The organism is Erwinia sp. TECH1, from assembly GCF_054057575.1.
The window spans coordinates 1,771,719-1,883,594 of the sequence record NZ_JBSRZK010000001.1 but is presented as its reverse complement, the minus strand read 5'-3'; the positions used below and the strand labels follow the sequence as shown (position 1 = coordinate 1,883,594).

At 55.7% G+C, this 111,876-nt stretch carries 114 protein-coding genes, 5 tRNA genes and 1 pseudogene (2 of these 120 running past the window's edge); 62 read left to right on the top strand and 58 right to left on the bottom strand.

The window, feature by feature from the left end:
- The 6 genes in view from flgG to flgB are tightly spaced (at most 26 nt apart) and all read right to left on the bottom strand, a layout consistent with a single transcriptional unit that may run on beyond the window.
- On the bottom strand, nt 1-29 hold the 5' portion of the coding sequence (gene flgG / locus ACVWZ0_RS08890) for a flagellar basal-body rod protein FlgG (protein ID WP_125290784.1). The gene continues 754 nt to the left of window position 1, outside the view; 29 of the gene's 783 nt are visible here — the first part of the coding sequence; the start codon lies at nt 27-29; its stop codon lies off the left edge, out of view.
- Nucleotides 30-45: 16 nt separating this feature from the next.
- Nucleotides 46-786 (bottom strand): flagellar basal body rod protein FlgF, encoded by a 741-nt coding sequence (locus ACVWZ0_RS08885; protein ID WP_253454604.1) that lies wholly within the window; start codon nt 784-786, stop codon nt 46-48.
- A gap of 21 nt (nt 787-807) precedes the next feature.
- Nucleotides 808-2,016, bottom strand: a complete 1,209-nt coding sequence (flgE, locus tag ACVWZ0_RS08880) for a flagellar hook protein FlgE (RefSeq protein WP_253454605.1) — start codon at nt 2,014-2,016, stop codon at nt 808-810.
- Between the two features lie 26 nt (nt 2,017-2,042).
- Nucleotides 2,043-2,714: a flagellar hook assembly protein FlgD gene (flgD, locus tag ACVWZ0_RS08875; protein WP_253454606.1), complete on the bottom strand. Its 672-nt coding sequence runs from the start codon at nt 2,712-2,714 to the stop codon at nt 2,043-2,045.
- 11 nt (nt 2,715-2,725) lie between these two features.
- A complete protein-coding gene (flgC, locus tag ACVWZ0_RS08870) occupies nt 2,726-3,130 on the bottom strand; it encodes a flagellar basal body rod protein FlgC (RefSeq protein ID WP_253454607.1) in 405 nt (134 codons plus the stop codon).
- A gap of 3 nt (nt 3,131-3,133) precedes the next feature.
- Entirely contained in the window at nt 3,134-3,547 is a 414-nt protein-coding gene (gene flgB, locus ACVWZ0_RS08865) for a flagellar basal body rod protein FlgB (RefSeq protein WP_125290789.1), read from the bottom strand.
- 155 nt (nt 3,548-3,702) lie between these two features.
- Here flgB and flgA point away from each other — a divergent pair, with 155 nt between their 5' ends.
- The 3 genes from flgA (at nt 3,703) to flgN (ending at nt 5,204) form a co-directional block, all read left to right on the top strand.
- Nucleotides 3,703-4,368 (top strand): flagellar basal body P-ring formation chaperone FlgA, encoded by a 666-nt coding sequence (gene flgA / locus ACVWZ0_RS08860; RefSeq protein WP_253454608.1) that lies wholly within the window; start codon nt 3,703-3,705, stop codon nt 4,366-4,368.
- 102 nt (nt 4,369-4,470) lie between these two features.
- Nucleotides 4,471-4,764: a flagellar biosynthesis anti-sigma factor FlgM gene (gene flgM / locus ACVWZ0_RS08855; protein ID WP_125290791.1), complete on the top strand. Its 294-nt coding sequence runs from the start codon at nt 4,471-4,473 to the stop codon at nt 4,762-4,764.
- An 8-nt stretch (nt 4,765-4,772) separates the two neighbouring features.
- On the top strand, nt 4,773-5,204 hold the full coding sequence (flgN, locus tag ACVWZ0_RS08850) for a flagellar export chaperone FlgN (RefSeq protein ID WP_125290792.1): 432 nt from the start codon (nt 4,773-4,775) through the stop codon (nt 5,202-5,204).
- Nucleotides 5,205-5,291: 87 nt separating this feature from the next.
- Here the strand turns inward: flgN and murJ are convergent, their stop codons facing one another.
- From murJ to rimJ, 4 genes are all read right to left on the bottom strand, one after another.
- Nucleotides 5,292-6,830: a murein biosynthesis integral membrane protein MurJ gene (gene murJ / locus ACVWZ0_RS08845; protein WP_253454609.1), complete on the bottom strand. Its 1,539-nt coding sequence runs from the start codon at nt 6,828-6,830 to the stop codon at nt 5,292-5,294.
- 122 nt (nt 6,831-6,952) lie between these two features.
- Nucleotides 6,953-7,870 carry a Gfo/Idh/MocA family protein gene (locus tag ACVWZ0_RS08840; RefSeq protein ID WP_253454610.1) on the bottom strand — a complete coding sequence of 306 codons (918 nt, stop codon included), beginning with the start codon at nt 7,868-7,870 and terminating at the stop codon, nt 6,953-6,955.
- Nucleotide 7,871: 1 nt separating this feature from the next.
- Nucleotides 7,872-8,513 (bottom strand): DUF480 domain-containing protein, encoded by a 642-nt coding sequence (locus ACVWZ0_RS08835; RefSeq protein WP_253454611.1) that lies wholly within the window; start codon nt 8,511-8,513, stop codon nt 7,872-7,874.
- Entirely contained in the window at nt 8,513-9,109 is a 597-nt protein-coding gene (gene rimJ / locus ACVWZ0_RS08830) for a ribosomal protein S5-alanine N-acetyltransferase (RefSeq protein WP_125290796.1), read from the bottom strand. The genes ACVWZ0_RS08835 and rimJ overlap by 1 nt, the downstream gene beginning before the upstream one ends.
- Nucleotides 9,110-9,367: 258 nt before the next feature.
- Between rimJ and grxB the strand changes: the two genes are divergently transcribed.
- From grxB to solA, 7 genes are all read left to right on the top strand, one after another.
- Nucleotides 9,368-10,015 (top strand): glutaredoxin 2, encoded by a 648-nt coding sequence (grxB, locus tag ACVWZ0_RS08825; RefSeq protein WP_253454612.1) that lies wholly within the window; start codon nt 9,368-9,370, stop codon nt 10,013-10,015.
- 141 nt (nt 10,016-10,156) lie between these two features.
- Nucleotides 10,157-10,720, top strand: coding sequence for a lipoprotein (locus ACVWZ0_RS08820; RefSeq protein WP_253454613.1), 564 nt, complete (start codon nt 10,157-10,159; stop codon nt 10,718-10,720).
- Nucleotides 10,721-10,921: 201 nt separating this feature from the next.
- Nucleotides 10,922-11,968 carry a dihydroorotase gene (pyrC, locus tag ACVWZ0_RS08815; RefSeq protein ID WP_253454614.1) on the top strand — a complete coding sequence of 349 codons (1,047 nt, stop codon included), beginning with the start codon at nt 10,922-10,924 and terminating at the stop codon, nt 11,966-11,968.
- 68 nt (nt 11,969-12,036) lie between these two features.
- The gene (dinI, locus tag ACVWZ0_RS08810; protein ID WP_125290800.1) at nt 12,037-12,282 is read left to right on the top strand and encodes a DNA damage-inducible protein I; all 246 of its coding nucleotides are present in this window, start codon (nt 12,037-12,039) and stop codon (nt 12,280-12,282) included.
- Nucleotides 12,283-12,422: 140 nt separating this feature from the next.
- Nucleotides 12,423-12,668 (top strand): hypothetical protein, encoded by a 246-nt coding sequence (locus tag ACVWZ0_RS08805; protein ID WP_253454615.1) that lies wholly within the window; start codon nt 12,423-12,425, stop codon nt 12,666-12,668.
- Between the two features lie 239 nt (nt 12,669-12,907).
- Nucleotides 12,908-13,162, top strand: a complete 255-nt coding sequence (gene bssS / locus ACVWZ0_RS08800) for a biofilm formation regulator BssS (protein ID WP_125290802.1) — start codon at nt 12,908-12,910, stop codon at nt 13,160-13,162.
- A 123-nt stretch (nt 13,163-13,285) separates the two neighbouring features.
- Nucleotides 13,286-14,392, top strand: a complete 1,107-nt coding sequence (solA, locus tag ACVWZ0_RS08795) for an N-methyl-L-tryptophan oxidase (RefSeq protein ID WP_253454616.1) — start codon at nt 13,286-13,288, stop codon at nt 14,390-14,392.
- Nucleotides 14,393-14,473: 81 nt separating this feature from the next.
- Here the strand turns inward: solA and proP are convergent, their stop codons facing one another.
- The gene (proP, locus tag ACVWZ0_RS08790; RefSeq protein ID WP_253454617.1) at nt 14,474-15,940 is read right to left on the bottom strand and encodes a glycine betaine/L-proline transporter ProP; all 1,467 of its coding nucleotides are present in this window, start codon (nt 15,938-15,940) and stop codon (nt 14,474-14,476) included.
- Between the two features lie 43 nt (nt 15,941-15,983).
- On the opposite strand from proP, the gene ACVWZ0_RS08785 reads away from it, so the two are divergent.
- Nucleotides 15,984-16,391: a hypothetical protein gene (locus tag ACVWZ0_RS08785; RefSeq protein ID WP_253454618.1), complete on the top strand. Its 408-nt coding sequence runs from the start codon at nt 15,984-15,986 to the stop codon at nt 16,389-16,391.
- 7 nt (nt 16,392-16,398) lie between these two features.
- On the opposite strand, the gene trhO is transcribed toward ACVWZ0_RS08785, so the two are convergent.
- Nucleotides 16,399-17,451: an oxygen-dependent tRNA uridine(34) hydroxylase TrhO gene (gene trhO / locus ACVWZ0_RS08780; RefSeq protein ID WP_253454619.1), complete on the bottom strand. Its 1,053-nt coding sequence runs from the start codon at nt 17,449-17,451 to the stop codon at nt 16,399-16,401.
- A gap of 212 nt (nt 17,452-17,663) precedes the next feature.
- Here trhO and ACVWZ0_RS08775 point away from each other — a divergent pair, with 212 nt between their 5' ends.
- The 3 genes from ACVWZ0_RS08775 (at nt 17,664) to mdtG (ending at nt 21,194) form a co-directional block, all read left to right on the top strand.
- Entirely contained in the window at nt 17,664-18,758 is a 1,095-nt protein-coding gene (locus tag ACVWZ0_RS08775) for an NADH:flavin oxidoreductase/NADH oxidase (protein ID WP_253454620.1), read from the top strand.
- A gap of 154 nt (nt 18,759-18,912) precedes the next feature.
- Entirely contained in the window at nt 18,913-19,833 is a 921-nt protein-coding gene (locus ACVWZ0_RS08770; protein WP_253454621.1) for a Kdo(2)-lipid IV(A) acyltransferase, read from the top strand.
- A gap of 134 nt (nt 19,834-19,967) precedes the next feature.
- Nucleotides 19,968-21,194, top strand: coding sequence for a multidrug efflux MFS transporter MdtG (gene mdtG, locus ACVWZ0_RS08765; protein WP_253454622.1), 1,227 nt, complete (start codon nt 19,968-19,970; stop codon nt 21,192-21,194).
- Between the two features lies 1 nt (nt 21,195).
- On the opposite strand, the gene ACVWZ0_RS08760 is transcribed toward mdtG, so the two are convergent.
- Nucleotides 21,196-21,510, bottom strand: a complete 315-nt coding sequence (locus ACVWZ0_RS08760; RefSeq protein WP_253454623.1) for an ArsR/SmtB family transcription factor — start codon at nt 21,508-21,510, stop codon at nt 21,196-21,198.
- Nucleotides 21,511-21,524: 14 nt separating this feature from the next.
- Nucleotides 21,525-22,649, bottom strand: coding sequence for an alkene reductase (locus tag ACVWZ0_RS08755; RefSeq protein ID WP_253454624.1), 1,125 nt, complete (start codon nt 22,647-22,649; stop codon nt 21,525-21,527).
- 275 nt (nt 22,650-22,924) lie between these two features.
- Between ACVWZ0_RS08755 and ACVWZ0_RS08750 the strand changes: the two genes are divergently transcribed.
- The 9 genes and pseudogenes from ACVWZ0_RS08750 to ACVWZ0_RS08710 all read left to right on the top strand — a co-directional run bounded on the left by ACVWZ0_RS08750 (nt 22,925) and on the right by ACVWZ0_RS08710 (nt 29,696).
- Entirely contained in the window at nt 22,925-23,734 is an 810-nt protein-coding gene (locus ACVWZ0_RS08750; protein WP_301289521.1) for a flagellin N-terminal helical domain-containing protein, read from the top strand.
- Between the two features lie 399 nt (nt 23,735-24,133).
- Nucleotides 24,134-25,114 carry a 6-phosphofructokinase gene (locus ACVWZ0_RS08745; protein WP_253454625.1) on the top strand — a complete coding sequence of 327 codons (981 nt, stop codon included), beginning with the start codon at nt 24,134-24,136 and terminating at the stop codon, nt 25,112-25,114.
- Nucleotides 25,115-25,124: 10 nt separating this feature from the next.
- A complete protein-coding gene (locus ACVWZ0_RS08740) occupies nt 25,125-25,421 on the top strand; it encodes a PTS sugar transporter subunit IIB (protein ID WP_253454626.1) in 297 nt (98 codons plus the stop codon).
- A gap of 8 nt (nt 25,422-25,429) precedes the next feature.
- Nucleotides 25,430-26,803 (top strand): PTS sugar transporter subunit IIC, encoded by a 1,374-nt coding sequence (locus ACVWZ0_RS08735; protein ID WP_253454627.1) that lies wholly within the window; start codon nt 25,430-25,432, stop codon nt 26,801-26,803.
- 20 nt (nt 26,804-26,823) lie between these two features.
- On the top strand, nt 26,824-27,096 hold the full coding sequence (locus ACVWZ0_RS08730; RefSeq protein WP_253454628.1) for a hypothetical protein: 273 nt from the start codon (nt 26,824-26,826) through the stop codon (nt 27,094-27,096).
- A gap of 6 nt (nt 27,097-27,102) precedes the next feature.
- A complete protein-coding gene (locus tag ACVWZ0_RS08725) occupies nt 27,103-27,540 on the top strand; it encodes a PTS sugar transporter subunit IIA (RefSeq protein WP_253454629.1) in 438 nt (145 codons plus the stop codon).
- Nucleotides 27,537-28,076: an AAA family ATPase gene (locus ACVWZ0_RS08720; protein WP_253454630.1), complete on the top strand. Its 540-nt coding sequence runs from the start codon at nt 27,537-27,539 to the stop codon at nt 28,074-28,076. Before ACVWZ0_RS08725 ends, ACVWZ0_RS08720 begins: the two co-directional genes overlap by 4 nt.
- Nucleotides 28,077-28,113: 37 nt before the next feature.
- Nucleotides 28,114-29,025 carry a tagatose-bisphosphate aldolase gene (locus ACVWZ0_RS08715; RefSeq protein WP_253454631.1) on the top strand — a complete coding sequence of 304 codons (912 nt, stop codon included), beginning with the start codon at nt 28,114-28,116 and terminating at the stop codon, nt 29,023-29,025.
- Between the two features lie 262 nt (nt 29,026-29,287).
- Nucleotides 29,288-29,696 (top strand): annotated as a pseudogene (locus ACVWZ0_RS08710) (MysB family protein).
- A gap of 2 nt (nt 29,697-29,698) precedes the next feature.
- Here the strand turns inward: ACVWZ0_RS08710 and ACVWZ0_RS08705 are convergent.
- A complete protein-coding gene (locus ACVWZ0_RS08705; protein WP_253454632.1) occupies nt 29,699-29,938 on the bottom strand; it encodes a YceK/YidQ family lipoprotein in 240 nt (79 codons plus the stop codon).
- Entirely contained in the window at nt 29,938-30,102 is a 165-nt protein-coding gene (locus ACVWZ0_RS08700; protein WP_253454633.1) for a hypothetical protein, read from the bottom strand. The genes ACVWZ0_RS08705 and ACVWZ0_RS08700 overlap by 1 nt, the downstream gene beginning before the upstream one ends.
- Before the next feature lie 70 nt (nt 30,103-30,172).
- Between ACVWZ0_RS08700 and ACVWZ0_RS08695 the strand changes: the two genes are divergently transcribed.
- The 3 genes from ACVWZ0_RS08695 to ACVWZ0_RS08685 all read left to right on the top strand — a co-directional run bounded on the left by ACVWZ0_RS08695 (nt 30,173) and on the right by ACVWZ0_RS08685 (nt 32,736).
- Nucleotides 30,173-31,366, top strand: coding sequence for a zinc-dependent alcohol dehydrogenase (locus ACVWZ0_RS08695; protein ID WP_253454634.1), 1,194 nt, complete (start codon nt 30,173-30,175; stop codon nt 31,364-31,366).
- A gap of 340 nt (nt 31,367-31,706) precedes the next feature.
- Nucleotides 31,707-32,180, top strand: a complete 474-nt coding sequence (locus ACVWZ0_RS08690) for a YciE/YciF ferroxidase family protein (protein WP_125288642.1) — start codon at nt 31,707-31,709, stop codon at nt 32,178-32,180.
- Between the two features lie 46 nt (nt 32,181-32,226).
- Nucleotides 32,227-32,736: a ferritin-like domain-containing protein gene (locus ACVWZ0_RS08685; RefSeq protein ID WP_125288643.1), complete on the top strand. Its 510-nt coding sequence runs from the start codon at nt 32,227-32,229 to the stop codon at nt 32,734-32,736.
- A 66-nt stretch (nt 32,737-32,802) separates the two neighbouring features.
- Here the strand turns inward: ACVWZ0_RS08685 and mdoH are convergent, their stop codons facing one another.
- Nucleotides 32,803-35,352 (bottom strand): glucans biosynthesis glucosyltransferase MdoH, encoded by a 2,550-nt coding sequence (mdoH, locus tag ACVWZ0_RS08680; RefSeq protein WP_253454635.1) that lies wholly within the window; start codon nt 35,350-35,352, stop codon nt 32,803-32,805.
- Nucleotides 35,345-36,883: a glucan biosynthesis protein G gene (locus tag ACVWZ0_RS08675; RefSeq protein WP_253461026.1), complete on the bottom strand. Its 1,539-nt coding sequence runs from the start codon at nt 36,881-36,883 to the stop codon at nt 35,345-35,347. Before ACVWZ0_RS08675 ends, mdoH begins: the two co-directional genes overlap by 8 nt.
- Nucleotides 36,884-37,153: 270 nt before the next feature.
- On the opposite strand from ACVWZ0_RS08675, the gene mdoC reads away from it, so the two are divergent.
- A complete protein-coding gene (gene mdoC / locus ACVWZ0_RS08670) occupies nt 37,154-38,278 on the top strand; it encodes a glucans biosynthesis protein MdoC (protein ID WP_253454636.1) in 1,125 nt (374 codons plus the stop codon).
- Nucleotides 38,279-38,311: 33 nt separating this feature from the next.
- Here mdoC and ACVWZ0_RS08665 read toward each other — a convergent pair whose 3' ends face one another.
- Entirely contained in the window at nt 38,312-39,778 is a 1,467-nt protein-coding gene (locus ACVWZ0_RS08665) for a phospholipase D family protein (RefSeq protein WP_369894866.1), read from the bottom strand.
- 197 nt (nt 39,779-39,975) lie between these two features.
- Here ACVWZ0_RS08665 and ACVWZ0_RS08660 point away from each other — a divergent pair, with 197 nt between their 5' ends.
- Nucleotides 39,976-41,130 carry a beta-glucosidase gene (locus ACVWZ0_RS08660; protein WP_253454637.1) on the top strand — a complete coding sequence of 385 codons (1,155 nt, stop codon included), beginning with the start codon at nt 39,976-39,978 and terminating at the stop codon, nt 41,128-41,130.
- Here ACVWZ0_RS08660 and ACVWZ0_RS08655 read toward each other — a convergent pair.
- From ACVWZ0_RS08655 to uvrY, 16 genes are all read right to left on the bottom strand, one after another.
- Complete coding sequence (locus ACVWZ0_RS08655; protein WP_125288648.1) at nt 41,105-41,284, bottom strand: hypothetical protein; 180 nt, start codon at nt 41,282-41,284, stop codon at nt 41,105-41,107. The genes ACVWZ0_RS08660 and ACVWZ0_RS08655 overlap by 26 nt on opposite strands.
- A gap of 27 nt (nt 41,285-41,311) precedes the next feature.
- Nucleotides 41,312-41,452, bottom strand: coding sequence for a hypothetical protein (locus ACVWZ0_RS08650; protein WP_199746402.1), 141 nt, complete (start codon nt 41,450-41,452; stop codon nt 41,312-41,314).
- Between the two features lie 512 nt (nt 41,453-41,964).
- The gene (locus ACVWZ0_RS08645) at nt 41,965-42,420 is read right to left on the bottom strand and encodes an N-acyl amino acid synthase FeeM domain-containing protein (RefSeq protein ID WP_456784738.1); all 456 of its coding nucleotides are present in this window, start codon (nt 42,418-42,420) and stop codon (nt 41,965-41,967) included.
- Nucleotides 42,387-42,731 carry a hypothetical protein gene (locus ACVWZ0_RS08640; protein ID WP_253454639.1) on the bottom strand — a complete coding sequence of 115 codons (345 nt, stop codon included), beginning with the start codon at nt 42,729-42,731 and terminating at the stop codon, nt 42,387-42,389. Before ACVWZ0_RS08640 ends, ACVWZ0_RS08645 begins: the two co-directional genes overlap by 34 nt.
- A gap of 193 nt (nt 42,732-42,924) precedes the next feature.
- The gene (locus tag ACVWZ0_RS08635; protein ID WP_253454640.1) at nt 42,925-43,680 is read right to left on the bottom strand and encodes a YoaK family protein; all 756 of its coding nucleotides are present in this window, start codon (nt 43,678-43,680) and stop codon (nt 42,925-42,927) included.
- A 318-nt stretch (nt 43,681-43,998) separates the two neighbouring features.
- On the bottom strand, nt 43,999-46,212 hold the full coding sequence (locus ACVWZ0_RS08630) for a TonB-dependent siderophore receptor (RefSeq protein WP_437177809.1): 2,214 nt from the start codon (nt 46,210-46,212) through the stop codon (nt 43,999-44,001).
- 139 nt (nt 46,213-46,351) lie between these two features.
- Nucleotides 46,352-47,743 carry an efflux transporter outer membrane subunit gene (locus tag ACVWZ0_RS08625; RefSeq protein ID WP_253454641.1) on the bottom strand — a complete coding sequence of 464 codons (1,392 nt, stop codon included), beginning with the start codon at nt 47,741-47,743 and terminating at the stop codon, nt 46,352-46,354.
- A complete protein-coding gene (locus tag ACVWZ0_RS08620; RefSeq protein WP_253454642.1) occupies nt 47,740-48,822 on the bottom strand; it encodes an HlyD family secretion protein in 1,083 nt (360 codons plus the stop codon). The genes ACVWZ0_RS08625 and ACVWZ0_RS08620 overlap by 4 nt, the downstream gene beginning before the upstream one ends.
- On the bottom strand, nt 48,819-50,450 hold the full coding sequence (locus tag ACVWZ0_RS08615; protein WP_253461035.1) for an MFS transporter: 1,632 nt from the start codon (nt 50,448-50,450) through the stop codon (nt 48,819-48,821). The genes ACVWZ0_RS08620 and ACVWZ0_RS08615 overlap by 4 nt, the downstream gene beginning before the upstream one ends.
- A 61-nt stretch (nt 50,451-50,511) precedes the next feature.
- The gene (locus ACVWZ0_RS08610; protein ID WP_253454643.1) at nt 50,512-50,943 is read right to left on the bottom strand and encodes a MarR family winged helix-turn-helix transcriptional regulator; all 432 of its coding nucleotides are present in this window, start codon (nt 50,941-50,943) and stop codon (nt 50,512-50,514) included.
- A gap of 521 nt (nt 50,944-51,464) precedes the next feature.
- A tRNA-Leu gene (locus tag ACVWZ0_RS08605) sits at nt 51,465-51,550 on the bottom strand.
- Between the two features lie 12 nt (nt 51,551-51,562).
- Nucleotides 51,563-51,636: transfer RNA gene (locus ACVWZ0_RS08600), tRNA-Cys, on the bottom strand.
- Nucleotides 51,637-51,678: 42 nt separating this feature from the next.
- Nucleotides 51,679-51,754 (bottom strand) — tRNA-Gly (locus ACVWZ0_RS08595).
- Nucleotides 51,755-51,907: 153 nt separating this feature from the next.
- Complete coding sequence (gene pgsA / locus ACVWZ0_RS08590) at nt 51,908-52,456, bottom strand: CDP-diacylglycerol--glycerol-3-phosphate 3-phosphatidyltransferase (protein ID WP_253454644.1); 549 nt, start codon at nt 52,454-52,456, stop codon at nt 51,908-51,910.
- Nucleotides 52,457-52,527: 71 nt separating this feature from the next.
- On the bottom strand, nt 52,528-54,360 hold the full coding sequence (uvrC, locus tag ACVWZ0_RS08585; protein ID WP_253454645.1) for an excinuclease ABC subunit UvrC: 1,833 nt from the start codon (nt 54,358-54,360) through the stop codon (nt 52,528-52,530).
- On the bottom strand, nt 54,353-55,012 hold the full coding sequence (gene uvrY, locus ACVWZ0_RS08580; RefSeq protein ID WP_253454646.1) for a UvrY/SirA/GacA family response regulator transcription factor: 660 nt from the start codon (nt 55,010-55,012) through the stop codon (nt 54,353-54,355). Before uvrY ends, uvrC begins: the two co-directional genes overlap by 8 nt.
- A 237-nt stretch (nt 55,013-55,249) precedes the next feature.
- Between uvrY and ACVWZ0_RS08575 the strand changes: the two genes are divergently transcribed.
- Both ACVWZ0_RS08575 and ACVWZ0_RS08570 read left to right on the top strand, forming a co-directional pair.
- On the top strand, nt 55,250-55,474 hold the full coding sequence (locus ACVWZ0_RS08575; protein ID WP_125288658.1) for a DUF2594 family protein: 225 nt from the start codon (nt 55,250-55,252) through the stop codon (nt 55,472-55,474).
- A gap of 77 nt (nt 55,475-55,551) precedes the next feature.
- Nucleotides 55,552-55,890, top strand: coding sequence for a GlpM family protein (locus ACVWZ0_RS08570; protein WP_253454647.1), 339 nt, complete (start codon nt 55,552-55,554; stop codon nt 55,888-55,890).
- Here ACVWZ0_RS08570 and ACVWZ0_RS08565 read toward each other — a convergent pair.
- From ACVWZ0_RS08565 to ACVWZ0_RS08555, 3 genes are all read right to left on the bottom strand, one after another.
- Nucleotides 55,887-56,492 carry an autoinducer synthase gene (locus tag ACVWZ0_RS08565; protein ID WP_253461038.1) on the bottom strand — a complete coding sequence of 202 codons (606 nt, stop codon included), beginning with the start codon at nt 56,490-56,492 and terminating at the stop codon, nt 55,887-55,889. The genes ACVWZ0_RS08570 and ACVWZ0_RS08565 overlap by 4 nt on opposite strands.
- A gap of 125 nt (nt 56,493-56,617) precedes the next feature.
- Nucleotides 56,618-57,364, bottom strand: a complete 747-nt coding sequence (gene sdiA / locus ACVWZ0_RS08560) for a transcriptional regulator SdiA (protein ID WP_253454648.1) — start codon at nt 57,362-57,364, stop codon at nt 56,618-56,620.
- Nucleotides 57,365-57,993: 629 nt separating this feature from the next.
- Nucleotides 57,994-58,689 carry an extensin-like domain-containing protein gene (locus ACVWZ0_RS08555; RefSeq protein WP_253454649.1) on the bottom strand — a complete coding sequence of 232 codons (696 nt, stop codon included), beginning with the start codon at nt 58,687-58,689 and terminating at the stop codon, nt 57,994-57,996.
- Between the two features lie 267 nt (nt 58,690-58,956).
- Between ACVWZ0_RS08555 and cycA the strand changes: the two genes are divergently transcribed.
- Nucleotides 58,957-60,348, top strand: a complete 1,392-nt coding sequence (cycA, locus tag ACVWZ0_RS08550; RefSeq protein WP_253454650.1) for a D-serine/D-alanine/glycine transporter — start codon at nt 58,957-58,959, stop codon at nt 60,346-60,348.
- 31 nt (nt 60,349-60,379) lie between these two features.
- On the opposite strand, the gene rutR is transcribed toward cycA, so the two are convergent.
- Nucleotides 60,380-61,018: an HTH-type transcriptional regulator RutR gene (rutR, locus tag ACVWZ0_RS08545; RefSeq protein ID WP_253454651.1), complete on the bottom strand. Its 639-nt coding sequence runs from the start codon at nt 61,016-61,018 to the stop codon at nt 60,380-60,382.
- Between the two features lie 267 nt (nt 61,019-61,285).
- Between rutR and rutA the strand changes: the two genes are divergently transcribed.
- Genes rutA through rutG form a run of 7 tightly spaced genes read left to right on the top strand, consistent with a single transcriptional unit; the run spans nt 61,286 to nt 66,826 of the window.
- Nucleotides 61,286-62,377, top strand: a complete 1,092-nt coding sequence (rutA, locus tag ACVWZ0_RS08540) for a pyrimidine utilization protein A (RefSeq protein WP_253454652.1) — start codon at nt 61,286-61,288, stop codon at nt 62,375-62,377.
- A complete protein-coding gene (rutB, locus tag ACVWZ0_RS08535; protein ID WP_253454653.1) occupies nt 62,377-63,123 on the top strand; it encodes a pyrimidine utilization protein B in 747 nt (248 codons plus the stop codon). The genes rutA and rutB overlap by 1 nt, the downstream gene beginning before the upstream one ends.
- Nucleotides 63,124-63,137: 14 nt before the next feature.
- A complete protein-coding gene (gene rutC / locus ACVWZ0_RS08530) occupies nt 63,138-63,524 on the top strand; it encodes a pyrimidine utilization protein C (protein ID WP_253454654.1) in 387 nt (128 codons plus the stop codon).
- Nucleotides 63,525-63,534: 10 nt separating this feature from the next.
- Entirely contained in the window at nt 63,535-64,353 is an 819-nt protein-coding gene (gene rutD / locus ACVWZ0_RS08525; protein WP_253454655.1) for a pyrimidine utilization protein D, read from the top strand.
- The gene (locus tag ACVWZ0_RS08520) at nt 64,338-64,928 is read left to right on the top strand and encodes a malonic semialdehyde reductase (protein ID WP_253454656.1); all 591 of its coding nucleotides are present in this window, start codon (nt 64,338-64,340) and stop codon (nt 64,926-64,928) included. The genes rutD and ACVWZ0_RS08520 overlap by 16 nt, the downstream gene beginning before the upstream one ends.
- A gap of 10 nt (nt 64,929-64,938) precedes the next feature.
- Complete coding sequence (gene rutF / locus ACVWZ0_RS08515) at nt 64,939-65,463, top strand: NADH-dependent FMN reductase RutF (RefSeq protein ID WP_253454657.1); 525 nt, start codon at nt 64,939-64,941, stop codon at nt 65,461-65,463.
- A gap of 43 nt (nt 65,464-65,506) precedes the next feature.
- Nucleotides 65,507-66,826: a pyrimidine utilization transport protein G gene (rutG, locus tag ACVWZ0_RS08510; protein ID WP_253454658.1), complete on the top strand. Its 1,320-nt coding sequence runs from the start codon at nt 65,507-65,509 to the stop codon at nt 66,824-66,826.
- Here the strand turns inward: rutG and ACVWZ0_RS08505 are convergent.
- Both ACVWZ0_RS08505 and ACVWZ0_RS08500 read right to left on the bottom strand, forming a co-directional pair.
- Nucleotides 66,823-67,734, bottom strand: a complete 912-nt coding sequence (locus tag ACVWZ0_RS08505; protein ID WP_253454659.1) for a DMT family transporter — start codon at nt 67,732-67,734, stop codon at nt 66,823-66,825. The genes rutG and ACVWZ0_RS08505 overlap by 4 nt on opposite strands.
- A 113-nt stretch (nt 67,735-67,847) precedes the next feature.
- Nucleotides 67,848-68,030 (bottom strand): con-10 family general stress protein, encoded by a 183-nt coding sequence (locus tag ACVWZ0_RS08500; RefSeq protein ID WP_125288670.1) that lies wholly within the window; start codon nt 68,028-68,030, stop codon nt 67,848-67,850.
- 340 nt (nt 68,031-68,370) lie between these two features.
- Between ACVWZ0_RS08500 and wrbA the strand changes: the two genes are divergently transcribed.
- The 3 genes from wrbA to ACVWZ0_RS08485 all read left to right on the top strand — a co-directional run bounded on the left by wrbA (nt 68,371) and on the right by ACVWZ0_RS08485 (nt 70,744).
- Nucleotides 68,371-68,970, top strand: coding sequence for an NAD(P)H:quinone oxidoreductase (gene wrbA, locus ACVWZ0_RS08495; RefSeq protein WP_253454660.1), 600 nt, complete (start codon nt 68,371-68,373; stop codon nt 68,968-68,970).
- A 22-nt stretch (nt 68,971-68,992) separates the two neighbouring features.
- Entirely contained in the window at nt 68,993-69,223 is a 231-nt protein-coding gene (locus tag ACVWZ0_RS08490; protein ID WP_253454661.1) for a YccJ family protein, read from the top strand.
- 147 nt (nt 69,224-69,370) lie between these two features.
- On the top strand, nt 69,371-70,744 hold the full coding sequence (locus ACVWZ0_RS08485) for an NAD-dependent succinate-semialdehyde dehydrogenase (RefSeq protein WP_125288673.1): 1,374 nt from the start codon (nt 69,371-69,373) through the stop codon (nt 70,742-70,744).
- Between the two features lie 98 nt (nt 70,745-70,842).
- On the opposite strand, the gene agp is transcribed toward ACVWZ0_RS08485, so the two are convergent.
- From agp to ACVWZ0_RS08470, 3 genes are all read right to left on the bottom strand, one after another.
- A complete protein-coding gene (agp, locus tag ACVWZ0_RS08480) occupies nt 70,843-72,639 on the bottom strand; it encodes a bifunctional glucose-1-phosphatase/inositol phosphatase (protein ID WP_253454662.1) in 1,797 nt (598 codons plus the stop codon).
- A gap of 349 nt (nt 72,640-72,988) precedes the next feature.
- Nucleotides 72,989-73,076: transfer RNA gene (locus ACVWZ0_RS08475), tRNA-Ser, on the bottom strand.
- A gap of 410 nt (nt 73,077-73,486) precedes the next feature.
- A tRNA-Ser gene (locus ACVWZ0_RS08470) sits at nt 73,487-73,574 on the bottom strand.
- Between the two features lie 216 nt (nt 73,575-73,790).
- On the opposite strand from ACVWZ0_RS08470, the gene yccA reads away from it, so the two are divergent.
- Together yccA and tusE are read left to right on the top strand one after the other, a co-directional pair.
- Nucleotides 73,791-74,447 (top strand): FtsH protease modulator YccA, encoded by a 657-nt coding sequence (gene yccA / locus ACVWZ0_RS08465; RefSeq protein WP_253454663.1) that lies wholly within the window; start codon nt 73,791-73,793, stop codon nt 74,445-74,447.
- A gap of 109 nt (nt 74,448-74,556) precedes the next feature.
- The gene (gene tusE / locus ACVWZ0_RS08460) at nt 74,557-74,883 is read left to right on the top strand and encodes a sulfurtransferase TusE (RefSeq protein WP_253454664.1); all 327 of its coding nucleotides are present in this window, start codon (nt 74,557-74,559) and stop codon (nt 74,881-74,883) included.
- A gap of 9 nt (nt 74,884-74,892) precedes the next feature.
- Here tusE and yccX read toward each other — a convergent pair whose 3' ends face one another.
- Nucleotides 74,893-75,171 (bottom strand): acylphosphatase, encoded by a 279-nt coding sequence (gene yccX, locus ACVWZ0_RS08455; RefSeq protein WP_125288677.1) that lies wholly within the window; start codon nt 75,169-75,171, stop codon nt 74,893-74,895.
- An 84-nt stretch (nt 75,172-75,255) separates the two neighbouring features.
- Here yccX and rlmI point away from each other — a divergent pair, with 84 nt between their 5' ends.
- Together rlmI and hspQ are read left to right on the top strand one after the other, a co-directional pair.
- On the top strand, nt 75,256-76,446 hold the full coding sequence (gene rlmI / locus ACVWZ0_RS08450; RefSeq protein ID WP_253454665.1) for a 23S rRNA (cytosine(1962)-C(5))-methyltransferase RlmI: 1,191 nt from the start codon (nt 75,256-75,258) through the stop codon (nt 76,444-76,446).
- Nucleotides 76,447-76,508: 62 nt separating this feature from the next.
- Nucleotides 76,509-76,823, top strand: a complete 315-nt coding sequence (gene hspQ / locus ACVWZ0_RS08445; protein ID WP_253454666.1) for a heat shock protein HspQ — start codon at nt 76,509-76,511, stop codon at nt 76,821-76,823.
- Nucleotides 76,824-76,850: 27 nt separating this feature from the next.
- On the opposite strand, the gene ACVWZ0_RS08440 is transcribed toward hspQ, so the two are convergent.
- Nucleotides 76,851-77,264 (bottom strand): CoA-binding protein, encoded by a 414-nt coding sequence (locus ACVWZ0_RS08440; RefSeq protein ID WP_253454667.1) that lies wholly within the window; start codon nt 77,262-77,264, stop codon nt 76,851-76,853.
- Between the two features lie 169 nt (nt 77,265-77,433).
- On the opposite strand from ACVWZ0_RS08440, the gene ACVWZ0_RS08435 reads away from it, so the two are divergent.
- Together ACVWZ0_RS08435 and ACVWZ0_RS08430 are read left to right on the top strand one after the other, a co-directional pair.
- Nucleotides 77,434-78,066, top strand: a complete 633-nt coding sequence (locus ACVWZ0_RS08435) for a YccT family protein (protein ID WP_253454668.1) — start codon at nt 77,434-77,436, stop codon at nt 78,064-78,066.
- 68 nt (nt 78,067-78,134) lie between these two features.
- Nucleotides 78,135-78,593: a methylglyoxal synthase gene (locus ACVWZ0_RS08430; RefSeq protein ID WP_253454669.1), complete on the top strand. Its 459-nt coding sequence runs from the start codon at nt 78,135-78,137 to the stop codon at nt 78,591-78,593.
- Nucleotides 78,594-78,612: 19 nt separating this feature from the next.
- On the opposite strand, the gene helD is transcribed toward ACVWZ0_RS08430, so the two are convergent.
- Nucleotides 78,613-80,667: a DNA helicase IV gene (gene helD / locus ACVWZ0_RS08425; protein ID WP_253454670.1), complete on the bottom strand. Its 2,055-nt coding sequence runs from the start codon at nt 80,665-80,667 to the stop codon at nt 78,613-78,615.
- Between the two features lie 129 nt (nt 80,668-80,796).
- On the opposite strand from helD, the gene ACVWZ0_RS08420 reads away from it, so the two are divergent.
- Nucleotides 80,797-81,243 carry a YccF domain-containing protein gene (locus ACVWZ0_RS08420; RefSeq protein WP_253454671.1) on the top strand — a complete coding sequence of 149 codons (447 nt, stop codon included), beginning with the start codon at nt 80,797-80,799 and terminating at the stop codon, nt 81,241-81,243.
- A 2-nt stretch (nt 81,244-81,245) separates the two neighbouring features.
- Nucleotides 81,246-83,372, top strand: a complete 2,127-nt coding sequence (gene yccS / locus ACVWZ0_RS08415) for a YccS family putative transporter (RefSeq protein ID WP_253454672.1) — start codon at nt 81,246-81,248, stop codon at nt 83,370-83,372.
- Here yccS and ACVWZ0_RS08410 read toward each other — a convergent pair.
- Nucleotides 83,369-83,992, bottom strand: a complete 624-nt coding sequence (locus ACVWZ0_RS08410) for a TfoX/Sxy family DNA transformation protein (RefSeq protein ID WP_253454673.1) — start codon at nt 83,990-83,992, stop codon at nt 83,369-83,371. The genes yccS and ACVWZ0_RS08410 overlap by 4 nt on opposite strands.
- A gap of 199 nt (nt 83,993-84,191) precedes the next feature.
- On the opposite strand from ACVWZ0_RS08410, the gene sulA reads away from it, so the two are divergent.
- A complete protein-coding gene (sulA, locus tag ACVWZ0_RS08405; protein ID WP_253454674.1) occupies nt 84,192-84,689 on the top strand; it encodes an SOS-induced cell division inhibitor SulA in 498 nt (165 codons plus the stop codon).
- Between the two features lie 348 nt (nt 84,690-85,037).
- Nucleotides 85,038-86,102 carry a porin OmpA gene (gene ompA / locus ACVWZ0_RS08400; RefSeq protein WP_253454675.1) on the top strand — a complete coding sequence of 355 codons (1,065 nt, stop codon included), beginning with the start codon at nt 85,038-85,040 and terminating at the stop codon, nt 86,100-86,102.
- A 105-nt stretch (nt 86,103-86,207) separates the two neighbouring features.
- On the opposite strand, the gene matP is transcribed toward ompA, so the two are convergent.
- The gene (matP, locus tag ACVWZ0_RS08395) at nt 86,208-86,663 is read right to left on the bottom strand and encodes a macrodomain Ter protein MatP (RefSeq protein WP_125288689.1); all 456 of its coding nucleotides are present in this window, start codon (nt 86,661-86,663) and stop codon (nt 86,208-86,210) included.
- Nucleotides 86,664-86,846: 183 nt separating this feature from the next.
- Between matP and ACVWZ0_RS08390 the strand changes: the two genes are divergently transcribed.
- Both ACVWZ0_RS08390 and fabA read left to right on the top strand, forming a co-directional pair.
- Nucleotides 86,847-88,592 (top strand): AAA family ATPase, encoded by a 1,746-nt coding sequence (locus tag ACVWZ0_RS08390; RefSeq protein ID WP_253454676.1) that lies wholly within the window; start codon nt 86,847-86,849, stop codon nt 88,590-88,592.
- A 68-nt stretch (nt 88,593-88,660) separates the two neighbouring features.
- Nucleotides 88,661-89,179 (top strand): bifunctional 3-hydroxydecanoyl-ACP dehydratase/trans-2-decenoyl-ACP isomerase, encoded by a 519-nt coding sequence (fabA, locus tag ACVWZ0_RS08385; protein ID WP_125288691.1) that lies wholly within the window; start codon nt 88,661-88,663, stop codon nt 89,177-89,179.
- Nucleotides 89,180-89,241: 62 nt separating this feature from the next.
- Here the strand turns inward: fabA and rmf are convergent, their stop codons facing one another.
- From rmf to rlmKL, 6 genes are all read right to left on the bottom strand, one after another.
- Nucleotides 89,242-89,409, bottom strand: coding sequence for a ribosome modulation factor (rmf, locus tag ACVWZ0_RS08380; protein WP_125288886.1), 168 nt, complete (start codon nt 89,407-89,409; stop codon nt 89,242-89,244).
- Between the two features lie 277 nt (nt 89,410-89,686).
- Nucleotides 89,687-90,250, bottom strand: a complete 564-nt coding sequence (gene pqiC, locus ACVWZ0_RS08375) for a membrane integrity-associated transporter subunit PqiC (RefSeq protein WP_253454677.1) — start codon at nt 90,248-90,250, stop codon at nt 89,687-89,689.
- Nucleotides 90,250-91,890, bottom strand: a complete 1,641-nt coding sequence (pqiB, locus tag ACVWZ0_RS08370) for an intermembrane transport protein PqiB (RefSeq protein ID WP_253454678.1) — start codon at nt 91,888-91,890, stop codon at nt 90,250-90,252. The genes pqiC and pqiB overlap by 1 nt, the downstream gene beginning before the upstream one ends.
- Nucleotides 91,877-93,151, bottom strand: a complete 1,275-nt coding sequence (pqiA, locus tag ACVWZ0_RS08365; RefSeq protein ID WP_253454679.1) for a membrane integrity-associated transporter subunit PqiA — start codon at nt 93,149-93,151, stop codon at nt 91,877-91,879. The genes pqiB and pqiA overlap by 14 nt, the downstream gene beginning before the upstream one ends.
- Nucleotides 93,152-93,165: 14 nt before the next feature.
- Complete coding sequence (locus tag ACVWZ0_RS08360) at nt 93,166-95,073, bottom strand: ABC transporter ATP-binding protein (RefSeq protein WP_253454680.1); 1,908 nt, start codon at nt 95,071-95,073, stop codon at nt 93,166-93,168.
- A 5-nt stretch (nt 95,074-95,078) separates the two neighbouring features.
- Nucleotides 95,079-97,190, bottom strand: a complete 2,112-nt coding sequence (gene rlmKL / locus ACVWZ0_RS08355; RefSeq protein WP_253454681.1) for a bifunctional 23S rRNA (guanine(2069)-N(7))-methyltransferase RlmK/23S rRNA (guanine(2445)-N(2))-methyltransferase RlmL — start codon at nt 97,188-97,190, stop codon at nt 95,079-95,081.
- 135 nt (nt 97,191-97,325) lie between these two features.
- On the opposite strand from rlmKL, the gene ACVWZ0_RS08350 reads away from it, so the two are divergent.
- A complete protein-coding gene (locus ACVWZ0_RS08350) occupies nt 97,326-98,441 on the top strand; it encodes a YcbX family protein (protein ID WP_253454682.1) in 1,116 nt (371 codons plus the stop codon).
- Here the strand turns inward: ACVWZ0_RS08350 and ACVWZ0_RS08345 are convergent.
- The gene (locus tag ACVWZ0_RS08345; protein WP_253454683.1) at nt 98,438-98,980 is read right to left on the bottom strand and encodes a cell division protein ZapC; all 543 of its coding nucleotides are present in this window, start codon (nt 98,978-98,980) and stop codon (nt 98,438-98,440) included. The genes ACVWZ0_RS08350 and ACVWZ0_RS08345 overlap by 4 nt on opposite strands.
- Before the next feature lie 162 nt (nt 98,981-99,142).
- Nucleotides 99,143-100,153, bottom strand: a complete 1,011-nt coding sequence (pyrD, locus tag ACVWZ0_RS08340; RefSeq protein ID WP_253461041.1) for a quinone-dependent dihydroorotate dehydrogenase — start codon at nt 100,151-100,153, stop codon at nt 99,143-99,145.
- A gap of 374 nt (nt 100,154-100,527) precedes the next feature.
- Here pyrD and ssuE point away from each other — a divergent pair, with 374 nt between their 5' ends.
- From ssuE to ssuB, 5 genes are read left to right on the top strand one after another with little or no spacing between them, the layout of a single operon-like run.
- Nucleotides 100,528-101,079: an NADPH-dependent FMN reductase gene (ssuE, locus tag ACVWZ0_RS08335; protein ID WP_253454684.1), complete on the top strand. Its 552-nt coding sequence runs from the start codon at nt 100,528-100,530 to the stop codon at nt 101,077-101,079.
- A gap of 10 nt (nt 101,080-101,089) precedes the next feature.
- Nucleotides 101,090-102,058: a sulfonate ABC transporter substrate-binding protein gene (locus ACVWZ0_RS08330; protein ID WP_253454685.1), complete on the top strand. Its 969-nt coding sequence runs from the start codon at nt 101,090-101,092 to the stop codon at nt 102,056-102,058.
- Nucleotides 102,055-103,200, top strand: coding sequence for an FMNH2-dependent alkanesulfonate monooxygenase (gene ssuD / locus ACVWZ0_RS08325; protein WP_253454686.1), 1,146 nt, complete (start codon nt 102,055-102,057; stop codon nt 103,198-103,200). The genes ACVWZ0_RS08330 and ssuD overlap by 4 nt, the downstream gene beginning before the upstream one ends.
- Before the next feature lie 7 nt (nt 103,201-103,207).
- Complete coding sequence (ssuC, locus tag ACVWZ0_RS08320) at nt 103,208-103,999, top strand: aliphatic sulfonate ABC transporter permease SsuC (protein WP_253454687.1); 792 nt, start codon at nt 103,208-103,210, stop codon at nt 103,997-103,999.
- Entirely contained in the window at nt 103,996-104,784 is a 789-nt protein-coding gene (gene ssuB / locus ACVWZ0_RS08315) for an aliphatic sulfonates ABC transporter ATP-binding protein (RefSeq protein ID WP_253454688.1), read from the top strand. Before ssuC ends, ssuB begins: the two co-directional genes overlap by 4 nt.
- 64 nt (nt 104,785-104,848) lie before the next feature.
- Here the strand turns inward: ssuB and pepN are convergent, their stop codons facing one another.
- Nucleotides 104,849-107,464, bottom strand: coding sequence for an aminopeptidase N (pepN, locus tag ACVWZ0_RS08310; protein WP_253454689.1), 2,616 nt, complete (start codon nt 107,462-107,464; stop codon nt 104,849-104,851).
- Between the two features lie 263 nt (nt 107,465-107,727).
- Here pepN and pncB point away from each other — a divergent pair, with 263 nt between their 5' ends.
- The 3 genes from pncB to ompF form a co-directional block, all read left to right on the top strand.
- The gene (pncB, locus tag ACVWZ0_RS08305) at nt 107,728-108,933 is read left to right on the top strand and encodes a nicotinate phosphoribosyltransferase (RefSeq protein ID WP_253454690.1); all 1,206 of its coding nucleotides are present in this window, start codon (nt 107,728-107,730) and stop codon (nt 108,931-108,933) included.
- Nucleotides 108,934-109,100: 167 nt separating this feature from the next.
- The gene (gene asnS, locus ACVWZ0_RS08300) at nt 109,101-110,501 is read left to right on the top strand and encodes an asparagine--tRNA ligase (RefSeq protein WP_253454691.1); all 1,401 of its coding nucleotides are present in this window, start codon (nt 109,101-109,103) and stop codon (nt 110,499-110,501) included.
- Between the two features lie 300 nt (nt 110,502-110,801).
- On the top strand, nt 110,802-111,876 hold the 5' portion of the coding sequence (gene ompF / locus ACVWZ0_RS08295; RefSeq protein ID WP_301251204.1) for a porin OmpF. 77 nt of this gene lie beyond the right edge of the window; 1,075 of the gene's 1,152 nt are visible here — the first part of the coding sequence; it begins with the start codon at nt 110,802-110,804; its stop codon lies off the right edge, out of view.

The following is a 111,876-nucleotide window of genomic DNA, read 5'->3' as shown; positions in this document are numbered from 1 at the left end:
GTTTTGGCAATCCATAAAGAGTTAATCATGTTAGTTCCTCTGCTCTTAGCTCATTGACAGCAGCTGGTTAGCGCGTTGTTCGTTTTCATCGACGCTGGAGATGACTTTCATTTGCATCTCAAAGCGGCGTGCGTTGGCGATCATATCGACCATGGTCTGGCTGGAGCTGACGTTGCTGCCCTCCAGCACGCCAGGCATCACCTGAATGGTCGCATCGGCCTGCAGGGTTTGCGCTGCGCCGGTCGGACGGAACAGGCCGTCGTCGCCGCGAGTGACTTCCGAGCTGGTGGCTTTCACCAGCTTCAGACGTCCCAGCTGGACAGTGGCGTTCGGCGGATCGCCAGGGTTCAGCGCGGTAATCGTACCGTCAGCGGCAATGGTGATTTCCGAGCCTTGCGGTACGGCAATCGGTCCGCCGTCGCCCATCACCAGTTTGCCCTGGATGGTGAGCTGTCCGGCCGGGTTCAGCTCCATGTTGCCGTTGCGGGTGTAGGCCTCAGCGCCATCCTGAGCCTGCACGGCCAGCCAGCCATCCTGACGAACGGCGACGTCCAGCGAACGTCCCGTGTAGTCCATCGCGCCCGGGGTCATATCTGAGCCCGGCGTCGAAGCCGTCACCAGCGTACGGGTCGGCAGTGACTCGCCCTGCACCGGCACGGCGCGCAGCGCGTTCAGCTGCGCACGGAAGCCAGGCGTGGAGGCGTTGGCCAGGTTGTTCGCCGTGACTGCCTGCTGTTGGAGGGTCTGACTGGCAGCCCCCATTGCGGTATATATCGCGTGATCCATTTGACTCCCCTGTTAGCCGAATTAACGCAGGTTGACCAGGGTGTTGAGGATCTGGTCCTGTGTTTTAATGGTCTGGGCGTTAGACTGATAGTTACGCTGTGCCACAATCATGTTGACCAGTTCTTTACTCAGGTCGACGTTGGAAGACTCCAGCGCGCCTGCGGTCAGCGTACCCAGGTTACCGGTGCCCGCCAGGCCAACCAGCGCCTGACCAGAAGAAGCCGTTGCTGACCACACGTTGTTGCCTTCAGACTTCAGGCCTTCCGGGTTAGCAAAGTTAGCCAGGGCGATCTGACCCAGGGTCTGGGTTTTCTCGTTGGAGTAGTTACCTACTACCGTGCCGTCGTTGTTGATCTGGTAGCTGGTCAGTTCGCCCGGCTTGTAACCATCCTGCGTTGGGTTGCCGAAGGTGCTGGTGCCGGTGTTCTGCTGCTGGCTGCCCGCCATGTTCAGCGTGAAGTTAGTGGCAGCAGAACCGTTCAGGCCCGCCAGCGTAATCGCCTGCGTCGCGGTGGATGTCATCTGGCCGCTGGTATCAAAAGTCATGTTGAACGTGCCCACGTCAGCGGTTGGGTTCGCCGAGCTGCCGTCCTTCACGTTCACCGTCCAGGCGTTGTCAGCCGTTTTGGTGAAGTACAGGTTCAGGTTGTGCTCGTTACCCAGCGAGTCATAGGTGGTCATTGACGCTTTGCTGTTGTAAGAGCTGGTGTTGTTAATATCCAGCGGCGTGGTCGTCGGCACGCTGTCGGTTGAGTTCAGGTTAGCTACCAGTGCCGCTGCGCTGGTGGATTTCGCCGCCATCGCCGTGGTTGGTACGCTCAGCGCAACCGGGTTAGCACCGGTCTGCACGGTTGGCGGCGTGCCGGTTGCCGGATAACCGGTCAGCTGCAGGCCGTTGGCGTTAACGATGTTACGGTTAGCGTCCAGCGTGAACTGGCCGTTACGGCTGTAGTAAACCGCGCCGCTGGCGTCAGCCATACGGAAGAAGCCGGCCTGGCTGATTGCCACGTCCAGGCCACGGCTGGTAGAAGTGGTCGTACCGTCGTTAAAGTCCTGGGTTACCGCAGCTACTTTTACGCCCAGACCGACTTTAGAATCGGCGAACATATCAGCGAAGGAAACGGTAGCGGATTTAAAACCCACCGTTGCGGAGTTGGCGATGTTGTTGCCGATAACGTCCAGGTTGCTGGATGCTGCGTTTAAACCGCTGACTGCCTGAGAAAATGCCATGTGTGTATTCCTGAATCGGGGTTAAGTTAAATAATCTGACGAACATTCGCGATGGTGGTCTTACCCATCGTGCCGAGGTCGAGAACGGCACCGCTGGTGTCGTTAGTAACCCCATTGACTAATGCATAATTCAGCGGCTGCGCGACCAGCTGTCCGGTAGCGTTACTGGCGCTGATGGCCACGTTATATTTGCCGTCGCCTGCGGTGGTGCCGTCTGCTGACGAACCATCCCAGGAGAAGGTGTGGACGCCGGCGCTGAGCGCACCCAGGTTAATGGTTTGCACTACCTTGCCAGAAGGATCGGTAATGGTGGCGGTGGTCGCCGTTGAAGCCTGTTCCAGGCTAACGCCAAACGGCGTGGTCTGACCGCTGCCGACCAGCACCTGCGAGCCGTTAACCATCACGCCTTTGCCGATCAGGGTGGAAGCCTGCAAAGACTGTCCGCTGTTGATCTGGCCGGAAATCGATCCCAGCGTGGTGTTCAGTTTTTCAATGCCGCTCAGGGTATTGATCTGTGCCAGCTGTGTAGTCAGCTGGCCGTTATCCATTGGGTTCGTCGGATCCTGGTTTTTTAACTGCGTGACCAGCAGGGTCAGGAAGTTACTTTGCAGGTCGGCTGCCGTTTTATCGGTAGTCGACGACGAAGAAGTAATAGCTGTGTTGTCAAGTGACTCATTAACGCCAACGGTAATGCCCATCTGTCTGTTCCTTATTGACCCATCGTCAGGGTTTTCATCATCATTTGTTTAACGGTGTTCAGCACTTCAACGTTGGCCTGGTAACTGCGCGACGCCGACATGGTGTTAACCGTTTCCCCGACCACGTCCACGTTTGGCATCTTGACGTAACCTTTCGCGTCGGCCATTGGGTTGCCCGGTTCGTAAACCAGCTTCGCTGGCGTAGGATCGTCCACTACCTGCGCGACGCGTACGCCGCCGGTCGCAGCGCCTGGCGCCGCATCGGTCTGGAAAACCACCTGCTTCGCCACGTAAGGCTGACCGTCCGGCCCGGTTACGCTGTCGGCGTTGGCCAGGTTACTGGCGCTGACGTTCAGACGCTGCGACTGGGCAGCCATTGCCGATCCGGCGATATTAAAAATGTTCAGTAAAGCCATTTATTATTGCCCCTGTAATACGGACATCATGCCTTTGATCTGGCCGCTGATAAGAGTCAGATCCGTTTGATACTTCAGGCTGTTATCGGCAAATTCGGTACGTTCGCGGTCCATATCCACCGTGTTGCCATCCAGCGAGGGCTGGGACGGCACGCGGTACATCAGATCCATCGATGCCGGTGCAGAAGACTGCGCAGCAATATGGCGTGACGAGGTGACCGCCAGCGACATGCCCGTTCCCTGCGCTCGCCCCTGCTCCATCACTTTGCTCAGCTGGCTGGCGAAATCGATATCGCGCGCCTGATAGCCTGGCGTGTCCGCGTTAGCGATATTGGATGCCAGGATTTCCTGCCGCTGTGCACGCAGGTTAAGTGCTTCAGTGTTAAACCGTAGGGCTGCGTCGAGTTTGTCGAGCATGTTTCCTCCGCAATTGAAAATTCAGTGGGGAGAGAATAAGCGGGTTAGGATTAATCCGATCGGCAGAATAGCGCTAAAAAGCGTCGTTAATTTGCGCCTTGACTTTGCGGCCCCGTGCGTAGAATCGTCGCCATGTTGCAGCGAGGATGAAAAATATGCGTGTGTTGACTCTCTTCCTGATGAGTCTGAGTCTGGCAACGGTTAGCGCCAGCGCCGCCGACCTGACGGCCCAGCTCAATCAATTTTTTAAAGCCCGCTATGGGGAAACCGGCCAGGGTGCCGATACCCTGAGCGTGGTAGTGAAAACGCCGCAGGGGCAGTGGCCCGCCTGTGATGCACCGCAATTTTCCTTACCGGGCAATAGCCGGATGTGGGGCAACATGAGCGTGGCCGCCAACTGTGGCCAGAACCGGCGCTATCTACAGGTACAGGTGCAGGTTGAAGGCGATTATCTGGTGGCGGCTCGCCAGGTCGTGCGCGGTACCGCGCTGACCGCGGACGATTTAAAAGTGGTGCATGGCCGTCTGGATACGCTGCCGGCGCGTGCGGTGATCAATATGGCCGACGTGGCCGACGCTGTCGCGCTGCGGGACATCGTGCCCGGCCAGCCGCTGACGATGATGATGGTGCGCCAGCCGTGGCGCGTGAAGGCCGGCGACAACGTCAATGTTATCGCCAGCGGAGACGGTTTTAACGTCGCCAGCGAGGGCCGCGCCATGAACAACGCCACAGCGGCGCAGCCGGTCAGAGTACGTATGAATTCAGGGCAGATTGTGAGCGGGAAAGTCGGCTCCGATGGGAATATTCTTATATCGTTGTAAAGCGTTAAAGATGGCTTCATCTCTGCCGATAGTGTAAATAACAGACGTAATACACTTGAGCAATTCAGGCCGCTATTTGCCTGAGCAAACTGGAGCCAGATTATGAGCATTGACAGAACTCAACCTATGAAGCCGGCCAGTACCGTGCAGCCTCGCGATCTTCCTGAAATGGCTACGCCGAAGGCGCAGAAGGTAGAGACAAAAACAACCGAATCAGGTACCCAGGTGGTACTGAGCGGCGCACAGTCACAGCTGACCAAATCCAGCTCGCAGGATATTAATACCGCGCGCGTTGAGCAGCTGAAGACCGCCATCCGTAACGGCGAACTGAAAATGGACACCGGCAAAATCGCCGACGCCCTGATCCAGCAAGCCAAAGACTCTTTAAAAGGTTAATCAGGTAAATGACTAAACTGTTGAACGCGCTCGATAAAATGCTGGAAGTCCTGAAAAGTCTGTCTGACGTAATGGCGGCAGAGCAACAACAGCTCTCGAGCGGACAGATCAACAGCAGCCTGCTGCAACGTATTACGGAAGATAAAAGTTCGCTGCTGGCCACGCTCAATTTCCTTGAGCAGCTGCGCCGCGATGCGGAGAAAGAAGCGGGCTTCCACGCGCCCTACAGCGGTCAGCCGGAAATGGCTCGTCGCTGGGCTGCGCTACAGGAGCAGACGGTAAAACTGCGCGATACTAATTTGCATAACGGGATGTTGCTTAACCATCAAATCACCTTTACGGAAAAGGCGATTGAGGTATTAAAGCCCTATCAGACCCAGAAGTTTTATGGCCCGAACGGCCAGGCAACTTCAAGCGGCTTTATCAGCCGTAAGGTATAAAGCGCCGTCACTACCCCGGCCTGCGCCGGGGTTTGCGTTTTAGTGAGTGCAGAAGCTAAAAACCCCGTTTTGCAACGGGGTTTTGCTTTATATGGCCGTAGTGCGGGCGAAATCCTTAACGCGGAATCCCAGCAGCGCCAGCACCGCAAAGTAGACGCCGCCGCCAACGGCGCAGACCGCCGCCAGACGCAGCAAACGCATCAGCATATTGCCCTGCGCCCATTCCGGCATGACCCACATCATCCCTGCCAGCGCGGCCGCCATAGCGATAACCGCGATAACCAAACGCAGCAAAAAGCTGAACCAGCCAGGCTGTGGCAGAAATATTTTCTGTTTGCGCAGCTGCCAGTAAAGCAGCGCGGCGTTCAGACAGGCCGCCAGACCAATCGACAGCGACAAACCGGCATGTTTCAGCGGGCCGATAAAGGCCAGGTTCATTACCTGCGTCATAATCAGCGTCACGATGGCGATTTTGACCGGCGTTTTGATGTCCTGCCGCGAATAAAAGCCCGGTGCCAGGATTTTCACCACGATCAGCCCCATCAGTCCGACCGAATAGGCGACCAGCGCGCGCTGGGTCATGGCCGCGTCAAACGCGGAGAATTTCCCATACTGAAACAGCGCGACGGTCAGCGGCTTAGCGAGGATCCCCAGTGCAACCGCGCTTGGCAGCGCCAGCACGAAGCAGAGGCGCAGTCCCCAGTCCATCAGACGGTTATATTCATCGTGATTATTGCTGGCGAAGCTTTTGGCCAGCGAGGGCAGCAAAATGGTGCCCAGCGCCACGCCCAGCACCCCGGAAGGAAACTCCATCAGGCGGTCGGCGTAGTACATCCAGGAAACGGAACCGGAAACCAGAAATGAAGCGAAAATAGTGTTGATAATCAAGGAAATCTGGCTGACGGACACGCCCAGGATCGCTGGCCCCATCTGGCGCATCACCCGCCAGACGCCCGCATCCTTCAGGTTAAGGCGCGGCAGCACCAGCATGCCAATTTTCTTTAAATGCGGCAGCTGATAGCCCAGCTGTAAGACGCCGCCGACCACCACGGCCCAGGCCAGCGCCATCACCGGCGGGTGGAAATGCGGGGCCGCGAACAGCGCAAAGCCGATCATGCTGATGTTCAGCAGCGTCGGCGCAAAGGCCGGCACGGAAAAGCGGTTCCAGGTATTCAGGATCGCGCCCGTCAGCGAGGCCAGCGAAATCAGCATGATATAGGGAAAGGTGACGCGCAGCAGCGCTGAAGTCAGCGCAAACTTGTCGGCCGTATCGGCAAAGCCGGGCGCGGTCACTAAAATCACCCAGGGCGCGGCAAACATCCCGGCCACGGTAATAATCGCCAGCGCCAGCGTTAACAGCCCCGAGACGTAGGCGATAAACACCCGCGTCGCCTCCTCGCCCTGCTTGCTTTTGTACTCCGCGAGGATCGGCACAAAGGCCTGAGAAAAGGCGCCTTCGGCAAAGATGCGGCGCAGCAGGTTCGGCAGTTTAAAGGCGACAAAGAAGGCGTCGGTTGCCATTCCCGCGCCGAACACTCTTGCCACGATGGCATCGCGCGCAAAGCCCAGCACGCGAGAAAACAGGGTCATCGAGCTGACCGCTGCCAGGGATTTCAACAGGTTCATGATCTTCGATTCTTTTAAAGGAGGTGGCGCGCCACGGTTATCATCCGGCCGCTTCAGACGGCGCGAAAGCTGGCATAGTCTACTGATATGCCGTGAAATAACCACATCCTATTGTTACAGCATTATTCCCTGTCGCTGTCGCGCCAGAGCTTTTCAATGACGCGCTGCGCCGCCAGCGCCTGCTCGCCGGAGGTTTGCGGCATAGTCTGATTTTGCGCGCAGTCGATAAAATGGCGCGCCGCGCCAGCAAACCCACGCTGCTCCAGCGTGCTCTGCCAGCCTGGAACGGGATCGATAACGAGGCGACCGGCCGTTTCCTGCCGTAGCTCCCGCATATCGTCAACCTGCCAGACGCTGCCGTCCGCTATCGCCATCACCGATTCGCGCTGGGTGCCCGCCCGACGGTGCATACTGGTGGTGATTTGCAGCTTGTCGACCTGAAAATGGTGCTCGGCATAGAGCATTTCGCCGTCGTCATTGGTCAGCAGCGTACCGCTTTGCAGTGTCGCCCCGCCGCCACCGAGCCACAGCGCGGTATCCACGACGTGCAGATAATCGTCCAGCAGCGTAAAAAAGAGATCGCGCGGGCCGACGCTGTCGCTGCGGTGTTTGTCCATGCGCAGCGAGGCCAGACCGCCCAGCGCTTTTAGCTGCAGATAGCGAGGCGCAAAGCGGCGGTTGAACGCCACCATCAGCTTGCGGCCACGCTGCTGCGCCAGCGCCACCAGCTGTTCGGCTTCGGCAAGCGTTGCCGCCAGCGGTTTATCGACGCAGACATCCTTGCCCGCCAGCAGCAGCTGTTTAACGATGCTGAAGTGCGTGGCGGTTGAGGTATGCACAAAGATCGCGTCACAGTCGTTAATCAATCCATCCAGCGTGGCATAAAGAGGAATACGCCAGCTGTCGCAAATCGGGCGGGCCTTCTGCTGATTAGGGGAAAACGCGCCCGCCAGCCGCCAGCCCTGCGCGTCAGCCAGCACCGGAAGCCAGGCTTTCTGCGCAATATTGCCCAGCCCCACCATACCTATACGCAACGTCATATCAGGATCCTTTCAGCAATTGAGCCAGCTGCCGCTGCATTTCCGCCATCTGGCGCTCGAGTTCCGCCACTCTTTCTGTCAAATCGCCGCTTTCTGGTGCGTCTGAAGAGGCGGGCAATGCGGCCTCATCCACCTCGCCGCTGAACAGGTGCATATAGCGGCTTTCCCGCTTGCCTGGCTCACGCGCCAGCCGGACGACAAAGGGGCCGTCCTCGCGCGCGGCAAGATTTTCCAGCGTCCGCTCAAGCTCAGCCATATCGGCAAATTCATGCAGCCGGGCGCTGCGCGTGCGCAGTTCGCCCGGCGTTTGCGGGCCGCGCAGCAGCAAAGTAGCCACCAGCGCCAGCTCTGCGGCAGAAAATTTGAGCTGGCCGAACTCGCTGTTGCAGAAGCGGTGCTCATATTTCACCACTCTCTGGCCGGATCCGCTAAACGAGGTAACCAAATGCTTTTTCGCCAGCATGTCCAGCGCATCCTGCACGCCGGTTTCAGCCAGCGTCATCACGGGTTCGCGGTTCGATTTCTGGTTACAGGCCGTGACCACGCCGTTCAACGACATGGGATACTGATCGGGCGTCGTCACCTGCTTTTCCAGCAGGCAGCCAATAATGCGCGCCTCAACGGGCGAAAGAAGAATTTTCATCAAAGAGGTCCACGTCGTTCGGGTGTCCATTCTCTGGCGGTCAGCGCGGTCAGCACGTGATCCTGCCAGCGTCCGTCTATCAGCAGATAGTCTTTGGCATAGCCCTCTTTTTCAAAGCCGAGCCGGGCCAGTAAGTTGCCGCTGCGCTGATTATGCGGCATGTAGTTCGCCATAATTCTGTGCATATGTTGCTGGCGCTGCATATAACGAATAGCCGACTGGAGCGCCTCGAACATCATGCCCTGTCCCTGCCATTTCTGCCCCAGCGAATAGCCCAGATAGCAGGCGTGAAACGAGCCGCGCACCACGTTACTGAAGTTGGCCACGCCGCGCACTTCGTTTTCGTCCGGATCCATCACCGCAAAATAGTAGGCGTTGCCCTGCTTATGCATATCGGTGATCAGCCCCAGCCGCGCCTGCCAGCCGGAAGGATAGCAGTGGCTTTCATCCCGAATCGGCTCCCAGGGCTTAAGAAATGCCCGGTTTTCCGCATAGTAATCCGCCAGACGCCAGGCGTCTCTCTCGTGTACCAGGCGCACGACCAGCCTGTCGGTAGTCAGGCGCACTTTAGGGGCTGCGGAACGATAGCCAAACATCTTCTCTCCTGAATTCAGCCGATCATAAATAAAAGCGCCGCGTTGCGTCGACGGCACGTCTTTTTACTATAACCGCCTGATTGCAGTCGGGTAAAATAATGCCGGGAAATATTCCCGTTGTGAATGGCGGAAACGGCTGAAACGCACGATAGCTGGCGCACCGGTTTGCCCTGTCAGCCGTTCTCTTCCATACTCCCTGCATACATTAAGAAGGTTAATGGTATTTGCCGTTACCTTTATCGCTGTAAGGAGGCACTTTTGAAACTGTTTATTTACGAACACTGTCCGTTCTGCGTAAAGGCACGCATGATCTTTGGCCTGAAAAACCTGCCGGTCGAACTGGTGGTGATGCTGAATGACGATGAAGAAACGCCGAAGAAGCTGATCGGACAAAAAATGGCGCCGATCCTGATGAAAGAAGACGGCAGCTGCATGCCGGAAAGCCTGGATATCGTCGCCTTTGTTGATAAAAGCGACGGCGAGCCGCTGCTGACGGGCCGTCCTAATCCCGCGATCAGCGACTGGCTGCGTCACGTTAACAGCTATCTGAACAAGCTGCTGCTGCCTCGCATCGCCACGGCATCCTTTGCCGAGTTCGCCACGCCCGAAGCGCGCCGCTACTTCACGGAGAAAAAAGAAGCCAGCGTCGGCAGCTTTGACGAGCTGAGGCAGCATTCCGCAGGCTTTATTAAAAATATCAATGACGATCTGCGCAAGCTCGACAAGCTGATTGTGAAGCCCAACGCGGTGAACGGCGAGCTGTCGCTGGATGATATCCACCTTTTCCCGGTGCTGCGTTCCCTGACCCTGGTAGCGGGCGTCGACTATCCCAGCCGCGTGGCTGACTATCGCGACAATATGGCGAAACAGACGCAGATCAATCTGCTTTCTTCCGTGGCTGCCTGATCTTCCGGGGCCGTTTTCACGGCCCCGCCTTATTTCGTCACAACTTTTCCCACCAGCCGGGTGACTCTTTGTCATTTGTCGGGCAAGCTATCGCTGCGCGTCAGAAGGGGTAACTGACGTCATAACGTGACGAGGAGCACTATGAACAATCTTATGCGGGGCGCGATGGCCCTGATGCTGGCGCTGAGCCTGGCGGGCTGCAACAAGCTGACTCAATATTCCGTCAGCGAGCAGGAAGTAAACCAGGCGCTGCAAAAGCATAATAATTATGAAAAGCAGATTGGCGTGGCCGGGCTGGTCGATGCCCATATTGTCCTGACCGATCTCAACAGCAAAATCGGGCGCGAAGAGGCGGACAAAGTCACGCTGACCGGTAAAGCTACCGTGGACATCAGCTCGCTGTTCGGCCCACAGCACGCGGAAATGCTGCTGACCATGAAGGCGCAGCCTGTTTTCGATAAGGAAAAGGGGGCAATCTTCCTGAAAGATATGCAGCTGACCGACGTCCAGGCGCAGCCCGCGAAAATGCAGGGCGTGCTGAATACGCTGACGCCCTACCTGAATCAGTCGCTGAAAGAGTATTTCAATCAGAAGCCGGCTTACCTGCTCAGCACCGATCGCAGCAAGGCGGAGTCGATGGCGAAGCGTTTCGCTAAAGGTCTGGTAGTGAAGCCTGGCGAGCTGGTGATCCCATTTACTGATTAACACCTCAGGGTTTCCCAATTGCTGCGGGAAACCCTGATTTATTTCTCCGCCGCCTTTATAAAGCAGGTGCAAACGCTATGGGAAACCCTGACCCATTTCGCTGCCGCCCTCACAAAGCAGGTGCAAACGTTTGGCTTTCCCTTTATCCTTGATACCCGGCCAAATCGCGCCATACGATTTCACTTCTGCCGGAGCCTGTTCATGACTGCACACCCTCAGCAACTTATTATCCGCCGCCCTGACGACTGGCATATCCATCTGCGAGACGATGAGATGCTGAAAACCGTGCTGCCCTTCACCAGCGAGGTCAACGGTCGGGCAATCGTTATGCCTAATCTGGTGCCGCCGATTGTTAGCGTAGCCGCCGCCGTGGCCTATCGCGATCGCATCCTGGCCGCCGTGCCGGAAGGCCACCGTTTTACGCCGCTGATGACCTGTTATCTGACCGATTCGCTGGCTGCGGACGAGGTCGAGAAAGGCTTTAGCGAAGGCGTGTTTACCGCTGCCAAACTTTATCCCGCCCATGCGACCACCAATTCCAGCTACGGCGTGACCAATATCGATGCCATCGCCACCGTGCTGGAGCGGATGCAGAAAATCGGCATGCCGCTGTTGATCCACGGCGAAGTGACCGATGCGCACATCGATATTTTCGATCGCGAGGCACGCTTTATCGAAACCGTGATGGAGCCGTTGCGCAAACGCTATCCGGCGCTGAAAGTGGTTTTTGAGCATATCACCACCAAAGAAGCCGCTGAGTACGTGCAGGAAGGCAATCATCTGCTTGGTGCTACCATCACCCCGCAGCACCTGATGTTCAACCGTAACCATATGCTGGTGGGCGGCGTGCGTCCGCATCTTTACTGTCTGCCCATCCTGAAGCGCAACGTGCATCAGGAAGCACTGCGCAAAGTGGTCGCCAGCGGCCACGAACGCTTCTTTTTGGGAACGGACACCGCGCCGCACCTGCGTCATCGTAAGGAGGCCAGCTGCGGCTGTGCAGGCGTCTTTAATGCCCCTTCTTCCCTGCCCGCCTACGCCACCGTGTTTGAAGAGCTGGGCGCGCTGGCGCATTTCGCCGCGTTCTGTTCCGAGAACGGCCCGCGCTTCTACGGCCTGCCGCTGAATGAAGGCACGCTGAAGCTGGTGCGTCAGCCGTGGACGGTGCCGGAGAGCGTCACGCTGGGCGAAGACACGCTGGTGCCGTTCCTGGCTGGCGAAACGCTGAACTGGCGCGTCGAGCTGTAATTCAGACAAAATGATTGCTTCCGCCGATCTTACTGTATATATTCACAGTGAATTCATCGGAGGCTTTTATGCGTATTGAAGTCACTGTAGCAAGAACCACCTCGCTGCCCGCTGGCGCCATCGATGCGCTGAGCGCCGAGCTGAGCAAGCGAATCGACAAACAATTTCCTGAATCCGCCCACAGCGTTTCGGTACGCTACGCCGCAGCCAATAATCTGACGGTGATGGGCGGCGGTAAAGAGGCAAAAGACCAGATTACCGATATCCTGCAGGAAACCTGGGAAAGCGCCGACGACTGGTTTATCACCGACTGATCGACGTCCCGTGGTCTTTCCGTTTTTTGCCGGGCTTCGCCGTCCGGCTTTTTTCTTTTCTCCCCTCTTTGCTCCTGACGGAATCTGGCTATAGTAGAGTGACCAAATATGCGTTGCTGCCGCTGGCTAAGAGGTCTGCCATGAATGTTGAAAATCCTGAAGAAGCGATGACGTTTGGCGAGCTGCTGGCGCTGATCGCCGATCAACAGCGCCGCCTGAGCGTGCTGGAAGTTGCTTTCTCCTCTCTCTCTTTGTGCCTGGATGAACAGGCCGCGCTGCGGCTGGTCGACAAGCTTCGTCTGGAAGCGACCCGTTCAGATTATGATGAAAATAAGCGGCAGCACTTCGCCGCGCTGGCCGATGAGTTAGCCAAACGAGCCGGGTGAATAATATTTACTCAAGTATTGTTATTTCGCTGCCGATATTTATTATATCGGGAGCACCCGCTCTTAGTTTCTGCGTACGCAATCCCGTAACAACTAAAGGCAATCGGCTCAGATCGACATTTCATTCTGCGAACATTGGAATTTCTGTTATAATTTTCCTGTTCTATGAAAAAAAGCCGCATTGAACCTCGATAAATCACTTCGTTGTCATTGTTAACACGAGTAATAAGGGGGTTATAATGGACAGAAACAAAGAGGTTATCCAGACACATCCCCTCGTTGGGTGGGATATCAGTACCGTAGACAGCTACGATGCTATGATGATCCGTCTGCATTCACTTTCATCAAATGAACAGCCAGACGATGAAGCTGAAGTGGGCCAGACCTACTGGCTGACCACCGATGTTGCCAGACAATTTATCTCCATTCTCGAAGCTGGCATAGCGAAGATAGAAGCTACTGAATATCAGGATCGCGACTACAAAAAGCACTAATTTCGTCCGCGTTGACCTGAAGGCACCCAGATGGGTGCCTTTTTCATTTCTGCCGCATTTTTTTTCATTCCAGCCGCATTTTGCTATTCTGCCTGCCTGTATAACCGATGGAGCCAGGTACTGATGGTTTATGACTTAATTGTGGTGGGCAGCGGCTCGGTAGGTGCAGCGGCCGGCTGGTACGCCACCCAGGCGGGACTGAATGTCCTGATGATCGATCGGGCGCATCCGCCCCATCGCGAAGGCAGCCATCATGGAGACACGCGTTTAATTCGCCACGCTTACGGCGAAGGCGCCCGCTACGTGCCGATGGTATTGCGCGCTCAGCAGCTGTGGGACGAGCTGGAGCAGCAGTGCGGCGAGCGAATTATGCAGCGCAGCGGCGTGCTGAATCTTGCGCCTGATCGTTCCGAATTTATCCGCAACGTGCGGCAGAGCGCTGAAACCTATAGCCTGCCGGTGGAGATCTTCAGCGGTGAAGATGCCGTGCGGCGCTGGCCGCAGCTGGCCGTCCCTGAAAACTATACGGGGATTTACGAGCCGCAGTCCGGCTATCTGAAATCCGAACTGGCTATTCGTCACCTGATCCGCCTGTGCAAAGAAGCGGGCTGCGCGCAGCTGTTTAACTGCGCGGTCACCGGGCTGGAGGAGCGTGACGGCCTGCAAGTCGTCCAGACCCCGGAAGGCGCCTTCCGGGGCAAAAAGCTGCTGCTGAGCGCCGGAACCTGGATCAAAACGCTGCTGCCGGAACTGCCCGTCACCCCTGTCAGAAAAGTCTTTGCCTGGCATCAGGCGGACGGCCGCTACAGTGAAAATAATAAGTTTCCCGCGTTTGCCGTGGAAATGCCGGACGGCACCCATTTTTATGGATTTCCTGCTGAAAACAACGCGATCAAAATCGGCAAGCACAACGGCGGTCAGCCGATTAGCGCGCCGGAACAACGTAAGCCTTTTGGCGCCGTTGCTGAAGACGGCAGCGAACTCTTCGGATTTTTACGGCAGTTTTTACCCGGCGTAGGCGTTTGCCTGCGTGGTGAAGCCTGTACCTACGATAATACGGCGGACGAAGATTTTATTATCGATACGCTGGGAGCAGACAGGTTGATTATTAGCGGGCTAAGCGGACACGGATTTAAATTCGCCACGGTATTGGGTGAAATCGCCGCGCAATTTGCTCAGGGAAAAACCGCAGAATTTGATTTAACGCCCTTCTCACTTTCCCGCTTATAAATAAAAAAGGCGGCATCGTTAAATGCCGCCTTTCCATAACGCTAATTATTTCCAGCCGTCATCTGATAACGGCGAGAAATATTATTTAACCGACGCCGCCGCATCTTTCTTTTGCTGACGCAGACGGAGTTTTTTCACCAGCTTGTGCGCTTCCGCTTCGCTGCCAACCGCAGGCGCTGAACCGGTCAGCGGCTTACGTGCCGTTTCACGCATGGTAAAGACGGTGATCACGCCGATTGCGCCAGCGCCCATCAGATAGTAAGCCGGCATCATCAGGTTATGCGTCGTTTCCACCAGCCAGGTAGTGATCAGCGGCGTGGTGCCGCCAAACAGCGAAACGGACAGGTTAAAGCCGATCGCCAGCGCGCTATAGCGAATATCCGTGGCAAACAGCGCAGGCAGCGTGGCCGGCATCGAGCCGCTAAAGCAGGTGTGCAGCACGCCAAGGATGATCAGCCCGGCGAACACCAGCCACATATTACCGGAACCAATCAGCATCAGGCTTGGGATAGCCAGCACAATCAGGCCGATAGCGCCGCTTAAAATAACCGGACGACGGCCCAGGCGATCGTTCCAGTGCCCGGAAAACAGCGTCAGCGGCATCATCACAAACATCACCACCAGGATCAGCAGCAGGCTGCTCATCTCGCTCAGGCCGAGGATACCGGTCAGGTAGCTTGGCATATAGGAGGTCAGCATGTAGTTGGAGACGTTAAACAGCAGCACCAGGCCAATACATTTCAGCATCTGGGCGCGATATTTGCTCAGCATTTGCAGCAGCGTCAGACGCGGCTTGCTGTGTTCCAGCGCGTCCTGCTTTTCCATATGCTTCTGGAACGCCGGAGTTTCTTCCAGCTTCAGACGGACATAAAGACCAAACAGCCCCAGCGGCGCGGCGATAAAGAACGGAATACGCCAGCCCCAGTCCAGTAGCGTCGCCTCCGGCATCGCCGCCGTCAGGCCGGTGACCAGCCCTGCGCCGAGCAGATAGCCGCCTAACGTGCCGAACTCCAGGAAGCTACCCATAAAGCCGCGACGGTTATCGGTAGAGTATTCGGCGATAAAAGTCGCCGCGCCGCCATATTCACCGCCGGTGGAGAAGCCCTGCACCAGGCGAGCGACCAGCAGCAGAATTGGCGCAAGAATACCGATGCTGTCATAGCTGGGGATCAGGCCGATACAGAAGGTACCGATAGCCATCATAATCATGGTGACGGCCAGCACTTTCTGCCGTCCAACTTTATCGCCCAGCGGCCCGAACACCAGCCCACCGATAGGACGCACCACAAAGGCTGCCGCAAAGGCACCAAAGGCGGCAAGCAGCTGGGCCGCCGAACTGCCGCCGGGGAAGAAGACCTTACCAATAGTCACGGCCAGATAGCTGTAGACGCCGAAGTCGAACCATTCCATCGCGTTACCGAGCGCGGCTGCGCCTACGGCACGCTTCAGCATGTCGTTATCCACGATGGTGATATCGTCTACGGTGAGTTCTTTCTGTTTTTTCTGCCAGAAGTGCTTTTTATGTCTGTTTTCTGAGTGCGTGCTCATGCAGTCCCCTTAATGAGAATGACTGGCAGCATCATAGCTTTCGTTGCCGGTGGAGCCTGTAGAGAAAGAAGGGAATGAAAGCTATAAAGCAGCGAAGATTAAAAGTACGGCGCTTAAAAACGTTTCTTTACGGGAATTTACTCTATACGACAGTCTTCTTTTTATCAAGTTTGTGACAGAAATCGCTGTAATAGCCATTTTAATACTGTGCGTATCGCGTTGTGGGGCCGGAAGGCAGCAGGACGCCCTGCCTGAAAAAGCCGTGCTGATGCGCTACTGGCTGCTCAGATTGACATTCTTTACGGGTTTTCAGTATGTTGTAACTATGTGCAGACGACAAAACGTTAGCGCAATGTTAGCGGAGCAAAAAAGTGAGAAAACGGGGAATTGCCGCCGTTACCGGCTGAAAGAGCAAAAAAGGCCGGTAAAACCGGCCCTGAATGCTGTCTGACGGTCACTCAGTTATCGGGCGTTGGGATTTTTAGCGTCATATTCAGCAAGCCGCGCGACTTGTTGAAAATTTTATTGCCGTTTTCCCGACCGGCGCGACGCGCCCGCTGTTCTTCCGGCGCCAGCGCCAGCTCTTCCATACAGATTGGGCTACAGCAGTCGTGATACTTTTCCGCACAGCTGGCGCACTGAATAAACAGCAGATGGCAGCCGTCGTTTTTGCAGTTAACGTGCGTATCGCAGGCCGTGCCGCACTGATGGCAATGCGCAATGACATCATCGGAAATACGTTCGCCCATGCGCTCATCAAAAACAAAGTTTTTGCCCTTGAAGCGTACCGGCAGCCCCTGCTCGCGTGCGCGACGCGCGTATTCGATAATGCCGCCTTCAATGTGATAGACGTTCTCAAAACCGTTGTGCCGCATCCAGGCGCTCGCCTTTTCACAGCGGATCCCGCCGGTGCAGTACATCACGATTTTTTTATCTTTGCTGTCCTGCAGCATATCCACGGCCATCGGCAGCTGGTCGCGGAAGGTATCCGCCGGGATTTCCAGCGCGTTGTCAAAGTGCCCGACTTCATACTCGTAGTGGTTGCGCATATCGACAAAGACCGCATCCGGATCGTCCAGCATGGCGTTGACCTCGCCCGCTTTCAGGTAGCCGCCGACGTCGCTGGCATCGAAGGTTTCGTCTGCGATGCCGTCAGCAACGATGCGCTCGCGCACTTTCAGACGCAGCACCCAGAACGATTTTCCGTCATCGTCGAGCGCGATATTCATTCGCAGGTTGTCCAGCGCCGGGTCGAAAGCGTAAAGCATCGTCTTCATCGCTTCATAATTGCTGGCCGGCACGCTGATTTGCGCATTGATCCCTTCTGCGGCGACGTAAACGCGACCAAACACTTTCAGTTTGGTTAAGGCGATATAGAGCGCGTCACGAAACGCTTTGGGATCGGTAATGGTGAAATACTTGTAAAAAGAGACTGTGGTACGCGGCTCGGTCTCGGCCAGCATCCGCGCTTTCAGCTCTTCATTAGAAACAAGGTTATGTAACACTGGCATGGTGTACGTTCCTGCGACTTTTGAGAAATTTTGCGGGCGATATCATACCTGAATAGCGCCAGAAGCAAACCAAAATCGGGCCGCAGCGTAAAAAATTCGTCTCAGGAAAGTTAGAGCCTTGCAACAGGTGGAAAAGCATATCCGGACCAACATCACAAAAAAATCCGCCTATAGTTAGCCTGTTCCGACTTAATTTTTTACGGAGATATTGCATGAGTCAGCTATTTACCCCAATCGAGCTGGGCAAGTTAACGCTTAAGAACCGTATCGCCATCGCACCGATGTGCCAGTACTCCGCCGAGCACGGCAAAGCCACCGCCTGGCACCGCATTCATCTGGGTCATCTGGCGCTCTCCGGCGCCGGCCTGCTGATTGTCGAAGCGGCGGCCATTGAAGCCGCCGGCCGCATTACGCCGCAGGATTTAGGCCTGTGGGATGACGAAACCGAACAGGCGCTGGGCAGCGTGCTGCAGGATGTACGCAGCTATTCCACGATGCCGATTGGTATCCAGCTGGCCCATGCCGGCCGCAAAGCCTCTACCGATGTGCCATGGCGCGGCGGCGGTTTCCTGCAGCCGGAACAGGGCGGTTGGCAGACCTCCGCGCCTTCTGCGGTGCCTTTCAGCGATGACGATAACGCGCCGGTTGCGCTCACGCTCGAACGTATTGAAGAGATCAAACAGGCCTTCGTCGACAGCGCTGTTCGTGCCGATCGCCTTGGTCTGGATCTGGTGGAAGTTCACGCCGCGCATGGCTATCTGCTGCATCAGTTCCTGTCTCCGCTTTCCAACAAGCGCGAAGACCAGTACGGCGGCTCGCTGGAAAATCGTATGCGCCTGACGCTGGAAGTGTTCCGCGAGGTGCGTCGCGTATTCCCGGCAGACAAGCCGGTTGGCGTGCGTATTTCCGCTACCGACTGGGTAGACGGCGGCTGGGATCTGGCGCAGTCCATCGCGCTGAGCAAAGCGCTGGAGGCGGAAGGCTGTGCCTATATCCACGTGTCCAGCGGCGGCCTGGCACCGCAGCAGAAAATCACCGTCGGCCCGAACTATCAGGTGCCTTTCGCTGCGGCGATTAAAAAAGAAGTCGCCATCCCGGTGATTGCGGTCGGGCTGATTACCGAACCGCGCCAGGCGGAAGCGGTGCTGGTGGAAGGCGAAGCGGATATGGTCGCGCTGGCTCGCGGTATGCTTTATAACCCGCGCTGGCCGTGGCATGCCGCCGCCGAGCTGGGTGCGAAGGTGGACGCGCCAGAGCAATACTGGCGTTGCGAACCCCATGAAGTCAAAGGGCTGTTTAATTCGTAGTCCCTATTAACCAGCGCGCGCCCGCGCGCTGGTGTTTAAACCTTCTGAATCTCAACGCATTATTTCAGTTCGCTGTCAAAAAATGGCACAATAGGTCATAAATAATAAATCCCGGGCAGCATAATGGTGCCCCTTTTTTACGATCTGGAAACTCATGACTCAGCTGCCTCAGTTTTCGCGCGCTTTGTTGCATCCCCGTTATTGGTTTACCTGGTTGGGTATTGGTCTGCTCTACGTGCTGGTGCTGTTGCCCTATCCCGTGCTCTATCGCCTCGGTTGCGGCCTGGGTCGTCTTTCCATGCGTTTTATCACTCGCCGCGTGGCGGTAGCCCGACGCAATCTGGAACTTTGCTTCCCTGAAATGCCGGAAGCGGAGCGCGAGGCGATGGTGGTTCGCAACTTCGAATCCGTCGGCATGGGCTTAATCGAAACCGGCATGGCCTGGTTCTGGCCTGACTGGCGCATCAGCAAATGGTTTCAGGTCAGCGGTCTGGAGCATATCGACAAAGCGCATCAGGAAGGCAAAGGCGTGCTGCTGATCGGGATGCATTTTCTGACCCTGGAACTGGGCGCCCGCATCTTCGGCATCCATAATCCCGGTATCGGCGTTTATCGTCCTAACGACAACGCGCTGCTGGACTGGCTGCAAACATGGGGCAGAATGCGATCCAATAAAAGCATGTTGGATCGCAAGGATCTGAAAGGCATGATCCGCGCGCTGAAAAACGGCGATGTTATCTGGTACGCGCCCGATCATGACTACGGCCCAAAAAGCAGCGTGTTCGTGCCCTTTTTCGGCGTGGAAAAAGCGGCTTCCACCAAAGGCAGCTATCTGCTGATCCGCAGCGGCCAGCCCGCCGTGATCCCTTTTGTGCCGCGTCGCTTACCGCACGGCAGAGGCTATGAGATGGTGATCCTGCCGGCGGAAGAGAATATGCCGCTGGATGATGAAGCTGCTACCGCCGCGCGAATGAATAAAGTCGTCGAGCACGGCGTGCTGATGGCGCCGGAGCAGTATATGTGGCTGCACCGCCGCTTTAAAACGCGCCCCGCAGGCGAACCCTCTCTGTACTGATGCTCCGGGCGGAACCGACCCCGCCCGTTTCTCAACCACGGCTCAATCCTCCCGCGTTTTCCCCGGCGGGTGCTATTAAGTCGTGCGCTTTAGGCGCATACTTAGTCTGCTAACAAACTGACCAGGCTGCGCTTATGGCTGTGACCGATGCTTCCCCTTCCCCGATTAACTGGCAAAAAAACCTCTTTGTCGCCTGGTGCGGCTGTTTTCTGACCGGCGTCGCCTTCAGCCTCGTGATGCCCTTTCTGCCGCTTTACGTCGAGCAGCTTGGCGTAACCGATCCGCAGTCGCTGAATCTTTGGTCGGGGGTGGTATTCAGCATTACCTTTTTGTTTTCCGCTGTCGCGTCGCCATTCTGGGGCGGGCTGGCCGATCGTAAAGGCCGCAAAATCATGCTGTTGCGGTCGGCGCTTGGCATGGCGATAGTGATGGTGCTGATGGGGATGGCCACCTCCATCTGGCAGTTTCTGGCGCTGCGGGCGTTGTTAGGTCTGCTGGGCGGTTTTGTGCCCAATGCCAACGCGCTGATAGCGACTCAGGTGCCGCGGAAGCGAAGCGGCTGGGCGCTGGGCTGGCTGTCGACGGGCGCGGTTAGCGGCGCATTGATCGGCCCACTGATTGGCGGATTGCTGGCCGACAGCTTTGGCCTGCGCCCGGTGTTCTTTATTACCGCCGCCGTGCTGTTTCTCTGTTTCCTGATGACGCTGTTTGCTATCCGCGAAACCTTCGTGCCGGTACAGAAGAAAGATATGCTGCACGCCCGTGACGTTTTTAGCTCTTTAAAACGGCCGAAGCTGGTGCTGGCGCTGTTTGTCACCACGCTGATTATTCAGGTTGCTACCGGATCTATCGCGCCTATTCTGACGCTCTACGTGCGGGATCTGGCTGGCGATATCCAGAATCTGGCGTTTGTCAGCGGAATGATTGCCTCGGTGCCCGGCGTCGCTGCGCTGCTCAGCGCGCCCCGGCTGGGTAAACTGGGCGACCGTATCGGGCCTGAGCGTATTCTTATCGCCATGCTGGTGGTTTCCGTGCTGCTACTGATCCCGATGTCGCTGGTGCAGACCCCTTTGCAACTGGGGATCCTGCGTTTTCTGCTGGGCGCGGCCGACGGCGCGCTGCTGCCCGCGGTACAGACGCTGCTGATCTATAACGTCAGCAATAGCGTCGCCGGACGTATCTTTAGCTATAACCAGTCATTTCGCGATATTGGCAACGTTACCGGGCCGCTGATGGGCGCGGTGGTTTCGGCTCACTGGGGGTTTCGTGCGGTGTTTATCGTGACGGCCGCCATCGTGCTTTTCAATGCGGTTTACTCATGGCGGACGCTGCGCCGCCGCGTGACGAGACCGGACGCGTAAACTATAACGCGCCCAGGAAATTACCTATCGTGTCGGCAAGCTCGCGGATACGCGGCTCGCAGCGGCGATAGTAGGTCCACTTGCCGACTTTGCTCGCCTCCAGCAGGCCCGCTTCCTGAAGCACCTTCAGGCAGAGCGAGGTGGCGGGCTGCGATAAGCCCGCCTTGTCCTGAATCAGGCTGGCGCACACCCCGTAACGGTCGAAGTCATACAGCTGGCTATAGCCGGCAAAGGCTTCATCAGGGTTTTTCAGCCAGGCCAGCACGGCCATGCGTGTCGGATTGGCCAGCAGCTTCATCGCGTTTTCAGGGGTCATCCAGCCTCACAAAATCAGGAACCGTAAAAAGGATAGTCAGTATACCCTTTACGCGTGCCGCCATATAGCGAAGCGGCATCCACGGCGTTCAGCGGATAGCCGTGGCGAAAGCGTTCCGGCAGATCCGGGTTGGCGATAAAGGTTCTGCCAAAGCCAAACAGATCGCCCCAGCCCTGTTGCAGCACGTGTTCTGCCTTTTCCTGGGTGTAGCGGCCGGAATAGATAATTGGCCCGCGCCAGGCTTTACGCAGCGCAATGCGGAAGGTTTCCGGCAGATCGGGGCTGTTATCCCAGTCGGCTTCTGCGATTGACAGATAACCGATCTCAAGCGTATTCAGCATCTCTGCCGCTACGGTGTAGGTAGTCTGCGGATCGCTTTCCACCAGGCCCAGGTAAACCCGCTCTTCATCCGTACTGGTAAACAGCGGTGCAAAGCGTACCCCGACGCGATGGCTGCCAAACACGGAACTGACCGCTTCGGTAACTTCTTTCAGGAAGCGCAGCCTGTTTTCCAGCGAGCCGCCATATTCATCGGTGCGGAAATTGCTGTGTTCGGAAATAAACTGATTGATCAGGTAGCCGTTGGCTGAATGCAGCTCAACGCCGTCAAACCCGGCTTCCTTCGCGTTTTGCGCCGCCGTGCGGTACAGCTCGACAATCTCTTTGACTTCGGCGGTGGTCAGTTCGCGCGGCGCATCCGGCGCGGTCAGGATGCCTTCGCCCGGTCCGGTTTCGATAAAGACGCGTACGCCCGTTGCAGGCACGGCAGACGGCGCCACCGGCGGCTGCTTGCCCGGTTGCAGTTCGCTATGTGAAACGCGTCCCACATGCCACAGCTGGCAAAAAATTGTTCCGCCTTCCTGATGGACGGCTGCGGTGACCTTTTTCCAGCCCGCAATCTGCTCCGCGCTGTGGATACCTGGCGTCCAGGCGTAGCCCTGCCCGCGCGGTTCAATCTGCGTGCCTTCCGTGATCATAAAACCGGCGCTGGCGCGCTGGCGGTAGTAGTCCACCATCATCTCGCCCGGCACGTTGCCCGGCTGGTCGCTGCGGCAACGCGTCAGCGGCGGCAGCACAATACGGTTACGTAAGGTCAGATCGCCAATTTGCAAAGGCGTAAACAGGGTTTGCTTGCTCATAATTCCACTCGCTCAGGTAATAAGAGCCGTCATTATATTTAAACATTTAAATGTGTAAATTCATTTTGTGCTGTTGATGAAATATTAGCGATGCTTCAGCCATTCATCCGGGTAACCCATTGATATCGTTCGTATGTGGAGGAATAAGCCGTTTTGTGCAGGTTTTATGCTAAAACTGTTTAAAGTTTTTTCAGGGTGTGACGATAAATAATACAGACGGTGACGGGCATCCTGGCGCCGTATCCGAACCCTGGTTAAACTTTAAGGAAACGATTATGTCCGTTATCAATACTAACATCATGTCCCTGACCACTCAGAACAACCTGAACAAATCACAGGCTTCTCTGAGCACCGCTATCGAGCGTCTTTCTTCTGGTCTGCGTATCAACAGCGCAAAAGACGACGCAGCAGGCGAAGCGATTGCTAACCGCATGAACTCGCAGATCAAAGGTCTGACTCAGGCTTCACGTAACGCCAACGACGGTATCTCTCTGACTCAGACGGCTGAAGGCTCTCTGAACGAGATGAACACCAACTTACAGCGTATCCGTGAACTGACTGTGCAGGCGAAAAACGGCACCAACAGCGCCGACGACATCGACTCAATCCAGAAAGAAGTTGACGCGCGTCTGTCTGAAATCAACCGTATCGGTACGGCTACCACCTTCAACGGCACGGCGATCTTCAACAGCACCGGCAGCGTAAAAATCCAGGTTGGCGCCAACGACGCAACCGACGCTAACGTCATCAATATCGACCTGTCAGGCGCAGGCTTCCAGTCTTCTGGCCTGGGCGCAACCTTCAGCGTGACCGGCGGTAACCTGTCAGACCTCGACGCGCGTATCAAAGACGTTGATACCGCACGTAGCGGCCTGGGTGCGATTCAGAACCGTTTTGAATCCACCATCAACAACCTGAACACCTCTGTGACCAACCTGACCGCGTCACAGTCACGTATCCAGGATGCTGACTACGCAACTGAAGTTTCTAACATGTCGAAGGCGCAGATCCTTCAGCAGGCTGGTACCTCCGTGCTGTCAAAAGCCAACCAGGTTCCACAGGGCGTGCTGTCTCTGCTGCAGTAAGCCTCAGCTTTATCGGCAAAACTCCGCCCCGGCGGAGTTTTTTTTTGCCCTCTCCGCCTGCCCCGCCTTTATTTTCTGCGGCGGCTTCAAATCAAAACCTGCTTTAATGTGAATTCACTCACAAATCCCGCAACAACTTGTTTCTGACGCTATTCGGCGCGAGCGAGATTTAGCTCACAAAAATTAATCCATTAATAAACATATAGTTATATAAAAATCCCGAACTAACGCTGTTTTCCATGGTGATGTCCATCACAAAAATAAGTCATTTTTATTGCTGTCAATGACCGGCACGGGGCTATTTCATCCTTAAAGTGTGACCGGCTTCGAAAAATATAATTCAGGCATCTTTAACATCGATTCTCAGATTAACGATAAAAATTTAATTTGAGGTCGGCGATGAAAATAGGGCTGGTCATTAGCGGCGGTGATGTCAGCGGTATAAACAACGTCCTGTTTCAGATAAACAGAATGACGAATTATGAAATCGTTATTTTTGATGGTGGAATTAACGGCCTGCTTAAAAACAGCGCGAAGGATATAGCACGCCGCGATCTTGTTGATTTTTCCCTGTCGCCGGTACCGCTTATCGCCTCCGGTCGAAGAGAAGAAAAATGTAAAAAAGCTGAGTATGAAAAAATTGTAAAAAACATCCGTAAAAAGAAAATTGATTGTCTGGTTATGGGCGGCGGCGATGGTTCTTTCCAGTTTTTAAAAACCCTTAGCGGCTACGGTATTAACTGCTATGGCATAGGCATGACGATCGATAATGATATTATCGGCAATAGCTACACTATCGGCTTTTCCACCGCCTGCGAACAGGTTATCAGTGAGGTTGCCAAACTGCGCAATACCGGCCGCGGGCTTCCCGGCAGAATATTTATGATCGAATTACTGGGCGGCTACTGCGGTGAATTAACCCTACAGGCTGCCCTGAAAAGCAATGCGGATATTGCGCTTATTCCTGAATCGGTTTGGGATATCGATTTACTGGCAGAAACCATCAGGCAGAAAGCAGCGCAGCAGAACAGCGTTATTATCCTTTGCTCCGAAGGCTATACCAAAGAGTATACGCCCGGTTTCCAGGGTGCGATTGATACCATGATCGGCAAACTTGAGCACAAGGTTGGTATCAGGATCAGAAAAACCATTATGGGTTATGGTTTACGCAACGGTTTTCCAACAGGGGAGGAAATTATCCAGGGCGCGATCCTGGCTGAAGAAGTGGTCAGATGTATTAATAGCGGCCTGACCAATAAAATTATCGTCATCAACAACAATAACAAAGCCATCCCTATTGATCTGAATGACTCTGACAAACGTTTGCTAGATAAAGAGAGTAACTTCTACAAACTGGCTAAAGTAAATAATCTTATCTGAGGGTAATAACATGCTTAAAGTACTCTGCGTATGTGGCTGCGGCCTCGGCTCAAGCTTTGCTATTGAAATGAGCGCGAAGTCTGTTCTTCATAAATTATCTATTGATGCTGATATCGATCACACCACGGTATCGGAAGCTTCGTCATTTAAGTATGACATTATCCTCACACAAAAAATATTTGCTGACATTCTGAATTCCGACGCCAGTGAGGAAGAAAAAAAACGGGTCATCATCCTGAATAAGCTGACCGATAAAAAAGAACTGGAAGAGAAAATCCTGGCCTGGTTAGGCACCCAAAAAAAGTGAGGTGTTAAATGGACGCAATCATTCATTTTATTATTAAAGATTTTTTAGGCCAAGCTGCCATCTTAATCGCTTTAATTGCTATGACTGGCCTTATCCTGCAAAAAAAATCTTTCGGGAAAACGCTTGAGGGGACATTTAAAACCCTGCTCGGTTTTCTGATTATGATGGCGGGTATTAATATCATTGTAGAAACGCTGACCTTTCTCAATGATATCTTTACCAGCGGCTTTGGCATGAAAGGCTACATTACCGACGTGGCGGCCATCGCCGGCGTGGCTAACCGCGAATTGGGATCGGAAGTGGCGCTGACGCTGCTGGTCATTTTTGCCGTCAATATCCTGATTGCACGCCTTACGCCGTTTAAATATATCTTCCTTACCGGCCAGGCGCTGCTGTGGATGGCCACGATCGGCACGGTCATCGGCTACAAAGCCGGGCTGACCGGCCTCACGCTTATCCTTACCGGCGGCATATTTGGCGGCGTGATGGCCGTCCTGATGCCTGCTATCGCTCAGCCCGTAGTGCGGAAAATCACCGACTCGGACGATATTGCCCTTGGCCACTTTTGTACGCTTGGCTATCTGGTTCAGGCCGCCGTAGCGCGCGCTATTGGTAAGAACTCCCGTTCCACGGAAGATTTAGAGCTGCCCGATCACTTCAAATTTTTACAGGACACCTACCTGTCGATGGCCGTGGTGATGGTGCCGATGTACCTTATCCCCGCGTTTGTCGCCGGGCCGGAGTATATCGCCCGGTTCGCCGGGGGCACCAACTACCTTATGTATGCCTTTATGCAATCGATGCAGTTTGTCGCCGGGGTATTTGTGCTTTATAGCGGCGTACGCCTGCTGCTGAACGAGCTGGTTCCGGCATTCAGAGGCATTGCCATGCGCCTGGTGCCCGATGCCAAACCGGCGCTGGACTGTCCGGTGCTGTTCCCCTACGCGCCCAACGCGGTCATCGTCGGCTTTCTTGCCACTACCGTTGGCTCCCTTATTGGCATGATTGTTTTTCCCCTGTTTGGTCTGGCGATGATTTTGCCCGGCCTATTGACGAATTTCTTTGCCGGAGGAACGGCCGGCGTATTTGGCAACGCGCTGGGCGGCAGAAAAGGTGCCATTATTGGCGGCGTGGTGCATGGCTTATTTATCACTTTATTACCCGCCATTCTGGTGCCGCTGCTGGAAAACTTTGGTTTTCAAGGCGTCACCTTCAGTGATTCCGATGTTATCGGCGCAGGTCTGGTATTAGGGCACGCTCTGCAACATGACTGGCTGTTCGTGGCTGGCTTTATCGCCTTTGCCATTTTCATTACCTGGTTCGTTAATCGCAAACTGACCGGGCATTCCCTTCCTGACGTTGTTAAAACCGAAACGGATTAATAAAAAATGTGGAGAGGCTGATGTTTGCAAAACTGAAGAATATTTTTACATCATCGCACCAGCAGCAAAATAGTGAAGATGACGAAGAGGCATTAAGAACAGAAGACGAATTATCTCTACTGGAATCGGCGCTATCGAAAAACCCGACGGATAGCAACACGCAGAAAAAGCTAATGGTTAAATATAATCAGGCCATTAAGATTTTCTCTTCCAGGAAAAACTATCGTCACCGCGTTGATGACCTGTTTATAAGAATGGATGAACTGAGAAATACTATCCGCAGAAATATATGAGGTGATATGAGCATCCGACAGTTTCTTGCACAGAACCAGTATATTCAGATCGGCATAAACGTCGAAGCCTGGGAAGATTTAATAGCAATCGCCGCCGCGCCATTAATTAAAGGAGGATTCGTCACTGCTGAATATCCCCAGGCCGTTATCGATAACACCAGAAAATACGGCGCCTATTATGTGTTTGAAGAAGGCATAGCCATTCCTCATGCGCGACCGGAGTGTGGCGTTATTAAAAACGGTTTTAGTCTGCTCACTCTGGCGCGCCCTGTCTCAATCAGCGACAGCGAGCCAGTTGATATTATCGTGATGTTCAGCGGTATGGACAGCGACACGCATATTACGCAAGGGATTGCCTCTATTGTAGAACTTCTGGACAAAGCGGAGACGCTGGCACAAATAAGACAAGCCACCACGGTTGATGAAATTATCAGGTTATTATGAAGAAAATAATTTTAGTCAATGGTATCCCGGCATCCGGGAAAAGCCGCATCGCGCAAATGCTTGCCGAACGCCTTAATGCGCCGGTATTAAGTATAGATGGGATTAAAGAACCCTTTATGCTTCAGTTTGCGGACATTATCGACAGACCCTTAAACCGCAAGCTGGGCTATGCCGCCTATGAGGCCATGTTTAATATTGTGCGGATGGCACCGGAAAAAACGCTTTTCATTATGGACGCCTGGTTTGGCTTTCGTGAAAAAGAAATTTTAAAGCATTATCTGGCCGTCTCCGGCTGTCAGCACACTGTTGAAATATGGAATCAGATATCGCCGCAACTGGTCGCTCAACGTTATAAATCGCGCTGCGCCTGCCGGGTTAAAGGCCACCCGGGCGAAGACTATATTCCTGAATTAATGGATCTTGCAGGTAAAGCCCGGCCAATGCAATTGGGACATACCTTTATCGCCGATCAGGATAAAGGCATTAACGATAGCGAAATTATTTCCTGGATCGAATGTTTCCTCAGCCGCGTTTAGTTTATTTCCGATAATCAGCTCTATAAGGATCAGACTTATGAATAAAATGACAACAGCAGAACGTCGTGGTTATCAAATGATTTGTGATGCCACCGGTTCAATGATGGTCATCGCCTGCGATCAGCGGGGAGGAATGAGAACGCTGTTAGCCGCCACGCCCGAAGAGCAGGCAAAAATCAGCAACGAAACCTTAGGCAAAACTAAATATGACATTACCCGCTATCTGGCGGCAGAGGCAGGCTGCGTATTAGTCGATCCCATTTGTGCCGTGCCGGGAATTGTTGATGAAAACGTGGTGCCGCGTGATACCGCGCTGCTGGTTGGGCTGGATGCTTCCGGCTGGGATCTCTCCCCGCAGGGCTACCGTATTTCCAGAATGGTTGAAGGCATTAACGCGCGTAAGGTGCGTGAGCTGGGTGCCACGGGTGGAAAAATTATGATTTATTTACGTACGGATACGCCTGAGGCTAATACCGATAACCTTGCCACGCTGCGTGAGGTTATTGCCGACTTCGCGCGTGAAGATCTGCTTCTGGTAGTGGAGTTCCTGACTTATCAACTGGAAAATGAGAACAAGGAGACTTATCAGAATAAAATTCCTCAGCTTATTCAGGATGGCTGCCGTGCCTGTATTGACTGCGGCGCTAAGGTGCTGAAAATACCCTATCCGGGGACAGAAGCCGCCTGCGCCAGCGTCACCGAAATTTGCGGTTCCATTCCCTGGGCGGTGCTGTCTGCTGGCGTCGATCACCAGACCTTTCTGCAACAGGTGGAGATCTCCCTGCGCAACGGCGCTTCTGGCGTGATTGCCGGACGTTCACTCTGGAAAGACTGCATTTCCCTTGACCGCAACGTTTCCAGAGAGAAACTCACTTCGGTTGCGGTAGGCCGACTGCACGATATCCAGCAGCTTCTGCGTAAATATAAAAGGGCGATGGCTGACGCCTGACCGGAGGTGCCCTGGCCGCCGGATGCGATAAAAGGTAGCCAAATGTCCCCTGGCCACCGGATACGATAAACGGTGGCCAGGCGCCTCGGGACAGATTGCCCTCTGACTTGAGACTTTTCGTCAGCCGCCTGTCCGATTTTTATGTAACTAACTAATACTGATAGATAAATTATCTCATCTTTTTTTCCTTCGCCGGGTTTACCGCAGCCGATCTTCTACTATCCTTCTTTAAAACCTGCATTTTTCGTTATGGAGATACCCAATGAGCATGTATGCAACCCTGGAAGAGGCTATCGACGCTGCGCGTGAAGAGTTTCTGGCCGCTAATCCGGAGATGGAAGAGGACGATGCCGCGGTCAGCCAGTTCAACCTGCAAAAATATGTGATGCAGGATGGCGATATCATGTGGCAGGCGGAGTTCCTGGCGGATGATATCGAAGAGGGAGAGGTGCTGGCGCTGCGCAGCGGTGAAGCGGCACAGGCCATTTTCGACGGTGATTTTGACGAGATCGAACTGCGTCAGGAGTGGCTGCCGGAAAATACGCTGCATGAGTGGGATGAAGGCGAATTTCAGCTGGAGCCGCCGGGGCGATACCGAAGAAGGCAAAGCAGCGGCGGACGAGTGGGAAGACGATAACAGCGATTCCGACCGCGCAGACCGCTGGGAGTAATTTTACTCGTAGGGTCCGTGGTGCGCATCCACCGGCAGCAGCAACGTATCGAGAACCAGCGACAGCGGCAAATCGATAATCGTCAGAAAGCGCCAGGGCGTATCACGGACATCCCACTGCACGCCAGGATAGTATTGATTGCCGTGCCCCTGTCCGGGCAGGGTTCGACTGATGATGCTGCCGCAGCCGGTCAGCATCGTCAGGCAGCATGCCAGCAATAAAGCACGTAACAGTGTGGTCATTACCTTTCCCGATCCGTATAAAAAACGCGCCATTGTACAGCAACGGCTAAGGGCAGTAAGCCTGCGCAGCGCAAAATATCCGTAAAATCTTCCTTAATTTTAGCCTTCTCTTTGTCCGATGTTTGACCTTTCGGCTCGCCGCGCGCCCTGCGTTCGTTTTTCATGTTCTATGCTTGGTAAACGCAAATTTTTTTGCCTTGACGTGAGACTGAAAAAAATACCGGAGCAGAGACTATGAGAGCCCTTACCTACCACGGCCCGCATCGGGTCAGCGTTGATAACATGCCCGACCCGACGATTGAAGCCGCAGACGATATTATTCTGCGCGTAACGGCCACCGCTATCTGTGGTTCCGATCTGCATCTTTACCGCGGAAAAATTCCCAGCACGGAGCATGGCGACATTTTTGGCCACGAGTTTATGGGCGAAGTGGTGGAAGCAGGCAGTGGCGTGACCAAAGTCGCAAAAGGCGATCGGGTGGTTATTCCCTTTGTGATTGCCTGCGGCGATTGTTTTTTCTGTCATCTGCATCAGTATGCCGCCTGTGAAACCACTAACAGCGGCCGCGGTGCCATTCTGAACCCGAAAAAAATCACGCCGCCCGCCGCGCTGTTCGGCTTCAGCCACCTTTATGGCGGTATTCCCGGCGGACAGGCGGAATACGTGCGCGTGCCGAAAGCCAACGCCGGCCCTTTTAAAGTGCCGGACACGCTGTCGGATGAGAAAGTACTGTTTCTTTCCGATATTCTGCCCACGGCCTGGCAGGCGGTACAGAACGCTGAAGTCAAACAGGGTTCCAGCGTGGCTATCTTTGGCGCCGGCCCGGTTGGCTTACTCAGCGCCGCCTGCGCCAGACTGGCGGGCGCCGAGCAGATTTTTATGATTGACCATCATAACTACCGACTGGCCTTTGCGCGCGAGCGCTATGGCGTTATCCCGATCAATTTTGATGAAAATGACGATCCGGCCGCCTGGATTATTGAAAATACCAAAGGCCATCGCGGTGTGGATGCGGTGATCGATGCGGTAGGGTTTGAGGCCAAAGGCAGCCTGACGGAAACCGTGCTCAGCAACCTGAAGCTGGAAGGCAGCAGCGGCAAAGCGCTACGCCAGTGCATTGCGGCCGTGCGCCGTGGCGGCATTGTCAGCGTACCGGGCGTTTATGCGGGCTTTATTCATGGCTTCCTGTTCGGCGATGCCTTTGATAAAGGGCTGACCTTTAAAATGGGTCAGACTCACGTTCACGCTTACCTTCCCGATCTGCTGAAACTGATCGAGCAGGGCCACCTGAAACCCGAAGAGATCGTTACCCACCATATGCCGCTGGAAGAGGCGGCACGTGGCTATGAGATCTTTGAAAAGCGTCAGGAAGACTGTCGCAAGATTATCCTGGTGCCGGGAATGGCAAGCGCCCAGGCAACGGTTTAATTAATCTTAAGCCCGCCACAGTATCTGTTGGCGGGCAAAACGAACTGTTTTTCCGTAAAGTACCGCCGCTATTTTTGGAAGTCTGACGTTTCCAGATGCTTTACCTCCGGCGACTTTTTAACAGCTCGCCAGCGTGGGTCGTTGATAACGTTCATAAGTTAACTATTTGTTAATTATATTTTTTCCCCTCTGTCTGTGACCGCTGTCTCAGAATATTCCTTGAAAAGGATATTCTCCCCTTCTTGCCTTCCGAAATGCTCAGACCAGGCTAACCTTATTCCTGTAGCTTTACAGAGTGTGAATTTGCACTTTCTTTCCTGTTATTGAAATGGAGTGAAATATGACCATCAAGACGCTGGAAGATTTATTTATTCATGACCTGTCGGATGTGTATAGCGCAGAAAAACAAATCTCTCGCGCCCTGCCTAAAATGGCGCGTGCCGCTACCGATGAAAAACTGGTAGCCGCTTTCAAACAGCATCTTGAAGAGACTCAGGGCCAGATAGAGCGTCTGGACCAGCTGGTGGAAAGCACCGACGGCGTGCGCATTAAGCGAATGAAATGCCACGCGCTTGAAGGCCTGGTAGAAGAAGCCCAGGAAATTATTGATTCCGTGGAGGCTGGCCCGGTTCGTGACGCTGGCCTGATCGGCGCGGCGCAAAAAGTCGAGCACTATGAGATTGCCACTTACGGCACGCTGCGCGCGCTGGCTTTAAAGCTGGGCTATAAAGAGGCTGCTCGCCTGCTGGGCGAAACGCTGGAAGAAGAGAAGGCCACTGACGAGAAGCTTACCGTCATCGCTGAGCAGCAGTAACGCCAGAAGCTGGCCCCCGGAAAATAATTCAATCAAGAGGTACACCATGACAACGCATGAAGAGAACTATTTAGCCTGGGTGAAAGATGCGCACGCGATGGAAAAACAGGCGGAAAGCATGCTGGAAAAACAGGCAGAACGTCTTGAGCATTATCCCGATCTGAAAGCCCGTATCGTGCAGCATATTGAAGAAACTCGTCAGCAGCAGGCGCTGGTACAGTCGGTTATCGACCGCTACGATACTTCAAATTCCGTCTTTAAAGATACCATGGGTAAACTCACCGCTTTTGGTCAGGCGATGGGCGGCATGATGGCGGATGATGAAGTCGTGAAAGGCGCTATCAGCAGCTATGTGTTTGAGAACCTGGAAATTGCCAGCTACACCTCGCTGATTGCGGCGGCTGAACTGGTTGGCGATACCGAAGGCGCAAGAATTTTCGCGCAGATCCGCGAGCAGGAAGTGGCAATGGCCGACTGGGCGCTGAATCATCTGCCGGACGTTACCGAGCAGTTTATGACGCGCGACGCCGCGCCGGGCGTAGAAGCGAAAAAGTAACGCCTCTTCCTTAAGGCAAAAAAAATCCGGGAACCTGCGTTCCCGGATTTTTTATTTATGCCTGCTTCAGATTTTCGTCGGCTGAATAGCCAGCGGATTCATGCGCAGCGACTGATAGTAATCGAACCAGTCGTGATACTTATCGGCGTTCTGCCACAGACGATAGTGCATTCTGGAAAGCGTCACCGGGTCGCTAATCAGCGCCAGACGACGATCGCGATCCAGTTTCGCTGGTGACTCGCTCAGCGCCTGCTCGACACGGCGATCGCGGGCGAATTCCAGAATATCGCTTTTCAGGTGGCGCGAAGTGGCCATCGCGCTGGCCAGTGCGTTGAACGACGGATTGAACAGCGCGTGCATAAAGCCATCTTTCAGCGCACGTTCACGGTTCAGCGCGTTGTAGCGATCGGTGTCGACCAGCTCTCTCGGCGGCTCAAACTCTTCCGGGATCAGGAACAGATTAGCGCGTTTCGACGCCATTCCGGTCGTGGAGCGGCTTGAATACACCGACACGAAAGGCGAGAGGATCAGCGAGAAGACGATCGGTGCCAGCCACCACAGGAAGTTCAGATCCAGCCAGCCCATGCCTGCCGCCCAGACGATGCCAAGCGCCATCTGGGAACCGTGACGTTTAAACGCCTCGCTCCATGGGGTCGCATCGTCATCGCGCTGCGGCGAGTTCCAGACCACTTCCCAGCCCAGGAAGGCGCTGACCACGAACACCGTATGGAACAGCATACGCACCGGCGCCAGCAGGACGGAGAACAGCACTTCCAGGAACAGCGAAACGGTTACGCGCACCACGCCGCCATAAGGCTTCGCTCCCTTGAACCACACCAGGATGATACTGAGCAGTTTAGGCAGGAACAAGAGCACCATAGTGGTGGAGAAGAGCGCTATCGCCAGTTCGGGACGCCACTGCGGCCAGACCGGGAAAAGCTGTCTTGGCTGCAGGAAGTACTGCGGCTCCATCAGCGTATGCACCACCTGAAGCGCCGTTGACAGCGCCAGGAACAGGAACCACAGCGGCGCCGACAGATAGGACATCACGCCGGTCAGGAACACCGCACGGTGTACCGGATGCATCCCTTTAACCAGGAACAGGCGGAAGTTCATCAGGTTGCCGTGACACCAGCGGCGGTCGCGTTTCAGCTCGTCCAGCAGGTTTGGCGGCAGCTCCTCATAGGAGCCGGGCAGATCGTAAGCGATCCACACGCCCCAGCCCGCACGGCGCATCAGCGCGGCTTCCACAAAGTCATGCGACAGGATAGAACCGGCGAATGAGCCTTCGCCCGGCAGCGGTGCCAGCGCGCAATGCTCGATAAACGGCTTCACGCGGATAATGGCGTTATGGCCCCAGTAGTGCGACTCGCCCAGCTGCCAGAAGTGCAGACCGGCAGTGAACAGCGGCCCGTAGACGCGCGTGGCGAACTGCTGGCAGCGCGCATAGAGCGTGTCCATACCGGAAGCTTTCGGCGAAGACTGGATGATACCCGCGTTCGGGTTAGCTTCCATCATACGCACCAGGCCGGTCAGACATTCGCCGCTCATGACGCTGTCCGCATCCAGTACCACCATGTAGCTGTACTGGCTGCCCCAGCGGCGGCAGAAGTCATCGATGTTGCCGCTTTTACGCTTCACGCGGCGACGACGACGGCGATAGAAAATGCGCCCTTCCCCGCCCACGTCACGTACCAGCTCCATCCACGCTTTCTGCTCGGCCATCGCGATGTCCGGGTTGTAGCTGTCGCTGAGGATATAAACATCGAAATGCTGCTGTTCGCCCGTTCTGACCACGGACTCCCAGGTAGCCCGCAGGCCAGCGAAAACGCGTTCCACATCCTCATTACAGATCGGCATAATCAGCGCGGTACGATGTTCCGGGTTAATGGGATCGTTATCATTACTGTTGTACGAGATACTGTATTTGTCTTTGCCGATCAGCAGCTGTAAAAAGCCCATCAGCGCCGTCCAGAAGCCGGCGGAAACCCAGCAGAACAACACGGCAAACAGGAACAGGATCCCGGTTTGCAGCACGTACGGCAGAATTTGCAGCACCGACTGCTGCCAGTTCTGGTTGATCATCTCCATAGGATCGATCAGCGCCCAGCCCTGATAAGGCAGAATGGTTTTCATGTACCAGGTGGCGATCACCGTTTGCGCGATGGTCAGCAGCAGCAGGATATAGCGGCGAATCGATCCGACGTGACGCCATTTATCTTCTGCACGCTGCTCTTCGGCATTGGCATAGCGCGGTTTGGTTTTATGCCCGCGCAGAGAATCCCACGCGCGTGACACCGGGTTAGTACGCCAGGCTTCCGGGTACATAGAAGAACGCGTGTGGGGCGGCATCGCCTTCAGCGTGGTGCGATGCAGCGCATCTTCGGCAAACTGTTCGCCTTTACCCACGGCATCCGGCCACGTCATCTCAATCCGCGATTTCACCGAAGCCAGCGGCGCGTCGTCCGCGCGCTCCGGCATTGGCGGCTCGCCCAGCGTCTGATGCAGCTGGCTAAAAGCCGCCTCAGACTGGTCAGGCAGCGCGTTCAGCAGCGCCTCTTTCCGCTCCGCGGGCAGAGGCAGCGCATCAATATAATCAGCGTTAGTCTTATTCATTGGCAGGCAACTGATAGCTCCAGGTTTCGGTCAGCGTTTTGTCGCCGTTAACCAGCGCAGCACGCATCTCTGTAGGCTGTTTGTTGTCCTTAACGCGTAGACGGATCACCAGACGCCAGCCTTTGGTGACCGGATTGTAGCGAACGCTGTTTTCCACCAGCTCGCCGTTATTACCGATGCTGACCTGAGGCGCAACCGGCGTATCGGCCGGCAGCTTGCTCATATCCTGACCGGCGAAGTCGACGATAAAGGCGACCGTGCCGTCCGGCTGACGAACAAGGTTAGACTGTTTCACATCGCCGGTTGAGCGCAGCGTATCTTTTACAAACGCCATATCCGGCGAGTGCAGCTGGCTTTCGTCGCGGGTAAAGTGCAGACGATACTTAAAGTTCATCTCTTTGCCCGGCTCCGGCAGACTTTCCGGCGTCCAGTAGGCCACGACGTTGTCGTTGGTTTCATCAGCCGTCGGGATCTCTACCAGTTCCACCCGTCCTTTGCCCCAGTCGCCCTGCGGTTCAATCCAGCCGCTTGGGCGCAGATCGTAACGGTCGTCCAGATCCTGATACTGAGAGAAATCGCGGCCGCGCTGCAGCAGGCCGAAGCCTTTTGGATTCTCTACGGTAAAGGTGCTGACCGCGAGGTGTTTAGGGTTATTCAGCGGACGCCAGATCCATTCGCCGTTGCCGGCATGGATCGACAGGCCGTCGGAATCATGCAGAGCAGGACGATAGTTAACCTGCGAGGAAGGCTGGTTAGCGCCGAACAGGTACATGCTGGTCAGCGGCGCTACGCCCAGTTTGCCGACTTTATCGCGCAGGTAGACTTTCGACTGTACGTCGACAGTGGTTTCTTTACCTGGCGTGATAAGGAAGCGATAGGCGCCGGTCGCGCGTGGCGAATCAAGCAGCGCGTAGATCACCAGATGCTTGTCGGCCGGTTTTGGTCGTTCTACCCAAAACGTTTTAAAACGCGGGAATTCCTCGCCGGAAGGCAGCGCGGTATCAATAGCCAGCCCGCGCGACGAAAGACCGTAAACCTGACCAGCCCCGATAACGCGGAAATAGCTGGCACCCAGGAAACTGGTGATCTCATCGTCTTTTTTATTTTTACTGTTAAGCGGATAAAGCACTTTAAATCCGGCAAACCCAAGGTTTTTGACGGTTTCAGGATCGTGCTTAACATTGCCGAAATTAAAATAGTCCGGTGAATATTTAATCTCATGAACGGTAGACGCCGTCACTTCATTAATTTGCACCGGCGTGTCGAAGTACATGCCCTGGTGATAGAACTCCAGCTTGAACGGGGTTTTCAGCTTGCTCCACCAGGCTTTATCGCGATTGAACTGGATCTGCTGATAGTCAGCATATTTCATCTCGCGCAGTTGGGAAGGTAAATTGCTTTTGGGCGCTTCATACCCTTTCCCGGCCAAATCTTTCGCCTGTTTTGCTACATCATCAATGCTGAAAGCCCAGCCGGAGCTGGCATACATTGACAGCAAAACCGTTGCGCCAATCAGACGCAATTTCATCAGTTTTGGCTTATTTTTCATTTTAATCAGCACATCCCCCCCTTTCGTGTGCTTAAATCAATCCCATCCATCTTAATGGATAATTCGCAATTCCGACAGCTCAACAACATTTTTGTTCCTCGCATTTGTTGCTTTTAGCGCCCTGTTCTCAACTGCTTAGCGGATACGGATTCCCCTGATAGTATACCTGTGTTTTCTCCACTAAAGTAAGCGGTAAGCTTTAGCGTGGCTCAGGGTGAGCAAACGCTGTAACGTGTTGAATATGGGACGAATATGACAAAACAATCCGGGCAGCGAGAATATTTTTTTGACTCGATCAGAGCCTACCTGATGCTTTTAGGCGTACCTTTTCACGTCTCATTGATTTATTCCAGCCAAAGCTGGTCAGTAAATAGTCCGCACGCTTCCGAATGGCTTACGCTGCTGAATGATTTTATTCACGCATTCAGGATGCAGGTGTTCTTCGTTATTTCAGGTTATTTCTCTTATATGCTCTTTTTACGCTACAGCCCGCAGTACTGGCTGAAGGTGCGTCTGGAGCGTGTAGGCATTCCGATGCTGGCGGCCGTGCCGCTGCTGACGCTGCCGCAGTTTTTTATGCTAAAGGCCTGGACCGCGAGAATTGGCGACTGGAGCCAGCTAACGCTTTATCAGAAATTTAATGCGCTTAGCTGGGATCTTATCTCGCACCTGTGGTTTTTGCTGGTGTTGGTTATGCTGACCCTGACCGGCGCATGGCTGTTTAAAAAACTGCGTGACGGCAGACAATTAACGGACTATTCCGAGCTGAACTGGACACGTCTTAGCCTGGCTATCCTGCTTTGCAGCGTGATTTGGGGAGCGATTCGGCGATTGCTGTTTATTTTCGAGCCGCAGCTGTTAAGCAATGCCCTGTTTAATTTTGTGGTTATGCAAACCTTGTTCTTCCTGCCCTTCTTTATACTGGGCGCGATGGCGTGGAAATATCCGGCGATTAAGGCCCTTTTAATTAAACCTGTGCCCTGGACGTTTATCGGTTCCGCGCTCGCGTTTGTCGCCTATATTGCTAATCAGACATGGAGTAAAGGCGAAGGCTGGCTCTATGAGATTGACGCCGTGGTATCAATGATGATGGGGCTGTGGATGGTTAACGTGGTGTTTTCATTGGGACATCGCCTGCTGAACAGCCATTCGCCTCGCGTGACCTATCTGGTCAACGCCTCCCTGTTTATCTACCTGGTGCACCACCCGCTGACTATCCTTTACGGTATTTTCCTGGTGCCGCATATCGGCAGCAATACGCTGGGCTTTTTCGCCGGTCTGGTGTTCGTCTTCGGTATCGCGTTTATGCTTTACGAGATCCATTTGCGGATCCCGGTGCTGCGCTTTCTCTTTTCGGGCAAGCTGCCGCAAAAATAGCGCCTGAAAACTGGCCCGGCGACGCCGGGCCTTTTATAACAGCCACTCTATAGGCAAACGCCAGACCAGCCGCACCAGCAGCCGCTGAATAAAACGCGTACCCGGCTCGTGACGATGAACGATCTCCTTATCGCCTTCTCCGGGATATTCCACCCAGTTTACCCTGCCCCATTTATCCAGCCGCAGCGTCCAGGCGCGGTCGCGGATCCGGCTGATAAAACGCTGATGGATGCTGGTGGCTAACGGTTCGCTTTCAATCACAAAACCCATTTCGGTATTGAGCATGGCCGAGCGGGGATCGAAATTAAACGAGCCGATAAACACCTTTTCACTGTCGACGCTAAAAGTTTTGGCGTGCAGACTGGAACCGGAGTTCCCGGTCAGGCCGCGATCGTGCGGCTTTTCACGTAGCCCGGTGTTAGGTTTCAGCTCGTAAAGCGTGATGCCGTGCCGCAGCAGCTTTTTGCGCCACTTGGCATAGCCTGCATGAACCACCGACACATCGTTTGCCGCCAGCGAATTGGTCAAAATCGCTATTTTTACGCCTTTTCTGACCAGCCCTAACAGCTGTGCCACGCCCGCGCGAGTAGGTACAAAGTAGGCGGAGATAATATCGAACTGCCGCTGGGGCTGGCCAATCACTTCTAACATACGCTGTGGCAGCAGCGTCGACGCTTTGGCACGGCCCAATCCCTTACGAGGATCGTCGCTGAGCAGGCGCGTTTTAGCCCAGGTAAGCGGCAGATCGCCCGCGGCCAGCTGCGTAGTAAAGGAGGAGGCTTCGATACGTTGCAGATAGCGTTTCACCTGCGGGTTATTCAGCCACTCGGCGGGCAGCGACGCCGCTGCGCGTTCAGCTTCATGCTCAATATCCACCACTTTACTGAAGGGCTGCACGGCATGGCTTTCCCAGTAACGTTCAAAGTCATCCGTCACCTCGTTCACTACCGGGCCGATAGCCATCACATCCAGATCGGAAAAGAGCGGTTCGTCGCCGGCGCCAAAGTATTCATCGCCTACGTTACGGCCACCCACGATGGTGACTTCCCGATCGACGGTAAAACTCTTGTTGTGCATACGGCGGTTAAGCCGGGCGAAATCGGTGAGATAGCCCAGCGCGCGCAGCGTACGAAACGAGAAGGCATTAAACAGCCGAACCTGAATATTTTTATGGCGGCTCAGCTCGCTTAGCGTGTGGTCCAGCCCCATCGTATTGTTGTCATCCAGCAGCAGCCGCACCTGCACGCCGCGATCTGCTGCCGCCAACACGGCGCTGAACAGCAGACGGCCGGACATATCGTCCTGCCAGATATAGTACTGAATATCCAGCGTGCGTTCGGCGTTAGCCATCAGCTGATAGCGGGCGGCAAAGGCGTCCAGGCCCTCTTCCAGCGGATAAATGCCGCTGTGTTCAGGGTGACTCTCTACCAGAGAGGAAACGGCGCTCGTCAGCGACGCGCGCGCGGCTGGCTCATCTTCTGGCGCAAAAGCTTCAACCACGGTTCTTCCTTATTTTAACTTCCCGATATACAGGCGGTGAGGAACAATTCAGGCACTCTCTATTATTGTTCCAGTTATGGCAGATTGTCATGCGACTGTTCTGATAGCGGTGCGGCAGCAGTGATAAACATAGTCGTTAATACCAATTGGTCTAGACTTAGCGCATATCGCGCAGGTTTTGCTATGAGGAAAACGTCATGAGAGTAACGCATCCGCTGCCGTCTCAGAGGCGCGACCAGCCGCTGTTCAAAAGCTTTTTCCAGGGCAGTTTCGCCTGCTCCACCGCCTGTCGGGGCGAGGGAAAAAGAGTGGATCTGGTGATCAACAGCGGCCACGATATGCTGCTGGAGAAGGATTATGCACAGCTGGCGGCTAACCAGCTGCTCACCGCGCGCGACAGCGCCCGCTGGTATTTGATTGAAAAAACGCCGGGCAACTACGACTGGTCGACCTTTCTGCCTATGCTGCACGCCGCGGAAAACAACGGGCTGGAAATTATCTGGGAGCTGGCGCACTTTGGCTGGCCCGACGGCCTGAATATCTGGCAGCCGGCCTTTGTCGATCGCTTTGCCGCCTTTGCGCGTGCTATGGCTTGTCTGATGCGGGACGAAGGCTACGAGACGCCTTTTTTCACCCCGGTTAATCAGATTTCGTTCTGGGCATGGGCAGGCGCCGAAGCCGCGCTGTTTAATCCCGGCGTGACGGGCCGTGGCAAGGCGCTGAAGCAGCAGCTGGTCAGGGCTTCGCTTGCCGCGATGCGCGCTATTCGCGAAGAGCTGCCGGGCGCAAGATTTGTGCTGACCGATCCGCTGGTACATATCGCCACCCACGAAGCGTCAGCGGCCGCTCGCGAAGAGGCTCAGCGCCAGCACGACGCGCAGTTTGAGGCCTGGGATATGCTAAGCGGGCGGCTGATGCCCGAGCTGGGCGGCGATCCTTCGCTGCTGGATATTATCGGCCTTAATTACTATCCCGATAACCAATGGTATTTAAACGGCGATCCGCTTACGCCCGAACAGGCTGAATATCGCGAGCTGTCCAGCCTGCTGCTGGAGGTCTGGCAGCGCTATCAACGACCGCTGCTGATAGCGGAAACGGGCGCGGAAGGCGATAAGCGCGCGCCGTGGCTGCGAAACGTCGTAGCACAGGTCATGCAGGCCAGGGATCAGGGTGCAGATGTGGAAGGCGTTTCGATTTTTCCGGTGGTGGACTACCCTTCATGGGCCGACGATCGCCGCTCGCCGGGCGGGCTGTTTGGCCTGCCTGATGCCAACGGCAACCGCACGATTTGCGAGCCCTATGCGCTGGAGCTGCGCAGCCAGCATATCAGGATGAAGTCTTTAGGGGGATAACGGACGAGGGCGGCGCGCACTCCTGCAGTGGGTAAGGCACCGGCGTGCGCCGCACGTCTGACAGCCAGGTCAGCACAAAGATAACCGCCACGGCAATCAGCCCGGCGGCCAGCAATCCTGTGAGCGCCAGCAGGCGATCTTCGCGAGTGTCCATGCTCTTTTACCTCCATCCTGACAACCATTACGTCATTAATAACGTAACCAGTAGCACAAAGATTATCAGCGTAAAGGAAGCGACTGCAAGCACCACAATAGCAAAATGGGCATCGTCAAGCTGGTGACGCGACTCGCCGGAAAGGCTTTCTTGCGTTGGTTCTGTCATGTTAATCACTGTCGGCTGGCCTGACACGCTGCCAGCCCTGCTCTGTTAAATACGCAAGGCACTCCGGGCAAAGCGTTATCGTTCTGACAAGGCAGCGCATAAATAAAATTTACGCTTTAGCGTCGCTGATTCCTTCAGGTGTCGTACATCTGCCGCGCATAAAAAAGGGAGTGTATCATAATCCCTGCCTGGGGACGCAAAGATAAATAGCCTTATTTAATGCTACTATCGTCTCAATTTTGAACCCCGATTTTTATTTATCGATAATTAAGCTCACTTATAATGCAATCCGCACGATAGTTTCATATTCGTTTAATAATAACAGACATGCGCAATACGCCCCTCACCAGCATTGAGACCTGAGTTTATTTTCAATGAAAATTAATAGCAGCAACAATAAATATCAACAGAGAAAGAAAGTCTTTATTTTCCCTGAGCGGCAACAGCGCCAGAAAAGCAAACGCATAAAGCATACGTAGTTATTATTGCAAATTCATTACTACTGGAATAATTTATAGATGGCAAAGATAGTGATAAAGCTCAGCGTCCTTTTTATCCAGGGTAAATTTGTTACACAGCCAGCTCTGATGGCAGGTTTTCTTGTATTCGGCCAGCAGGCCCAGCTCGTGTAATATCCTTATCCAGCCTCGGGTACCGTATTGCGGCTTTTCGTAAATTTTTTCCCGGATGGCCTTAACATCAACCCGTAGAAGACAGGTATGTATATTGCCGTAATCAGGATGGATTTTGGTTGCGCCAATCTGTTCAAACAGCAAGTTTCTGATATAAAAAGCAGCCACTTTTTCTCTGACCTGCACCACGATGTCGTCCACTTTATCCACAAAAATGGCGTACATCATCGTCTTCAGATAAAGCATAAACACCAGGTTTTCCGTGCCCGCATCGCTCTTAATGGAGAGCGCGCCGATTTCCGTCACCTGTCGATGCTGGAGATTAAGCGTCTGCAGCTCTTCGGCAAAAAGCTTACTGCACGGCAGTTTATTATTTTTTCTCTGATAACGCCTATCGTGCCTAACACCCGATCGCCTTTACGAGCCAGCAACAGCGTACTGTTTTTATCGACCAGTCCTTCATTATAAAGAAACAGAGCGCGATTTTTTTTAACGAATCCTTTCTTTGCATACTCTTCTTTTATTACATCCATACCCTTAAGAAAATCAATAAAGCCGCCCGCAGGCGAGACATCAATGTCGTTATCCAGTGATTTACTAAAGTTACAGATCCTTAGCGTACCGCGATGGAGCACCCCATCGCGCACGGCCTTTTTCAGGATGGAATCCCTTATTAAAGTCATGTCTTACCTCTCAGAGCAGCAGCGTGTACTCATAAAATATAATAAAGTATTGGTGCATGAAAAGCTAAGAATAATCTGAAGTAAAACAGGAAGGAAATAAGACGGGCGTTTAAAAAAAGTGGAGAGTCGGCTTCCCTGCCGGCCAGATAATAAAGCTTTAAGACAGACGTATCTTATTTAGTCCGTAAACGTTTTTTTTAGCTCTGTGCAGCGTGACGGCGATTGCCCAAAGCGCCACGACCGCCAGGAACACGCCCAGCCCCAGCATCGCCACAAAGCCGGCGAATCTGAACAGCAGCAGGCCCACGATACAGCCGGTCAAAAAGGAAAAGACGGTGGTCAGATGGGTATAAAGCTGTTTCTGCTGAAAGCGGCGCTCGCTGTAAGAAACATGGCTGATAAAGGAAGAGACGAACGAGCCTAAGGCGATACCCGCATCCGTCAGCGTGCCGGTGATGTGTGTCGCCCTGACCCGCCCGTTGGAAAGCTGCGTGGACGTCGAGTTATGGATGCCCATCAGGAAACCCAGCAGCACCGATATTTCCTTGTTATTGCCCGGCGAATAGAAAGCCAGCTCAAAAACGGAGATCAAGGAGAGCACCACGCTTTCTGCCAGGATAATCAGGCAGAAAATGGTTCTGAAATTCTTTTTTAGTCCCGCCAGCACCATAAATCTTGCACAGACGGAGCCAATGACAAAAGCCGCGATCAGCACCGCCAGAAAAATCAGGCCTTGCATATCGGCGCTGAAAACTTCTGAGGAGATCTGCGAGGTGTTTCCTGTCATATGCGAGGGGAAAAAGCCAAACGCGCCCAGCGCCATAGCGTTCAAAATCCCTGCCGTGGTGGCCAATACTAACGCCAGGTAACGATCTTCCGTGTGGGACCTGACCTTCTTTTTCTTAATCAGCACATTGTTCACCATTGAGTTGCGTGGAAGGAAAAGAGATAACGTAGGGTCCTGACAGTAAAACAGAACAAGCTTTAGCTTTATATGGCGCTAAAAGTCATTACGGAGCCTGATAATTGTTCAGCCTCACTAAAGCTTAACGTACCTTTGTTAGACAAATGTAAATGTAGAGTAATGTTTCTTAATATTACCAGTAAGAACAATAAATTACAGATTAATCTGGAAAATTCAGCCGGGCTGCCGGTGAAAATTGAGACGGTTTAAAGCGAGACGCTCGTCCCTTTTTTGCAACGAACGCCTCGCGGATTTAGCAGGAAATAATCAGAAATCGTAGGCCATTGAAAGCTTAAGCTGGCGAGGGTTTCCCTGATAGATATAAGAGCCATAGCTTTCCACGCCCGACCAGTACTTCCTGTTGGTGACGTTTTCCACGCCCAGACGCCAGGTCATCTCGTTTTGCTGCACGCTTATGCGGTAGCGCAGCCCTAAGTCCAGCGTGGTGTAGCTGTTCAGCTTTTTGCTATTGGCGGCGTTGGCGTACTGCGAACCGGAATGCGTCACCCGCGCCAGCGCCGTCAGCCCTTCGACCGGTTTGATATCATATTCCGCGCCCAGCACCGTATAGAAGTTCGCCACGCCGATAGCGTTTTTCCCTTCGTAGAGGCCATCTTCCGTTTTGGTCATTTTTGGATCCAGCCAGGTGGCGCTACCGTTCAGCCGCACGCCGTAAACCGGTTCGCCGAAGAGATTCAGCTCCACGCCACGGTTGCGCTGCTCGCCGTAAAGCCCAAACATCTGCGTTTGCTGGTTAATAATGCCGGTTGGTTTTTTGATTTCAAACAGCGCCAGCGACCCGCCGAGACGACCGCTATCAAGCTTCACGCCCACTTCATTCTGTTTGGAAAGTGAAATACCGGTGACCTGTCCCGCGTTCTTTGCGTCGCTGGTGGCCGTGTCGCCCGGCTGCAGCGCTTCAATATGGTTAGCGTAAAGCGAAACCGTTTCCCAGGGGTTCACCACCAGCCCGTAGCCCGGCGTCCAGCGCGATTGGGTAAAGCGCGAGTCGGTATCTTCGATCGCCGTGCCGTAAGCATAGTTACGCACCACCACCTTCTGATGCCGTACGCCTGCCGTCAGCAAAATCTTATCATCCAGAAAGCCGAGCGTATCGGCCAGCAGAACGCCCTGCGTACGGATCCGACTGGTGGGGCGAGGATCGTCAAGATCGCCGCCGAAATAGGTGTTGGCTGGCGCCGGTACGGCGGAGGTCTGATAGATATTGGTCGCCTGCGGCGTCAGCGCCATGCCATAGGCGGTTTTTTCACGTTTGGTCTGTGCCGAATAGCCGATGTTGACGCTGTGGCTGACGAAACCGGTGTGGAAATTACCGCGAACGCCGCCCATGCCGCTGAAGGCGTCGACATATTTATTGGTATCCATACGGCTGATGGTCGCCGATCCGTCTTCATCAAGCAGTTTCGGCGTACCGTAAGCGCCCATTTCGTGAGAGTGCTGGCCGCCCACGGCACCGTAAGCTGTCCAGCTGTCGGTGAGATCGTATTCCGCGCGCGCCATGCCAAATTCGCTTTCCAGGTTGCTGTAAACCCAGTTCTGGCTGTAGTTGCTGGTTGCGCGCGGCACGGCGGGAATAAAATCGACGCCGCTGACGTTAACGCCAATGCGCCCGCCGTGGAACGCCTGCTTCTGATAGCCAAGATCCAGCGAAGTGCGCAGCCTGTCGCCGCGATAGTCCAGTCCCAGCGAGGCTAATGTGGTGCGGCGCTTTTCGTTATCAATCGCCGTTTCACCTTCACGATGCAATACGTTGGCGCGCACGCCCCACTGGTTGCTGTCACCGAAGCGGCGTCCTACGTCCAGCGACGTCCCTGCCTGGGAAGAAGAGGTATAATCTACGCCCAGTTGAGTCAACGGCGCGTCTTCGGCATGTTTAGGCTCCAGGTTAATCATGCCGCCGACGCCGCTGGTGGCGGCACCATTAATCAGCGCGTTAGATCCCTTAAAGATTTCCACGCGATCCACCATCTGGGTAGAAACGACCTGACGCGGCATCACGCCAGGCAGCCCGCCGAAGGTCATATCGTCGCCGTCCAGATCGAAACCGCGAATGCGATAAGTTTCCGCAAAGTTGCCGTAGCCCTGCACGTTCTGTACCGAGGCGTCATTAGCAACCACATCCTTCAGCGTTTGCGCCTGCCGATCCTGGATCATCTTGCTGGTGTAGCCGATCACGTTGAAAGGCACATCATGCGCATTCTGCTCGCCAAGCATGCCCAGGCGGCCGCCGTTGGCGACCTGCCCTTCCAGATACGCGGGCACCAGCTGGTCGCCGCCCGATTTGAAATTATCCGCATCTGTGGCAATAACGGTCATGGTCTTGTCGGCCGGGACGTTGGCGGCGGCCGTTTTTGCGGCGGCAGGCGTTTCTGCCGACATAGCTGGCGTACCGGCGGACGCGATAAACGTCGCCAGCAGCGTAAAATTGAAGCGGCGGTGAAACAGGCGTGTATGGGCCATGGCGGTTCCCTGATAGCAAGCTGAGTGATAATCATTATTATTCGGATTGCGATTATCTTTATAGCTGCCGGGAATGCAAGCGGTAAACCCCACTTTTACCGCCACTTTAAGAGAAGTAATCCATTAGTTGCGCAGGGTTTTATCCGCTGCCAGCGTCTCCCGCCTGCCAGCCGCCGCCCAGCGCCCGATACAGATCTATCTGCGCCTGCAGCAAATTATTTTTTACCTGCACCAGGTTCAGCTGGGTGCTGAACAGCGTTCGCTGCGCGTCCAGCGCCTCCAGATAAGATGCGTAACCGTTCTGATAACGATTATTGGCAATATGCAGCGCTTCGCTCACTACCTGCTCCTGGGTTTGCAGCTCCGCGAGCTGCTCTTTATAGCGAGCAATAGCATCCAGATCGTTGTTCACCTCGCTGAAAGCGTTGCGCACCACCTTCTCATAGTTAAACAGCGCCTGATTGCGGCCCGCCATAGAGACATCGACCTGCGCCGTCAGCGCCTCGCGGTTGAGGATGGGCGCCAGCACGCTGCCGCCGATGCTCCAGAGCCGGAACGGATTATCCGCCAGCTGATGCAGCGCGGCGCTTTGCAGCGTGCCGCTGGCCGTCAAATTCAGCGAAGGCAGCAGGCGCGCTTTCGAGGAGGCCAGCGTGGCGTCCGCCGCCAGCAGCAGGCGCTGGGCCTGAACGATGTCCGGACGCCGCTGCAAAAGTTCGGAAGGCAGCAGAGAAGGCAGCTGCTGTGGAGCGACCTGCTTAAAACGGCCCTGTCGGGCGATTTCGCGAGGATTCATCCCCACCAGGATGCTGAGCGCATTTTCCTGCTGCGCAATCTGATGCCGCAGCACCGGGATCTGCGCTTTTGCCGTCTGGTATTCCGACTGCGACTGCACCCATTCCAGCCTGGAGGTATAGCCGGTTTCAAACTGCCGTTGCGCCAGCCGCAGCGAATTCTCACGCGTGGCGAGCGTCGCCTCCGTTACGCGCAGCTGCTCGTCCAGCGCCAGCAGCGTCATATAGCCAGAGGCCACCGAGCTGGCTACGGTCAACTCTGCGGCAGAAGACGCGGCCTGGATTGCCGCCAGCGAGGACTCAGCGGCCGCAATGTTGCTGCTGCGTGCGCCCCATAAATCCACCTCATAATTGGCCTGGAGCAACCCTTGAAATACGGCAGATTCATGGGGCTGGCCGCTGACCGACGAGAGCGCTCTGGCGTGGCTGGCGGAGCCGCCTGCGCTCAGCGTGGGAAAGTTATCACCCTCGGCCGCCCGCAGCTCAGCACGGTACTGATCGACGCGGGAGCGAGCGGTAAGGATATCCAGATTATGCTTCAGCGCCTGCTCAACCAGCACGTTCAGATCGCGATCGCCAAAGGCGCGCCACCATCCGGCTTCTACGGGCGAGGAAGGCCCGGCCTGATGGCGCCACTGCGCCGGAACGGGCAGCGATCCCGGCGCCTTTTCGACTTTGGTGGCGCAGCCGACGGGCAGCAGGATAACGATCAGCAGCGCCAGCGCCCGAGGCCTCATTTCGACTCTCCGGCGGCGGTATCGATATTCACCTCAACGGACATGCCGGGTCGCAGACGCTCTACTTTTTCGCTGGTAATGGCTATCCGCACCGGAATACGCTGGGCGATTTTGACAAAGTTGCCGGTAGCGTTATCCGGCGAAATCGCGCTGAACTCCGAACCGGCCGCAGGCGAAATATATTCAACTTTACCCTGATACGCTTCGCCGTTCAGCGCGTCGACGGTAAAGGTCACGGGCAGGCCAGGCCGGATATGCGCCATCTGCGTCTCTTTCATATTGGCAACGACCCACTTCTGCGGCGGCACCAGCGAGGTAAGCCGGGTGCCTGCCGCCACGTAAGCGCCCAGGCGAACGGCAATCTGCCCCAGCTGGCCGTCGCGCGGCGCGATAATGCGGGTATTGTCCAGATCGATCTGCGCCAGCTCCAGCGCGGCCTGCGCATTCGCCACGTCCGCCTCCATTGAGGCATGGTTAACAATCGCGGTTTGCAGATCCTGACGGGAAACTTCCAGCGTGGCTTTCGCCTGCTGTACTTCGGCCAGCGTCTGGGCATTGCTGGCGCGGGAGGCGTCGCGCTCGCGCACGGACAGCGAGCCGTCAGACACCAGATTCTCGACGCGCTTTAAATCCAGCCCGCTTTTAAGCGCCTGAGCTTTGGCATTTTCCAGCACGGCCTGGTTGCGGGCGATCACCGCCTGCGCGCTGCGCCGCTGCTGGACGTTGTTCTCCAGCGCCGCCTTTTTGATCGCCAGCTGCGCCTGCGCCTGATGCACCCGCTGCCGGTAAATACGATCGTCAATGGTCATCATCACCTCGCCCTTACGCACCGGCTGGTAATCCAGCACGTTGACGGCGGTGACGTAGCCGCTGACCTGCGGACTGATAAACGTGACCTGGCCGCGCACGTAGGCGTTTTCCGTAGACTGAACTGAACTGGTGAAAGGCGGCAGCTGCCAGGCATAAAGGATCACCAGCACCCCGACCAGGGCAATGCCTGCGCCCGTCACTATAGAGATGATCCGTAGCCTGTTATTGCGTTCACGCTCGGCGAGCTGGCTCTGTTCCTGCTGACTCATTCATTCCTCATTGTTTTATTCGCCTGCAGCATCTGCCTTTCCGCTTCCGCTTCGCGTTTGGCCTGCTGCCAGTTGAGATAGCGCAGCCGCGACAGACGCCACAGTACCCAGATTAATGTGACAAAGGCCATGCCGGCCGTAAGAAGATAGGTATCGTTGTAAGCCAGCACGTTTGCCTGCAGCGTAGCTACCGTCTGTAGCTGCGCCGTACTCTGCGCGCTGAGCTGAGCGGGATCGCCGATCAGGCTGTTGAACAGCCCTGAATATTGCGACAGCCGCTCGGTGACGTTGGGATCCAGCAGGGAGAGCTGGTCGCCCAGCAGGCTGGAGTGATATTTTTCCCGCCACACCTGAAACGTTCCCAGCAGCGCCGATCCGATCAGGCCGCCCAGATTCTGGCTCATGCCGAACAGCACCACCAGGCTGACCAGGTTTTTCGGCTGGGTCACTACGCTGCCGATATTCAGCAGCAGCGCGGGCGCAATAAAGAAGGTGCTGCTGAAACCCAGCAGGAACTGGCTGAAATACATATTGTTGCCGCGGGTCAAAGGGCTTGACTGTGCGTCCATCAACGAGGCTACGATAATCAACAGCAGCGACACCACGATTGGCCAGCTAAGATGTTTAACATTGATGGTCAGCGCGCTGGTGGCGATGCCGGCAATCACCCCCAGCAGGATAGCCAGCGCCAGGCCCTGCATCTGATCGTTCAGCAGCCCGACCTGCTGTAAATAGCCAATAGCGCCGGTATTCTGCTCGGCCAGCGTGACGCGCAGCATCACCATCACGATGCCAAGACGGAAAATGGCACCGGTACGCAGCCAGCGCGTATTGATTAAGGGATTGCTGCGGTTATGTTCAAGCACCACGGCGGCAATCACCAGCACCAGCCCGAGCGCCAGACATACGCCCAGCCACGGCGTGCTGGTCCACCACTCAATGCGGCCCAGCGACAGCACGGCGCAAAACAGCGCCATACCCGGCGCCATCAGCATAAAGGTCAGAAAATCCTTCTTTTCAAACACCTTCATACGATCGCCCGGCGGCAGCTTCAGGATCAGCACCGCCCCCAGGCAGATCATCGCCAGCCCAAGCTCAAACAGGTAAAGACCACGCCACTGCTCCAGCTGCAGCAGCTCGCTGGAAAAGAGGCGCGCCAGCGGGATAGCCAGCTGTGAAGCGCCCAGGCCGATAGCCATCGCTTTTAAGCGATGCTTTGCCGGCCAGGCCTGCACCTGATAATAAATGCCCAGCGAGCTAAGGGCCGCGCCTACCATGCCGTGGGCGGCGCGCACGATAATCGCCGAGCTAAGATCGTTAACCAGCAGATGAAAGAAAGACACCAGCGCGTAAAGCACCAGGAAGGCTTCGGTAAAGGCGCGCAGACCATACTGCTGGCGGAATTTCACCAGCAGCAGGTTAATAGAAATGTTGCCCATCACGTAAACCGAAGGCAGCCAGGCTATTTCATTGCTGTAGGCGCCAAACACGCCCTGTAAATTGCTCAGATTCGCCGTGACCAGCGCATTACTCAGCGCGCCGGTAACGGAAATCAGCAGTCCGATCAGACCAAAGGCGATGCGTTTTGGCGTGGGATGGAGAGGTGTTGAGGGCGATCCGGGCAGCATCGGCTTTTCGCCTGGCGCCCATTCGCGCGGCGCGAAAGGATCGGGACGGTTAGCGCGCACGCTATTTCGCCTCGGTCGCTTTCAACAGTTTTTGCAGCACTCGCTGTGCGACGATTAATTCGTCGCGGCTGATGGTCGCCAGCAGCTCGTTACGCAGCTTTTCTATCTCGCCCGCCAGCTGCTGATGCAGGGCCGTTCCCGCTGGCGTAATGGCGACCAGACGTTTGCGGCGATCTTCCGGCGGCTGCGTTCGCACCACCAGCTGCTGTTTAACCAGCCGATCCACCAGCGGCACTATCGTCGCCTCTTCCAGGCCCAGCGCCAGCGCCAGCTCTTTTTGGCTGACGGGCGCGGTTTGCGTTGCCAGCGTCGCTATCGCCATCCAGCTGCTGGTGGTTAAACCATCTTCTTTCACACGACGATCGATCGCCTGCCGCCAGGCCTGAGCAGTCAGGTGAAGCAGCCGGGAAAAGGTGAGATCCTGAATATTCAATATATAGAAGCCTGATAATTAGGTTGCTAACAAAAAACAGAGCATGATTATAATCAAGGATCATAGTCGACAGAAAGCGGTTTGCCGTGGTCCTGGGAAAATTATCGCAAAACAGGCTCTGCGCCTGCACGGCAAGCCAGCAGCCCGCGATAAAGGTTTTTTATTCCTGAAAAGCATTGACAGAATATAAAGCGAGGCGGCAGCGCCCCACCATACCAGAGCGGTTTAAATAGTTGCGGTGCCGGATAGTCAGGAAAAAGGGGTAACCATGTACGCATCATGATTTCAGACGGGGAATTTCAGGCGCAAAATATCGAACAAACTATGCGCTATGACAGAAAGGTTAAAATAGTTCCAGTGCCAGGTAATCAGGAAAAATGAATAGTCATGCACACACAAAAAAATGATGTTAGGCGGCATGTCAGGCGGGTATTTTCAGGCACAAAAAAACCGCCTTGCGGCGGCTTCACGACATTGCACAAAGTGCTTGTTTTTATTTGTTTTAATCGGTAGTCAAAGCGTGGTGCCCGGGGCGGGACTTGAACCCGCACAGCCATAAGCCGAGGGATTTTAAATCCCTTGTGTCTACCGATTTCACCACCCGGGCATGGGTGTAAAGTGGAGGCGCGTCCCGGAGTCGAACCGAGGTAGGCGGATTTGCAATCCGCTGCATGGCCACTCTGCCAACGCGCCTTTATTCTGCTTTGCTGCCAGCGCTACGCTGACCGCTAAATCTGGAGCGGGAAACGAGACTCGAACTCGCGACCCCGACCTTGGCAAGGTCGTGCTCTACCAACTGAGCTATTCCCGCATTTTTCAGCGTTCTTAACAGAACTTGCTGATTTACTTTATCTTCTGGCGACTCAGCTGCCTTTCGATGCGTTGCATTCTACTGACTGGACGAAATGAGTCAACACAAATATCCGCACTTTTTTCTCGTTTGCTGCTTTTTAAATCGCATTGATCATCGTTCGAGCAGATCGCCGCGTGCCGCGCTCAAATACTGATACATCGACCAGAAAGTGAGGACGGCGGCCACGTAGAGCGCCGCCACGCCGATGCCTTCTACCAGGCGATCCGGACGCCACAGCAGCGCAAACAGCGCCAGCATCTGTGCCGTGGTTTTCACTTTGCCGATCCAGGAGACGGCCACGCTGCTGCGCTTGCCGATTTCCGCCATCCACTCACGCAGCGCCGAGATAATAATTTCCCGCGCGATCATCGTAGCCGCCGGTAGCGTAATCCACCATTCGTGGTAATGCCCGGCCACCAGAACCAGCGCAATAGCCACCATCACTTTGTCCGCAACCGGATCGAGAAACGCGCCAAAACGCGTGGTTTGTTTCCAGCGACGCGCCAGCCAGCCGTCGAACCAGTCGGTGATCGCCGCCACGATAAAGATCAGTGCGCAAACCAGCGGCGCCCATTCAAACGGCAGATAAAAAGCCAATACAAAGAAAGGGATCAACACGACACGAAGCAGAGTAAGTAAGGTCGGAATATTAAAATGCATAGGTACGCTAACTGTCTGGGCAGAGTAGAATTTGTCCCTATGTTCCTACAATGCCTTAGCCAACGCAATGCTTAGTGTTTCAGCGAATAAAAGATTTTCTCCGCCAGCGCCTGCGAAATGCCGGGCACCCGAGCAATCTCCTCGACCGAAGCGTTCATCAGCGGCTGCAGGCCGCCCATATATTTAAGCAGCATTTGACGACGTTTAGGCCCTATGCCTTCGATGCTTTCCAGGGCGCTGGTATTTTTAACTTTCGCCCGTTTATTGCGATGGCCGGTAATTGCATGATTGTGAGAGTCGTCACGAATATGCTGGATGACATGCAGCGCTGGCGAGTCGGACGGCAGAGAGAATCCCTCCCCTTCCGGCTCGAAGAACAGCGTTTCCAACCCGGCTTTGCGATCGCTGCCTTTGGCCACGCCCAGCAGGATCGGCCGATCTTTATCCCAGCCGACATCCAGTTCCGCAAACACGGCTTTCGCCTGCGCCAGCTGGCCTTTGCCGCCGTCGATCAGGATCAGGTCTGGAATTTTACTCTCTTCCAGCTCTTTGCCATAGCGACGGCGCAGCACCTGATTCATGGCCGCATAGTCATCGCCCGGCGTAATGCCGGTAATGTTATAGCGCCGATATTCAGAACGCAGTGGGCCATTGCTGTCGAAAACCACACAGGAAGCCACCGTCTGCTCGCCCATCGTATGGCTGATATCAAAGCATTCCATCCGTTTGATTTCCGGCAGATCCAGCACTTCACTTAACGCCTGTAAGCGTTGGTGAATAGTGGACTGCTGCGAAAGACGGCTAACCAGCGCGGTGCTGGCATTCGTTCTTGCCAGCTTCAGGTAGCGAGCGCGATCGCCGCGCGGATTGCTCTGAATGGAAACTTTTCTGCCGGCCATTTCGCTCAGCGACGCGGCTAACAGATCTTTTTCCGGCAGCGCGAAGTCCAGCAGAATATCAGCAGGCAGCGTGCGCGCCTGGCTGCCCTGTAGGTAGAACTGCCCGACAAACGTCTGCACCACTTCGGCGATATCGGTGCCGCCCGGCACTTTAGGGAAGTAGCTGCGGCTGCCCAGCACTTTGCCCTGACGGATAAACAGCACGTGCAGGCAGGCCATCCCGGCATCGAAAGCGACGCCGATAACATCCAGATCGTCGCCATTATTGGAAACGAACTGCCGTTCGGTTACGCGCCGTACCGCCTGGATCTGGTCGCGCAGCCGCCCTGCTTCCTCAAACTTCAGCGCCTGGCTGGCTTCCTCCATACGGCTAATCAGCTGCTTCAGCACCTGATCGTCTTTGCCGGACAGGAACAGCCGTACATAGTCCGTCTGTTGCGCATACTCTTCTTCGCTGACCAATCCCGCCACGCACGGCCCAAGGCAGCGCCCGATCTGATATTGCAGACACGGGCGGGAGCGGTTGCGGTATACGCTGTTTTCGCACTGGCGGATCGGGAATATTTTCTGCAACAGCGACAGCGTTTCCCGCACCGCATAGCCGTTAGGGAAAGGCCCGAAATATTCGCCTTTGGCGTGCTTGGCACCGCGATGGCTGGCCAGGCGAGGATGCTCATCCGCGCTGAGGAATATATAGGGATAGGATTTGTCGTCGCGCAGCAGAACGTTATAGCGCGGCTGATACAGCTTGATGTAGTTATGCTCAAGCAGCAGCGCTTCGGTTTCGGTATGGGTGACCGTCACGTCTATCTGATGAATGCTGGCGACCAGCGCTTCGGTTTTTCGGCTGCCCAGATTGCCACGAAAGTAGCTGGACAGGCGTTTTTTTAAATCTTTGGCTTTACCGACGTAGATAACCGTGCCGCCAGCATCATACATGCGATAGACGCCTGGCTGGCTGGTGACCGTTTTCAGGAAAGATTTGGCATCAAAAACATCATTCACTACTGGTTAACGACTCCGCATTGAACAGCCCGTGCCGGATAGCCAGATGCGTTAACTCGACGTCGCCGCTAATGTTCAGCTTGCTGAACATACGGTAGCGATAGCTGTTAACGGTCTTCGGACTCAGGCTAAGCTGTTCGGAAATATCTGCCACTTTCTGGCCCCTGGTGATCATCAGCATAATCTGTAATTCGCGTTCCGACAAACAATCAAAAGGCGACTCCGTTTTTTGCGGCTCGATCTGGCTGAGGGCCATCTGCTGGGCGATATCCGAGGCGATGTAGCGTTGTCCGGCGTTAACCTGGCGAATCGCGCTGACCACTTCCTGCGGCGCGGCGCCCTTGCTGAGATAGCCGGCCGCCCCCGCCTGCATTACCCTGGCGGGCAGCGGATTTTCAGTGTGGATGGTCAGCATAATGATTTTCACATCCGGGCTGTAGCGCACGATTTTCCGCGTTGCCTCAAGCCCGCCGATGCCGGGCATGTTCATATCCATCAGCACGACGTCGACATCATTGCTGCGGCACCACTTCACTGCGTCTTCGCCGCAGCAGGCTTCACCGACAACCTGAAAGCCTTTGATGTCTTCCAGAATGCGTCGAATGCCGGCCCGCACCAGTTCATGGTCGTCAACAAGAAGAACGCGTATCAAAAGGCCTCTCCAAATGGGTATTAACGGGGGGAAGGATCATTAACAGACCGTCGATTTTACCTCTTTTTGATTGCCGTTAGAACATAAATAAACGCCTGTTCCGCCGGGTGTTATTGCACGCCGTGCGCGCCAGGTGCCTGTATAGATGGGGTAAATATGATATACTCGTTACTTAATTGTATTATCAGCACCAAAAATCGCGCAGCCGATCCGTTAATAAAAAAACCAGGAGAAAACATGAGCGACACTGATTTTTCAACCAGTAAAGATACGCAAACTTTGGCCGAAGAGATGGCCTGCATGAAAGCGCTGGTTACATTTATGTTGAAAGGTATGGGCCAGGCCGATGCCGGTAAGGTAATTATTAACATGGAAAAATATATTGCTCAGCTGACGGATCGCCAGCAGGCGGACGTGTTCAGTAGCACGATTAGTCAAATTAAGCAGGCTTACCGCCAGTAAATTGCCCGCAGCAAAGTAGCCCATTGTCTGCCGGTCAGCGTGGGGCTCGCTTAACTCACCAATGACTTAAGGGAACAATGGGCTTAATTTTTAAAGCTGTTTTGGGTGCGTTGGTTGTCGTTTTGATTGGTATTTTATCTAAAACGCGCAGTTATTATCTGGCTGGCCTGCTGCCGCTCTTCCCTACCTTCGCGCTGATTGCCCACTATATCGTAGCCAGCGAACGCGGCATTGAGGCCCTCCGCACCACCATCATCTTTGGTATGTGGGCCATCATCCCCTATTTTATCTATCTGCTGACGCTCTGGTATTTTGTCGGCATGATGCGGCTCCCCCTGGCGCTTGGTGGCGCCGTGGGGTGCTGGTGTCTGGCCGCATGGCTGTTGATTACGCTGTGGGCGCGCAGTCAGGCTTAAGCCTGACGTCCTCTGCCGCTCCAGCTGACGGAAACACCCAGCGTCGGCAGCACCTCTTCAGGGCTGAAACGGCGCGCGCCACGGAATTTTTCCGCCAGATTAGGCTGGTTAACCGGGATCCTGACGGCGAAAAGATTATCTTCAGACTGAATGACGCCTGCCGTTAACGGTTCATAGACCACCAGATGCTGTTCGAACATTCTTTCCAGCATTGGCGTAGCCGCGCTATAAAGGTATTCCACGCCCGACTGTTCGGCCAGCTGCACGCTGTGCCAGAGAATGCTAAGCGGTAGCTCGGGGTCAACATCCAGACGGGCAGAAAAACGCGACATTTCCCAGATAGCCTGCTGGCGCTTCTCTCCGCTTTCCCTGTCGTTCCACTCCATCAGGCGAGCGCAGCCGCAAATGCCTTGCTGTGCGGTCCAGGCGATTAACCAGACCACGTCCGAGCGGTCAAAGCGATCGTACTCCTGGCCAGGTGTACTTAACCGCGATGGAATCGACCATCCTTCGCCCCGCGCGAAAACGCTGTAGCGATAACTTCCTAATTCTGCCAGCAAAGACGAGGGCATGTCCCTTAGCTTGGTCTGGATAATCTTCATCATTAATCCTCTGTTGCATTCACCGCTGAATGCCTTTCCATGTGGCTCAGGCCTGGCAACCCCAGGCGCAGGGTAGACAACCGACCGGCAATACGAAACTACTAAAATTGGTAGCTATGATTCGTTTAAAGTAGCCCAATCGCAGCGGCATAAGAGGCCACCTGTGTTTTATTTGGCGCGTTGAACTTTCTTTGCATATTTTTCTGATGAAAATTCACAGTATGTGTTGAAATGGACAGGATCAGTGAGATTTCCGCTGCGGTTTTGCCTTCTGCTGTCCATTTGAGTATTTCTCGTTCCCGCTGGCTTAAAGGCATCGTCATTACGCTGAGCGAACGATCCTTTACGCGCTGTAAAGCATCAAGTATCCGGTCCGACAAAAACTGGAGTTTAAGTTGTTTTTCAGCGCATAACGCTGTCTTTTCAAAAGATTTACCCGAGGCCATCGACAAAATGCCCACAACGCGGTTGCTGGCTATCCTGGAGCAGGAAAACCCGGAACGAATACCAAACTCTTTAGCGGCATCGAACACTTTTCGTCCTTCCTTGACCACCGGATCGTTCCACAGCAGCAAAGTGCCCGGTACCTGGCAATAGCGAATGATCGGATCAACTTCCGAAAAATTTTCTTCCTGCCATTTCCGCACCCACCTTTCAGGATAGTTGGAAAAAACAAATATTTTAGGGCGAGTAAAAGGAACAGGATGGCGTATATATAGCGCATAGAAATTTAGCCCCAGATCCAGCGTGTGTTGGGCAAGCAGTCGCATTATTTCAGTCGTATCTGTGACCTCAAGGAAAGCCGCCTCGGTTTCCTTACACCAGCTGAAATAATTTCCAGTAGCCATTGCTGCCTCGGATGGATGAGGCATCAGCCCGCATCCTGCTGTAAATTTAGGGTCAATTCTGAATACCAGGTAATATAGGGGGAGAATTAACGCCCACTACTTATCCTTATGTCGCGGGATAATAACAAGAAAAGGTGCTCCTGATTGTCCGAAAATCGCAGGCATAGCAGTAACCTTTTAAATTAACAGAAAAATGCAGCGTGATTGCGCCTGGTGACGCCGGTAGCCGTAGCTATCCACTATCCACTATCCACTATCAGCCATCAGCCATCAGCCATCAGCCATCAGCCATCAGCCATCAGCCATCAGCCATCAGCCACCAGCCACCAGCCAAAAGGTTACCTTGTACCCGCCCGATGCCTCTTTTAAGAAACAAGAATAAGATTTTTCCTGGAAATATTCAATCATGCGCTTTTAAGGGTCGATTTTAAAGCCTGCTAAAAATTTATTGCTTAAAAGGAGGCACTTGCGGAAAATCAATTTGATACGACAGTATCAAATATTATAACCATCTGATTTACAGCAAATTAAAGCATTAAAGATAGAAATTTGTCTTTAGGATAATTATTAATTACGGCTGTAGTACGCCTTTTCTCCGCCCTCAATTGGCGACGACGCGCTTTTACCCGATCTGGAAATATGGCGCCGGCAGGTTACCGACAGACGCCAAATCCTCGCATGCCCAGATGAAAGTGCGAGGCGTGGGCGCGGTTGTAATCCGGGCCCAGTGAATTACCATACCAGGCGCAGCTTTGCTGGAAAACTTGCCGTAGCCAGAGCGCCTCGGGGCGCTGCTGTCCCCACGTCTTCTGCACGGTAATTTGTCTGCCATCCTGTAAGCGGAAACCCGCCACGTCCAGCGCTTCCGCCGTGGCATGTTCGCTTAGCCTGCCTGTGGCACGGTGATAAATATTTCTACAGGCGTAGCTGCCGACATGATCGATACGTGCCAGCGGTGAGCCGAGCTGCGCAGCCGCCAGTGGTTTTGCCGCCGTGATAAACATCGTGGTTGAGAGCGCCAGCGAGCAGCTGGCCAGAAACGAGGCGCTGAGACGCACATCGCCGAACCCCTGTACGCGCACCGGATCGGCAAGCGGACAATTTCCCCCAACGGGCCGGACGCGGCTGAAGCGGATATAGCCGCCTTCCTGCGCTCGCCGTAGTGCCGCCATACAGGCTTCGGGATCGTTTTGCAGCCGCTTTAGCTTATAGCGGGTGATCCAGCCCGGCGCGTCGGTGACGTTCAGCGGCGTAAAGGGGTTCCAGGCCGACGGCAGGTTTTTTTGCAGCCACGGCGTTATCAGCAACGTCAGCAGAATAATGATGCCTGCGCCAATCAGTGCTTTCATCATCTCCTCCCGTTCATGCCGCTCCGCCGGCCCGTTTTGTCGAATAATGAGTGTAGCGGCGTTTTTGTGCGATCGAACCAACTGTGAATAACTTTACCTGCCAGCCACGCGCTTTTACGTTAAGATTTGCGCCCTTAAGCGGAAAAACGATGTCGGCCTTATGCCGTTTTTTCCCGGAGAGCGCGGTAATACAACGAGTTGCCGACGCGCATTAACTAAATAACAGCCCTCAGAGCTGACACAACATCTACAGGATAACTTCTCGTTATGGTTGACCAATTGAAAAAGCCTCTTCAGGAGGAGGCGCCCGGCGAGCTGCGGCGCAACTTACATAACCGGCATATCCAGCTTATTGCAATCGGCGGCGCTATCGGCACCGGCCTGTTTATGGGGTCCGGGAAAACTATCAGTCTTGCCGGCCCGTCGATTGTTTTCGTCTATATGATCATCGGCTTTATGCTGTTCTTCGTGATGAGGGCGATGGGCGAACTGCTGCTCTCCAACCTTGAATATAAATCTTTCGGCGATTTTGCCGCCGATCTGCTGGGCCCCTGGGCGGGTTACTTTACCGGCTGGACCTACTGGTTCTGCTGGGTGGTCACCGGTATTGCGGACGTGGTCGCCATCAGCTCTTATTTCCAGTTATGGTTCCCCAGCTTCTCGGTCGGCATGAGCGCCCTGCTCTGCATCGCCGTTTTCCTGACGCTGAATATCGCTACGGTGAAACTGTTCGGCGAGCTGGAGTTCTGGTTCGCCATCATCAAGATAGTGGCTATTGTCGCGCTGATCGTTACCGGCATTGTGCTGGTCGCTATGCACTACCCTTCACCGGGCGGCGGCACGGCGGCGCTGAGCAATATCTGGGATCATGGCGGCCTGTTTCCAAAAGGAATGAGCGGCTTTTTTGCCGGCTTCCAGATTGCGGTGTTCGCCTTTGTCGGTATTGAGCTGGTAGGCACGGCGGCTGCGGAAACGCACGATCCGAAGAAAGTCCTGCCGCGCGCTATTAACGCTATCCCGCTGCGCATCATTATGTTTTATGTTTTTGCGCTGCTGGTGATCATGGCCGTTACGCCGTGGACGCAGGTCGTGGCCGACCGCAGTCCTTTTGTGGAAATGTTTATGCTGATTGGCCTGCCGGCGGCCGCCAGCATCGTTAACTTTGTGGTGCTGACCTCCGCCGCCTCTTCGGCCAACAGCGGTATTTTCTCCACCAGCCGTATGCTCTACGGCCTGGCGCAGCAGGGCGTCGCCCATCCACGCTTCGGCAAGCTGTCGCGGCGCGCGGTGCCGACTACCGGCCTTTTCTTCTCCTGCTTCTGCCTGCTGGGCGGCGTAGCGCTGATTTACCTGATCCCGAACGTGATGAAGGTCTTTACGCTGGTGACCACCGTCTCCGCGATCCTGTTTATGTTCGTCTGGTCAATTATCCTTTGCTCTTATCTGGCCTACCGCAAGCAGCGCCCGCAGCTGCATGCCGAATCCGTCTATAAGATGCCGCTGGGCAAGGTGATGTGCTGGATATGTCTGGCCTTCTTCGCCTTTGTGCTGGTGCTGCTCTCGCTACAGGAAGATACCCGCCAGGCGCTGATGGTGACGCCGCTGTGGTTTGTGATGCTCGGCATCGGCTGGTGGCTACGTCAGCGCAAACAGCGTTAATACCAAGAACGGGCCTTTACGGCCCGTTTTTTTAGCGGACGCGGATACCTTCAATCACCATTCGCTGCACGTTTTCTACCGTTTCCAGGAAAAAAGCCTCGTCGTTGAGCGTGCGTCCCGTGACGGCCTCAACCTGGCTGGCGAAATCCGCATAGTGCTGCGTGGTTGCCCACAGCATAAAAATCAGATGATGCGGCTCTACCGCCGCCAGCCTGCCCGCTTCTATCCAGCCTTTCACGATTTGTGATTTCTCATCCACCAGCGTTTTCAGGTCACCTTCCAGCTCCGCTTTCAGCAGCGGCGCGCCCTGTAGCATCTCCAGACAGAACAGCCGCGAGGCCTGCGGATGGTCGCGCGAGACTTCCAGCTTCAGCCGGATATAGTCACGTATAGCCACCAGCGGCTCCTGATCGCTGCGCAGCGCGCGCAGCGGCGCCAGCCAGACGTCCAGGATCTCCTTAAGCACGGCAATATAGAGCGCTTCTTTTGAAGGAAAGTAGTAAAGCAGATTGGTTTTTGAAACGTCTGCCCCTTCCGCCACCTTGTCCAGGCTGGTGCCGTGCAGACCATAAAGAGAAAACAGCTCAAGCGCCGCCGCCAGGATAGCCGTTCGCTTGGCGGCAACGGCTTTAGAACGCCGGGTCGGCGCGGGGGATTTTGCAGAATTCACCGTAACTCCATCCTTTAACCGGCGGGCGTCTTGCCACCGTGCACTTTTTTCGCTCACGTCCGCCTGCTTTTTGTGCATGAATTTTTACCAAATGGTCTGTTTCGGACCATATGCTCCACAACATTTTAACACAAATATCTCAACTGATTGAATCATAGCCTTTTTTATAAAGTGGCACAGCCTTTGCAATCTTTCTTTTGCGCCGCTCAACAGGGAGCAGGGAAGCAACGCAGCGCGGACCGTCACCGTTAACTATGAGGTATTCCCATGAAAGTTGGTGTTTTTATCCCTATCGGCAACAACGGCTGGTTGATCTCTACCACGGCTCCGCAGTACAAGCCGACTTTTGAACTGAACAAGGCTATCGTTCTCAAGGCGGAGCATTATCAGTTTGATTTCGCGCTGTCGATGATCAAACTGCGCGGCTTTGGCGGCAAAACCGAGTTCTGGGACCATAACATGGAGTCCTTCACCCTGATGGCCGGCCTGGCCGCCGTGACTTCCCGCATCGAAATTTATGCTACGGCCGCCACCCTGACGCTGCCGCCCGCCATAGTAGCAAGAATGGCTGCGACCGTGGATTCGATTTCCGGCGGCCGCTTCGGCGTCAACCTGGTGACCGGCTGGCAGAAGCCTGAATATGAGCAGATGGGCATCTGGCCTGGCGACGACTACTTCGCGCGCCGTTACGACTACCTGACCGAATACGTCACCGTGCTGCGCGATTTATGGGGCACCGGCAAATCCGACCTGAAAGGCGAATTCTTTACCATGAACGACTGCCGCGTCAGCCCGCAGCCGCAAAGCCCGATGAAGGTGATTTGCGCAGGCCAGAGCGACGCCGGCATGGCTTTCTCCGCGCAGCATGCCGATTACAACTTCTGCTTCGGTAAAGGCGTCAACACGCCGACTGCCTTTGCCCCAACCGCCGCCCGTATGAAAAGCGCAGCGGACCTTGCCGGTCGCGACGTCGGCTCCTACGTGCTGTTTATGGTCATAGCCGATGAAACCGACGAGGCTGCCCGCGAGAAATGGGAGCGCTACAAAGACGGCGCAGATGAAGAGGCGCTGGCCTGGCTTACCACGCAAAGCCAGCAGGACAAGCGCTCCGGCAGCGATACCAACGTGCGGCAGATGGCCGATCCTACCTCGGCGGTCAATATCAATATGGGCACGCTGGTTGGTTCTTACGCCAACGTGGCGCGCATGTTGGATGAAGTGGCTACCGTACCCGGCACCCAGGGCGTGCTGCTGACCTTCGATGATTTCCTGCAGGGAATTGAGAATTTCGGCGAGCGTATTCAGCCGCTGATGTCCTGCCGCAGCCATATTGCCCTGTCCGCTAAAGAGGTAGCCTGATGAGCCTGCAAGAAACCGTGATCTGCACCACCGCCGCCACTAAAAACAGCGTTACCCTGCCCGCGCGCCCGGAAGCCATCGCTTTCCCGCCGGAGCAGACCGCGCTGATCGTGGTGGATATGCAAAATGCCTATGCCACCACCGGCGGCTATCTGGATCTGGCCGGGTTTGACGTTTCCGCCACCGCGCCGGTTATTGAAAAAATCGCCGTCGCCGTGAAGGCGGCGCGGGATGCCGGGAGCCAGATTATCTGGTTTCAGAACGGCTGGGACGACCAGTACGTCGAGGCGGGTGGCCCCGGCTCGCCAAACTGGCATAAATCCAACGCGCTGAAAACGATGCGCAACCGGCCCGAGCTGGCGGGCACGCTGCTGGCGAAAGGCGGCTGGGACTATGAGCTGGTTGACCAGCTTCAGCCGCAGCCCGGCGATATCGTGCTGCCGAAACCGCGCTACAGCGGCTTCTTTAATACGCCGCTGGACAGCATGTTGCGCAGCCGCGGCATTCGCCATCTGATCTTTACCGGCATTGCCACCAACGTCTGCGTGGAATCGACGCTGCGCGACGGGTTTTTCCTGGAATATTTCGGCGTGGTGCTGGAAGACGCCACCTATCAGGCCGGCCCGCTTTTCGCCCAGCAGGCCGCCATTTTTAACATCGAAACCTTTTTTGGCTGGGTAAGCAACGTAGAAACTTTCTGCACCGCGCTGCAAACCGCCAGCGTTGCGCAAACACAAACGGCCTGAGGCAGGAGAAAACGATGCCAAAAACGATTATTACTCCGCCGGGCACCGGCGTGCCCATTGCGCCTTTTGTGCCCGGCACGCTGGCCGATGGCGTGGTCTATGTCTCCGGCACCTTGCCTTTCGATCGGGACAACAACGTGGTGCACGTCGGCGATGCGGCGGCACAAACGCGGCACGTGCTGGAGACGATCAAAAGCGTTATCGAAACCGCAGGCGGCACCATGGCTGACGTCACGTTTAACTCCATCTTCCTGACCGACTGGAGCAACTATGGCGAGATCAACCGGGTTTACGCCGACTATTTCCCCGGCGAAAAACCCGCACGCTTCTGTATTCAGTGCGGGCTGGTAAAGCCGGACGCGCTGGTGGAAATCGCATCAATCGCACATATCGGCAGCTAACGGAGGCGCCATGCATCTTGACATTTCCGGCCTGGCGCAGCCTTCTGCGCCCACGCTGGTGCTCTCTGCCGGTCTGGGCGGGCTGGGCAGCTTCTGGCAGCCACAGCTCGCCGAACTGCGCAAGGCGTACCGCGTGGTAACTTACGATCAGCGCGGCACCGGACGCAGCCCGGATACGCTGCCCGCTGGCTACAGCATGCGCGATATGGCCGAAGAGCTGGCCTCGGCGCTGGCGGCGCGCGACATCGTCCGCTTCGACATTATAGGCCACGCGCTGGGCGGCATGGTGGCGATGCAGCTGGCGCTCGACTACCCCGAACGCGTGGCGCGGCTGGCGGTCGTTAACGGCTGGCTGCGGCTTGACGCCCATACCCGCCGCTGCTTTCAGGTTCGTCAGGATCTGCTGCTGAACGTCGGCGTGGAAGCTTACGTTCGCGCGCAGCCGCTGTTTCTCTATCCTGCCGACTGGCTGGCGGAAAACGAAGCGCGTATCGAAGCGGAAGACGCGCTGCATAACGCACATTTTCAGGGTACTGAAAATTTGCTTCGCCGCCTGCACGCGCTGATGAGCTGCGACTTTACGCAACAGGCCGGGCAGATTACCCAGCCAGCGCTGCTGATCTGTTCGCAGGACGATCTGCTGGTGCCGTCGATCTGCTCGCGAAAACTGTACGAGGCGCTGCCAAACGCCACGCTGGAGGCGATGCCTCGCGGCGGTCATGCCATGAGCGTGACGGAAAGCGCCGCCTTTAACGCCCTTTTACTGACCTGGCTGGACGAAACCGCGCCCGCCCACTTTTCCCCGGAGCCGCTATGGCAGAAGCCCTGAATTCCACCGCGCTGGCGACGCTGTTCACCGCCGCGCGCACCTACAATGGCTGGCAGGATCGTCCCGTCAGCGACCAGCAGCTTGCTGAACTTTATGATTTGATCAAGATGGGGCCGACCTCGGCCAACTGTAGCCCGGCCCGCTTCTGTTTTGTGCGTAGCGCGGAAGGCAAAGCGAAGCTGAAGCCTGCCCTTCCCAGCGGCAATCTGGAAAAAACCCTGACCGCGCCGGTGACGGCTATCGTCGCCTGGGATCCGGCTTTTTACGAGCAGCTACCCACGCTATTTCCTCATGCCGACGCCAAAGCCTGGTTTACCAGCAGCCCGGCGCTGGCGGAGGAGACGGCCTTTCGCAACAGTTCGCTTCAGGCGGCTTATCTGATTAGCGCCTGCCGCGCGCTCGGTCTGGATACCGGCCCGATGTCCGGCTTTGACCGGGCGATGGTTGATACCACCTTCTTCGCCGACAGCGGCTGGAAAAGTAATTTATTAGTCAATATCGGCTATGGCGACGCGAGCAAAGTCTATGCGCGGCTGCCAAGACTGGCTTTTGCCGATGCCTGCACGCTTGTATAAGGGGAAAATTATGTCTGTGGATACGTTAATGCCTGAAGTCGTGTCGGGCGTGGAAAAACAGTCGTTTCGCAACGCAATGGCGCGCCTGGGCGCGGCGGTCAACATCATTACTACCGACGGCCCTGCGGGACGCGCCGGTTTTACCGCTTCCGCCGTTTGCAGCGTGACCGATTCGCCGCCGACGCTGCTGGTGTGCCTGAATCGCTCCGCCTCCGTTTATGAGGTTTTCAACGCTAACCGCCAGCTTTGCGTTAATACGCTGGCCGCCGGACATGAGGAACTCTCCGGCCTGTTTGGCGGCAAAACGCCGATGGAGGCGCGCTTCCAGGCCGCCGACTGGTCAACCCTGACCACAGGTTCGCCGGTGCTTGCGGGCGCGGTAGCGTCGTTTGACTGTCACGTTACGCAAATCGCCAGCGTCGGTACGCACGACGTGTTGATCTGCGAAATCCACGCGCTGGTCTGCAACGACCAGACTCACGGCCTGATCTGGTTCGATCGCGGCTACCACCACCTGGCGCGGCGGGATGCCTGATCCCCGCTCCGGCGGCTACTGATTCACTTCTCTGGAGAAGACGATGGCTGATTCCTGGTTCCCCCAATGGCGGCAGTCGGTGTCCGCCACGGGCCTTGTGGCCCCTGATGAAACGCTGCCGCCGGGCCAGACGATTATTATGGGACTGCAGCACGCGGTCGCGATGTTTGGCGCCACGGTGCTGATGCCGCTGCTGATGGGGCTCGATCCCAACCTTTCGGTGATGATGTCCGGCATCGGCACCTTGCTGTTCTTTCTGATTACCGGCGGGCGCGTGCCCAGCTATCTTGGCTCCAGCGCCGCTTTTGTCGGCGTGGTGATCGCGGTCACCGGCTTTAACGGCCAGGGCGTCAATCAGCATCTTGGCGTCGCGCTGGGCGGCATTATCGCCTGTGGCCTGCTGTATACGCTTATCGGCGTGGTGGTGATGAAGGTCGGTACGCGCTGGATTGAGAAACTCATGCCGCCGGTGGTGACGGGCGCGGTGGTGATGGCGATCGGCCTGAACCTGGCGCCGATTGCGGTTCGCAGCGTCTCCTCTTCCATGTTCGACAGCTGGATAGCCGTGATGACCGTGATCTGCATTGGTCTGACGGCCGTCTTTACGCGCGGCATGGTGCAGCGGCTGCTGCTGCTGGTTGGGCTGATAGCGGCCTGGGCGATTTATGCGCTGCTGACCAACGGTTTCGGCCTGGGTAAACCGGTGGACTTCGGCCTTATCGCCAGCGCGCCCTGGTTCGGTCTGCCGACCACGACCGCGCCGATTTTTAACAGCCAGGCAATGTTTACCATCGCGCCGGTGGCGATCATTCTGGTAGCGGAAAACCTGGGGCATCTTAAAGCGGTTGCGGGCATGACAGGTAAAAACCTCGATCCGTGGATGGGCAGAGCCTTTGTCGGCGACGGGCTGGCGACCATGTTGTCAGGCGGCCTGGGCGGCAGCGGCGTGACCACCTATGCAGAAAATATCGGCGTGATGGCGGTGACGAAAGTCTATTCGACGCTGGTGTTTGTGGCGGCGGCGGTTATCGCCACTCTGCTGGGCTTTTCGCCCAAGTTCGGCGCGCTGATCCATACCATTCCCGCGCCCGTGATCGGCGGCGCGTCTATCGTAGTATTCGGCCTGATTGCCGTGGCCGGCGCGCGTATCTGGGTGCAGAATAACGTCGATTTGGGCCAGAACGGCAATCTGATTATGGTTGCCGTTACGCTGGTGCTGGGCGCAGGCGATTTTGCGCTGAAAATTGGCAGCTTTACCATGGGCGGGATCGGCACGGCGACCTTCGGCGCCATCATCCTTAACGCTATTCTCAGCCGACGCCGCGCCGCCGCGCTGAACGATGTGGCAAGGCAGCAAAGCTAGCTTTGTCTCTCAGCGGGCGAAGGCCGCTTCGCCCGCTTTTTCAGCTTGAGCTCGCTAATCAGCACGCCAGCGACAATCAGCGCGCCGCCGAGTAGCGCAACGCCAGGCAACCGCTCGCCCGCCACCCTTCCAACAATGCCCGCCCAAACCGGTTCACCCGCGTAGATAACCGTAGCGCGAGTAGGCGAAACGCTGCGCTGTGCCCAGTTCATGGTGACCTGAATCAATGCGCTGGCCGCGCCCAGCCCCAGCGCGCTATACCATAAATAAGGTGAAGAAGGCGGAATCGCTTCGCCGTTGGGCGCCATCAGCATAAAGGAAAAAAGCGAGGCCGCTGCCAGCTGCACAACGGTGACTCTTTTGACGTCCACTTTGCCCGCGCTGGCGCTGATTAAAATAATTTCGCCTGCGATAGCCAGCGTGCTGAGCAGCGTCGCCGTTTCCCCGGCGCTGAACGAAAGCGAGCCGCTTTTCGGCCCGGCAAGCAGCATCAGGCCGCTAAACGCCAGCACGATACCGACCCAGGCCATCACGCCCGGCATGCGCCGCAGAAAAAGCCACTGCAGCAGCGGCACCAGCGGCACATACAGGGCGGTGATAAAGGCTGACTGGCTGCTCTCGATGGTTTGCATTCCCCAGGTTTGCAGGCCGTAGCCGCCGCTGATAGCGACGCCGATAGCCGCTCCGGCCCTGCATTCCGCCAGCGTCAGGCCGCGCAGCGACTTCCGCGCAACCAGGGCCAACAGCAGCGCCGCCGTGGCAAAACGCAGGCCAACGAAAAAGAAAGGGCCGCTGACGGTCATGGCATGGTGCACGGCCAAAAAGGTGCCGCCCCAGACCATGGTAATCAGCATCAGCACCAGCTCCTGCGAGCTGAGGGAAAATTTGTAGCGGGAAAGGAAAGACATAGCGCGCTCGTATAAATTTTTGGCGCAGTGTGGCAAGGGTTGTTGTGGGAATCAATCAGAAAAAGTTAAACGACGATCACGCCGCCGGGTGGCCCCGGCGGCGTAAGGATGGACTAACCGGATGTCTTGTCACGACTGCCCCGGCTGTTGCGTCCTCCTTTTTCCCCGGCCTGTGAAGCGCGCTGCGGGTCATTTTTAAAATTACCGCCGCTGGCCTTGCCGCCTTTACGGCCTGCTTCTGATGCTCTTTTACGGTCTTCAGCGAAATTTCCAGATCCACCACGATGTTCTGCCATTTCTTACCTCCGAATAGTTAAGCCATCATACTGCATTCATACGGTGAGCCTGTGGCTTCACCCTGGCGACGGTGGCCGCTCTTTCTGTGCACCGTCCCGTTATTAAGCATAGATTATCGACGCGAAGCGCGAATTATTTTATCAAAAAGCAGGTTTACCAGGCGCTTTTACGGCTAAAAATTGCTGAAAATCATATTATTAAATCTAATATTTATTTTAAGCATTTTCTGGAATGTACCCGTTTTTATCCCTCGCTTTTTGCGTTTCTGCAAGCTGGAGCAGCCTCATCTATACTTTTCTATCGAACGCTGTTTAAAACCACCTACTCAGGGAGTGAACGATGGCTAAAATTTTAGTGCTTTACTATTCGATGTACGGACATGTGGAAACCATGGCGAAGGCGGTAGCAGAAGGTGCACGACGCGTCAGCGGCGCGGAAGTGACTCTGAAACGCGTGCCTGAAACCATGAACGCTGAGCGTTTTGCTCAGGTCGGCGGCAAAACCGATCAGGATGCGGCCGAAGCCACGCCGGACGAACTGCCGCAGTACGACGCTATTCTGTTCGGCACGCCGACGCGCTTTGGCAATATGTCCGGACAAATGCGCACCTTCCTTGACCGCACCGGCGGCCTTTGGGCATCCGGCGCCCTGTTCGGCAAAATCGCCAGCGTTTTCGCTTCTACCGGCACCGGCGGCGGCCAGGAACAGACGATTACCTCAACCTGGACTACACTTGCTCATCACGGCATGGTTATCGTACCTATTGGGTACGGTGCGAAAGAGCTGTTTGATATTTCACAGGTTCGTGGCGGCACGCCCTACGGCGCCACCACGTTCGCTGGCGGTGACGGCTCGCGTCAGCCCAGCGAAGATGAACTGAATATTGCCCGCTATCAGGGTGAATATGTCGCCGGACTGGCGGTAAAACTGAACGGATAACCTCAACTCACAGGAGAACAGTATGGCTACGCAACAATCTAAAGAACATCGAGTGGGAGAATGGGCAAGTATTCGTTCCACCTCGCCTGAAATTGCCGAAGCCATTTTTGAAGTGGCGAACTACGATGAGAAGCTCGCCGAGGGGATTTGGGAGCAACAGGGTAATGATGAAGTTCTGATCCGCGCGTTTGAAAAAACCGATCAGGACGTGCTGACCTGGGATAACGTCCCGGTCGAGCGTAAAAACGTCTAACCTCCACTGCGACGAAACAGCAGTGCATTCTGCTGTTTCGTCGCGTTGCACAGCACAAACTGACACCCTCCCGCCTTGTTAAATCAATAAATCCTCTACTACGCTTATTCTCACCATTTAGCCTGACGGCCTTGAGAAGGAGCCACCATGTCCTATAAAACCATCAATCCTGCCAATAACGAACTGATTAAATCCTGGCCGGAGCATGACGATCGGCAGGTGGAAGCCGCGCTGAAAACCGCCGACGACCTTTATCATTCGTCCTGGTCCAAAGGCCCAATCCAGCCGCGCCTTCAGGTGCTGGCAAAGCTGGCCGATCTGATCGACAGCCGCGTGGACGAACTGGCAAAAACCGCCAGTATTGAAATGGGTAAACTGATTGAGCAGAGCCGTGGCGAAGTGCAGCTTTGTGCGAAGATTGCTCGCTACTATGCGGAAAACGCTGAGCGTTTCCTTGCCCCAACCTCTTATCCCACCGATCTGGGCGAAGCCTGGGTGGAAAATCACCCAATCGGCGTGCTGGTGGCCGTAGAGCCGTGGAACTTCCCTTACTATCAGCTGATGCGCGTGCTGGCGCCTAACCTTGCTGCCGGTAACCCGGTGCTGGCGAAACATGCCGCCAACGTGCCGCATTGCGCCACGCTGTTTGAAGAGCTGGTAACGGAAGCCGGCGCGCCAAAAGGCGCCTGGACTAACCTTTTCGTCAGCAACGATCAGATCGCCTCGCTGATTGCTGACGATCGCGTTCAGGGTGCGGCCCTGACCGGTTCCGAGCGCGCAGGCAGCGCCGTAGCGCAGCAGGCCGGTAAATACCTGAAAAAAACCACGCTGGAGCTGGGCGGCAACGACGTCTTCGTAGTGCTGGACGACTGCGATTTGGATAAAGCCGTGAAGGCTGGCGTTGGCGCGCGTCTGAGCAACTGCGGCCAGGTTTGCACCGCCGCTAAACGCTTTATCGTGCAGGAAAAAGTGGCCGATGCCTTTATCGAAAAATTCACTCAGGCCTTCCGCGAAGTGAAGATCGGCGATCCGCTGGATAAAAGCACCACGCTTGGCCCACTCTCTTCCGCCAGCGCGCGCGATACGCTGGTTAAGCAGGTAGAGAACGCGGTAGCCAAAGGCGCGAAGCTGCATCTGGGCGGCAAGGCGGTAGAAGGCGAAGGCTGTTTCTATGAGCCGACAATCCTTTCCGGCATTACCCGCGACAACCCGGCTTACTTTGAAGAGTTTTTCGGCCCGGTTGCGCAAATCTATGTGGTAAAAGATGACGAGGAAGTGGTGAAACTGGCCAACGATTCGCATTACGGCCTTGGCGGCTCGGTCTTTACCAGCAATATCGAGCGCGGCAAAACCCTGGCCTCGCGCATTGAAACCGGTATGGTTTATATCAACTCCGCCAGCGATACCGCACCAGAACTGCCGTTTGGCGGCGTGAAACGCTCAGGCTACGGCCGCGAGCTTTCCGATCTGGGGATCAAAGAGTTTGTAAACCAGAAACTGGTTGTGGTCAGCAAAGGCTGATCGCCAGACGTAAAAAAGGCCGACAGCGTCGGCCTGAAATCAGGTTCTGACAGAGCATGATAAGACCGGCAATCAGCCGGTCTTTTTTTCGCCCGCCGTCAGGAAGATTTGTTTTCCGTCTGCGCTGCCGGAGCCGCTTTGTCGTCCGCAGGCTTGCTGGCGGTATCGGCCGCGTTGTTATCCACCGGCGCGGCATTAGCTGACGCCTTTTCGGCATCAGCTTTATCAGCAGCGGCTTTATTGGCCGCAGCTTTCTCCTCAGCGGCCTGTTTTGCCGCGGCGTTGTCCGCTGCGGCTTTGTCAGACGCCTGCTTTGCTGCCGCTTTATCAGCAGCCGCTTTATCGGCGGCGGCCTTATCCGCTGCGGCTTTCTCCGCCGAGGCTTTCGCTTTCGCGGCTTTGTCCGCTGCAGCTTTATCAGCAGCGGCCTTATCGGCGGCCGCTTTGTCGCTGGCGGCTTTCTCCTGCGCGGCTTTTTCATTCGCTACTTTTTCGGCCGCGGCTTTATCCGCCTCGGCTTTGTCCGCTGCCGCTTTATCCGCAGAGACTTTGGCCTGCGCCGCTTTTTCGGCCGCCGCTTTATCCGATGCTGCTTTATCGGCTGCGGCCTTATCGCTGGCGGCGGTTGCCTGGGCTGCCGCCATCGGCGTACCGGCAATGGCTTTATTCAATACCTGAGTAAACTGATCCCACGGGCAAAAGCCGTTGGCATCGGTCTTACAGCCGTTCATCTCAAGCGTCACGCGTTTTGGCGGCGTATCCAGAGAAAGTGGCGTCGCGTCGCGCAGCTGATCGCTGCTCTGGTAAACGTATTCCACCTTCACCAGCTCCTGATTGTTTTTCTTGTCGTGCCAGCGCTGGAACTGGATCATACCGCCGATTGGCGTACGTTCAAACTGGCCGGGCAGCGTGTAGGCTTTAAAATCCAGCGCGCTCAGCAGCGAAGCGATATTGGAATCGTGCCCCACCATCAGGGTCACCTTTGGCGCACTGGCTTTATCTTCATCCACCAGCAGGCTGCGGATATAGTCGACCAGCGGCGCCGCTACGTCGCGCGCCACTTGCGGCGAGGTAAACAGCGTATCCTGATAGCCATTTTTGATCGCCGACAGCTCTTTCCACTGCTCAGGGGTTTTAATCTGTCCCCAGGCGACCTGGTCGGTCGGCAGACCTTCATAATATTGCAGGGTAAAGGCGTCAACCAGCGAGTTGCCCACCTTCAATGGGCCGCTTACCGTTGGCTCTTTACCGTTTTCCGCAAAGAATTTGTTCTGGTTAGTGCTGCTCAGGTCGCACTGTTTTTTGCCATCGCAGGCCGGCGAGTTTTTATAATCAATGATTTTTTCCAGCCGCTGGAACGCTGGCTTCAGCGTCAGCTTTTCGGCGGTGCTGTTCATCGCGGTCAGCGCCTGCTGGTTAAAGGCTTCGCTGCCGTCGGTAATAATCGGATTAAAGACGGGATCCATGGTTCCCATTTCATCCTGATGGGAAACCGCGACGTCGCAGCCGGGGAAAGCGCCGGTAATAAAGTACTGTGCCGTAGCAACGGTACGCTGCAGGCTATTGGCATAAGCGTAAATTTCATCGCTGCCCGGACACTGGTCCTGTTTGATCAACCCTTGCTGCGCCAGCCACTCGCGGGTATAGCGTCCCATATAAACTTCCAGCACGCCGCCTTTCGTCGTGAGCTGGCCGCCCGGTACGTCCCACTGCGGCCACTTCTTCTTCGTCGACTGCGCCAGCACGCTGCCGTTGTCGGCCAGCGGCGCCCGAAGATTATGGCGGCTCATCATTAACACCTGTTCAAGCTGATAGTTATCGTCGGCGGCGAAAGCGGAGAGGCTGGTCAGAGCCGAGCAGACCGCCAGCGCGCAAAGACTATACTTTTTAATCATGTGTTTTTTCCATTGATCCAAGGGTAAATCACCCGGCCAGCAAAGCGATACGTCCGGCAAAAGGCGGGCGTCGGAAAAGCTCGCCGCCGCACGGCAAAATGGGGCCGGGACCGGGCATTATTCGTGTTGAGAATATAGCAGACTATCGCCTTTGCCGTTACGGCGCATCAGGAGATTGAAAAGAAACGGGATGTTTTTCGTAAGCAGGATAATCGTCCGGCAGAACAGGGCCAGTGAGCAGGTAGAAAATAAAAAGCAGAAAGCAGAAAGCAGAAAGCAGAAAGCAGAAAGCAGGAAGCAGAAAGCAGGAAGCAAAACGGGCCGGCAATTGCCGACCCGTTAAATTTGATGGCGGAGGAGGAGAGATTCGAACTCTCGAACGGTTTCCCGTCGCCGGTTTTCAAGACCGGTGCCTTCAGCCACTCGGCCACCCCTCCGCACTTTTACCATCTGCACCTGAAGTGCATCTGATGGCGCGCAGTATAGGGGAAAGCCCAAAGGCTGCCAAGCATTTTTTTAGCTATTTTGTTGAATTTATGCGCTTTTATACATCTTTTTTTTGGTTGCTCAGGAAATGCGCCGCAGTGGTTCAAAAAGCCGCCAACAACGGGCCTGGAATAGCTAACAGCGATGCCGTAATAAGATAAGGTAGTTGAGAGTGGTTGAGTGGTTGAGTAGTTGAGTGGTTGAGTAGTTGGGCTGTTGGGCTGTTGGGCTGTTGGGCTGTTGGGCTGTTGGGCTGTTGGGCTGTTGGGCTGTTGGGGAAGCAGGGATCCTAAATCAGGCAGCTATGCCATATCACGCGCAAAGCAAAACGGGCCAGCTTTCGCTGACCCGTTGAATTTGATGGCGGAGGAGGAGAGATTCGAACTCTCGAACGGTTTCCCGTCGCCGGTTTTCAAGACCGGTGCCTTCAGCCACTCGGCCACCCCTCCGCAATGACCCGAACTATAAACATCCTCCGCGCCGATGTAAAGCAGGGCCTGATTCAACTGCCGCAAAAACAGCCAGTTTTGGTTTTTTTGTTGTTATTAGCGCCAGCCTGCTCACAGAAACGCCGCCTTAACGAGTAAAGAAGGGTAAAACGTCTTCCCCCCTTCAGGCGCGGTCCTTATTCTCACTGCAATCTAATGACCTTAAGAGGCATTTCTATGGATCGCATCGTTACTCATACCAGGCAAAGCTCGCTGCTTGCCACGCATAAAGTTTTGCGTAACACCTATTTTCTGCTAGGGCTGACGCTGGCTTTTTCAGCGGTCACCGCCACGCTCAGCACCGTCTTCGCCCTGCCCGCGCCGGGCTTAATCATTATGCTGGCTGGCTTTTATGGCCTGATGTTTCTGACCTACCGCCTGGCGGACAGCCCAACCGGCATTCTGGCTGCCTTCGCTTTTACCGGCTTTCTCGGCTACTGCCTGGGGCCGATGCTGAATACCCTGCTGTCGGCGGGCATGGGCGATGTTATCGGCCTGGCGCTCGGCGGCACCGCGCTGGTGTTCTTCTGCTGTTCAGCCTACGTGCTGACCACACGCAAGGATATGTCGTTCCTGGGCGGCATGATGATGGCCGGTTTTGTGGTGCTGCTGGTGGCCGTTCTGGCTAATCTGTTTTTGCAGATCCCTGCCCTGCATCTGGCGATTAGCGTGATGTTCGTACTGTTTTCTTCAGGCGCTATCCTGTGGGAAACCAGCAATATTATCCATGGCGGCGAAACCAACTATATTCGCGCCACCGTCAGCCTGTATGTTTCCATCTACAACATTTTTGTCAGCCTGCTGAGTATCCTTGGTATGTCCCGCAGCAACTGATGCGCTGAACAAAGACAACAAGCCCCGCAGCGCGGGGCTTTTTTTTGCTCATCCGCGCCGGAAAATTTTTGGTAAACTGCATCCCGGTTATCAATACAGAGGCAAAACGGTGTTTTTTGACGGTAAAGAAATTTCGCGCGACGCGCAGGGGTATCTGACTAAAACTTCGGACTGGAGCGAGGCGCTGGCTCCGCTGTTGGCGGAGGAAGAAGGCATTGAGCTGAGCGAAGCCCACTGGGAAGTCGTGCGCTTTGTACGGGAGTTCTATCTGGAATTTAATACTTCTCCAGCCGTGCGCATGCTTGTTAAAGCCATGGCGAAAAAATATGGCGAAGAGAAAGGCAACAGCCGCTACCTGTTCCGCCTTTTCCCTAAGGGCCCGGCAAAACAGGCAACTAAAATTGCCGGCCTGCCTAAACCGGCTAAATGCCTGTAGCGGCGGTCTTTATCCGGTGGTGAAACCCGCAGGCTGCTCCTGAAGCGCACAGGGTTCCGTCAGCACTTTGTCGACCCTGGCCGAACGCGGCCCGCCCGCCTTCAGCCAGGCAATCAGCGCCTCGACCTCTTTTTCCTCCCCACAGGCCAGTACCTCCACACTGCCATCGTCAAGATTGCGGGCATAGCCATTCAGCCCGCGCGCGCGGGCTTCGTGCTGGGTTGTATAGCGAAATCCCACGCCCTGTACGCTGCCGTGGACCCACGCTCGTTTACAGATTGCCGTCATATTTCCCCCTGAAGAGACAGTTTGCTTTTTGTGGCCAGGCACCGGACAATGACGCCTGTTTTTCTGACTGTAAGCATAGCAAATATGACCGTTCGTTTGATTCTCGCTAAAGGACGTGAAAAGTCCTTACTCCGCCGCCATCCCTGGGTTTTCTCCGGTGCCGTAGCCCGTATGGAAGGCAAAGCCCAGTCGGGCGAAACCATTGACGTTTGCGACAGCCAGGGTAAATGGCTGGCCCGCGCCGCCTGGTCGCCCGCTTCGCAAATCCGCGCCCGCGTCTGGAGCTGGGAACAGGATGAAGCGATCGATATCGCTTTCTTTACCCGCCGTTTGCAGGCAGCTCAGCAGCTGCGCGACTGGCTGGCGGAGCGCGACGATCTCGACAGCTATCGCCTGATAGCCGGCGAGTCTGACGGCCTGCCGGGCATCACCATCGATCGCTTTGGCAATTTCCTGGTGCTGCAGCTGCTTTCCGCCGGTGCCGAATACCAGCGCGCCGCCCTGATTACCGCACTACAGCACTGCTATCCGCAATGCGCCATCTACGATCGCTCTGACGTATCGGTACGTAAAAAAGAGGGTCTTGAGCTGACGCAGGGCGTGGTGCTGGGCGAAACGCCGCCTGAACTGCTGCCGATTACCGAACACGGTATGAAACTACTGGTCGATATTCAGACCGGCCATAAAACCGGCTACTACCTCGACCAGCGCGACAGCCGGCTGGCTACGCGCCGCTACGCAAAAGATCGCCGCGTGCTGAACTGCTTCTCCTATACCGGCGGCTTTGCCGTTTCGGCACTGATGGGCGGCTGCCAGCAGGTGATCAGCGTCGATACCTCACAGGCGGCGCTGGATGTGGCTCGCCAGAACGTAGAGCTGAACGGTCTGGATCTCAGCAAAGCGGAGTTTCTGCGCGATGACGTATTTAAATTGCTGCGTCGCTATCGCGAAAGCGGAGAAAAATTCGATCTAATCGTGATGGATCCGCCAAAGTTTGTTGAGAATAAAAACCAGCTGGCCGGCGCCTGCCGTGGCTATAAAGATATCAACATGCTGGCAATGCAGCTGCTAAATCCTGGCGGGATGTTGATGACGTTCTCCTGCTCCGGCCTGATGCCTACCGAGCTGTTCCAGAAAATTATTGCTGATGCTGCGCTCGATGCACAGCGTGATGTACAATTTATAGAACAGTTCAGGCAGGCAGCCGATCACCCGGTGATCGCCAGCTATCCGGAAGGTCTCTATCTGAAAGGATTTGCCTGCCGCGTGCTGTGACTTGAAAACGCTAACGCTGCCCCCATAAAGGATGACAGGGTTATGTTTCTCGGGAGGTCACGATGATTGCCAGCAAATTTGGACTTGGCCAGCAGGTACGACACAAGCTGCTGGGTTTTTTAGGGGTGGTGGTTGATGTGGATCCGGAATACTCGTTAGAGGATCCTAAAATTGACGATATCGCCGACGGCGCGCTGCGTAATGCCCCGTGGTATCACGTTGTGATGGAAGACGATAACGGCGAAACGGTGCACACCTATCTGGCGGAAGCGCAGCTGGGCTGGGAGATACCGGGCGAGCACCCCGAGCATCCTTCAATGGATGAACTCGCCGCTTCCATTCGCAAACAGCTGCAGGCGCCACGCCTCAGAAACTGACAAAGACCCCGCTTGCGGGGTTTTTTATTATCTGCCCAACCCCAGACGAGGAATTTCTATCATTGGGCAACGATCCATCACCACTTTCAAACCCGCATCGGCAGCCAGTACCGCAGCCTGCTCATTGATGACGCCCTGCTGCAGCCACAGCGATTTGGCACCTATCGCTATCGCCTCCTGCGCCACGCCCCAGGCCGCTTCCGAATTACGGAACACGTCAACCATATCCACCGGCTCGGGGATCTCTTCCAGCTTTGCATAAACCCGCTGTCCCAGCAGCGTTTGCCCGGCCAGTTTAGGGCTGACCGGCGTCACCTTGTAACCCTGCCCAAGCAGATACGCCATCACGTAATGGCTGGCCCTGGTGGGTTTCTCGCTGGCGCCTACCAGCGCGATATGGCGAGTCGTTGTCAAAACTTCATTAATAATGTTGTCGTCCATAGCGGCTCCGTTAACTATTTCTGTTTTGCAAGACGATCGTATTTTGCGCTTATAATCATAGCCGCAAAAGATTTAGCATGAATAAATATGTAAAAATGTTAATATGCTGTCATACTGAAAGACTTTGATACATTCGCTCTTTTTTATATTTCGGGCATCTGGAGAAACAATGAAGCTGGGTCTGCTCCTGACAGGGTTGATGGCAATGTGGGTTGCGGCTGCAGCCCATGCAACCACCTTAAAACTCGCGCCTGAGATCGATCTGCTGGTGCTCGACGGTCATAAAATTTCCGGTTCGCTGCTGAAAGGCGCCGATGGGCTTGAACTGGAGCAAGGACAGCACCAGCTGCTGTTCCGCGTAGAAAAAAGGCTGGAAAACAGCCACACCTCGTCCTGGCGTTCGCCGCCGCTGATCGTGACTTTTACTACCAACGTTAAATCAATTGCTATCGCGTTGCCCGCTATCCGCACGTCTGCCCAGGCACGTGCGTTTGCCCATCACCCCGATTTTCAGCTGCATGACGAGCACGGCAAGGTTGTGCAGAGCGAGCAGGACACACTGACCGGCACCGCTGGCGAAAATTATGAACGGGAAATGGCGGCTTATAATATGCAGGGCCATTCGGCTTCGGTGCCTCGCTTTGCGCAGCCGCATACTACCGGCAGCCCGACCGACGATACGCTGACTTTCGCCAGCAGCCATTATCCGGCTGGCCGGGTACTGCAGTTATGGTATCAACAGGTTGACGCCGCTACCCGCCAACGTTTTGTTCTGCTGATGAAAGCCTTCCGCACAGGTTAAGCCTGCCCTGCTGGCATCCCGGGATCGGAAGCCGTATAGTTTGCTTTTCAACGAAACAGGATATCGCCATGGAGCAGACTACCCGCACCCTCGGGGAAAAAAAACATATTGCGCTGGTCGCGCACGATCACTGTAAAGCCTCAATGATGGCGTGGGTCGACAGCCATAAAGCGCTGTTGCAGCACCATACGCTGTACGCAACCGGCACCACCGGCAATCTGATCCAGCGCGCCACCGGCCTGCCGGTTACCGCTATGCTAAGCGGCCCAATGGGCGGCGACCAGCAGGTAGGCGCGTTGATTTCGGAAGGCAAAATCGACGTGCTGATTTTCTTCTGGGATCCGCTGAACGCGGTACCGCACGATCCTGACGTCAAAGCGCTGCTGCGCCTGGCAACGGTCTGGAATATCCCTGTTGCGACCAATCGCACCACCGCCGACTTTATTATTCATTCTCCGCTGTTCGCACAGCCGCTTGATATTTCTATTCCTGACTATCAACGTTATTTGCAGGCGCGCCTGCAGTAGACGCCACGGGCGTGCCGGATTACGGCTTGCGTAACAGCGGCACGCCCATGCGTTTAAATTCTGCTACAAAGCCTGACGGCGCATCGCTGTCAAACAGCAGCCAAACCTGTTTTTTCGCCCGCGTAATGGCGACATAGGCCAAACGCCGCTCTTCGGCGTCGGGAAAATCTTCCGGCTGCGGCAGCAGCGCCTGCTCGATAACCGACTCTCTGGCAGCGGCCGGAAACCCATCCTCGCCGCTTTTTAATCCCAGCACCAGTACGTAATCTGCTTCCTGCCCCTTGCTGGCGTGTATCGTTGCAAAAGAAATATTCAGGCCCGGCCAGCGCGTCTTCGCTTTAGCCAGCAGCGTCGGTTGCTGGTAGTGGTAGCGCGCGAGGATCAGGATTTCTTCTTCCTGCGTGACGTAGCCGCTGAGCTTATTCAGCAGCGCTTCCAGCTGTGACTCAGGCAGCAACGAGAGCGCTTTTTTAGTGGCTTTGCTCAGGCTGTTCAGCGGCTTTTTCAGCTGGGACGGGTTGCGCTGGATAAAGTCATTGGCTATTTCGCCAATACGCTCGTTGAATCGCCAGGTCGTGTCCAGCACGCAGCGTTCGCCTTCGCCAAAATAATGATGAAAGGCGGTAGTGAGCGCCATTTCCGCGCCGCTAAAGCGATAAATCGCCTGCCAGTCATCGCCCACGGCGAACAGCGAAGTCTGACTGTTTTGCCTGCGCAGCGCCGCCAGCAGAGCCGCTCGCTGCGGCGACATATCCTGAAATTCATCGACCAGAATGTGCTTCCACGGGCTGATAAAGCGTCCTTTTTCCAACACGGCGATCGCCTGATGGATCAGCCCGGCGAAATCTACCGCGCCTTCTTCTTTCAGTGCGCTTTTCCAGGCTTTTAACAGCGGCGCCATCAGTTTAACTCGTTTGCTGAACAGCTCGCGAACCGCTTCCGGCGCGGATTCGATCATCGCGGCCTGCGCGCCGCCGTGCATCCGCATGAGCTCCAGCCAGCGCTCCAGACGCTCGCCGACTCTGTTGGCCAACGTCTCATCCTGCCAGTAAGCGCCTTCGTCCAGCTCCCAGCCCAAATCCTCATGAAGCCACTGCCGCCAGCCGCTGGCCTGCGCTTTTTTCTCGCTGCACTGTTGCTGCCAGGTTTCTGTCAGCAGCCTGCGCCTCAGCGCGCCGTCGGTTTCCAGCTTGCTAATCACTGGCGACCTGTTGCTGCCCTGCTGAATAATGTGCAGCGCCAGGGAATGAAAAGTGCGCGCTTCAACGTCATCACTACCGAGGCGCGTTTTAAGCCGGTGGTTCATTTCTTCCGCGGCCCGACGGCCAAATGACAACAGCAGAATTTGCTCTGCGGCAGCCGCTTTACGCATCAGCAGCCAGCCTGCACGCGCCACCAGCACCGAGGTTTTCCCGCTGCCCGCCCCGGCCAGCACCAGCACCGCTTCCTCGCCGTTGACTACTGCGCTGGCCTGGGAGGCGCTAAGCGGTGAACTTTCGACGCCGGCAAAAAAATCGGCATACTGCGCCAGCATTTTTTCCGTCCAGCGCCTGTTGCGCTGCTGACGCTGCGCCTCGCTGTTTTCCAGCCAGCGCTGACAGAAAAGGTATGCTTCGCGACAGGATTCAAACTCTTCAAGACGGCTGACGGGCAAAGGCTGAGAGGAGAAAGCATCCCGGATTTTTTCGCCCCAGTTCGCCACTTCCTGACGTTTCAGCCAGCGATCCTGCTGCTCAAACTCGCTCAGGCTGGCAACCTGCTGCTGTAAAACTTCGGCGGCGATCGGGCTCATCTGCTGGCTCCACGCCTGCCACGCCTGATTAAGGTAGTGATAAAAACGCTGCGTTTCCTGCCACTCCGTGCCGTGCAAACGCACCACTTTATTATCGGGCAGCGAAAACTCCAGCTCTCCCCAGACCAGTCCGCGCTTGCAGCGGATCGCCAACAGCTGGTTAAAAGGGATCAGGTATTCATGCTTCTGACCACTGACTTCGACGCCGGCTGCGAGCAGACGCACCCGATTATAGGGATGCTGCGCCAGATGCTTACCCAGCGAGGTTGCTTTCAGTTCCATAGAGGCTCTCGGGCTGCGGTTAATCTGCCGGACAGTTTACCCGGCAAGGATGTACCGCTCCAGCGTTAAAACACGGTATAATCAACGTATTGAATTTTCTTTTTTCGCGCAGCGCGAGGACCCTATCTGATGCGTACCGTTTTAAATATTTTAAATTTCTTTCTGGGCGGTTTTGTCACGACTTTCGGCTGGCTTGTTGCCACGCTGCTCAGCATCGTTTTCATTATTACGCTACCGTTAACCCGTTCCTGCTGGGAAATCACCAAGCTTTCGCTACTGCCGTTTGGCAACGAAGCGGTGCATGTGGATGAGCTTAATCCCGGCAAAAAAAATGTTTTGCTGAACTCCGGCGGCACCGTATTAAATATCGTCTGGTTTATTTTCTGCGGCTGGTGGCTTTGCGTCACCCATATCCTGGTAGGCATCGCGCAGTGTATTACGCTTATCGGTATCCCTACGGGCATCGCACACTTTAAGATCGCCGCTATCGCACTCTGGCCGGTCGGACGCCGCGTAGTCAGCGTTGAAGTCGCCAAAGCCGCCCGTGAAGCCAACGCCCGCAGCCGGTATAACTAACTATGCGTCTGTCGCTGTCGCCACGCCTGCGCCGCTATGCCTATAACAGCGCCCTGCTCTACAACCTGCGCATCTTTTTTGCGCTGGCCGGCACGGCGGGCGTGCCTTTATGGCTGGGCCAGATAACCTGGACTATCCCGCTAACGCTGGGCGTTGTGGCGGCAGCGCTGGCCGATCTTGACGATCGCCTCAGCGGCAGGCTGCGCAATTTATTGATCACCCTGGTTTGCTTTTGCGTGGCCTCCGTCTCGGTGGAGCTGCTTTCTCCTTTTCCCTGGCTGTTTACCCTTGGGCTGGCGCTGTCTACCTGGGGGTTTATCCTGCTCGGCGCGCTGGGTCAGCGTTACGCCACTATTGCTTTCGGCGCGCTGCTGATCGCTGTCTATACGCTGCTGGGGCTTGGTCTGTTTCCCCAGTGGTATTTGCAGCCCTCGCTGCTGTTGACGGGAGCTATCTGGTACAACCTGCTGACGCTGATCGGTCATCTGATTTTTCCCGTACGTCCGTTACAGGAGAATATTGCGCGCTGCTTTGAAGGCCTGGCGCGCTACCTGGAGGCGAAAGCAGGTCTCTTCGATCCAGACATCGAAGAGAATGACGACGCTTCGCTGATTGAAGCGGCAATGACCAATAGCCAGCTGGTCGCCACGCTGAATCAAACCAAGATTTCCATCCAGTCCCGGCTGCGTGGCGATCGCGGGCAGCGCAGCACGCGCCGCACGCTGCACTATTATTTCGTGGCGCAGGATATTCACGAGCGCGCCAGCTCTTCCCACGCGCAATATCACGCCTTACGCAAAGAGTATCGCTACAGCGATATTCTGTTCCGCTTTCAGCGGCTGTTAACCATGCAGGCGCGCGCCTGCCAGCAGCTCTCCAACGCTATCTTGCTGCGCGAACCCTGGCAGCACGATCCGCGTTTTGAGCGCGCTTTTGTGCACCTTCAGGCCGCGCTGGAGCGCCTGAGTGCAAACCAACCCGCCAGCAGCGAACTTAAGGCCATGCACTACCTGCTGCATAACCTTAAGGCTATCGACGCCCAGCTGGCGACCATCGAGTCCGAGCAGGTTTTGCAGGACAACAGCGACGGACGTCTTTCCAGTGAAGGCCTGACCGGCTGGGCAGATATCCGTCTGCGCCTGAGTCGCCATCTTTCGCCGCAGTCGCCGCTTTTCCGGCACGCCGTGCGCATGTCGCTGCTGCTCTGTACCGGCTACGCTTTTATCCAGATCACCGGGCTGGAACACGGCTACTGGATCCTGCTGACCAGCCTGTTTGTCTGCCAGCCCAACTATAACGCGACGAAAAGGCGCCTGGCGCTGCGTATTGTCGGCACGCTGGCCGGTATAGCGATTGGTCTGCCGCTACTCTGGCTGATCCCCTCTGTTGAGGGACAGCTGATACTCATTGTGCTCACCGGCGTGCTGTTTTTCGCCTTCCGACAGTCGCAATATGCCTACGCCACGCTTTTTATCACCCTGCTGGTACTTTGCTGCTTTAACCTGCTTGGTGAGGGGTTCGAGATCGCGCTGCCGCGTATTATCGATACGCTGCTGGGCTGCGGCATAGCCTGGATCGCCGTGGCCTTTATCTGGCCCGACTGGCGTTTCCGCCAGCTTTCCGCCGTCGCGGATCGCACGCTTAATGCCAACTGCCGCTATCTGGACGCCATTCTGGTGCAGTATCACCAGGGCAAAGATAATCGCCTGGATTACCGCATTGCCCGGCGCGATGCGCACAACTGCGACGCCGAGCTGGCCTCAGTAGTGTCTAATATTTCGGCCGAAAAAAACGCCAGCGCGGGCCTGCGTGAAGACGCTTTCCGACTACTGTGCCTGAACCACTCTTTTCTCAGCTATATTTCCGCGCTGGGCGCCCATCGCGAGAAAATCACCAACCCGGCCATGCTGCAACTGATGGATGATGCGGTCTGCTACGTCGACGACGTGCTGCATATTGATATTGTTGATGAAGACAAAGCGGCCAGGCTGCTGGGCAATCTTTCCGCCCGCCTGGCAGCGGCGGAAGCGGCGCCGGACACAAAGGAGCCGCTGGTCTTACAGCAGGTTGGCCTGCTGGTTGCACTGCTGCCGGAAATTGTTCGGTTGAAAAAAAAGGGGCTGGCCTAAGACTTTTGCTGCCTGGCCCAGCGCCGCAGCGTTTCCTTATGCCACTGCCGAAGCTCGGTTTTGACGCTTTCCGGCAGCGCTTCGTAATGGCGGCCCGCGATCGCGCCTTCCAGCGCGAAAAGGACGTTGATGCCCAAATTATTGTTGCTGGCGTACAGCTTGAGCCAACAGCGTCTGGCGCCCTGCTCTTTGAGCATGGCGATAGTGCTGATGCCGACCTGACGTAGCAGCGTCTCGATGCGGATAGTCAAATTGGGCAAATCTTTCAGGCGCTGATTTTGCTGCTTTTGCGTTCGCTGCTGGCGTGCGCCCTGCAGGCAAAGCCGGGAGAGCGCCACCAGCTGCCCGTGCTCTTTCCACAGCGGGTCGTCCACCCGATAATAATCCAGCGCGACCGGCATCCCTCTTTTAGTAAAATGCAGAGGCTGCATCTTCCGCTCCACGATATAGGGCTTTACCTGCTCGCAGGCCCGCAGATAAAGCTCCCCTTCCGCTACCAGCGCGAACACCACGTTCTCTATCGACAGGCTGTAGCCGCCGAACTGGCTGCGGCATTCGATTTCGCCCAGTTCGGCAAGCTGGCGTCTGGCTTTTTCAATCTGTTTTTTTGACTGGCTCATCCTTTTCTCCCTGTATACAGAACACCCTCGTCCCTGTGAGAAATGAAAAGTATGCAATCGTGGTAACAGGTTCAATTACTAATTGCCGTTACAGCCGGTTTCATTGTGATTTTGCGAGACGTTATCAAAATTTAGGGTTGATCTTTGTTCACCGCCCTTATACTGTATATCCATACAGTGACCTGCGAGCAAAGCCGATATGCGTACTCATTCCATGAAATCTCATTCTGTTAACAGCCGTTTTCCTCAGCCCCGCTCTTCATCCCATAGCGAAGCGACTGGCCTGATCAGCGAACTGATCTACAGCGAGAATCAGCCGGGCATGACGCAAATGCTACTGCTCCCTTTGCTGCAACAGCTGGGCACGCAGTCCCGCTGGCAGCTATGGCTGACGCCGCAGCAAAAGCTGAGCCGCAGCTGGCTTGCGCGTTCCGGGCTGCCGCTTAATAAAGTGATGCAGGTCCAGGGGCAGGCCATTAATACGCTGGAGGCCATGATTAAAGCGCTGCAAACGGGGAACTACAGCGTGGTGCTGGGTTGGCTGCCTGAGGAACTGACCGAGGAAGATCGTCGTCGGCTCCATGACGCAGCGTTAAGCGGCCAGGCTTTAGGTCTGATTATGCGACCGGATCCGGTCGAAATTGTCGCGTGCAGACCCTTTAATGGGTTAAAAATTCAGTCGAGTTTGTATCATTAAGTAAAAATAAGAGTTTTCTCATCATAAACTTCTTCGCCGGGCATGATAAGCGTCTGATTATGCTATGACCCGGCGTGACAATGGTTTAGCCGCGTTTTTCCCGGAAGTTATCTCCCGCCGTCCTGTACGCAAATGTGTAAAAATGTGTACAAAACGCCGTTTTTTTTCAGACCGCCTTCACATCTTACTTGTAAGTTTGCTGGTACGTTGTAGACTTTACGTCGCCAGGGTGCTCAATAATCTCCCTTTTTTGGATGAGTCATAATCGAGCGTCATAACCCGGCGAAGGATTAAATCAAAGAGCTAATGAAAGCTCATTGCCTATTTGGATGATAACGAGGCGCAAAAATGAAAAAGACAGCTATCGCAATTGCAGTGGCACTGGCTGGCTTCGCTACCGTAGCGCAGGCCGCTCCTAAAGATGACACCTGGTATACCGGTGCGAAACTGGGCTGGTCTCAGTACCACGACACTGGTTACTACGGTCACGGTTATGCAAACAACGACGGCCCAACTCACGAAAGCCAGCTGGGCGCAGGTGCCTTCGGTGGTTACCAGGCTAATCAGTACCTGGGCTTCGAACTGGGTTATGACTGGCTGGGTCGTATGCCTAACAAAGGCAACGTTGTAAACGGCGCATTCAAAGCACAGGGCATTCAGCTGGCTGCGAAACTGAGCTACCCAATCTATGACGATCTGGACGTGTACACCCGTCTGGGCGGCATGGTATGGCGCGCTGACTCCACGCAGAACAACAACGGTACTCGCATCAGCGATCACGACACCGGTGTTTCTCCGCTGGCAGCTGTAGGTGTTGAATACGCTGTAACCAAAAACTGGGCTACCCGTCTGGACTACCAGTGGGTTAACAACATCGGTGATGCAAACACCGTTGGTACCCGTCCAGATAACGCCATGCTGAGCGTAGGTGTTTCCTACCGTTTCGGCCAGGATGAAGCAGCGCCAGCACCGGCTCCGGCTCCAGCGCCAGCGCCAGTTGTTGAAACCAAGCGTTTCACCCTGAAATCAGACGTGCTGTTCACCTTCAACAAGGCGACTCTGAAGCCAGAAGGTCAGCAGGCTCTGGATCAGCTGTACACCCAGCTGAGCTCTCTGGATCCTAAAGACGGCAACGTCGTGGTTCTGGGCTTCACCGACCGTATCGGTTCTGACCAGTACAACCAGAAACTGTCTGAGAAACGTGCACAGTCCGTTGTTGACTACCTCGTGTCTAAAGGCATCCCTTCTAACAAGATCTCTGCACGTGGCATGGGTGAAACTAACCCAGTTACCGGCAACACCTGTGACAGCGTGAAAGGCCGTAACGCCCTGATCGAATGTCTGGGTCCAGACCGTCGCGTAGAAATCCAGGTTAAAGGCATCAAAGACGTGGTAACTCAGCCTCAGGGTTAAGTTTACGCTTTGATAAAAACCCCGCTTCGGCGGGGTTTTTTGTGGGCGCTATTTCGCGCTGCTGCTTATTGTCCCGCCGGCCGTAATTGCAGACCGTCGACAGGTCTAATCCGGCTTGCCCAGGATCGCCTGCAAATCCTGCCTGAGTGAAGACATCTGGCTGGCATATTTTTCTTTATGCTCTGCATCTTCTATCAGCTGCACAATGGTGTCCGAAAGCGTGACGTTTCGCCGCTGCGCCAGCGCGGCCAGCCGCTGCCAGACCAGATACTCCAGATCGATAGATTTCTTCCGCGTATGCTGATGTTCTGCATTAAAGTGACGCTTGCGGCGCGCGCGTATACTTTGCTTCATGCGGTTTTCCAGCGCCGGATTGATATGACGGGCAATCCATGTCGTTACCTCGCCAGGGCTGTGTTCTATCGCCAGCAGCTCACCGACGGCAGCCTGGGCCGCGCTTCGCTCCAGATAACGCGTGATCGCTTCACCTTCCCGGTGTTTTTTCACCAGGTATGTCCACTTCCATCCGCTTTCAAGGTTTTCCAGTTGCTGGTATTTCATCGGGATCTCATGCTAAACCTGTAACCTATTTAGAATAACAGCTTTTTTAACATAGCCGCACGGAAAACCAGAGCGAACTCGCAATTGCGGCCCGTAAGGGTGCAAAGAAGAACTCAGCGATGCTTAACAGGCTGAAATCTTGTATAATGGCGTATTACTCATTTTAAGAAAAAAACGATAACTTTGATCAACAACCAACTTGAATGGCGCGCCCTGCAGCCCGATACCGACAGCGTTCAGTCGCTTTTCTCCGAGCTTCCTGATGATCCCTGTTACTTTTCCGAAGTACAGTCACGCCTGTTCAATACGCTGAGCCTGCTGCTGGACAGCCAGGCAAAACTGCCGCTGATGCTGGTCAAAACGCCGGAGCACCCGGAGTATCAGGCTCTGCTGCAGACCGTGATTTCAGGTTTTGATGATGAAAGCGTGACGCTGTACGGCGGTCATTATCATATTGACGGCGCGGCGGTCAGCTGGCGTCCGGCCGAGTCGGAGCAGGATAATTTTGCCTCGACGGGCGGCGTGCACAGCGCAGACTGGATTGAGGCGGAACAGCTGTTCGGCTGTTTCCGTCAGTACAATAATACGTTAACGCTTGAACCCGGACTGGTGCACAAGGCTAACGGCGGGACGCTACTGCTTTCTTTACGCGCCCTGCTGGCCCAGCCGCTGCTCTGGCTACGTCTGAAGCAAATCCTCAGCACCCGCCAGTTTAGCTGGCATTCGCCCGACGAGTCCCGGCCGCTGCCGGTTGCCGTGCCGCCAATGCCGCTGCATTTTCGTCTTATCCTGACCGGTGAACGCGACGCGCTGGCTGATTTCCAGGAGATGGAGCCGGAGCTGGCGGCGCTGGCGTTCTATTCGGAATTTGAGGATAACATTCAGATCGTCGACGAGCAGTCGTTCGCTTTGTGGATCAAGTGGGCACGTTCGGTCGCTGCTGATGAAGATCTGCTGATTGCAGACGATCTTTGGCCGGTGCTGATGCGTGAAGCGGTACGCTATACCGGCGACCAGGAAACGCTGCCGCTGTGTCCCGTCTGGCTGGCTCGCCAGTTCCAGGAGGCGGCGGCCAACAGCGATGAAAACCTGATCAACGGCGAACACCTTCAGGCGGCGCTGGATAATCGCGAGTGGCGCGAAGGCTTCCTTGCCGAGCGAATTCGTGACGAGATCCTGCTGGATCAGATCCTGATCGAAACCGAAGGCGAGGCGATTGGTCAAATCAACGCCCTTTCCGTTATCGAATTTCCCGGCCATCCCCGCGCCTTCGGCGAGCCTTCCCGCATCAGCTGTGTTGTACACGTGGGCGACGGCGAGTTCCATGACGTGGAGCGTAAAGCGGAGCTGGGCGGCAACATCCATGCCAAAGGCATGATGATTATGCAGGCATGGCTGATTGCGGAGCTGGAGCTTGATCAGCAGCTGCCCTTCTCCGCCTCGGTCGTGTTTGAACAATCCTATTCAGAAGTCGATGGCGACAGCGCATCGCTGGCCGAACTCTGCGCCCTGATCAGCGCGCTGTCCAGCCAGCCGATTACGCAACAGATTGCCGTGACCGGCTCGGTGGATCAGTTCGGTCGCGTGCAGCCAGTCGGCGGCCTGAACGAAAAGATCGAAGGCTTTTTCCATATCTGCCAGCAGCGCACGCTGAACGGCAGCCAGGGCGTTATCATTCCTGCGGCGAACGTGCGTCACCTTTGCCTGCAACAGGAAGTGGTGGATGCCGTGCGGGAAGGAAAATTTCACGTCTGGGCGGTGGAAAGCGTGGAGGAAGCCCTTCCTCTCCTGACCAAAACCGAATGGGACAAAGAAGACGCGCCTTGTCTGCTAAGATCAATTCAGGAGCGCATTGCGCAAATAAACCAACAGGAAGGTCGGCAACGTCCGTGGCCGCTGCGCTGGCTGAACTGGTTTAACCAGAGCTAATCGGGCTTGCTCAGCTTACAGCTGTAAGCTAACCTTCGTGCTTCAATAAAATAAGGCTTATTAAGAACATGGTAGATAAACGCAAATCCTACTCAAAAGAAGACCTGATTGCCTCTGGTCGCGGTGAACTTTTCGGTGCCGAAGGCCCGCCGTTGCCGTCTGGCAACATGCTGATGATGGATCGCGTCATCGAGATGAATGAAGATGGCGGCAACTACGGTAAAGGCTTTGTGGAAGCGGAGCTGGATATCAATCCCGATCTGTGGTTCTTCGGCTGCCACTTTATCGGCGATCCGGTGATGCCAGGCTGTCTGGGTCTTGATGCGATGTGGCAGCTGGTAGGCTTCTATCTGGGCTGGCTGGGCGCGGAAGGTAAAGGCCGTGCGCTGGGCGTAGGCGAAGTTAAATTTACCGGCCAGGTTCTGCCAACGGCGAAAAAAGTCTCTTACCGTATTCACTTTAAGCGTGTTATTAACCGCAAGCTGGTGATGGGCGTAGCCGATGGCGAAGTGCTGGTGGATGGCAACGTTATCTATACCGCTACCGATCTGAAAGTGGGTCTGTTCAAGGACACCACCGCTTTTTAAGCGCGTTTAAAAGACGAAACCTCCGCCCGGGCGGAGGTTTTCCTTTTCAATAACAGAGCGGATTACGCGGTAACCGTCCTGTCCTCCATGGCCTGTCGCCAACCTCCCAACCAGTGAGATCTTGCATCTATCATTTGATAGGGACACATCTCTTTAGGGCGTCCGGTAATACCGGCCTGATAACCTCTGGAATGTGCCCGTTCGAGCCGATCTCGTTTCTGTCTCTTCATCATGCCTGTAATCCCCTCTTCAGGTCAGGTGGAATCTGGTGGAAAGAAATCAGTGAGTGCATACGCAGTCACAATTTAGTTCTAACGCCATTTTCGCTGAAGATCAACGCGCAAATTTCACGCCAATGTCATAAACCTGTGCGAGGATAGTGGAAACTTATCGCCTGAAAACTCTCCTGAAAACCAGATAACCTCCTGTATGGCAATAAAAAAAGCCCCGATTGTGCAATCTTCTGATTGTCGACAAACCGGGGCTTAGCGCCAGTGATTAATTTTTCTAATTAAGGCTGCGGATACCGTTAGCTATATCCTGCGCCTCCTGCTGCCAGCCTTCTGCCAGCGTTCTGACCAGCGCGTCGTAGCCATCCTCTTTCTGCGGCAGGGCCAGCGTAAACGAGCGCTTCACGATTTGCCCCTGATGCTCCAGCACCCAGTCGCCGCTGATCACCGCATGGCCGTCGTAACGACCGTGGAAGCCGGTCACCGTTACGTTGAGCGTATCCTGCTGCTGGCCCAGCGGTGAAGCCGAGACCAGCGAGCCGGGCAGCGCCTGGCTCAGGTTCGCCACCAGCGTTTGCTGTAGCTGCTGGTCGAGCGGGCTGGCCCAGAGGTTATTGGCAGCAATCGTATATTTCACGTCGCTGGTTTGGTAAACCAGCCCGTTACCGGACAAATAGTCCGGAACGGAAACATGCTGGACAAAAACCGCTGGCCGCGTGGCGTCAATGCTGCTGACGGCCGCGCCCTTCGCCGCCACAGGCAGCTGGTAATAGGTGGTATCGGACGTGCTGCTGCAGGCGCTCAGCGCCAGGACCAAAGCCACAGGTAGCCATTTTTTCATTATTTCGCCCTCTTCGGCTGGGGATCCTGGCCGGGTTTTGCTTCAAACACCAGCGCGTTGCTCTTGCTGTTCAACGTTTTCAGCACCGGTTGCAGTTCACGCAGCACCTGATTGAGCTGCTGCATATCGCCAACCAGTTTGCTGTAGGCCGGTGCGCCAGGCTGGAAGCCTTTCATGCTGGCGTTCAGCTCGCGCAGCGTTTTCTGCATATCGGCCGGTAGCTCTTTCATCGACTGGCTGCCGGTGATCTGGTTGATGTTATCCAGCGTTTTTTGCAGCTCGCGAATAGTGCGCTGGCTCTCTTTCAGCGTGCCCGTGGCCTGATTAATCATCGGGTTCAGCGGCAGCGAATTGATTTTATCCAGCGTATCCATCAGTTTCTGTTGGATCTGCGCCAGTCCGCCGCTGGTCGTTGGGATCAGCTCATAGCCCGCAAAAGAGGCCGGTCCTTTGAACGGTTTGGCATTGCTGTCAAAATCCAGATCGATATAGAGCGAGCCGGTCAGCAGGTTGGCCGACTTCAGCGAGGCGCGAAGACCCGCCTTGATACCGTCCTTCAGGTGCTGCTCAATATCAAAGTCCTTGCCCAGCATACTCTGGAAGCGGTCCGGCTCGATGCGGATCAGTACCGGAATACGGTAATCGTTGCCCAGCTGCTGCGCGACTTTAGTGGATTTAAACGGCACTTCCGCGACCGTTCCCAGCCTTATGCCCCGGAACTCTACAGGCGCGCCCGGCTGCAGGCCGCGAATAGAATCGCTGAAGAACATCAGGAAGTCTTTATGCACGGTGTAGAGCGAATCCTGAATGCTGCGCTGATCGTCAAACAGCTTATATTCCGCTTTATTCGCCGCCGCCTGTCCCAGATCCCAGCCGTCCGGCACGTCAAAGCTGACGCCGCCGCTGAACAGCGTGGTCAGCGAGCCCATTTCAACCCGCATACCTGAAGCGGACATATCTACCGCGATGCCGCTGTCCTTCCAGAAGCGCACGTTTGTCGTGACCAGCCGGTCATAAGGGGCGGCGATAAACAGCTGATAGGTCATCATACGTTTGTCGGCGTCGAACTGGCTGGTTTCCACCGAGCCTACGCGATAGCCACGGAACAGCACCGGATCGCCAGGGTTCAGCTGGCCCGCTTTCGCGCTGTCCAGCGTAATGCGTACCCCTTTGGCATCCGGCGGCGCCAGCGGCGGCGCATCCAGTAGCTTATACTGTTCGGGCTGTTCGCCTTTGCTGCCCGGCTGCAGCTCAATATAGGAGCCGGAAAGCAGCGTCCCCAAACCGGTAACGCCTTCGCGGCCGATGGTCGGTTTAACCACCCAGAACGCGCTGTCGCCTTTCAGCAGTTTTTCCATGCCGGCGTTAAGGCGCGCGGTAATTTTCACGTGCAGCAGATCGTCAGTCAGTACGGCGCTTTCTACCGTGCCGACATCAACGCTGCGGCTTTTAATCGCCGTTTTACCGCCTTCGATGCCTTCCGCGTTGGTGGTGATCAGCGTGACCAGCGGCCCCTGATGGGTGAAATGATAAACAAGGATCCACGCACCGATTAATACGGTGACAATGGGGATGATCCAGACTGGTGACCAACGTTTGATTCGATCAACCGTCGCCACGCCATGATTATTTTCCTGCAATGCCTGGCTCCTCTTTAGTTTGGGTACTGACACGATCCCAGGTCAGACGGGGGTCAAACGTCATGGCGGCGAACATCGTCAGGATCACCACCAGCGCAAACAGCAACGCCCCCGTCGCGGGATAAATATTCATTAGCTGGCCCATGCGCACCAGCGCGGAGAGCACAGCTATCACAAAGACATCAATCATTGACCAGCGGCCGACAAACTCCACCACCTCGTAGATTTTATGCATCCTTTCGCTGTCCTGATGCGGCTTGCTTCTGCCGTTGGCATCCCAGCAAAGCCAGCCGATAGCCAGCATTTTTAGCGAAGGCACCATGATACTGGCGATAAAAATCACCAGCGCAACCGGATAGGAGCCTTCTCCCCACAGCAATACCACGCCCGCCATAATGGTAGACGTCGTTTTGCTGCCAAGGGATTCCGTGATCATAATTGGCAGCAGGTTAGCGGGAATATATAAAAGCAGTGAGGTCAGCAGCAGCGCCATTGTCCATTGCAGGCTGTGCCTGCGCCGGGCGTGACCGCGCGTGCCGCAGCGTGAACAGGAGAGTTGTCCGACCGGCAGTATGGCTGTACAGCAGCTACAGGAACGCAGATCCTGCGCCAGGCCGCTGATGGCAGGCACCGGTTTCGCCGGCAACGCAGGCAGAGGCGCAATGCGCTGCCACATCCAGCGGCGATCGACGCACTGAAAAGCGCGCAGCTGCAGCACGCAGAACAAACACCAGGGAATAAAACTGGTGCCGATGCCGATATCGCCGTAGGCCATCAGTTTGACAAAGCTGACCAGCACGCCGGCCAGGAAAATTTCCGCCATGCCCCAGGTTTTGATCTGAAACAGCGCGCGCGCCATCGCTTTTTTTAACGGCGTGGGCAGATTAACCGGGTTCACCAGCAGCAGGATAATAAGCATACAGAGCGCGGGCACGGCCTGCACGAACAGCAGAAACAGCGTCGCCAGGCTGCTGTAATCCACCGAAACCATGACCTGCGGGATACGCATCAGCGTAATTTCGCTGCTCATCCCCGCCACGTGCATATTGACGAACGGAAACAGGTTCGCCAGAAGCAGCATAAACAGCGCCGCCAGCGCATAGCCGGTTGGCCGCTTGCGCGGCTCATCCCAGTTCATGACCAGCGTGGTATCACAGCGCGGGCAGCTGGCTTTGCTGCCCGGCGTGAGAGGCGGCAACTGTGTCATCAGGTCGCACTGCGGGCAAAGCATCCACTGGTCGGCCTGGTGCGATGAACACATAGATTACCTCGGGGTTATTGGTTTTTCAGCGATTCCAGGTATTCCCAGCGCTCGAAAGCCTTTTCCAGCGCCTGTTCGGCCTCGGCAAGCGCATCCAGTACCGGCTGGGTCACGTCGTGCGGCTGGCCAAAGAAGCTGGCGTCGGCCACCTTCGCCTGCAGCGAGGCCAGCTCGTTCTCCAGCTGCTCCATCTTCTGCGGCATCTGCTCCAGCTCGCGCTGCAGGTTATAACTCATCTTAGCCGCCGGACGCTTTGCCGGATCGCTTTTTACGGTTTCCTGACGCGTGGCCGGCGCGCTTTGCGCCGCGCTGCGGGTTTGCTTGTAGGCGGTGCGCTGCAGCTGAGCATCATGATAGCCGCCGACAAAGGCGCCGATCTCGCCCTGGCCTTCAAAAATCCAGCACTCGGTAACAGTATTATCGACAAACTGACGATCGTGGCTGACCAGCAGCACCGTGCCCTGATAGCCGTCGATCAGCTCTTCCAGCAGTTCCAGCGTTTCCACGTCCAGATCGTTGGTCGGTTCATCGAGGATCAGCAGGTTGCTGGGCTTCAGGAACAGGCGCGCCAGCAGCAGGCGGTTACGCTCTCCGCCCGACAGCGCACGTACTGGCGTCATGGCACGCTTAGGGTGGAACAGGAAGTCCTGCAGATAGCCCAGCACGTGGCGCGGCTTGCCGTTCACCATCACTTCCTGCTTGCCTTCCGCCAGGTTATCCATCACCGTGCGATCGGGGTCGAGTTCCGTCCGGTGCTGATCGAAATAGGCCACTTCAAGCTTGGTGCCGATATGCACGCGACCGCTGTCCGGTTTCAGCTGATCGAGCATCAGCTTCAGCAGCGTAGACTTGCCGCAGCCGTTCGGGCCGATCAGCGCAATTTTGTCGCCGCGCTGCACCTGGCGGGAGAAATCCTTCACCAGCTGTTTGCCCGCCACGCCGTAGCTGACGTTTTCCAGTTCAAAGACGATTTTGCCGGAGCGGCTCGCCTCTTCCACCTGCATATTGGCTTTGCCCATCACTTCGCGGCGTTCGGCGCGCTCGTTGCGCAATGCTTTCAGCGCGCGGACGCGTCCTTCATTACGGGTACGACGGGCTTTGATGCCCTGACGGATCCAGACTTCTTCCTGCGCCAGCTTGCGGTCGAATTCGGCGTTCTGCATCTCTTCCACGCGCAGCGCTTCTTCTTTGCCCAGCAGGAACTGATCGTAGTCGCCCGGCCAGGAAACCAGCTTGCCGCGATCGAGGTCAACGATACGCGTCGCCATATTGCGGATAAACGAACGGTCGTGCGAGATAAAGATAATGCTGCCCTGGAAAGTTTTCAGGAAGGTTTCCAGCCAGTCGATGGTTTCGATATCCAGGTGGTTGGTCGGCTCGTCCAGCATCAGCACGCGCGGATTGCTGACCAGCGCGCGGCCCAGCGCCGCTTTACGCAGCCAGCCGCCGGACAGCGAGGAGAGCGGCGCATCGCCGTCCAGGCCGATCTGCTTCAGCACGTCCTGAATACGCGTTTCCAGCTGCCACAGGTTCTGGTGATCGAGAATGCTTTGCAGCCTGCCCATTTCGTTCAGGTTTTTCTCGCTGGGATCGCTCATTACCAGATGCGAAATCGCATGATAGGCCTTCAGGTACTCGGCCTGTTCATTCACGCCTTCGGCAACGAAGTCATACACCGAGCCTTTTACGTTACGCGGCGGATCCTGTTGCAGGCGCGCGATAACCAGGTCCTGCTCATAAATGATGCGCCCATCGTCCAGCGGCTGCTCGCGGTTGATGATTTTCATCAGCGTTGATTTGCCCGCGCCGTTGCGCCCTACCAGACAGACGCGCTCGTTCTCTTCAATATGCAGCTCGGTGTTATCCAACAGCGGCGCGTCGCTGAATGAGAGGTAAGCGCCATGAATACTGATCAGTGACATAAAACTTATTCCTTACCGGCGTGAGTAATCAGCCAGCAGTTATGAATTTGACGGTTGCGGGCGAAGTCCTGCGACTGCGTTTTCGCGGTAATTTCTTCAGCGTGCAGCTGAAGCTCGGCCAGGCCTTCCAGATCCATTTTGAAGCCGCGCTTATTGTTGGAGAACATGACGGTGCCGTTTTTGCGCAGCAGCCTTTTCAGATCTTTCATCAACAGCAGATGATCGCGCTGCACGTCAAAACTCTCTTCCATTCTTTTCGAGTTCGAGAAGGTTGGCGGATCGATAAAGATCAGATCGAACTGCTCGTCGGACTCGCGCAGCCAGCTCAGGCAATCTGCCTGCATCAGGCGGTGCTGGCGGCCGGTCAGGCCGTTCAGACGCAGGTTGCGTTCTGCCCATTCCAGATAGGTGCGCGACATATCCACCGTGGTGGTGCTTTTGGCGCCGCCCAGTCCGGCATGCACGCTGGCGCTGCCGGTATAGGCAAACAGGTTCAGGAAGTCTTTGCCCTTGCTCATCTGCCCAAGCATTTTACGCGCGATGCGGTGATCCAGGAACAGGCCGGTATCCAGATAGTCGGTGAGATTTACCCACAGCTTCGCGTTAAACTCGGAAACCTCGAAGAAGTCGCCCTTTTCGCCCAGCTTCTGATACTGGCTTTTGCCTTTCTGCCGCTCGCGGGTTTTCAGCACCAGACGGTTTGCCGGCAGATCCAGCACGCTGAGCGTGGCGGCAATAACGTCAAACAGGCGCTGACGGGCTTTAGACGGCTCGATGGTCTTCGGCGGCGCATACTCCTGCACCACCACCCACTCGCCATAGCGATCGACAGCGACGTTGTAGTCCGGCAGATCGGCATCGTAAATGCGGTAGCACTCAATGCCTTCCTGACGCGCCCATTTTTCCAGCTTCTTCAGGTTTTTACGCAGGCGGTTAGCGTAGTCTTCCGCAATCTGCGCCACGCCGGAGGTATTCACTCCCAGCTGATAGTTTTTCTGTACGCAGTCCAGCGGGCCGTTTTTCGCCTTGAACTGGCGTTCAGCACGCAGCTGCAGGCAGCTCAGCAGCTCCGGCGACGCGCTGAACAGCGACAGGTTCCAGCCGCCGAAATGCTGTTTCATCAGGCGTCCCAGCTGGCTGTGCAGCGCAATCAGGGCCGGTTCGCTTTCCAGACGTTCGCCGTAAGGCGGGTTGCTCAGCACGGTGCCGGTTGGCCCTTCCGCCAGCGGATTGGTCAGCTTCAGCACGTCCTGGGTGGTAAAGCTGATAAGCTCCGCCAGGCCAGCACGACGGGCGTTAACGCGCGCGCGTTCAATGACGCGGGAGTCGTTATCGTAACCATAAAAACGGGACGTCGTTTCCTGAAGCCCGCGACGAGCGCGCACTTTCGCTTCGCTGGTCACTTCACGCCACAGCGCCTCGTCGAATTTGTTCCAGCCGGTAAAGCCCCAGTGGGTGCGATGCAGGCCAGGCGCGCGATCGCTGGCGATCATCGCTGCTTCAATCAGCAGCGTGCCCGAGCCGCACATAGGATCGACCATCGGCGTGCCCGCCTGCCAGCCGGAGCGCTGCACGATAGCCGCCGCCAGGTTTTCCTTGAGCGGCGCCATGCCGGTTTGCTGGCGATAGCCGCGCTGGTGCAGGCCTTCGCCGCTCAGATCCAGCGCAATGCTGGCATTGTCTTTGTTCAGCCAGACGTTAACGCGGATATCCGGCTGCTCGCGATCCACATCCGGTCGCGCCAGGTTTTTGCGGGTAAAGCTGTCCACGATGGCGTCTTTGACTTTAAGCGCGCCGTACTGGCTGTTGCGGATCACTTCATTCAGCCCGCTGAAATGCACGGCAAAGGTTTTATCGCTGCCGAACAGCGCCGGCCAGTCGATAGCCTGTACGCCCAGATAGAGATCCAGGTCGCTGTATACGCCGCATTCGGTCAGCGGCAGCAGGATGCGGGAAGCCAGGCGGCTCCACATCAGGCTCTGATACATCAGACGATCGTCGCCCTGAAAATGTACGCCGCCCTGGACAATCTGGCAGCCCTCGGCCCCCAGCGCTTCCAGTTCACTTTTTAACAGCTCTTCGAGCCCACGCGCCGTACTGGCAAACAGAGAATTCATAACATCACTTATCATCTGGAAAATTGCTGCGCATTATAGCTAATCCGGGGCGCATGTCATAAAGTTAGCTTCTTTTCGTCAGCCGCTCCCGGCTCTTTTTTCGCGCTGGCGTTTTCTTTCCTGCTGGAGAGCACCATGATTAGCCTGTCCCGTCTGTTTATTCATCCCGTAAAATCCATGCGTGGCACGCAGGTTTCTCATGCTCAGGCGCTTGCCAGCGGCCTGGCCTTCGATCGTATTTTTATGCTTACCGAGGCGGACGGCACCTTTATTACAGCGCGTCAGTATCCTGAAATGGTGCTTTTTACGCCCGCGCTGCTGCCGGACGGTCTGCTGCTGGCGGCGCCGGACGGCAGCAGCGCCACCGTTCGCTTTGCGGATTTCGCCGCCGAGCCTGCGCCGGTGGAAGTCTGGGGCAACCATTTCACCGCGCTGATTGCGCCTGCGCCAATCAACAGCTGGCTGAGCGGCTTTTTTCCGCGTCCCGTGCAGCTTCGCTGGGTAGGACCAGAGATGACCCGGCGCGTGCAGCGATTTAGCGAGGTGCCGCTGGGCTTTGCCGACGGCTATCCTTATTTGCTGATTAATGAGGCCTCGCTGCACGATTTACGTAAGCGTTGCCCGGCCGGCGTAAAGTTGGAGCAGTTCCGTCCAAACCTGGTGGTAACGGGCACGACGGCATGGGCGGAAGATCGCTGGGCAACGGTGCGCATCGGCGGCATCCTTTTTGACGCACCGAAACCTTGCAGCCGCTGCATTTTTACCACTGTCAGCACGGAGCGCGGCCGCAGGCATCCCACCGGCGAGCCGCTGACAACCCTGCAAAAATTTCGTACCGCGATGGATGGCAGCGGCGATGTCGATTTTGGTATCAACCTGGTGGCACGCAACAGCGGCATCGTGCGGGTGGGTGACGAGCTGGAGGTGGTTGCCGATAAACCGGCACGCCTGTATGGCGCGGGTGAAGTGGCGGAATCGCTGGAAGCGGTTGCCGCAGCGCAGGAAAGCGTCACCCTCAGCTGGGAAGGCGAGCGCTTCAGCGGCAACAATCAGCAGGTTTTACTGGAGCAGCTGGAGATGCAGGGTTATCGCATCCCCTACTCCTGCCGTGCGGGCGTTTGCGGCAGCTGCCGCGTCCGGCTGGCGTCCGGCCAGGTTCGGGCGCTGAAGAAAGGCGCGCTGCGCGAGGACGGCACGCTGTTAAGCTGTAGCTGCGTCCCGGACGGCGACCTGGTGCTGTTGGCGCGTTAAACGGCGCGGGCGAAGGTGAAAATATGCTGGCTGATGGCGGGCAGCAGGCGATCGTGCATCACCTTGATAGCATCGCCCAGCACCATCGTTTTGCCGCCCAGCTGCAGCTCCGGCTGCGCCAGCAGGCACAGCGCGGCATTTTCGCCCGCTTCCACCACCAGCAGCGTGGCTTCTTCGCCCGTCTCGCACAGGCGTACCGCTACCAGCTCGCCATCCTGCGGCGTACAGTGACGCGGATGCGCGGAAAAGTGCCAGCTTTTAGGCATCTGCGGCTTCAGAAAACGCAGGGCAACCAGCGCGTTCAGCACCAGCTCGGTACGCTGCCATTCGGTCAGGTCGCACGTCAGGCATTTTTCTGCGAAGGTGGAAAACAGGGCGGCGTCGTCGACGGAGAATTGCGCGGCGTTAAAGGCATCGGGCGTCAGCATTTTACGAGGGAAGCGTGAGCGGAACAGCGCGCCTTCCGCCATAGCCAACATCATGCGTTCCTGTTCGTCATCGAAGAACCAGCGCCAGCTGTCGTCAGGTTTAATCCTCATGAAGTATCCCGTAATGATCGTCAGGTCGGCTATTTATCGCGAGGTCAGCGAACACGCGATCCGCCCCGTGCCAAAATAGTCTGAATAATGCATAAACAGGAGAAAATATAAACGAGCCAGAGGGGAAAATAAACCCCCTGGCCCCGTTAAGCCTGCATTTAATCAAATATGACTGACAATTTCTTTAATCAGCGGCGGCCCTTTGTAAATAAAACCGGAATATATCTGCACCAGCGAGGCGCCCGCCGCCATTTTTTCTTTGGCTGCCACCAGCGAATCTATGCCGCCTACGCCGATAATCGGCAGCCGGCCCTGCAGTTCCTGCGAGAGACGGCGAATGATTTCCGTACTTTTCAGCTGTACCGGACGCCCGCTCAGGCCGCCCGTTTCTTCGCTGTATTTCAGGCCGCTAACCAGCGAACGATCCAGCGTGGTATTGGTCGCGATTACACCATCAATATTATGCCGCACCAGGCTGTCGGCAATTTGGATAAGTTCTTCTTCAGCTAAATCCGGCGCAATTTTGACCGCTACCGGCACATATTTTTGATGCTGATTTTCCAGCGCCTGCTGTTTGTGCTTAATCGCCTGCAAAAGATCGTCCAGCGCTTCACCATATTGCAGCGTGCGTAACCCTGGCGTATTCGGCGATGAGATGTTGATCGCAATATAACCTGCATAAGGATAAACTTTCTCCATACAGATTAAATAATCTTCTTTACCCATTTCGACCGGCGTATCTTTATTTTTGCCGATATTGATGCCCAGAATGCCGTCGAAGCGAGCCTGCCTGACATTATTGACCAGCTGGTCCACGCCCAGATTATTGAATCCCATACGATTAATAATGCCTTCCGCCTCTCTGATGCGGAACATACGCGGCTTATCGTTCCCCGCCTGTGGTCGTGGCGTCACGGTGCCGACTTCAATAAAGCCAAAGCCCATTGCGCCGAAGGCGTCAATACATTCACCGTTCTTATCCAGCCCCGCCGCCAGGCCCAGCGGGTTTTTGAACGTCAGGCCCATGCAGTTGACGGGCTTAAAAGGAAGAGTTTGTCGAACCAGATGAATAAGCGGCGTTCCGGTTATCCGGTGCAGCTGCTGAAGGGTCAATTCGTGCGCACGCTCGGCGTCGAGCTGAAAAAGCGCGTTACGAACCAGGTTATACATGATCGCTCCTGAGTAGCCCATAATGCCGGGCCGGAAAAGGACTAACGGTTGCCTCAGCAACCCTGAAAACTGTGCGGTCGACACGCCTTCTTCGCTTTTATACGTTATCAGATACAAAGAACAGCGGCCTTCGACATGCGCAGCAACGCTGCAGGCGCGGGGGAAAATGGTAAAGTCCTTTGCCGGGAAAGTAAAACGTTTGCGTGCCCCCATCCCTCTCTTTTTCCGCACTTTCCTGTTATCTGTTTTTCGCTTAGTCAAAAAGTAACTTAAATATGCCGGATAAATCATTTAAGGCGTCCGTCACACTCTGCCAGGATAGTTCCATAAGTTCAGGAATTATTTTAATCAATAACTTTTGGTTATAAGGAGAGATGATGCGCGTTATTACTCTGGCAGGCAGTCCTCGCTATCCTTCGCGGTCAACCGCGCTGCTGACCCTGTGCCAGCACGCGCTGGAGCAACGAGGCGCCGAGGTGATCCCCTGGAACCTGCATAACTTTCCTCCAGAGGATTTGCTTTACGCCCGCTTCGACTCGCCTGCGCTGCTGGCTTTAAAAGAGGATCTGGCTAACGCCGATGGGCTGATCGTCGCCACGCCGGTTTATAAAGCCTCTTTTTCCGGCGCGTTAAAAACCCTGCTCGACTTACTGCCGGAACGCGCGCTGGAGCATAAAGTGGTGCTGCCGCTGGCGACCGGCGGCACCATCGCGCATATGCTGGCCGTGGACTATGCGCTAAAACCGGTGCTTAACGCGCTGAAGGCGCAGGAGGTGCTGCACGGCGTGTTTGCCGACGACAGCCAGATTAGCCATTACGATCGCCAGCCCGAACTCTCTCCGCTGCTTGCCGAACGCATTGCGGAATCACTCGACACCTTCTGGTATGCGCTGTCGCGTCGTCATCAGCGGCTGGCCGCAGCGGTATAAGGAAGCGCCCATGAGCCTGTTTACACGTTTTGTCTCGGCGCTGGCTTTCAGCGCGCTGCTCACAGGCGGCGCGCTGGCGGACGAGGCCGCGCCTGCCGCTTTCCGTATTGGCTATCAAAAAGGGTCGGTGAGCATGGCGCTGGCCCGCTCGCATCAGCTGCTGGAAAAGCGTTTCCCTCATACGCAGATTAAATGGATTGAGTTTCCGGCCGGCCCGCAAATGCTGGAAGCGCTGAATGTTAACAGCATCGATTTAGGCAGCACGGGCGACATTCCGCCAATCTTCGCCCAGGCGGCCGGCGCCGATCTGCTTTATGTCGGCTCAGAGCCGCCCAAGCCACAGTCCGAAGTGATTTTGGTAGCCAAAAACAGCCCGATTAAAAGCGTCGCCGAACTGAAAGGCCATAAGGTGGCTTTCCAGAAGGGCTCCAGCTCGCATAATTTACTGCTGCGCGCGCTGACCAAAGCCGGGCTGAAATTCAGTGATATTCAGCCTGCCTATCTGACGCCTGCCGATGCCCGCGCGGCTTTCCAGCAGGGCGATGTCGATGCCTGGGCTATCTGGGATCCCTACTATTCCGCCGCGCTGTTGCAGGGCGGCGTGCGGGTGCTGGCCGATGGCGACGGGCTGAACCTGACCGGTTCGTTTTATCTGGCGACCCGCCCCTTTGCTGAAGCCAACGGCGCTTTCGTGCAGCAGGTGCTGGAGACGTTCAGCAAGGCCGACGAGCTGACCCGCAGCGATCGCGAGCAGAGCATTGCCCTGCTTTCGCAAACTATCGGCCTGCCGAAACCGGTTATCGCCAGCTATCTCGATCACCGTCCGCCGACCGTTATCGGCCCGGTCAGCGAGAAAACCGTACAGGCCCAGCAGCATACCGCCGATCTCTTTTACGCTAACCATTTAATGCCGGTGAAAGTCGATATCGCCAGCCGTGTCTGGCATGTCGCCGCCGCTACGCAAGGAGTCCCACAATGAGCCTTTCCGTTTTCTGGTTTCTGCCCACGCATGGCGATGGTCACTATTTAGGCACGACGGAGGGCGCGCGTCCTGTCGACCACGCTTATCTGCAGCAAATTGCTCAGGCTGCCGATCGTCTGGGTTTTGGTGGCGTGCTGATCCCAACAGGGCGTTCCTGTGAGGATGCCTGGCTGGTGGCCGCGTCGCTGATCCCCGTGACGCAGCGCCTGCGTTTTCTGGTTGCGCTGCGTCCCGGCGTAATCTCTCCTACGCAGGCCGCGCGCCAGGCCGCCACGCTGGATAGGCTGTCAAACGGCCGTGCGCTGTTTAACCTGGTGACCGGCGGCGATGCGGAAGAGCTGGCGGGCGACGGCGTCTTTCTGGATCACCGTGAGCGCTATGTTGAGTCGGCGGAATTTACCCGCGTCTGGCGTCGCGTGCTGGAAGGCGAAACGGTGGATTACGAAGGCAAGCACGTGCACGTTCGCGGCGCCCGGCTGATGTTTCGGCCCGTGCAGCAGCCGCGTCCGCCGTTATGGTTTGGCGGCTCTTCAGAACCTGCTCAGGATCTGGCAGCGGAACAGGTCGATGTCTACCTGACCTGGGGCGAACCGCCGGCGCAGGTCAAAGAGAAGATTGAGCAGGTGCGGGCGAAAGCGGCGGCCCAGGGCAGAACGGTGAAGTTCGGCATCCGCCTGCACGTTATCGTGCGGGAGACCAATGAAGAAGCCTGGAAAGCGGCAGATCGTCTGATTTCGCATCTGGATGACGCCACTATTGCTAAGGCGCAGGCCGCGCTGGCAAAAACCGATTCGGTTGGTCAGCACCGCATGGCCGCCCTGCACGGCGGACGTCGCGATAAGCTGGAGATTTCACCCAACCTGTGGGCGGGCGTTGGGCTGGTGCGCGGCGGCGCGGGCACCGCGCTGGTCGGCGATGGCGCTACCGTAGCGGCCAGGATGCAGGAGTATGCCGATCTGGGCATTGAGACGTTTATTTTGTCCGGCTATCCACACCTGGAAGAGGCCTATCGCGTCGGCGAGCTGCTGTTCCCGCATCTCGATTTGAACGTGCCGGAAGTGCCGCAGCCGAACAACATTACCGCGCACGGCGAAGCCGTAGCGCATGATTTCGCTCCACAAAAAGTGTCGCAGAGCTGAGGTGGCTATGAGCAAACCGCTTAATCGTATCGGCAATCAGCTGATCCCATGGGCACTGCCCATTGCGCTGGTGATCGTGTGGCAAATCGCCTCACAGACCGGCTGGCTTTCTACCCGTATTTTGCCTTCGCCAGAAGCCATAGTGATTACGTTCTGGAAGCTGTCGGCCAGTGGCGAGCTGTGGCAGCACCTGGCGATCAGCAGCTGGCGTGCGGCGGTCGGCTTCAGCATTGGCGGTTCCATCGGCCTGATCCTCGGCCTGATTACCGGCATGTCGCGCCTGGGCGAACGGCTGCTGGACACGTCGGTGCAAATGCTGCGTAACGTGCCGCACCTGGCGCTGATCCCGCTGGTGATCCTGTGGTTTGGCATTGACGAATCCGCCAAGATTTTTCTGGTGGCGCTGGGTACGCTGTTCCCTATTTATCTCAATACCTATCACGGCATCCGCAATATCGATCGCGGCCTGGTAGAGATGGCCCGCAGCTATGGCCTCTCCGGCTGGAGCCTGTTTATTCAGGTGGTGCTGCCGGGCGCGCTGCCCTCCATTATGGTCGGCGTGCGCTTTGCCCTGGGCCTGATGTGGCTGACGCTGATCGTGGCGGAAACCATTTCCGCCAACTCCGGCATCGGCTATCTGGCAATGAACGCGCGCGAATTTTTGCAGACCGATATCGTGGTGGTTGCCATTATCCTGTATGCCCTGCTCGGTAAACTGGCTGACGTCAGCGCGCTGTTACTGGAACGCGTCTGGTTGCGCTGGCATCCGGCTTATCAACTTAAAGAGGAAAACGCATGAGCGAGTTAACGTCTTCTCCAGCGCGTCTTAACGCCGGTACGCCTCTGATCGTTAACCGCGTCAGCAAGCAGTATCACGGCCGCACCGTGCTGAATAACATCGATTTGCATATTCCTTCCGGCCAGTTTGTGGCGGTGGTCGGACGCAGCGGCTGCGGTAAAAGCACCCTGCTTCGCCTGCTGGCCGGGCTGGAAAAAAGCAGCGCCGGCGAGCTGCTGGCCGGTAGCGCGCCGCTGAGCGAAGCCAGAGACGATACCCGCCTGATGTTTCAGGATGCGCGCCTGCTGCCGTGGAAAAGCATTATCGATAACGTTGGCCTGGGATTGAAAGGCCGTGCCTGGAAAAGCGACGCGCTGGAGGCGCTGGCAGCCGTCGGCCTGGCGGAACGCGCCAACGAATGGCCTGCGGCGCTGTCCGGCGGGCAAAAGCAGCGTGTGGCGCTGGCCCGCGCGCTGATCCACCGGCCGGGTTTGCTGCTGCTGGATGAGCCTTTAGGCGCGCTGGATGCGCTGACGCGTATTGAAATGCAGGATCTGATCGAGTCGCTGTGGCAGCAGCATCATTTCACCGTGCTGCTGGTCACCCATGACGTCAGCGAAGCCGTGGCGATGGCTGACCGGGTGCTGCTGATTGAAGAAGGCAATATCGGGCTGGATTTGGTAATCGACCTGCCGCGCCCGCGCCGTAAAGGCTCCGTGCGGCTGGCAGAGCTGGAAGCGAAAGTGCTGGATCGCGTCATGAAACGCTCGCCGGTGGAAGAAGAAAAACGCTACGCGCAACGCTGATTTACGCCGTTGCTAAAAGAAAAAGCCCCGACTGTCGGGGCTTTTTGTCATTTACGCCGGACGATTAGTCCTGAAGCGCCTTGCTGATTTTTTCGTAAAGGTCGCCGGAAAGGTTCTCCAGTGCCTTTAACTTCTCAAGCGCGCCGCGCATCAGCGCCTGACGGGCTTCGTCGTAGCGTTTAAAGCGGATCAGCGGCTCAATGATGCGCGAGGCAACCTGAGGATTGCGCGTATTCAGATCGGTCAGGATCTCCACCAGGAACTGGTAACCGCTACCGTCAGCAGCGTGGAAGGCGGAAGGGTTAGCCGAGGCGAACGCGCCGATTAGCGAACGGATACGGTTTGGATTGCTTAGCGTAAAGGAACGATGGCTGAGCAGCGCGCGAACGCGGCTAAGTACGTCCGCAGCCGGGCTGGTGGCCTGCAAAGTAAACCACTTGTCCATCACCAGGCCATCTTTATGCCAGCGCTCGTCGAATTCGGCCAGCAGCGTTTCCCGGCACGGCAGCTGCGCGGCAACCGAGGCCGTCATCGCCGCCAGCGAGTCGGTCATATTGTTCGCCTGACGGAACTGGGCGGTAACCAGTTTCTCGGCCAGCCCTGTTTCGCCGAAGGCCAGGTAGTTGAGACAGGTATTTTTCAGCGCGCGCTTGCCGATATCGGCATGATCGATACGATATTCGTCCACACGATGCGCGTTGTAAACCGCCAGCCACTCATCCGCCAGCTCCGTAGCCAGCGTGCTCAGCAGCGCACGGCGCACTTCCGCAATGGCTACCGGATCGATTACCTCAAACAGCTCGGCAATTTCGTTTTCGCCAGGCAGCGTCAGGATCAGCGCCATCAATGCCGGATCGCTGTTTTCCTCCAGCAGCACGGCGCGGAAAGCATCGGCAACGTGCAGCGGCAGCGAAAGCGGCTGGCCCTGCTGGAAGCGGGCGACGTTCAGCCTGATATGGGTCGCCAGCAGACTTTGCGCGGCATCCCAACGTGAGAAATCGTTACGGGCATGGCGCATCAGGAAAGTCAGCTGCGCATCGCTCCAGTTGTAGTCCAGCTTCACCGGCGCGGAGAATTCACGCAGCAACGAGGGGATCGGCTGCTGATAAACCTCGTCGAACACAAAGCTCTGGAACTCTTCCGTCACGTTCAGCACATGATGAACCGGATGACCATTGTGCTGCAAAGGAATGACGTTGCCTTCACTGTCGTAAAGCTCGATATCCAGCGGAATATGCAGCGGCAGCTTGTTTTTCTGATCGGCCGTTGGCGGCGTCATTTGGGTAACGTGCAGCGTGTACTGTTGTAGCTCGGCGTTATAGTCATCGCGTACGGAAAGCACCGGCGTGCCGGACTGGCTGTACCAGCGGCGGAACTGGGAAAGATCGACGTTGGAAGCATCCTCCATCGCCTGCACAAAATCGTCGCAGGTCGCTGCGCTGCCGTCGTGGCGCTCGAAGTAAAGCTGCATGCCTTTCTGGAAATTCGCCTCGCCCAGCAGGGTGTGCAGCATACGAATAACTTCAGACCCTTTTTCATACACGGTCAGCGTATAGAAGTTGTTCATCTCGATCACCTGCTCAGGGCGGATCGGATGCGCCATTGGGCTGGCGTCTTCGGCAAACTGCGCGCCGCGCATCACGCGCACGTTATCGATACGATTGACCGCGCGAGAGCCGAGATCGGAACTGAATTCCTGATCGCGGAATACGGTCAGGCCCTCTTTCAGGCTAAGCTGGAACCAGTCGCGGCAGGTGACGCGGTTGCCCGTCCAGTTGTGGAAATATTCGTGGCCGATCACCGCCTCAATGCCCAGATAGTCTTTATCCGTCGCCGTTTCCGCTTTCGCCAGCACGTATTTAGAGTTAAAGACGTTCAGGCCTTTATTTTCCATCGCGCCCATGTTGAAGAAGTCGACGGCAACGATCATAAAGATATCCAGATCGTATTCCAGGCCGAAACGCTGCTCGTCCCACTTCATGCTGTTTTTCAGCGAGGTCATTGCCCAGTCGGCGCGATCGAGGTTGCCGCGATCCACGAAGATCTCCAGCGCAACATCCCGGCCGGAGCGCGTTTTAAAGCTGTCGCGCAGCACGTCAAAGTCGCCTGCCACCAGCGCAAACAGGTAGCACGGCTTTGGAAAAGGATCTTCCCATTTTACCCAGTGACGTCCGTTTTCCGCTTCGCCGCCGGCTATCCGGTTGCCGTTTGACAGCAGATACGGATAAAGCTGTTGTTCCGCGATGATGGTCGTGGTGAAGCGAGCCAGCACGTCAGGCCGATCCAGATACCAGGTGATATGGCGGAAGCCTTCGGCCTCGCACTGGGTACAAAGCGCCTCGCCCGATTTATACAGGCCTTCCAGCGCGCTGTTTTTATCCGGATGAATATCGTTGACGATTTTCATCGTGAATGACTCCGGCAGGCCGGAAACTATCAGCGCGCCCTCTTCCAGCGCGTAATCCGTCCAGGGCCGATCGTCAATCTCCAGCGAGACCAGCGTCAGATCTTCCCCATCCAGACGCAGCGACGCATCAGCCTGGCCCAAACGCTTTACGCGGCTGACGGCCGTCACACGGGTGGTTGCGGCATCCAGTTCAAACGTCAGATCGATGTCGGTAATGGTGTAATCCGGCGCACGATAATCATGGCGATTTTTGGCTTGTGGCAGTTGCGTCATAAGTGCTTCTCATGTCGATAATTAGTTAACTTTGCAAGTCTATTCCGCTTCCTGCAATGTTGCCATGGAGAATCGCGTCGGGCGGTCGGAATTGCTGTTAAAAGCTACATCCTCTTAACAATCGCACGGATTGCCCTCGACCTGCCGGATCGAATTGTGCTGTGATCGGGTTCAATAAATGAGTATTCAAGTTATACTCCTGCGTCATTACTATTTTTTAAACCAGGGATAACGCTCTTCGCCAGAGGATGCTGAAACGCACCATGACACGACATGCTTCCCCGATACTGACCACGCTGCTGGATACGGACGCCTATAAGCTGCATATGCAGCAGGCGGTATTTCATCGCTATCAGAACGTTTCCGTAGTGGCTGAGTTTCGCTGCCGTGGCGACGATCTGCTTGGCATCTACGCTGAGGAAATCGCTCAACAGGTGACCCTGATGCAGTCGCTGGCGCTCAGCGACGAAGAGAGCCGCTATCTTGCCGGACTGCCGTTTTTCAGCGCGGATTATCTGCAGTGGCTGAAACAATTCCGCTATGACCCTGCTCAGGTGCGCATCCGCAATCATCAGGGCAAGCTGGATATCCGCATCGCCGGCCCGTGGCGGGAGGTGATTATGTGGGAGGTGCCGCTGCTGGCGCTGATCAGCGAAGTGGTGCACCGCCACCGCTCGCCGCTGGTCGTCCCCGCGATGGCCGTCGAGCGTCTGCAAAGCAAGCTGCTTGATTTCGGCAAGCTGACGGCAGATTTGGATATGTCCCGCTTTAAGCTGATGGACTTCGGTACGCGCCGCCGTTTCTCCCGCGATGTGCAGCTGGCGATTGTCAGCACGCTAAAAGCCGATTTCCCCTGGCTGGTCGGCTCCAGCAACTACGATGTTGCCCGGCAGCTACAGCTCGCGCCGGTGGGCACACAGGCGCATGAATGGTTCCAGGCACATCAGCAGATCAGCCCTGTTCTGGCAAACAGCCAGCGCGCCGCCTTGCAGGCCTGGCTGGAGGAGTATCCGAACCGTCTGGGTATCGCGCTGACCGACTGCATCACCATGGACGCTTTCCTGCGTGATTTCGGCCTGAATTTCGCCAGCAGCTATCAGGGACTGCGCCATGACTCCGGCGATCCCGTGGAATGGGGTGAAAAAGCCATCGCGCATTACGAAAAGCTCGGCATCGATCCGCAGGAAAAAACGCTGGTCTTTTCAGACAATCTCGATTTGCCAAAAGCGGTGGAGCTTTATCGCCACTTTGGCCAGCGCATCGAGGTTATTTTCGGTATCGGCACGCGGCTGACCTGCGATATCCCTCAGGTAAAACCGCTGAATATCGTCATTAAGCTGGTGGAGTGCAACGGCAAACCGGTCGCCAAACTCTCCGACAGCCCCGGCAAAACCATTTGCCAGGATAAAGCTTTTGTTCGCGCCCTGCGCAAGGCGTTCGATCTGCCGCTGGTGAAAAAAGCCAGCTAGGCTGCCTACAGAGAGAAAGGCGCCCTGCCTTTCTCTCTTTCTGATTGCCTTTCGTTAAGAAATCTCCTGCCTCGCAACGAATTCTTCTTGTGTCTCATCTTCTGGCAAGTAACATAGCATTGCCCCGGTTTCGGGTAATTTTAATTCTGATGAAAAGAGAGACTTATATGAGCGTTGTGCCTGTAGCGGATGTACTGCAAGGCCGGATCGCGGTTGACAGCGAAGTCACCGTTCGCGGCTGGGTGCGTACCCGAAGAGATTCAAAAGCCGGTATTTCCTTTATCGCCGTCTACGACGGTTCCTGCTTTAATCCTGTCCAGGCCGTCGTTAATAATTCTCTGAATAATTACCAGGAAGAAGTGCTGCGCCTGACCACCGGCTGTTCCGTGGCGATCACCGGAAAAGTCGTGGCCTCGCCAGGCCAGGGCCAGAGCTTTGAGATCCAGGCCAGCGCGGTGGAAGTCGTGGGCTGGGTCGACGATCCGGACACCTATCCGATGGCAGCCAAGCGTCACAGCATCGAGTATCTGCGTGAAGTGGCGCATTTGCGTCCGCGCACTAACCTGATCGGCGCCGTCGCGCGCGTTCGCCATACGCTGGCGCAGGCGCTGCATCGCTTCTTTGACGAGCAGGGGTTTTTCTGGGTCTCCACCCCGCTGATCACCGCTTCCGATACGGAAGGCGCTGGTGAAATGTTCCGCGTCTCCACGCTCGATATGGAAAACCTGCCGCGTACGCCGGAAGGCAAAGTCAATTACGATGAAGATTTCTTCGGTAAAGAGGCGTTCCTGACCGTTTCCGGCCAGCTTAACGGTGAAACCTACGCCAGCGCGATTTCCAAAATCTACACCTTCGGCCCGACTTTCCGCGCTGAAAACTCCAATACCAGCCGTCACCTGGCGGAATTCTGGATGCTGGAGCCGGAAGTGGCCTTCGCCGATCTGGAAGATAACGCCGCGCTGGCTGAAGCCATGCTGAAGTACGTCTTTAAGGCCGTTCTGGCCGAACGTGCCGACGATATGGCTTTCTTTGCCGAACGCGTAGACAAAGAAGCGATTACTCGCCTGGAGCAATTTGTTACTACCGATTTTGCGCAGGTGGATTACACCGATGCTATCGAGATCCTGAAAGCCTGCGGCGAGAAGTTTGAAAACGCCGTCTCCTGGGGTATCGATCTCTCGTCCGAGCACGAGCGCTACCTGGCGGAGAAACATTTTAAAGCGCCGGTCGTAGTGAAAAACTACCCGAAAGACATCAAGGCGTTCTATATGCGCCTGAACGACGATGGCAAAACCGTGGCGGCGATGGATGTTCTGGCGCCGGGCATTGGTGAAATCATCGGCGGTTCGCAGCGTGAAGAGCGTCTGGACGTGCTGGACGCGCGTCTGGCGGAGATGGGGCTGAACAAAGAAGACTACTGGTGGTATCGCGATCTGCGCCGCTACGGCACCGTGCCTCATTCCGGCTTCGGCTTAGGTTTTGAGCGCCTGATCGCCTACGTTACCGGCGTGCAAAATGTCAGGGACGTCATCGCCTTCCCAAGGACGCCGCGCAACGCCAGCTTCTGATTTTTGCATTAAATATAAGAAATTCATATATATAACTAAGGCCAGCCTCGCTGGCCTTTTTTTATTTTTGTAAATTTAGATATAGTTCACAAAGTTCCGTTTTATTTACATATTGAAACACAAATTTTCTTCCTGTAACCAGAATAGGATATTAGTAGCATTTTCGAGGTAGATTAACCGCACCGCGAATGGAAAGATGCGTGCAGATACAGGAAGACACCAAACTCTCATCGTAGTTCTGTAAAGAATTATTGACGGCAGTGGCAGGTGTCCAGATAACTCCAATGAGGGTAATAAATAATGATGAAGCGCAATATTCTGGCACTGGTTATCCCAGCCCTGTTAGCCGCTGGTGCAGCCAATGCAGCAGAAATCTATAACAAAGACGGCAATAAGCTGGACCTCTATGGGAAAGCAGTTGGTTTGCACTATTTCTCTGATAACGACGGCAACGATGGCGACCAGAGCTACGTGCGTTTTGGTTTCAAAGGTGAAACCCAGATTAACGATATGCTCACCGGCTACGGCCAGTGGGAATACAACATCCAGGCAAACAATTCTGAAGGCGGCTCCGACGCGCAGGACGGCAACAAAACCCGTCTGGGCTTCGCTGGTCTGAAATTCGCTGAGTACGGCTCTATCGATTACGGCCGTAACTACAGCCTGCTGTACGATCCAATGGGCTGGACCGATATGCTGCCAGAGTTCGGCGGCGACTCTGCCTATAGCGACCTGGGCATCCTGGGCGGCCGTACGACTGGCGTGCTGACCTACCGCAACACCAACTTCTTTGGCCTGGTTGACGGCTGGAACTTTGCCGTACAGTATCAGGGCAAAAACGACCGTGACGACGTGCGTCGTTCCAACGGTGATGGCTACGCGCTTTCAACTACCTATACTTCGCCAATCGGCGTAGGTATCTCCGGCGCCTACGGTTCTTACGATCGTACTAATGCGCAGGCATCCGGTGTTCGTACCGTGACTAACTCAGACAACTCCGCTGATTCCATCACGCTTAACAGCGGCGCGGGTAAACGTGCTGAAGCATGGGCGACCGCGCTGAAATATGACGCTAACAGCGTGTACCTGGCAGCCATGTACGGTGAAACCCGTAACGCCACACCAATCTCTTACAGCGGCACCTTTGCCGATGGCAGCGATGCTTCTATTAGCTCTTTTGCTAACAAAGCACAGAACATCGAGCTGGTTGCACAGTATCAGTTTGACTTCGGTCTGCGTCCATCCCTGGCCTACGTGCAGTCTAAAGGCAAGGATATCGAAAGCGTTGGCGATGCTGACCTGATCAAATACGTTGACGTGGGCGCTACCTACTACTTCAACAAAAACATGTCTACCTATGTCGACTATCAGATCA

Bases quoted from the DNA above. Each gene is read 5' to 3' on its own strand.
- ACVWZ0_RS08490 (WP_253454661.1), top strand. From the start codon at position 68,993: ATGGCTACGCAACAATCTAAAGAACATCGAGTGGGAGAATGGGCAAGT.
- ACVWZ0_RS08485 (WP_125288673.1), top strand. From the start codon at position 69,371: ATGTCCTATAAAACCATCAATCCTGCCAATAACGAACTGATTAAATCC.
- ACVWZ0_RS08835 (WP_253454611.1), bottom strand. From the start codon at position 8,513: ATGAAAATTCTTCTTTCGCCCGTTGAGGCGCGCATTATTGGCTGCCTG.
- ACVWZ0_RS08440 (WP_253454667.1), bottom strand. From the start codon at position 77,264: ATGGACGACAACATTATTAATGAAGTTTTGACAACGACTCGCCATATC.
- ACVWZ0_RS08735 (WP_253454627.1), top strand. From the start codon at position 25,430: ATGGACGCAATCATTCATTTTATTATTAAAGATTTTTTAGGCCAAGCT.
- bssS (WP_125290802.1), top strand. From the start codon at position 12,908: ATGGACAGAAACAAAGAGGTTATCCAGACACATCCCCTCGTTGGGTGG.
- ACVWZ0_RS08760 (WP_253454623.1), bottom strand. From the start codon at position 21,510: ATGACCCCTGAAAACGCGATGAAGCTGCTGGCCAATCCGACACGCATG.
- proP (WP_253454617.1), bottom strand. From the start codon at position 15,940: ATGAGCACGCACTCAGAAAACAGACATAAAAAGCACTTCTGGCAGAAA.
- ACVWZ0_RS08805 (WP_253454615.1), top strand. From the start codon at position 12,423: ATGAATGTTGAAAATCCTGAAGAAGCGATGACGTTTGGCGAGCTGCTG.
- ACVWZ0_RS08820 (WP_253454613.1), top strand. From the start codon at position 10,157: ATGAACAATCTTATGCGGGGCGCGATGGCCCTGATGCTGGCGCTGAGC.
- ACVWZ0_RS08360 (WP_253454680.1), bottom strand. From the start codon at position 95,073: ATGTCACTGATCAGTATTCATGGCGCTTACCTCTCATTCAGCGACGCG.
- ACVWZ0_RS08630 (WP_437177809.1), bottom strand. From the start codon at position 46,212: ATGGCCCATACACGCCTGTTTCACCGCCGCTTCAATTTTACGCTGCTG.
- ACVWZ0_RS08330 (WP_253454685.1), top strand. From the start codon at position 101,090: ATGAGCCTGTTTACACGTTTTGTCTCGGCGCTGGCTTTCAGCGCGCTG.
- solA (WP_253454616.1), top strand. From the start codon at position 13,286: ATGGTTTATGACTTAATTGTGGTGGGCAGCGGCTCGGTAGGTGCAGCG.
- rlmI (WP_253454665.1), top strand. From the start codon at position 75,256: ATGACCGTTCGTTTGATTCTCGCTAAAGGACGTGAAAAGTCCTTACTC.
- yccX (WP_125288677.1), bottom strand. From the start codon at position 75,171: ATGACGGCAATCTGTAAACGAGCGTGGGTCCACGGCAGCGTACAGGGC.
- ACVWZ0_RS08575 (WP_125288658.1), top strand. From the start codon at position 55,250: ATGAGCGACACTGATTTTTCAACCAGTAAAGATACGCAAACTTTGGCC.
- matP (WP_125288689.1), bottom strand. From the start codon at position 86,663: ATGAAATACCAGCAACTGGAAAACCTTGAAAGCGGATGGAAGTGGACA.
- ACVWZ0_RS08720 (WP_253454630.1), top strand. From the start codon at position 27,537: ATGAAGAAAATAATTTTAGTCAATGGTATCCCGGCATCCGGGAAAAGC.
- ACVWZ0_RS08570 (WP_253454647.1), top strand. From the start codon at position 55,552: ATGGGCTTAATTTTTAAAGCTGTTTTGGGTGCGTTGGTTGTCGTTTTG.
- pgsA (WP_253454644.1), bottom strand. From the start codon at position 52,456: ATGCATTTTAATATTCCGACCTTACTTACTCTGCTTCGTGTCGTGTTG.
- ACVWZ0_RS08430 (WP_253454669.1), top strand. From the start codon at position 78,135: ATGGAGCAGACTACCCGCACCCTCGGGGAAAAAAAACATATTGCGCTG.
- ssuE (WP_253454684.1), top strand. From the start codon at position 100,528: ATGCGCGTTATTACTCTGGCAGGCAGTCCTCGCTATCCTTCGCGGTCA.
- ACVWZ0_RS08345 (WP_253454683.1), bottom strand. From the start codon at position 98,980: ATGAGGATTAAACCTGACGACAGCTGGCGCTGGTTCTTCGATGACGAA.
- ssuB (WP_253454688.1), top strand. From the start codon at position 103,996: ATGAGCGAGTTAACGTCTTCTCCAGCGCGTCTTAACGCCGGTACGCCT.
- ACVWZ0_RS08555 (WP_253454649.1), bottom strand. From the start codon at position 58,689: ATGAAAGCACTGATTGGCGCAGGCATCATTATTCTGCTGACGTTGCTG.
- ACVWZ0_RS08755 (WP_253454624.1), bottom strand. From the start codon at position 22,649: ATGAGCAAGCAAACCCTGTTTACGCCTTTGCAAATTGGCGATCTGACC.
- flgB (WP_125290789.1), bottom strand. From the start codon at position 3,547: ATGCTCGACAAACTCGACGCAGCCCTACGGTTTAACACTGAAGCACTT.
- ACVWZ0_RS08520 (WP_253454656.1), top strand. From the start codon at position 64,338: ATGGCAGAAGCCCTGAATTCCACCGCGCTGGCGACGCTGTTCACCGCC.
- rutA (WP_253454652.1), top strand. From the start codon at position 61,286: ATGAAAGTTGGTGTTTTTATCCCTATCGGCAACAACGGCTGGTTGATC.
- flgA (WP_253454608.1), top strand. From the start codon at position 3,703: ATGCGTGTGTTGACTCTCTTCCTGATGAGTCTGAGTCTGGCAACGGTT.
- murJ (WP_253454609.1), bottom strand. From the start codon at position 6,830: ATGAACCTGTTGAAATCCCTGGCAGCGGTCAGCTCGATGACCCTGTTT.
- ACVWZ0_RS08840 (WP_253454610.1), bottom strand. From the start codon at position 7,870: ATGACGTTGCGTATAGGTATGGTGGGGCTGGGCAATATTGCGCAGAAA.
- ACVWZ0_RS08435 (WP_253454668.1), top strand. From the start codon at position 77,434: ATGAAGCTGGGTCTGCTCCTGACAGGGTTGATGGCAATGTGGGTTGCG.
- ACVWZ0_RS08625 (WP_253454641.1), bottom strand. From the start codon at position 47,743: ATGAGGCCTCGGGCGCTGGCGCTGCTGATCGTTATCCTGCTGCCCGTC.
- ACVWZ0_RS08885 (WP_253454604.1), bottom strand. From the start codon at position 786: ATGGATCACGCGATATATACCGCAATGGGGGCTGCCAGTCAGACCCTC.
- ACVWZ0_RS08745 (WP_253454625.1), top strand. From the start codon at position 24,134: ATGAAAATAGGGCTGGTCATTAGCGGCGGTGATGTCAGCGGTATAAAC.
- wrbA (WP_253454660.1), top strand. From the start codon at position 68,371: ATGGCTAAAATTTTAGTGCTTTACTATTCGATGTACGGACATGTGGAA.
- ACVWZ0_RS08740 (WP_253454626.1), top strand. From the start codon at position 25,125: ATGCTTAAAGTACTCTGCGTATGTGGCTGCGGCCTCGGCTCAAGCTTT.
- ACVWZ0_RS08685 (WP_125288643.1), top strand. From the start codon at position 32,227: ATGACAACGCATGAAGAGAACTATTTAGCCTGGGTGAAAGATGCGCAC.
- rimJ (WP_125290796.1), bottom strand. From the start codon at position 9,109: ATGTTTGGCTATCGTTCCGCAGCCCCTAAAGTGCGCCTGACTACCGAC.
- ACVWZ0_RS08655 (WP_125288648.1), bottom strand. From the start codon at position 41,284: ATGGACACTCGCGAAGATCGCCTGCTGGCGCTCACAGGATTGCTGGCC.
- flgE (WP_253454605.1), bottom strand. From the start codon at position 2,016: ATGGCATTTTCTCAGGCAGTCAGCGGTTTAAACGCAGCATCCAGCAAC.
- helD (WP_253454670.1), bottom strand. From the start codon at position 80,667: ATGGAACTGAAAGCAACCTCGCTGGGTAAGCATCTGGCGCAGCATCCC.
- rmf (WP_125288886.1), bottom strand. From the start codon at position 89,409: ATGAAGAGACAGAAACGAGATCGGCTCGAACGGGCACATTCCAGAGGT.
- pncB (WP_253454690.1), top strand. From the start codon at position 107,728: ATGACACGACATGCTTCCCCGATACTGACCACGCTGCTGGATACGGAC.
- ACVWZ0_RS08750 (WP_301289521.1), top strand. From the start codon at position 22,925: ATGTCCGTTATCAATACTAACATCATGTCCCTGACCACTCAGAACAAC.
- ACVWZ0_RS08660 (WP_253454637.1), top strand. From the start codon at position 39,976: ATGAGAGTAACGCATCCGCTGCCGTCTCAGAGGCGCGACCAGCCGCTG.
- yccS (WP_253454672.1), top strand. From the start codon at position 81,246: ATGCGTCTGTCGCTGTCGCCACGCCTGCGCCGCTATGCCTATAACAGC.
- trhO (WP_253454619.1), bottom strand. From the start codon at position 17,451: ATGCCAGTGTTACATAACCTTGTTTCTAATGAAGAGCTGAAAGCGCGG.
- dinI (WP_125290800.1), top strand. From the start codon at position 12,037: ATGCGTATTGAAGTCACTGTAGCAAGAACCACCTCGCTGCCCGCTGGC.
- fabA (WP_125288691.1), top strand. From the start codon at position 88,661: ATGGTAGATAAACGCAAATCCTACTCAAAAGAAGACCTGATTGCCTCT.
- ACVWZ0_RS08500 (WP_125288670.1), bottom strand. From the start codon at position 68,030: ATGGCAGAACATCGTGGTGGATCTGGAAATTTCGCTGAAGACCGTAAA.
- ACVWZ0_RS08410 (WP_253454673.1), bottom strand. From the start codon at position 83,992: ATGAGCCAGTCAAAAAAACAGATTGAAAAAGCCAGACGCCAGCTTGCC.
- rutB (WP_253454653.1), top strand. From the start codon at position 62,377: ATGAGCCTGCAAGAAACCGTGATCTGCACCACCGCCGCCACTAAAAAC.
- ACVWZ0_RS08690 (WP_125288642.1), top strand. From the start codon at position 31,707: ATGACCATCAAGACGCTGGAAGATTTATTTATTCATGACCTGTCGGAT.
- pepN (WP_253454689.1), bottom strand. From the start codon at position 107,464: ATGACGCAACTGCCACAAGCCAAAAATCGCCATGATTATCGTGCGCCG.
- ompA (WP_253454675.1), top strand. From the start codon at position 85,038: ATGAAAAAGACAGCTATCGCAATTGCAGTGGCACTGGCTGGCTTCGCT.
- pqiA (WP_253454679.1), bottom strand. From the start codon at position 93,151: ATGTGTTCATCGCACCAGGCCGACCAGTGGATGCTTTGCCCGCAGTGC.
- rutG (WP_253454658.1), top strand. From the start codon at position 65,507: ATGGCTGATTCCTGGTTCCCCCAATGGCGGCAGTCGGTGTCCGCCACG.
- mdoC (WP_253454636.1), top strand. From the start codon at position 37,154: ATGACAAAACAATCCGGGCAGCGAGAATATTTTTTTGACTCGATCAGA.
- ACVWZ0_RS08730 (WP_253454628.1), top strand. From the start codon at position 26,824: ATGTTTGCAAAACTGAAGAATATTTTTACATCATCGCACCAGCAGCAA.
- pqiC (WP_253454677.1), bottom strand. From the start codon at position 90,250: ATGAAAAAATGGCTACCTGTGGCTTTGGTCCTGGCGCTGAGCGCCTGC.
- ACVWZ0_RS08775 (WP_253454620.1), top strand. From the start codon at position 17,664: ATGAGTCAGCTATTTACCCCAATCGAGCTGGGCAAGTTAACGCTTAAG.
- ACVWZ0_RS08505 (WP_253454659.1), bottom strand. From the start codon at position 67,734: ATGTCTTTCCTTTCCCGCTACAAATTTTCCCTCAGCTCGCAGGAGCTG.
- sdiA (WP_253454648.1), bottom strand. From the start codon at position 57,364: ATGCCTCATCCATCCGAGGCAGCAATGGCTACTGGAAATTATTTCAGC.
- mdtG (WP_253454622.1), top strand. From the start codon at position 19,968: ATGGCTGTGACCGATGCTTCCCCTTCCCCGATTAACTGGCAAAAAAAC.
- sulA (WP_253454674.1), top strand. From the start codon at position 84,192: ATGCGTACTCATTCCATGAAATCTCATTCTGTTAACAGCCGTTTTCCT.
- ssuD (WP_253454686.1), top strand. From the start codon at position 102,055: ATGAGCCTTTCCGTTTTCTGGTTTCTGCCCACGCATGGCGATGGTCAC.
- ACVWZ0_RS08350 (WP_253454682.1), top strand. From the start codon at position 97,326: ATGATTAGCCTGTCCCGTCTGTTTATTCATCCCGTAAAATCCATGCGT.
- flgM (WP_125290791.1), top strand. From the start codon at position 4,471: ATGAGCATTGACAGAACTCAACCTATGAAGCCGGCCAGTACCGTGCAG.
- rutC (WP_253454654.1), top strand. From the start codon at position 63,138: ATGCCAAAAACGATTATTACTCCGCCGGGCACCGGCGTGCCCATTGCG.
- mdoH (WP_253454635.1), bottom strand. From the start codon at position 35,352: ATGAATAAGACTAACGCTGATTATATTGATGCGCTGCCTCTGCCCGCG.
- rutD (WP_253454655.1), top strand. From the start codon at position 63,535: ATGCATCTTGACATTTCCGGCCTGGCGCAGCCTTCTGCGCCCACGCTG.
- agp (WP_253454662.1), bottom strand. From the start codon at position 72,639: ATGATTAAAAAGTATAGTCTTTGCGCGCTGGCGGTCTGCTCGGCTCTG.
- ACVWZ0_RS08700 (WP_253454633.1), bottom strand. From the start codon at position 30,102: ATGAAAAACGAACGCAGGGCGCGCGGCGAGCCGAAAGGTCAAACATCG.
- ACVWZ0_RS08715 (WP_253454631.1), top strand. From the start codon at position 28,114: ATGAATAAAATGACAACAGCAGAACGTCGTGGTTATCAAATGATTTGT.
- hspQ (WP_253454666.1), top strand. From the start codon at position 76,509: ATGATTGCCAGCAAATTTGGACTTGGCCAGCAGGTACGACACAAGCTG.
- ACVWZ0_RS08770 (WP_253454621.1), top strand. From the start codon at position 18,913: ATGACTCAGCTGCCTCAGTTTTCGCGCGCTTTGTTGCATCCCCGTTAT.
- flgD (WP_253454606.1), bottom strand. From the start codon at position 2,714: ATGGGCATTACCGTTGGCGTTAATGAGTCACTTGACAACACAGCTATT.
- cycA (WP_253454650.1), top strand. From the start codon at position 58,957: ATGGTTGACCAATTGAAAAAGCCTCTTCAGGAGGAGGCGCCCGGCGAG.
- ACVWZ0_RS08705 (WP_253454632.1), bottom strand. From the start codon at position 29,938: ATGACCACACTGTTACGTGCTTTATTGCTGGCATGCTGCCTGACGATG.
- ACVWZ0_RS08565 (WP_253461038.1), bottom strand. From the start codon at position 56,492: ATGAAGATTATCCAGACCAAGCTAAGGGACATGCCCTCGTCTTTGCTG.
- rlmKL (WP_253454681.1), bottom strand. From the start codon at position 97,190: ATGAATTCTCTGTTTGCCAGTACGGCGCGTGGGCTCGAAGAGCTGTTA.
- pyrC (WP_253454614.1), top strand. From the start codon at position 10,922: ATGACTGCACACCCTCAGCAACTTATTATCCGCCGCCCTGACGACTGG.
- flgN (WP_125290792.1), top strand. From the start codon at position 4,773: ATGACTAAACTGTTGAACGCGCTCGATAAAATGCTGGAAGTCCTGAAA.
- asnS (WP_253454691.1), top strand. From the start codon at position 109,101: ATGAGCGTTGTGCCTGTAGCGGATGTACTGCAAGGCCGGATCGCGGTT.
- flgC (WP_253454607.1), bottom strand. From the start codon at position 3,130: ATGGCTTTACTGAACATTTTTAATATCGCCGGATCGGCAATGGCTGCC.
- ACVWZ0_RS08725 (WP_253454629.1), top strand. From the start codon at position 27,103: ATGAGCATCCGACAGTTTCTTGCACAGAACCAGTATATTCAGATCGGC.
- ACVWZ0_RS08620 (WP_253454642.1), bottom strand. From the start codon at position 48,822: ATGAGTCAGCAGGAACAGAGCCAGCTCGCCGAGCGTGAACGCAATAAC.
- ACVWZ0_RS08615 (WP_253461035.1), bottom strand. From the start codon at position 50,450: ATGCTGCCCGGATCGCCCTCAACACCTCTCCATCCCACGCCAAAACGC.
- ssuC (WP_253454687.1), top strand. From the start codon at position 103,208: ATGAGCAAACCGCTTAATCGTATCGGCAATCAGCTGATCCCATGGGCA.
- ACVWZ0_RS08420 (WP_253454671.1), top strand. From the start codon at position 80,797: ATGCGTACCGTTTTAAATATTTTAAATTTCTTTCTGGGCGGTTTTGTC.
- ACVWZ0_RS08695 (WP_253454634.1), top strand. From the start codon at position 30,173: ATGAGAGCCCTTACCTACCACGGCCCGCATCGGGTCAGCGTTGATAAC.
- rutF (WP_253454657.1), top strand. From the start codon at position 64,939: ATGTCTGTGGATACGTTAATGCCTGAAGTCGTGTCGGGCGTGGAAAAA.
- ACVWZ0_RS08650 (WP_199746402.1), bottom strand. From the start codon at position 41,452: ATGACAGAACCAACGCAAGAAAGCCTTTCCGGCGAGTCGCGTCACCAG.
- yccA (WP_253454663.1), top strand. From the start codon at position 73,791: ATGGATCGCATCGTTACTCATACCAGGCAAAGCTCGCTGCTTGCCACG.